A 115,343-nucleotide genomic window follows, 5' to 3' on the forward strand; every position below is an offset into this window, starting at 1 on the left:
AAAAGAACCTCAGGCTCATAATTGTCCGATAGTAATATGACCTGAAATGAATAAGATTAATAACAAAAAAGGTCAACTCTATTTAGGGAAGTACATTCATCTATTGTCTTTTATCTAAAGTCTTTTATCTAAAGTCTTTTATCTAAAGTCTAATATCTTTTCTTTTATCCGCTTTCTTTTGTATTCCATCTTCAATCAATCTCATTTCAATCCCATGAAACAGGAAACGTTTTTGACAGCATCCGGCTTAATAAACTCATAATAAAAACTTAGCGCCTTAGCGTCTTTGAGTGCTTTTTCTCACGCAAAGACGCTAAGGCGCTAAGTTGAATTGATAATAAAAGGTATTCGCCATAATTTATATCCAGGATGGCTTGAGTTGGCACAATCAGGGTTGATTGCTTTAAAAGCTTAATACCTGCTTGAGGTTCTTGTATCCTGTTTTACTTACCTTCAGTTTGGCATGGTCATTTTTCAGAATCACAATGTGCGATTCCTTCTCGTACTGCTGAATCTCAGCAATCTCGTCGACCCGGGCAATGTAGGAGCGGTGAATCCTGACAAACATCTTCTGATCGAGGTTATTCTCGTAAAACTTCATCGTTTTTTGCTTCACAAACCGACGGTCCCTGGTATAAATCATTACATAATCGTCGAGCGATTCGAAATACCTGATCTGCTCAACAGGGATGATGTGTATTTTGCTTTTATCTTTTACCACAATGCGTTCGATGTATTCGCCTTCGGGCTTTTCGGTCAGTTTATCGATGGGGGCATCACCCTGCTGATTTCCCTTGATTTTTTCCATGGCCCGATCGATGGCCTGCAAAAGTCGTTCTTTGGGAAAAGGCTTTAGTAAATAATCGATGGCATGCTGTTCAAAGGCCTTGATGGCATATTGGTTGTATGCAGTGGTAAAGATGATTTCGGGACGGAATTCAAGCAGTTCCAGCATTTCAAAACCGGTTAATTTTGGCATCTGTACATCCAGAAATACCAAATCGGGCTTCAAATCATTGATGGCCTTTAGTCCGTCGAAACCATTCTCACATTCGGCAAGCAGTTCGATGTGCTCCTGATCGGCCAGGTAATTTTTCAACAGGTTTCGGGCAAGCGATTCGTCTTCGATGATAATGGTCCTGATTTTTAAACTCATGACATTTTTTTGTTTTGTGGAATGACTAAACTTACTGTAAATATCTCATTTTCGTTGGTAACTGTCAATAGGGTGGTATCACCATAAACAAGTCCCAGCCGCTGCCTGATGTTAAAAAGCCCTATCCCCTCGCCTTTCTTTACCACCGCATCCCGGTCGTAATTATTGCTAACCCTGAAAACCATGTTATCTCCTTCGAGAACGGCTTCCGTTTTAATTTCGACCTGACTGGTTGTTTCGTATACCCCGTATTTTATGGCATTTTCATAAAGAGGCTGTAAAATCATATTGGGTATCTTGCACTCATCGCACGATTCAATCGAAAAACTGGCCAGCAACTTATCACCAAAGCGCACCTTTTCTATCTCTAAATACAACTTAATGTGTTCGATCTCCTGCAAGAGGGTGACAAGCTGATTTTCTTTGTGCTTCAGCGAATAGCGTAAAAAAGTCGACAATTTGATAACCATTTCCTGAGCTTTTGCGGGCTCGGCCATGGTGAGATACGAAACCGAATTCAGGCTGTTAAACAGGAAATGAGGATTGATTTGCGATTTCAGTTCGTTGAGCTGTGTTTGGGTAACCAGTTCTTTCAGACGAGTTTCTTCCTTCGATTTTTCCTTTAGCCGGTTATAATAAAAAAAGGTATAATAAAGTACGGCTATCAGCATATAAGTCAGGGCTCCGATACCTGCTTTTCCGGGCATCACCTTCTTCATGTGGGCCTTTACCGATTCGGCATCAAACAGCGCGATATCAATCTGGTTGGTAATCCACATCCAGAATGAGAGCAGAAAAACCATGGCGATCAGGTGATACAGTATAAAATAGGTCTGAGAGCGGTTTTCATTCACCCCGCCAATCACAACATACCAAACGCCAAGTCCCAGCATGGCAAACAAGGTATTCGAAATAAGCACATCGACCAGGGTTATTGAAATATCGGCATTGAAAATATTCCTTTCAAGAAGAAACTGGACCACCGACAGGATGATCCAGAATAAACTGTACCAAATAAGTAAAGCAGGATTTTTGAAAAGCGGATGTTTCATGCCTGTTTTCTAATTTAATGCGCCTTGTCGAAATTGCGAACTTCTGTGCCACCAAAGATGCAAACTCCGGTAATCACAATCGTTTTCGACGGGTTGGGTGCATACATCGGATCTTTAATTCTCAAATCACTGTAACCTCCGAAGATGGTTGTCACCTTGTTCAGAACGGTCCAGTCGTTGGGCACCTTTAGTACATTGCCACCAAAAAGGGTGGTAAGCTCCACGGTACAACCATTGTGCGATATCTGACATTGACGCAGATCAACTTCGGCTCCCCCAAAGATAGCGGTTGAACGTCCCCCAAGCAAATTCGGTGTGGCCATATTGATTTCACGTCCTCCGAAGAGAACAAACTCGTCGAAAAAATCGTTACTCACTTCGGCATGCACGCCAGGTTTATAATGACTTCTCATCAATTTTTTCCGGTTACCAAACATGAAGGTCAAACCAACCAGCAACAAAATGCCGGGCCAGAAAAAACGTTTAATCTGATCGTAATCCTCGAAAATATCAGGAATCATGAAAAAGGCTCCCAGTCCCATCACGATGATCCCTGCTCCCTTGTTGCCACTAAAAAATACAAAGCCACCAATGGCTACCAGCAACATTTTCCATGAAAGTAGAAAATCATAAATCTCCCAGCTCAGAATCCCCGCTCGTTCAAGAATCATTATTAACCCAATCAGCAGTAAAATAAACCCAAAAAAGAACCTGCGTCCGTTAACATTGTGTCTCTTATCCATAATATTTGAATTTTATGCTTCAAAAATAGTTTTATAAGCATGGCAAACCACCACCCGATCGATAAAGGCACCGTATTTATCGGTTAATGGCAATTAGTTTCAGAGAAAGCGGTCAAAAACTACGTTTGAAGCACAAGTACCCAAATATACACGAAATAGTCCTGATTTTGCAAAGCCCTGCTTTCAAAGTTAAACCAACAAGCTTTTGGCTCTTCGCTGAAAAAACTAAAAGCCTGGTTTTTACCCATAAAAAAACCTCCGGCAATCACTTACCGAAGGTTTCATCGTATTGTGCTTGTATTACTTGTTCATTTGTTTGGCCCAGGTATCCCGCAGGGTCACCGTTCGGTTAATCACCAGTCGATCGCTGGACGAATCCTTGTCAATATTGAAATAGCCCATCCTTTCGAACTGAAACTGATCGAGCGCTTTAGCGCTTTTCACAAAGGGCTCAACATAGCACTTCTCGAGTATCTGCAGTGATTCGGGATTCAACAGCTCCCTGAAATCAACATCTTTAGCAGCTGCCGGATCTTCAACATTGAATAATCGGTCGTACAGCCTGATCTCAGCTTCAAGGCCTTCGCTTGCCGACACCCAGTGAATGGTTCCTTTTACCTTTCGCCCGTCGGGTGCATTACCTCCCTTTGTTTCAGGATCATAAGTACAATGCAGCTCACGAATTTCCCCATTTTCATCCTTAATCACATCGGTACAGGTAAGCAGATAGGCATATTTAAAACGCACTTCACGCCCGGGTCCCAAACGGAAAAATTTCTTTGGCGGATCTTCCATGAAATCATCCCGCTCAATATACAGCTCACGGGTAAAAGGCACATCACGCCGGCCGGCACTTTCATCTTCATGGTTGTTTACGGCCGAAACCATCTCCACCTGTCCTTCAGGATAGTTGGTCACCACTACTTTGAGCGGATTCAGTACGCCCATTACACGCTGGGCTGTTTTATTCAAGTCTTCACGAACTGCATGTTCCAGCAAGGCCACATCGGTGGTTCCCTGTGTTTTGGTAATACCCACCTTTTCAACCAAATTGCGTATCGACGCAGGTGTGAAGCCCCTGCGCCGCATCCCCGACAAGGTAGGCATGCGCGGATCATCCCATCCCGACACCAGCCCCTCTTCCACCAATTGCAGCAGTTTGCGCTTGCTCATCATGGTGTAACTCAGGTTCAATCGCGAAAACTCAATCTGCCGCGGGCGGTAATCACTGTCGGCCAGCTGATCGACAAACCAGTTGTACAAAGGTCGGTGAATCTCAAATTCGAGGGTACACAACGAATGAGTCACCCCTTCGAAATAGTCACACTGTCCGTGCGCATAATCGTACATCGGATAAATGCACCATTTATCGCCGGTGCGGTGATGCTTTGCATGATTGATGCGGTACATCAGCGGATCACGCAGGTGCATATTGGGAGAGTTCATGTCGATTTTGGCACGCAACACCTTTTCTCCATTCTTGTAAACCCCGGCTTTCATTTCTTCAAAAAGCCGCAGACTCTCTTCAACAGGGCGGTTGCGGTAAGGACTTTCAGTTCCCGGACGGGTTGGAGTTCCCCGCTGCTGGCTGATCACCTCGGCAGGCTGATCGTCAACATAGGCCTTTCCCTCCTTAATCAACTGAACTGCAAAATTATACAGATCATCGAAAAAGTCGGACGCGTAATACAAACGATCTTCCCAGTCGAAACCCAGCCAGCGCACATCTTCCTTGATCGAATCGACGTACTCAACATCCTCTTTCGTCGGATTGGTATCATCGAAACGCAGGTTGCACTTACCACCAAATTTTTCGGCCGTCCCAAAGTCCAGACAAATGGCTTTGGCATGTCCAATATGCAGATAACCATTCGGTTCGGGCGGAAAACGCGTATGTACCCGTCCTCCGTTTTTTCCCTCCTGCAGGTCTTTCTCCACCTGCTCATGAATAAAATTCCTGGTTTTCACCACACTCGTTTTATTTTCTGCTTTTTTATCTGACATAATCCCTGTTTTAAACGAAAACGCAAAGTTAAAACACTTTGCCAAACAACAACCACTCGCCTGCCTAAAAATAGACACAAGTAATACAACATAATAATTAACTCAATTTGGCGGCCTTAACGGTCTGCGGCTCCAAACGCCGTTGGCGCCGGCACCTGCTCACAGGCGCTGCGGGGGCTCCCTCCGGTCGCCTCCTCGCTGCCGTTCGCAGTGTGCCTGCGCTGCCGGCGGCTTTCCGCCTCCGCCCTGGCCGTGCTGCCAAAATAACAGCAAGCGTTCATCATCTTGCGCATCCCAATTGTAAGCACTATTTTCGCACTGTTTAAATATTTTTAAAATGGGACTCATCGAAATTGAAGGAATGGAATTTTATGCCTATCACGGACACTTCATCCAGGAGCAGGTGGTGGGAAATAAGTTTTTGGTTAACATCGCCATCGAAACCGATTGCACGCAGGCCGGCATCAGCGACAACCTCAGCGATGCCCTCGACTATCAGAAAGTATACACCCTGATTAAAAACGAGATGGAACAAAAGAAATCCTTCCTTCTTGAAAACATCGGCAAGCGGATACTCGACCGGCTGTATGCCGAGTTCACTACCATCAAAAAGGCAAGCATCAAGATTTCCAAAATCAACCCTCCCATGGGCGGGCAAATAGAGAAAGTGAGTGTTACCCTCACCCGTTAGCCTTTTCAAAAAAAAATGTTTCGGCCAATAACTTTTTTTAATATATTTGCAGCCGCAAAGGCACAAGCCTTCGTTAATTCAAAATGGTACCTTGGCCGAGTGGCTAGGCATTGGTCTGAAATAATCCGCCAGCCGGCGGACGGTTCGAATCAGCCAGGTACCGAAATTTATTGAAATGGTACCTTGGCCGAGTGGCTAGGCAGTGGTCTGCAAAACCACGTACGGCGGTTCGAATCCGCCAGGTACCTCGAACGTTAAAAGGCAGTTAGTCCCAACTCGGATAGCTGCTTTTTTTTATCCCATTTTTGTGGTCTGCAAATATCCGCCAGCTGTTTGCTATCCGTTTCAACACTGGCTCTATTCTCTACAATAAAACCAATTTATCTCCTCTGCCAATTGCTTCACGCTGTTTTTTACTTCCATTATCTTCATCAGAAAAAGGCAGTAACAAACTGTTGTCTTTTCTATTAAACAGTGATAGGTCTTATGTAAACTAGGAAAACATAAAAAATTGCCATATTTTTAAACAACGAATGCCAATTAAAAAGTAAACAAGCTTTCAAAACGAACCAGAATGTTATTTGCTTAGTTACCAACATAGTTACTATTTGTTATGATCTTTAAGATTATAGAACCCAATGATTTGTTAAAACCATATGTTCATTCGATTCAACTTACTGATATGAACAACGGGGAACGATTGTACAATCAAAAAATTGTGCCCTATGGATATTGCGGTTTAATCTTCAACTATAAAGGATCCTGCACAAAGACAGACAACATTCATGGTAAGAATTTGCTACCCCATACCTTCATCGTAGGTCTGACTGACCGGCCTGTAACGCTCACGGTAATGGTTCCATTGGGACCATTGCTGTTAACTTTTATCCAACCGGGCTTTATCATTTTCTAAAATCATCGATAGCAGGAATTACCAATGCCACCATAAAAAGCAGTAATGCGTTGGGACCTCAGGTAGATTGGCTTTACGACCAGCTTATCAACACCACAAACGATCAGGAAAAACTGGATTTAGTAGAAAAATTTTTACTCCGTTGTTTTGATTTTTCTGGATTAAGAATTACAAAAAGTATTGAATCAGCGCAAAAAATGCTTATTGCATCTAATGGACAAATTAAAATCCGTCAGCTTTCTCAACAAACCTGTATTTCAATATCAAGTCTAGAACGACGTTTTCATCAACAGTTAGGTTTATCACCTAAATTATATGCCAACATCCTCCGTTTTAACCATGTCTTTAAACTCATAAGATACTTTGGACCTGCAAGATGGCATGATATCATTTATCAGTGCGGCTATTACGACCAGGCTTCATTCATCAGAGATTTTTCACGATATACCGGAGAAACTCCGCGGAAATTCTTTTTATCAGAATTCCGAGCTTCCGAATTCTATTCAAGAAAATAAAACGCTGTTCAGCATTCCCATTTCTGCCAATTTTTTACAATTTTTTCAAAGTAACAATTTATAAATTTGGACTAAACACAAGTTCAACTATAGAAATGTTGAAAATAGTTAGCATTTAAAAAACATTCGGAAAACCAGAAAAATATTCTAATCATAAAACCAGGTTTCAAATGCGAAAAACAAACAATATTCTCTTTAATGGTTCAAATAAAGTACTTAGTATTTCAGGAGTCGAAACGAAGAAAAAACTCCTTAAGCATCTTATTAAAGGATATTTATTAGGTACATTAATGTTATTCACAAGCGGAATTGCAGAACTACAGGCACAAAACTTGTTTGTACGGGAAAACAATGGGACACAACTTAGCTTTACCATAACCGACATTCAAACAATTACATTTCCTCAAAGCAAAGTGGCAATAAATAAAGCCGACGGTAGCACAAGCACTTTTTCGTTTGCCGATGTTCAATACCTCAGTTTCAAAGATTTTACCACCGATGCAGCTTTAGTCTACGACAGGAAACAGGATGGTCTACAAATTTATCCCAATCCGGCCTCCGGGCGTTTGCACATCACTTTTAGTTCAGAAAAGGATGGAAATATTCAACTATGGCTGATTGACTTACAAGGTAAAATTTTACAAGAGAAAAAGATGACCTGTCACAAGGGAGCAAATTTTGCAGAAATACCGGTTGCCAACCTGAAACAAGGCATGTATTTATTCCGCTTGCAGAATCAGGAAAAAATCGAAACCATCAAGTTTTTTAAAAAATAAACCAGATAAAAGATGAAAAATACACTAGCTATTCTTTTTGCAATGTTTATAATCTGCTCAGTAGCATCTGCACAGGACACCCTATACATCTATCAAGCGGGTAGCCTGGTATTAAAGCGTTCAGTGAGCGACATCGACAGTATCACTTTTGCCCAATCGGAACAAGACATGGTTGTCGATGTCGATGGCAATATTTACAGTACAGTACTTGTAGGCTCCCAGACCTGGCTAGCTGCCAATCTTCGCACCAGCAAGTACAACGACAACAGCCCCATCCCGATGGTGACCGAAGGTACAGATTGATATAATCTAACAAGCGGTGCCTATTGCTGGTACGACAATGATCCGGCCAATGAAATTCCATACGGGAAATTATATAACTGGTATGCAGTAAACAGCCAGAAACTTTGTCCAACCGGATGGCATGTTCCGAATGAAGCAGAATGGCTTGAACTTGCCAGTTCCCTTGGCGGAACAACCGTTGCCGGTGGAAAACTGAAAACTACAGGTACCCTTGAAGCCGGAACCGGATTATGGAAAGATCCAAATTCAGGTGCCACAAACGAAATAGGGTTCTCAGGACTTCCGGGCGGTCGTCGTTACGATAACGGCTCCTTCGAACTGAAAGGGATAAGGAGCGCCTGGTGGAGTTCCCAGGAAGATTTTCCCGGCTATGCCTTCTTTTGGAACACAGGATACAACACTGTCGTTTTAAATGGTGCAAGTCAATCTTTTAAAAATGGAATGTCGGTTCGTTGTGTTAAAGATGAATAGCCAAACCTTATTATAAATGGCGAACACTTCCACTTTGTTATTGATATTCAACAATATAACAGCTATCTTAATGTGAGATGGCTGTTTTTCTTATCCCACATCTCTTAATCAAAAAATACGACCTAAGGCTTTCTTCCCTTTTTTAAACTGCCAACTTCCTCCGGTTAATTATATTGTATTATTTTTAGCAAAGCACATTTTGGGGATGGACACTTTCACCGACAATCCAGTTAAACCGGAGACAACTGTGCATTCCATCAGATAGAAGCTGCAGGTGAAAGGAAATGAATAACTAAAATTGAATGACAGCACTAAACAGAACTTCAGAAATTATAAGAATAAGTAAATGGTACTTATTAAGTCTGCTCCTTTGCTTTGCATTCATCCCATTACAAGCGCAACCTTTGGATAAGGAAATCAACTTTTCTCAACATCACTTTATACCTTGCTACAAGCTAAAGAAAATAGCCAATACTACTATTTTTCAGGGCAATAAGAAAAAGAGAAAATATTTCGAAGGCTGGTATTTCAAGATGGTGGCTGCCGACGGCTCAAAAATACTGAGCGTCATCCCTGGCCTGTCGCTCTCGGCCGACGGAACGGAACAACACGCCTTTATCCAGCTGATTGACGGGGTGACTGCCGAAACCCGTTACTTTTCTTTTCCCATTGAAGACTTTGCCTTCTCCAAAAAAGACTTTGCCATCAGGATCGGGGACAATTTTTTCTCCAACGAAAGGATGGTCCTCAACCTTGCCGACAGCGTCACTTCCGTGAAAGGTGAAATTGAGATGCACAACTTGGTTGATTACCACAGCGGACGATTGTTCAACACCGGCATCATGGGATGGTACCGTTTTGTGCCTTTCATGCAGTGTTATCATGGGGTAGTGAGTTTAAGCCATTCCTTGACGGGGCAATTGAGCATTGGCAACGAGACCGCTCACTTCGACGGTGGCAAGGGTTACATCGAAAAGGACTGGGGAGCCAGCATGCCCTCGGCCTGGGTTTGGATGCAAAGCAATCATTTTACCGATTCCACCAGCTCATTCATGCTTTCGGTTGCCGATGTTCCCTGGCTGGGAAAATCGTTTACCGGCTTTCTGGGTTTCTTTTATCACGATGGTCAGATCCATCACTTTGCCACCTATCGCCGGTCCAAATTAAGTTTGGAAGTTTTAAGTGAAAACAGTCTGAAAATTATCATCGAGAACCCAAAGAACACCCTGATTGTGAATGCCCGCAGCAACAATTCGGGTTTTCTGAAGGCACCCGTCGAAGGAGCCATGGACCGCAGAATTGCCGAGAGCATTGATGCAAATATCACCATCCAAATGCTGGATAAAAAGGGGAAGATGGTTTTTAGCGACAGTTCTGCCATCAGCGGGCTGGAACTGGTGGGTGACTTTCATTTGTTACAAGGCGTGCACCGATAGCTCCCATTAGCAATACAAACTTATGAATCAGATTTTTGTTTATTGATCATGCTTAAAACAATCGGATATATACTATTGGTGGTTTCTTGTCTTTTATTTTTATCAATTCTTGTTGTCCCATGGATGGGTTTTTCGAAAATTCAACTTGCAGGAACCACCACGGGCTTGATCATCGCCGGGGAAATTCTATTTTATCTAAGCCTGTTTATTTTGGGAAAGAGTTTTTGGTATAAAATAAAAAGTAAGCTCAAGTTCTGGAAAGTGAAATCCAATGACACCGATTCCCCGAAACAAAGTGACCAGCTTTAGCATCAAATTCTCTGCAATTCAATGCATTTAAAAATTCATAAGAAATGAACACAACCAAAATCTTCAAGATGCCCTTTGCCGATGTTTATCCGTTTTACATACAAAAAGCGGAGAAAAAGGGACGCACCAAAGCCGAAGTGGATGCCGTTGTTTGCTGGTTGACTGGCTATGATGAGCAAAGTCTTCAACAACAAATTGATCAGCGAATTGATTTCGAAAGATTTTTTGCACAAGCACCACAAATTCATCCCAATGCCGGTAAAATTACAGGTGTTATTTGTGGTTATCGGGTGGAAGACATCGAAGACGAACTGATGCAGAAAATTCGCTACCTCGACAAGCTGATCGATGAGCTGGCCAAAGGGAAAACTATGGAGAAAATATTGAGAAAGTAAGCAGGGAGGGGTTAGGTTAAGGTTGAGGTTGAGGTTGAGAGGTTGAGAGGACATAATATCAGCCTTTTCAACCGCTTCTGCAGGAACCATCAGCTTTGGAAAAACCTGGCAAACATAGTACCAGCGCTGGCTGCCTGTACATGAAGTCGCTGGCCGACATTAACCAAAAGGTGCTTTTTGAAATCATGGAAAAAGCAGCCCAAGAATTGTAAAAGACTCTATTGATTTTGAACAGGATAGGGACTTGCCCTATTTTGAATCTTGATTGTTATACCAATAATTGGTATTTTTGTGAAAAATTAAAACCAATGAATAAGAATACATCAATATCACTCGGGAACTATTTTGACAATTTTGTTCAAGAGAGCATAGCAAAAGGACGATATAAAAATGTTAGTGAGGTTATTCGTGCCGGATTAAGACTTTTAGAGGAAGAAGAAAGTAAAGTGATTGCTTTAAAGAATGCGATTCAAGAAGGAATTGAAAGTGGAATTGACTATGATTTTGAACCGAAAAAACATCTGGCATCGTTAAAAGCAAAGAAACGATTAAATGGCTAATTATTATCTTACGAATAAAGCAGTTGATGATTTAAATCAAATTTGGAATTACACTTTTGATGAATGGTCAGAAAGACAAGCCGACAAATATTACAATGAATTATTGAATGCATGTAAAAAAATTGCTGAGAATTCTGAATTAGGAAAAAAATATTTTAAAGTAATTCCCGAGCTGCAAGGGCTGCACATCAATCGACACATTATTTTTTTCAGGAGAATAAATCTTGATTTCGTTGAAATAACAAGAATTTTACACGAAAGGATGGATTTAAAAAGCCGAATAATTGATAAGTAATAACACACATTGAGTAGACTTCCACACCTACAACTTCGATGACGACTTTCTGACCTCCCCTTCTTTGGCTTATGTTTCTTTGTTCAGAGCGAAATTACAAACATAGGGACTCGTTGTCGCTATATGTATTGTGAGTTTTTGTGAGATTATTCTACCAGCAGGCTCACCGATAGTACATCGACAGAGGACCTTCCCACCATCACTTCAAATTCGCCGGGTTCGACCACATAATTCATGTTGATGTCCCAGAAGGCCAGTTTTGAAGCATCGAGGGTAAACCGAACAGTTTGGCTTTCGCCGGCTTCCAGGCTAATGCGTTTGAAATCTTTCAGCTCCTTCACCGGACGGGTGACCGACGAAACCTTGTCGCGGAGGTAAAGTTGTACTACCTCATCGCCTTTCATTTTACCGGTGTTGGTCACAACAAGCGAAACCTCAAGCGTTTCCCCTTTCTTAATTTTGTCTGAGGAAAGTTTGAGTTGATCATACTCAAAAGTAGTGTAGCTCAGCCCATGGCCAAAGGGATACAGGGGCTGCACATCCTGCGACACATAGTCGATGTACCTGGCCGATGGTTTGTGATTGTAGAACAGGGGCAACTGCCCTACCGACTTTGGGATGGTGATGGTGAGTTTACCCGAGGGGTTCACATCGCCAAAAAGGATGTCGGCTGCCGCGGTACCGGTTTCCTGTCCCATGTACCAGCCTTCAATTACAGCCGGCACCTTTTCCTGGATGTAATTCACTGAAAGCGGACGGCCATTGGTGAGGTACACCACCACCGGCTTGCCCGTGGCCACCATGGCTTCCACCAGTTCCTGCTGCTCACCCACCAAATCGAGGGTCATGTTGTCGCCCAGGTGGGTTTTGCTCCAGGCCTCGCGGCAAATGAACTCGGTCTCCCCTACTGCCAGGATGATGATGTCGGCCTGCTGTGCCACTGCAACAGCTTCTTCAATCAGTTTCAGGTTCACCTCGCGCTGGGTAAACACAATGGCTTCGTTGCGCCAGTTGAACTGGCTGATGGTGTGGTTTTCGGTAATACGGCAACCCTGGGCAAACAGCACTTCGGATGAATTACCCACTTTGTTTTGAATGCCTTGCAGCAGCGTCACCTTTTCGTAAGGCTCACCCGAGTAACCCCCCATGAAAAGCTCGTTGGCACAGGGCCCCACCACGGCAATTTTTTTGTATTTCCCTTTTTCCAGGGGAAGCAGGTTGTTTTCGTTCTTCAACAAAACAATGGATTCATGAGCCGCTCTTAAGGCCAGCGCTTTCGATGCCGGATCCTTGCTCACGGCAATGGCCGTCTCCACATCGGTGAAAGGCTGATCGAAAAGACCCAGTTCAAATTTCAACTTCAGTAAATCATACACAGCCTGATCAAGGGTTTCCAGCTGTACTTTTCCTTCGTTCACCAATGCTTCCAGGTTTTTGTAATAGTCGCGGTTAGGCAGTTCAAACTGCACCCCGGCGTTGAAGGCCAGCATGGCAGCTTCCTTCTTGTTGTTGGCCACAAAGTGCTTGGTATCCAGCTGGTCAATGGCGTTCCAGTCCGAAATCACCAGTCCTTCAAAGCCCCATTCCTTGCGCAGTACATCGGTGAGCAACCAACTGTTGGCATGCGAAGGAACCCCGTCGATCTCGTTGTACGAGGGCATTACTGCCAGGGGTTTAGCTTGTTCTATCACCATTTGAAAAGGCAGGAACTGGAATTCGCGCAAGGAACGCTCTGAATAGTTGGCAGGAGCCTGGTTCAAACCCCCTTCGGGCTGACCGTGTCCGCAAAAATGCTTCAAGGTGGCAGCAACATGATCGGGAGCTACAGTTCCGTTGGATGTTCCCTGAAAGCCTTTTACCGCAGCAATGGCATACACGCCATTGAGGTAGGGATCTTCGCCATAGGTTTCATCGACCCTGCCCCAGCGGGGATCGCGGCAAACATCAATCACCGGCGAGAGGGCCCATTGCGCCCCGCGCGAACGCATTTCGCGGGCAGTTGCTGCATACACTTCTTCCAATAAGGCCGGATTCCATGAGCAGGCCAGCCCAATGGCCATGGGAAATACCGTGGCTTCGGGTTTCATGAGCCCATGTTGGCCTTCGTCGACAAAAATGGCCGGGATGCCCCACTTCGTTTCTTCCCGAAGGTAATGCTGAATCTTGTTTCGCGATGCAACGGTTACTTCCAAACCATCAAAGAATGGCTGCACCGAATGCACCCCTTTCCCAAAAACCCGCTCCATTTCAGCAGGGTTGTTGACAAATTCGGCGTTGAAACGGTCGGGTGTACCGTCGAGTACCCCCATCATCTGGTAAATTTTATCCTCCAGACTCATGCGGCTGAGGAGATCACTTGCCCTTTCGGCTGCCGTTAAATTCAAATTCTTATAAGGATCAACCTGTTCTTCCTGCGCCCTGGATTTATTCATGCCAACTACTAATAAAAGTGAAATGATGGATACTTGCAGCAACGTTTTATACATCGTCTGAATTTTTATAAAGTGCCATTTATCTGGTCAACTTGGGTATTCAACCTGAAAAACGAATGTTGTAAATATAAAAAGGTTTCAGCATAAACAGCCCCAATCGAAATAAAAATGCCTCACAATCAAAACAAGCTTCAACATCAAGGATGTTTTATGACAAGCATTCATTAAATTTGTGATCATCATTGATTTAAGAAAGATAAAACCGACCAATCAACATGATCAAAAAAAACCTGCTCATACTGGCGTTTGCGGCCATGTTCTTGAATTTCGTAAGTGCTGCATCTGAAAAAGATCCGCAACAAAAAAGTTTCAACAAGGAAAAAGATCTGCTGTTGGTCCAGCTCGATTGCAAAACCGATGTGGACGACCTACACACCGCAGCAGCCCTTTACACCCTGATGCAAAACGTACAGTTTTCAGGGGTGCAGTACCATGTAGTAGCCGGAACCTATGGCATCCAGGAAGGACTTTATGTACCCCCCAATGAGTTGCTGAATCTTGCCTGGGGCGATCAATGGACCAATGCCCACGCCGATTTCGATGCCGCTGTACAAAAGGTTAAAACGATGGTCGCTACAACTCTTTCCGGGCAGGGAGACATCTGGATTGCCGATGCCGGGCAATCGGATTTTACCGCGGCTGTGGTAAAAGCCATCGCGGATGAGTATCCCGAACTAGCGCTCAAGCAACGCGTTCATGTGGTGCAGCACAGTACCTGGAACGAAGAAGTGACCAGTCCTGAAAAGCTTCAATACGTGAAGGACCAGGCCGATTATCAGAAAATCCCTGACGGAAACGCTGTGGGTAACGGCACCCCGGGCTTCAGAACACCCGGCTACACCCAATGGAAAACACAAATCACCGATCCCAAATTGTTAAATATCTGGCAACTGGCTGTAGAATTAGGCCTTCAATACAACGCAAAAGAAGGGCGTTACAACAACGAGGCTGTCGCTGCCAAAGGGCTCGATTTCTCTGACCTGTCGGAAGTTTGCTGGATATTCGGATTAGAGGACATTTGGGATACTGCCGCATTTTTTAAGTTATATGCTGATTAAGCAGGTTGATTAGGCAGCATGCTCTGAATTGAAACAAACATTTTAGCTGATTTCCAGCATATACTTTTCCTTTGCTTCTATGAATTAATCAATTATTTCAATTTTTTTATTCATTTGTATCGCGCACGATGTTTTTATTCTTATATTTGTATCGCCTGCGATTTTATCTCTAGCGTGTAGTTGTAGGTTTTAAAACAAAAAAGAAGTATCAGGGTTATTAACTTTCAAAAAATGAAACAATGATTGAAACAATTTATCAGTTTTCAGTAAAAAACATCCAGGGAAAAGAATTGAGCTTAAATGAGTACGAAGGCAAATTAGTACTCATTGTAAATACAGCAAGTAAATGTGGTTTTACTCCCCAGTTTGCAGGTTTGGAAGCACTTTATGAAAAATACAAAGACAGAGGATTGGTGATTTTAGGCTTTCCTTGCAACCAATTTGGCAATCAGGAACCCGGCGATGAACAATCAATTTCAGAAGGTTGTCTTATCAATTACGGAGTTAGTTTTCCCATGTTCTCGAAGATCGAAGTAAACGGCAAAAATGCCCATCCACTTTATCAATTCCTTAAAAAAGAACAAAAAGGAATGCTGGGAAGTGGTATCAAATGGAATTTTACCAAATTTCTAATTGATAAAGAAGGACGTCCGGTAAAACGTTTCTCCCCCACAACTGAGCCTAAAAAGCTGGAAAAATACATTGAAGCGCATTTGAATTAATTCTTTTCATTATCTTCAACAGCCAAATTGAATGGTCAGTGTATCGCTTACGAAACGAAAGCTTACGCCATGATGACCGTCAGCAAAAAATGGACAATGCCATGATGCTATTAACTATTTGACAACAAAGAGTTAAGCTTCGTGGCCATTGTTTCTGTTGATTATATTAACATTAAGCAAAGCAACACAATGAGTTATGAGCAATTAAAACTGGAGAACCAGCTGTGTTTTCCGGTTTACGCAGTTTCGAGATTATTCACCAAAGCCTATCAGCCTGAACTCGACAGATTGGGAATTACTTACCCACAGTACCTTGTAATGATGATACTATGGGAAACCAACGGTATTTCGGTTAACGAAATCGCCAAAAAGCTCATTCTCAAAACCAATACCATTACTCCTTTGCTTAAACGTATGGAGAAGCTGGGTTTGATTATTCGTCAGCGATCGTCAAGCGACGAACGCAAAGTTTTAATTCGCCTGAGTGCTGAAGGCCGGAAAATGGAAGAACAAGCTGCCCAAATTCCCAAAAAGCTTTACGAAGAACTACTCGATGGACCCTTAGGAATAGACGAACTCCTCGATTTAAAACAAAAACTCGACCATATTATCGCTCAGTTAAAAGACAAGGTGGAATACCATGACCAGGCCATGGAACCCCATTGATTCCATAGCATACCACTCAGTACAATAAAACAGATGATCAGCTAATCGTCATTACTAGCTTCAGGTTAAAAGAGCAAGCCTATTTACTGGCTGCTGGTGCAGGATTTTTAATATCCCGATTCGACCAGTAACGGGCACGTGCTTTTTCAGGATCCATATCAAGAGGAACATAAATTCGGGTTCTGTGATCAATCACCACCGCTTTTAACTTTGACATATCAGGTGCTACATGATTGTTTTGTTTCTTCTCAAACATAATTGTATCCTCTTTCTTTTGATTAATTTGCAAAGATACACTTAATTAACGAGAATTGCAGATGGTGTATATATTCTTAATTAAACATATATTTCAATCAATATTTGGCGCTCTGTCATGATCTTGTATTTTGAATTTTATGAATACGGCAAGTTACTTTTTTGAAATATCCTTAGTCAGTTTTTGTACTAATCTCTAATTCCCCTTTAAGTCAGCTCAGTTATTTTTCCACGGCAAAGACTAAATCAGCCCGTTTGAAATCGTTGACAAGTCATCGATCATGTTTACTATTTGCCTCTGTCGCTGTGTTCTGTCAACACGCTTTTAAACAGTATTTGCGCTGAACCAAAATTGATTCGCAATGTTCACTTCTTCTTAACAGTGTTTTATTTCAACTTTTTCTAATTTTGCATTTTACTTTTCGAACTTTCATGCGTCAAATAGCTTTTATAAATCTACTGGTATAAATAATACGGATTCAATGACTGCAGCTTCAAGAAAAATATTGAGGATAAGCACAAGCATCCTGCTTATAATTTTTATTCTGGGTATAGTGTTCTATCCCAAGTTAAAACCACTTTTAAAGTCTTCGGATAACTCCGGACAGTCGATGCCCGTGCGGGCTCGCGGAATGCAAGGTGGAAATCAGCCTCTCATGGCCAGCGGATATGTAATAATTCCCACCAACATGAGTGAACTCATCTACAGCACAGGGTCGCTGATTCCCGACGAAGAGGTAGATCTTGCCTTTGAAACATCGGGTAAAGTAATTGGTATTTATTTCAGCGAGGGTACCCGTGTAAGAAAGGGTGAATTGCTGGCAAAAATTAACGATCGGCCCCTGCAGGCACAACTAATGAAATTGCAGGCTCAGCTGAAACTGAGCAGGGAAAGGGAATTCCGCCAGCGTCAGTTGCTCGAGCGTGATGCCATCAGTCAGGAAAGCTACGATCAAGCCTCCACCGAGATGCAGGCTTTAGAAGCTGATATACAATTAATTGAAGCCCGTATTTCGGAAACCGAACTCAGGGCTCCTTTCGATGGTGTTGTGGGTTTGCGAATGATCAGCGAAGGAGCATTTGCCACTACCCAGACAAAAATTGTCCGGCTGGTAAAGATAAGTCCCTTAAAAATCGAGTTTTCCTTTCCCGAACGCTATGCCGGAGAAGTGAAACCAGGCTACCCGATTACCTTTGAGATAGATGGCTATGATAATCCTTTTGAGGCATCAGTTTATGCTGTTGATCCTAAAGTGGATATTGCAACCAGAAGTATTGTTGCCCGCGCGCTTTATGCCAATTCCAACGAAGAATTAAAGCCGGGTCGTTTTGTGAGCGTAAAAGCACAATTGTCACAAATCGAAAATACGGTATCGGTTCCCACGCAGGCTATTATTCCAGAAATGTCGGGTGAAAAGGTTTTCATTTACAAAAACGGAAAAGCTCAACAGGTTAAGGTAACACTTGGCCTTCGTACCGAATCGCATGTACAGATCCGCTCAGGCCTTCAATTTGGCGATACCTTATTAACAACTGCTATTTTACAGCTACGTCAAGGCATTCCTGTTCAGCTCGACACCCTGGTCATTCCTCAATCAAAAGAAAAAATTGAACAATGAGTTTATCGTCAGTTAGCATAAAAAGACCAGTGTTGGCCACTGTGTTCTCGCTGGTAATTTTACTTTTTGGGATCATTGGTGTCACCTTCCTGGGGGTAAGAGAATTTCCAAGTGTGGATCCACCCATTATTTCGGTAAGCACATCGTACCCCGGAGCCAACTCCGATGTAATTGAGACACAAATCACTGAACCCCTTGAACAGTCAATTAACGGCATACCAGGCATACGAACGCTCACCAGCCGAAGCAGTCAGGGCCGGAGCAACATCACGGTAGAATTCGAGCTGAGTGTCAACATGGAAACTGCCGCCAACGATGTACGCGACAAAGTTTCACAAGCCCAGCGCTTCCTGCCGCGCGACTGCGACCCGCCCACCGTGTCGAAGGCCGATGCCGATGCCAGTCCCATTATGATGTTGGCTGTGAAAAGTCCCCAACGTTCGTTGCTCGAGATTTCAGAAATTGCCGATCTTACTTTTAAAGAACAACTACAGACCATCTCAGGTGTTAGTGCCGTGATGATTTGGGGCGAAAAGCGCTACGCCATGCGCATTTGGCTCGATCCGGCCAAATTAGCCGGTTACCAGCTCACTCCGCTCGATGTGCGAAATGCCATTGTACGCGAAAACGTGGAACTTCCTGCCGGAAGCATCGAGGGCACCAATACCGAACTCACCATCAGGGCACTGGGATTGATGACCACTCCCCAGGAATTCAACAGTCTTATACTGAAACAAACCGGCGACCAGATTGTACGTGTGAGCGACATCGGGCGGGCTGAACTCGGCCCCGAAGACCTGCGCGGTATTGCCAAAATGAACGGAATTCCCATGATTGCACTGGCCATTGTTCCTCAGCCAGGTGCCAACCACATTGAAATTGTTGACGAAGTGTATGAGCGGCTGGAGTTCATCAAAAAAGACCTGCCCGACGACGTAAGCTACGATGTTGGTTTCGACAACACTAAATACATCCGCTCATCCATTAAGGAAGTTATGTCGACCATCTACCTGGCTTTCTTTTTGGTGGTGGTCATCATTTTCGTCTTCCTGCGCGACTGGCGGACAACCATCATTCCAATACTTGTTATACCGGTATCGCTGGTTGGCGCCTTCTTCATCATGTACATTGCCGGTTTTACCATCAATGTGCTCACCTTGCTGGCCATTGTATTATCCATTGGTTTGGTGGTCGACGATGCCATTGTGATGATGGAAAACATCTACGTGAAAATTGAACAGGGCATGACTCCCCTCGAAGCCGGATTAAAGGGAGCCAACGAAATCTTTTTTGCCATTTTATCGACCACCATTACCCTGGTGGCCGTTTTTATTCCCATCGTTTTTCTCGAAGGAATGACTGGCCGTCTTTTCAGGGAGTTTAGCATCGTAATAGCAGGAGCTGTTGCCATTTCGTCGTTTGTAGCCTTGTCACTCACCCCCATGCTGTCGACAAAACTTTTAAAAACCAGACATCATCGAAGCAAAGCCTATAATTATACCGAAAAGTTTTTTGTCAAATTGAATAAGGTGTACCAGAGTTCACTCGAAAGCTTTTTGAAGAAAAAATACTATGCCTTGCTCATTTTGGGAGGCTCTTTTATCCTCATCTTTTTCCTGTGGAAAGTGATTCCCGCTGAGATGGCCCCGCTTGAGGACCGTTCGCAAATGAATATTATGATTACCCCTCAGGAAGGAGCGACCTACGAATACAATCTCGATTATGTGGAGGATGTAGCGAGCCATGTTGAGAAAACCATCCCAGAATACGATAAAATCACCATGCTTTTGCGTGGCAGCTGGGCCTTTGTAAGGGTACTGCTGGTTGAACCATCGGAAAGAGAACGTACCCAGCAGGAAATCGCTGCAAAACTTTCGGCTGACCTTCGCAAAAAAACGCAGGCACGTGCCAATGTAGTGCAACAATCGACCTTTGGTGGCCGCAGAGCCGGTCTGCCGGTACAATATGTATTACAGGCTCCCAACATTGAGAAACTGCGCGAAATATTGCCAGCTTTCATGGCCGAAGTAAACGACAACCCGACCTTTGTAATGGCCGATGTGAACCTGAAATTCACCAAACCCGAGCTGCAAATCTCCATTAATCGCGACAAAGCCAACCTGCTAGGAGTAAGTACCCAAAACATCGGGCAAACGCTGCAACTTGCTTTAAGTGGTCAGCGCTTTGGCTATTTCATTATGAACGGAAAACAGTACCAGATACTGGGTGAACTTGCCCGTGACGACCGCAACAAACCACTCGATCTGAAATCGTTGTATGTTCGGAATAATAGCGGACAAATGATTCAGCTCGATAATTTTGTAAGTCTGCAGGAATCAACGGCACCGCCACAATTGTACCGTTACAATCGCTTTGTGGCGGCAACCATCTCGGCAGGTTTGGCCGAGGGAGCCACGATTAGCCAGGGGCTCGAGGAAATGGATCAAATTGCAAAAAAAGTACTCGACGATTCATTCAGAACGGCCTTGGCAGGCGACTCAAGAGATTTTACCGAGAGCTCATCAAGTTTGATGTTTGCTTTCCTGTTAGCCATCATCCTGATTTTCCTCGTGCTTTCAGCTCAATTCGAAAGTTTCAAAGACCCCATCATTGTGATGATGACCGTACCGCTTGCCTTAACCGGTGCACTTATTTTCATGTGGTACTTCAATATTACCATGAACATATTCAGTCAGATTGGCATTATCATGCTCATTGGCCTGGTATCGAAAAATGGTATTCTGATTGTTGAATTTGCCAACCAGCGCAAGTTGGCCGGCTTTAATAAATTCGATGCCATCAAATACGCTGCAGCTGCACGTTTCCGTCCCATTTTAATGACCAGCCTTTCAACCATTCTGGGAGTTATGCCGCTGGCTCTGGGCTGGGGCGAAGGTGCGCAAAGCAGGGTGGCAATGGGGGTTGCTGTTGTTGGAGGACTAACGCTCTCCACCTTCCTGACCCTTTACGTTGTTCCAGCCATCTATCTTTTCATTTCAAGCGAAAGCAAACATATTACCCAATCCAACAAAGAAACGAATAATGAACTTGCTGAAAACAATTAAATACATGCTGCCTCTTTTGCTGTTGCTTCCTGCTCTTTTACTGAATGCACAGGAACAGTTCGACCTGAAGCGCTGCATCAGCACCGGACTGGAAAACAACTATTCGCTGAAGCTGGCACGTAACCAGGAACAAATCGCAGATAACAATTATACCCGTGGAAATGCAGGCATGCTGCCCACGGTAGATGCTTCGGGTCGTATGGGAGGCAATCTCAATTCAATCAATTACAACTACAGCGATGAAACGACGGTGAATGCAAGTGGCATACACAATACTTCGGCCTCGGCTTCCATCGACCTTGGAATTCCGATATTCCGCGGTTTTCAGATTCAGCATACTTACCGCAAACTGGGCGAACAAAAAGAACTGGGAGGCTTAAAAACACAGATGTCTATAGAAAACCTGGTTTCACAAATTATTGCCGAATACAACTTCTACACCGAGCAGATCATCCTTTTCAACAACATGGCCTATGCTGTTTCCTTATCGCGCGAACGGGTGCGAATTGATGAACAACGCTACCTGCTGGGCGGAGCATCTAAAATGCAATTGCTTCAGTCAAAAGTATATCTTAATGCCGACAGCTCGCGTTATGCCCGTCAGAATGAAGTACTCCGATCATCGCAAATAAGGCTGAATAAACTCATGGCCAATGAGAACCTGGGCTTGCACATTGTGCTTCCCGATACGCTCATTGAGATCAATAAGGCCCTGCAATTCGATGAGTTGCTTGACAAAACCCTGCAAAATAATACCAGCCTGCTGATTGCCTCAAGCAACCGAAACATTTCAGAAATCGACTACAAAATCATACAGTCGCGCAACTATCCTTATTTGAATTTTGGTACAGGATACAGTGCTTCCATTAATAATTACAATGCCGGAGATCTTAGCAGCCAGCAAAGCCACGGCATCAATTACGGCCTGACCCTGGGCATCGATCTGTTTGATGGATTCAACCGCAAAAGAGAACAGGCCAACGCCCTGATCGCCATCGATAACAACCAGTTGGCTTATGAGGAAATTGAACAAGCGGTTAAAGCCGAATTACTTACCATCTTTTATGCCTATGAGAACAATCTCCGGCTGCTATTGCTCGAAGAAGAAAATCTTGCGGTAGCCCGCGAGAATCTTGAAATTGCTCTCGAACAATACAAACTGGGAGGTCTGGCAGGACTTGAATTACGTGAAGTTCAGAAGAGCCTGCTCGATGCGGAAGAACGACTCATTTCGGTGAAATACCTCACCAAAGTGGCCGAAATATCATTAATGCAGATCTCAGGCCAGATTATGGAATACCTCTAGTAGCTTCATCAAAATAGAAGAAGGTAAATGAAAAATGAAAGATCAAAAGACATTAGACTGAAATAGTAGCGAACAACAAAAACTATAATAATGTCATCCGGTACACTTCAGTCTGATAGTCTTTTTTGTCTTGTGTTTTTTATCTATTGTCTTTTGTCTCTTTCCAGCCTTACTTCACCTGCATTTTTACCCACTTTGTAATGGCGTTCAAGGCATCCGGCGACATGGTTTGCTCTATCTGCCCATATTCGGCAGGCAAGCCGGTTTTACTTTCCTGGAAAAGGTGGTTGAGGCCTTGAAGTTCAATTGTACTTACATTTTTGTTCCCGGCATTTTTAAGCGTCTCACCAATGATCTTCAGGTTTTCTTTGGGTGGAACCTGCAAATCGTTTTCGCCAATAAGGGCCAACACGGGGCAAACAACTTTTTTGAGAGCTGGCACCGGATCGTACGTCAAAAAAGTTTTCATCCATGGCGATAAAAGCTGGCCTAACTGCATATCGATAAACTGGCCGGTTTCCATTCCTTCGGGTACCATTTCGGGATTTTCGGATATAATTTCCTGAAAGAGCTCCTTCACCCTTTTTTGCAATTCTTCCGGATTGTCGATCTCATCAATCAAATCGAAAATCTGCTTATTCATATTGACTGCCAGCTCCAGTTCACTGTCGGACATCCCCGATGCTTTGCCAATCAGTTGCTGCTGCATCATAATGATCTCACTTCCGGGAAGTCCGGGGCCTGCAAGCAACACAATGAAACCAATTTCGTCGGGATGCTCTGCTGCGACCATGGGGGCTATCAAGCCGCCTTCGCTGTGTCCCATGAGACCGATACTGACCGGGTCAATTTCTTTCCTGTTTTTCAGATAGTCGACGGCTGCTTTAACATCGGTGGCAAAATCGAACGATGTGGCCTTGCTGAAATCACCTTCCGACGCTCCGGTTCCACGGTCATCGAACCTTAGCACGGCAATACCGTTGCGGGTAAGGTGGTCGGCCAAAACCAGAAAAGGTTTGTGCCCCATCAGTTCTTCGTCACGATTTTGCGGTCCGCTGCCCGAAATAAGCACCACCACCGGGTATTTGCCTTTTGCGTCGGGCAAGGTCAACGTGCCGGCCAGATGAATGCCGGCTCCCTTATTTTCAAAGCGCACATCTTCCGAAACATAGGGATAAGGCTTTTGGGGCTCTTGAGACCGCCTGGGTTTTTCAAGCTTTTGGGCCTTTTTGCTCAGCACCATCGGGAATGCTGCTCCCATCTGCCTGAAGGTTCCTGTAATACTGTCACCAGTCAGGATACCTTCGTATTTAATCCCGGCCTGTTTGATGGTAATAGTCAGCTTCGAACCATCAAATGTGGCTTCGGACACCGGTATACCAAATGCGCTTTGATCGGGACTATCCATGGTAGCCGAAATCCCTGTTTCGCTTTCTGTAATGTTGAATACCAGCCGCAGCTTCTGGCCGGGAGCTGCTTCGAGCATTCCGTTCCATGCTCCTGCGATATTCTGTGAAAAGCCACTCACTGCTGTTAACAGAACCATGAGCGTGATAATGGTCGTTTTTTTCATTTTTTGGTTTTTAAATCATTATTGAAATCAGTAGTTTGGGGACCAGCATCCCCACAATTAATCCTGAAATATATACCGGAATATGAACTGGCCGGGGAAGGTTCGCTGCCACCTTAAAACCATTGTAAATCCAGACTGCACTCCATACCGTAAGCAGCAATACAATTATCATCAAGCCAATAAACGACACCATTTGCGCGTCGCTTACCTCGAGCCGGCCCGTCGGATCGGCAACAAACTGTTGCAGTGCCTGTGAAATAACTTCAGTTACCTCAAAAAATCCAAGCAGGGAAGCAGGCACCAGCGGAATAAAGGCAAAAAACTGTGTCCCCACCACATCGATGGCCCGTACATTTTGCTTTCCAAAAATGATTGCAAACAGCAAAAACCAAAGCGCTATAACAGCAATACTGAGCATGGGTTCTGCGATATGCACAAACCATTCCGACTGCATACCCGAATGCACATTTAAAATGCCATCGAAATGCGTTTTGCTCAAATAGCCCATGATGCCTGCTACCATGACTGCGGCCATGCCGATAAACAGACTCTTTGCACCTGCAATTTTCTCAAAAGGATTAATCACCGCTTTAATGCTCATTTCATTCATCTTTTGATGGTTCATTTTTATTCAACAAATCGATGACCTCGTCCAAACGGTTACGCACCGTTGGGTAACTCAACGACATGGCTTTTGCCATTTTTTTAAGGCTGCCACTGTTCTTTACAAACTCAATGATGAATGTCTGAACATCGGGTGGCAATGCCGCCAGCATTGGCAATTCAAAAGAGCCTTCCACCTTGGTTTGGCAGCTTTCACATTTCAAGGTCGAAACAAAAAGTGGCGCACTACAGCTTGGACAATTAACAGGAAGTCGCATCGCTAAATGATTAAGTTTTCTTTGCAAAAGTACTAAATCAACTTTGAATAATGCAATTTAATATCAATAATAATTCAATTCGATTAAATTTTATTAATCCTGAGTTTAATAATATTAATATTCCAAGTTGTTATTTTTAGGCGGCCTGCGGGCTGTACGCTATAGTTACCGCAACGGCTGCGGCATTCACAGGGCGCAGGCGGGGCTTCCTGCGGTCGCCCGCCCGCGCCCGTTCATGCATCGCACCCGTTTACGGTAAGCTGCCGCTCCCATCCCTGGCCGGGCAGTGCCCGAATTGGACGCAGTTTTTCAAAAAAAACGAGTGAGCTTATTCAACAAATGCCAGGCAGGGCCAATCGTATTACACAGAAGAAGAAATGACTTACTACAGGACAGCTTACGAAAACAAAGACTTACAGGTCAGAAATTTCCAAAAACATTCTCAATGGTAATTTCGATGGCTCCCCAATGATGTTTTTTATTTAGTTGAGAAGCAGGAATTACCTTATAAATCATCTTGTTGTTGGTAGCATTCAGTGCTTTTACATCGTTTAAGAGGTGTTGACCAACACTGTGTGCCCTTAAAAAAGCCAACGACTGCTGATCGAGTTCCTGCATTCTGTACAAATTAACCGTTTGCTTTTCATTGTTGTAATAATATTCCGACAACAACAGATCGCCAAATTCTCCATCGTAGGTTACAGGTTCAGAAAAAGGGAAAGCATCCTCAGCACCGTTGATCTTTATTATCAAACCTTTATTAGGAGTAAAATAGGCACTCAACTCCTCTTTTATGCTACTTTCAACTACCTTTACCAGTAATTGCACTGCGCGGGCTGATTCAATGGCATATTCGCGCAAACGGTAGGCATTTTCACCCAGTTCAAGCGTATCGTTACTCAGCTGATAATAAAACTCCAGGCGCAGATTGGGAAGCTCGGTACTGTCGACAAGCACATAGTCGAAGTGACAAACCACATTGCCACACACCACTTGCTTTTTGTTCAAATCATCAAGCGAGCTGCTCAGGCGCTTTCTGATGTCGGCTGCCTGCTCTTCAAGCAGACGGAGCATGCTGTCGGCTTGCTGTATCCGGGGCTGATACGTTCTTTCCCTGAAACAGTAAATGTCATCTTTCTTTTTTCGCTTTTTCCTTTCTGAAACAAAGAAACCCATTGGTTGATAAGGGTGTAAAACTAGGCCAAAATCATCCTTCGACGAATTAAAGAGCTTCCCCTGATTGCGAACTGATCCAAACTTTCCATCTTCTATTTCAGAATAAAAAATATCAAGTTTTCCCCTGCCACGATGACCATCGGAAGCGAAATACAGCCGGCCACCCTGATCAAAAAACGGGGTCAGTTCATTCTTGCGGGTGTTGATCGTTTCCCCCAGATTATACGGCTGATACCAGATGCCCGTTTTTCGAACCGACATGTACAGATCGGTTTTCCCCATTCCTCCGGGACGGTCGCTTGCAAATACCAGCGTATCGCCACCAACACTAATTGCCGGATGACCATCTGAAAAACCCTTCACCTTGTGGGGAAACATCGAAGCAAAGATCCAGCGCCCTGCTACCTTCCTGTAAATGGCAATGCCAAGCGTATAGGTCTCCACTTCAGAACTATCATTTTTGAAGCCGGGATGATCGACATCCGACACAGTAACAAAAAGTTCACCGGTGCGTTTACAATAACTTACAGGTCCGGCATGAAAGCCTTTTTTCCCGGGCAACACCACCTCTGCAGCTTCATTTTGTCCAATCAGGTGCAAGGGAATTTGGTAAAGCTGGAAGAAAAGCGCTTCCCGATCACTTTCTCCTGTTGGCACATCCGACGAAAAATACAAATGCCCGTCGATGAATGCCGGCCCAATTTCGTGATGCCTGCTGTTGATTTCCAAAGCTTCCAAAAGCAGGTGCTCATCATCTAAATCGAAGCGTTGTGCCAACACCGATTGAAAAATGCAAAGCGTCAGTACGATCAATATTGATCTGTTGATAGGGGAATTCATCGTTTTCAAACTAAATTAATTGATCTCAAAACATTTAAAAGTAACGTGGTGAAACATAGCTCACTTCTTTTCTCCTGAATTCAAAAGAAACAACAATTTCATGTGTGGCTGCCGCAAAACTGCTCAATCCGCCCATGTTCGAAAGATCGTAGGCATAGCCAATACGCAGCTGACGGGCGAGCAACAAATTGGCATTGAAACCGTATCCAATCTCCCTTCCTGTTCGCAGCATAGCACCCATCCAAAACCGACTGGCCAGCAAAAAGCTTAAATTGAAATCGGTCACCATCGGTGCATCCGTCCAGTAACGGACCATGCACGAGGGCTTCATGTCGATTCCGTCGGAGAGTGGGATTACAAAACCTCCCATGGCCAGCAGATGCTTCAGTTCAAACTGGTTGTTTCCGGTTTCGGCTTCGGTATTCAACAGCCGTGGAATGGAAAAGCCTGCATAAAACCGATCGGAATGAAGGTAAGTTCCCACTCCAAAGTTGGGTTTCCAGTAGCTTTCGGGCATGCCGGTAAAAACCGGATCGTCGACATCGATCAGTTTCAAGTCGGTGAAATTATTGGTAACATACAACATTCCTCCGCTCAATCCCAGGCGTAGGTTCACCTTTCGGTTTACCTTAATGGCATAGGCATAATCGACAAAAAGAGACTGATTCAGCAACATTCCAAACTGGTCGTTCATCAGCGTGAAACCCAAACCTGCTTTTTTCTTTGCCAGTGGTGTATGAAACGACAGCCAGGCTGTTTGAGGATGCTGATCCAGTTCGATCCACTGATTTCGTGCCAAAATACTGAGTCCGGCATAGTCCCAGCTACCTGCATAAGCAGGATTGACCGCCTGAACGCCAAACATATACTGACTAAGCATCGGCTCTGTTTGTGCAGGTACAGGCAAGCTGCTTGCCAGTACAAGCATTATTGTCAGAAATAAACCGCTTCGTATTCTAAGGATCATGTTTAACGCTTTAATAGGATCGTTTGCTTTACGAGTGTATCGGCCCTGAGTTCCAGAACCATAAAATACGCTGCCTCGGGCAGTGCTTCCCCCGGAATACCGTTGATCTCGAAGCGGCCGTCCCACCATAAGGGGTCTATTCCGTTTCCGGGATTTCCATATTCATTGCGGCTGAAAACCAACTGACCTGAGCGATTGTAAACATTCAACCGCGCATCGGGGTAAACTTCAATGCCAATAATTTCAAAGTAGTCGTTTTTACCGTCCTGATTAGGAGAAAAGGCATTGGGAACAAAGAGATCCAAGGGCCCGGCGCCTTCTTCCACATCGTCGACATACACAGTAAACAGCTCACTAAATGCCGATTGGTACTGATTAACAGCCTCCACTTTGATTTCATAAACAGCTTGTTGCTCATAATCGAATACAGCATAAGCATGCAGATAGCTGTTGGCGATAAAGAAATTGGCATTGTCGGGGTAAGCCGGATCATCGGCCAGCGAAAATTGATAAACCATACTTTCATCCTCACCTTCAACAGAAAATTCACCAATTAAATCACCCACTTGTCCGTTTTCGACAAGCCGATCACCCAACAATTGCATATTGATGGATGAATCGTCCACATCGCGGATATATATGGTGAATGAAGTTTCGATGAAGTTTTCCTCGCGATCGGTACTTTTTAAACGAATCTGGTATTGCCACCGGTTTTCATAATCGAAACGCTCGTTGCTGAGTAACTGGTCGCCGATGATGAAGAAACTGCCATTGTCTTCACTGCCCTCTCCTTCGGTTAACTGGTAAGTAAAACTGTTGTTGGGCAAGGAACTCTCGGTATACAAGGTGCCAACAATGCTACCAACAGGCATGTTTTCATTTATCAGCGAGTCACTAAGAAGCAAAGCTGTTGGAGGATCCTCACCAACATTCTCAACCATGATGGTAAAAGATTTCGTAAAGGTTTCTCCTACACTGTCCTCGGTACGGACCCTGATATGATAGACGCTTTTGCTTTCGTAATCGAATATTTCGTTGCTGTGCAACTGATTTCCGGCAATAAAGAAATGCACATTGTCTTCGCCCCCCTCGCCTGCTGCCAGGGTATAAAAATGCCAGTCGTCCAGATCGGGATCTTCCGTGCTAAACCTTCCAATTTCGGTACCCACAGGCATCCCTTCATCAATTGCCTGATTCGAAAGCGTAATATCGGTGGGAGGCTGAAAGGCAGCAGGCTTCAGTTGAAGGATAATGGACTCGGAAGCAATGACCAGATCAGGAACCAGTTCATTGCTTATTTTGCAGTGATAAGCCCCCAGGTCCCTCCCTCTGATATCGCGTAACTGATAAGAGGATTCACTGGCAGGATCCCCCAATGATTCTTCGCCAAAGAACCATTCATAGCGATTTTGTGTTCCTCCACATTCAATATCGAGTGTATAATTTACACCGGTGTCTAGCTGTACTACCATTCTTTGCCCGATATTGGCCTGTGGAGAATAATAGAAATACTTGTTTTGAAGCTCCATTTTATCTTCCAGGTCTTCAAAAGTAAGTTCATTGTCGTAAATACTAATGCTGTTAAGCGCAGGGTTGAAATTTAAACTATCGGCCAGAAAAGCAGTGAACTTATTCGATGACAAGGAAAGCACATCCAGTTTTTTCAATTGATTTAAAACTTTGGGAATGGTGCCACTCAACTGATTACGGTCGATTATCAGCGAAGTAAGGTTGCTCAGTTGACCTATCGCATCTGGTAGTGTTCCGCTGAGCTGATTAATGCTTAAATCGATCTGCCGCAAATTTTTTAATAATCCAATTTCTTCAGGAAGCACCCCGCTTAGCTGATTGATTCTCATGTCGAGAATCTGAAGTCCGCTCATATTTCCTATCGAAGAAGGAATGGTATCGCTTAATTGATTCATTTCACAATAGAGGTACCTGAGTTTTGTTAACTGGCCGATCTCCCAGGGCAGTTTACCACTCAGCCGGTTGTTATTCAGGTACAAATACAGCAGGTTGTCCATGTCGCCCAACTCGTGTGGTATTGCACCTGAAAATTTATTGTAATGCAGATAAAGATGGGTGAGCAAATCGAGCTGTCCCAGTTCGGTCGGAATACTTCCTGATAAATTATTGTAATGAAGGTATAAATTCCGGAGATTGCTCATTTGCCCAATTTCGGGCGGGAGCTCACCTTCGAGTTGATTAGAACTCAGATACAGCACCAGCAGTTGCTTAAGTTGACCCAGTTCGGGAGGCAGGTTCCCGCTCAGTCGGTTCGATTGCAGATAAAGGTATTCGAGCTGGGTCAGCTTTCCAAGCTCGGATGGAATAGCACCACTTAACTGATTTGAATACAGATATAGTCGTTTCAGATTGGCCAGATTTCCTAATTCAGCCGGAATCTCACCTGTTAGTGTGTTTCCGTACAGGTACAAATATTCTAAATTAGCAAGCAACCCCAGTTCAGGAGGTAACTGACCTGTAAGACGATTGCTACGCAGGTTCAACAAGGTAAGCTGATCGAGTAGTCCAAGTTCTGCGGGCAGGGTTCCGCTAAGGTTATTATCATAGAGTACGATTTCGGTCACTCTGTTATTGACCACCTTTATTCCGTGCCACTTATCAACGGTACTTGTCAGCCAATTGGTGCGGTAAGTCCATGTCTCCCCCTTGCTTGTTTCATAAAGGGCGACCAGCGCAAGCGAATCACTTTTAATCACGCTTCCTGCTTGCGGAGAAGCAGAATTAACACGACAGGGACCTACTACCATCCAGCTGAAAAGTACAAATCCAATGATACCCTTAAGGTAATTCGGAGAGAACACTTTCACGTTTATTTGAGGGTTAATACAATTGTGTTAAAAACAACAGGTGTTTTTCAAGCCACAATTTCAGCAATCAAGGTGTGAAATCAAAATATTTGGCTTGTTTTTTTTATTAATTTCAATCCTTTTAATAAAAGGTATACAAACTGCCCACTAAAACCTTATTGCTTTCTATTAAAGATGCTTACACTCTAAAACAAAGACATTAATAACTTCAGTTCATCTTTTCACTTTCCATTTCTTACTACAAAACTTTTCTTATTTTTAAGGCTAATCAAAAGCAGTAGTAACAATGAAAGATTTTTCAGAGAAAAAAGCAGAAAGAGCATACAACAGAGGCCAGCAGCAGTTCAGTGAAAACGATCTTCCCAGGGTATTAAATAACCGCGAGCGCATTAAAAGCAAATTTCTAAAAAATGAGAAGCTGGCTTCCTATCTCGAAGAATTCAAACTTTTCATGTCGATGCTCAGCGATTATTATCATCGCAAATACAAAGCCGTCCCCTGGTATGTGATTTCATCGATTGGGGCCACCATGCTTTATGTTCTGACTCCTATCGACATGATTACCGACTTTATCCCCATTGCCGGCTTAATTGACGATGCTGCTGTTTTTGGTGTATGCCTCAATCTGGTTCGCAACGAAGTTGAAAAATACAAGGAATGGAAAGCTGCTAAGGCGGATGAAACAGAAAACACACAAGCAAAGCAACAAACATAGGTCACAGACCACCCGGGGCACCCAACTGACGGGCATAAAAAAAGGTTGCCTCTTTCGAAACAACCTTAAGCGGTGCGGACGGGACTCGAACCCGCGACCCTCGGCGTGACAGGCCGATATTCTAACCAACTGAACTACCGCACCAAATATTTTGATCTTAGGTATTGAAAAAAAATGCGGTGCGGACGGGACTCGAACCCGCGACCCTCGGCGTGACAGGCCGATATTCTAACCAACTGAACTACCGCACCATTTTACTTTCAATACTCAATATTTCGCTGAACTTTCCTTGTTTTCAAAGGCGATGCAAATATATACCTTCTTTTCTTTTCTGCAAATAAAGAACACGAAAAAAAAGCCGTCGCATTTCATTATTATCATTACACCTTCATATTAAGGAAAATAAAAACTAAATTGATAGCACAGCATATTTCAACATGAATCAGCAGAAGCATAAAAGACTGCATCATGAACACAAAAGATAAACAAAACCTGCCGCCCATTTTTCTTGTTTCGGGCGGAAAAGGGCTGGCCGGTCACACCATGGTCCAATCGTTGCTGATACAGTATCCCGAAAACATTGTACCGGTTCATATCAAGCCCAATGTACAAAGTATCAAAAAAATCAGGGAAGTTGTAAGCGAAGCAGCTGCTGAGCGGGCGCTCATTACACACACCATGGTCAATCGACAACTCAGAAAAGCACTGATCGAAGAATGTGCCCGGCAGGGCGTGGCAGAAATCGATTTTATGGGACCGCTGGCCAATTATCTTGAAGAAGAACTGGGACTGGAATCAAAAAGTGTTCCCGGCCTCTACCGGCGCATCAATGCCCGGTATTTCGACCGGATCGACGCCATGGAATTTACGCTTGCCAACGACGATGGCATCAATCCGAAAAAAATCAGGAATGCTGAAATTATTCTTACCGGAGTTTCACGTGCCGGAAAAACACCACTCAGCATGTACATGTCGATGTTTGGCTGGCGGGTTGCCAATATTCCACTGGTGCTCGGCATCGATCCTCCCAAAGAACTTTTTGAAGTGGATCCACGAAAAGTATTTGGCCTGCGCATATCGGCTGTTCACCTGATCGCCCAGCGTGCGAAAAGACTCAAGAACATTAAAAACACCAGCAATACTTCTTATATCGATCAACGCAGGGTGAACGACGAAATCCGCTTTGCCGAAAGAATTTTCGAACAGGGCCGCTTCACTGTCATCAATGTAACCAATAAGCCGGTGGAAACTTCGGCCAACGAAATCATCGGAATTATTGCCGATCGCTTTAATTTTAAATCAGGCAAAGTAAAAGATGTAGATGATTAAGCTTATATTTGAATAAAAAACAATGGAAACAACTAACAATTGTGAAAACTGTCCTATGAGGGCAAAATACGATGCCAGGCCCAAATCGTTTGCCGGCCGTTTCTGGCGCTGGCACATTAATTTCTGTCCGGGTTGGAAGAAATACATGTTATCACTTGATGAGCAAAGGCGAAGTGAAATTGCCACCCACTACAAGCAAAAAAAATGGATGCTGAATTAATCGGTGTTTAAAAGAAATCGCGCATTCCTTCTTCAATGAATTCGTATTTCCAGGCTTCGAACAACAGCGGATGATCGGGAATTACCTTTCCATCATCTTCCATCATTGCCAGGTATTTTTCGATCAGTGAGCGGCCAAGCACAAGGGGCTGGGTGGCCAGACCTTCATTGATCTGATATTGCTTTTCACCCATACTGAAGCTGCGCCTTCCTTCGATGAACTGTGTATTTTCGATCATACGGCCCGAATAGGTAATAACAAGCTCGTCCAACTGATCGAGCATTTCGGCCAGCCTGCTTAATGGCAGCAAGTGCCGCTTTCCACCGATGCTGCCTTCAATGCTTCGGAGATATCCGTTCAGGGTAGGCTCCTCCCCTTCGTTTTTCAGCAAGGCAGCCATTTTATTTCTGAAACCAGCCTTCTGAAAACGGTTTTTGTATTGAAAGTTGCAGTAATTCACACCAATGGGGAGTTGCTTCTCAAACACATATTGTATGATTTCGAGTGCACAAAGTTCCGATTCGGCTACTACCGGTTGCTCACCGTGCAGGTAAGTGTATTCGTGCTGCATCAACTTAGCGGAATTATAGGCCGTAAGCCGAAGCTGGTGCAGGTTCAGATTGCTCACCCCAAGGCTGCAAAGTTCAGGCAAAATCGCCAGCAATTGTTCCTTGTGCCCGGGTACAGCCGGTATTTCGACCGTAACATGCGGAATGAAACGGGCAGCATTTTGTAACACTTTAGTATGGTAGTTGACCGCCCCCAGGTCGAAACGAATCTCATCCAGACCAGCTTCGCCCAACAACTGCAACTTTTCATCACTGATTAATATGCCGTTGGTGTACATCCAGATGTAAATAGCGGGATCGCACTTCGAACGCACCTGGCGAAGAAACTCCAGGGTACGGTCGAAAACCATCAGGGGTTCACCCCCACTAAAGCTGATGCCCTTAAAACCGGTTCTGTTGATGTATTCGACATACGAATCCGGATCTTCGAAAAGCAACTGCTGGGTTTGTGGCAGCTCATCGCTGTCCTGCCGGGCCGGACAGTAAAAACAACTGGCATTGCATATCCCCGTAATGAAAAGGCACGACCATTCTCCCTGTCCACACAACTCACAACCTTTCGACAACTGATTTACATAGGGCTTTGTGCCTTTAAATTCCCATTCAATTTTGCCAGCCAAAGCATTGAACAGTTTCTCGCGTTGCTCATCGAGTTCAACCGAGCGATAAGGGTGATACCAGTTAATTTCATTTCCATTTTGCCTGTGATTCAACTCACTTGCGGTGGCAATCTGGTTAAGGTGCCCCAGGTATGTTTTCATTTTTTACAGAAAAAAGTGGTGTAAAATGCGGCCTCTTATTTTAGCATCCATGTCGTGAAATCCTGCTTCAGGTTTTCAAAATCGAGCAGGTATTGCCGAAGGCCAAACGGCAAATAACAAGAAAAGGAACGATTAGAGTTCTGAAAAAACAAACAGACAAATCAGGATTTTCTGAAGCTGTGAAAACCCTTTGTTATTGGTGGTCAATTGATTGATATAGGTCATTGTCTGTAATCCAAAATTTAAAATAAAAGCAGACCTGTAAGCCGGGTTCTGTATTCCGGTTTGCACCGGAACTTCTATCATTTATCTTCGCAACCTACCCCTCCTGAATCTTTCAACAAGTTGAAAAACACGACGGGCCGCCGTATGCTCTCGCCTTCAGGATATATTTGGTCTTGCAACCTCAGGGACCGGCAGCATGCGGTATCACTACCGCAACTGGTGGGCTCTTACCCCACCTTCTCACCCTTATCCCGTCAATGACAGGACGGTTATTTTCTTCCCGGTTACCATGCCCTCACGAACATCTCCTCCCGGCTTGCGCCAGGAAAGAGCAGAGTGCCCTGTGTTGCCCGGACTTTCCTCCACACCAAAGGCGTGGCGATAGAACGGTCTGCTTTGCCGCAAAAGTAATCATTTCGTCAGTATATCGATGATCGACAACGAAAAAGAAATCTTATTTGCGACGCAGAATGACCATGGTCGCGCCAAAGCCATATTCCTTAAACGAGGCATCCTGTGAATGGAAACGGGCATATTTCGATTGAAGGCGCCTTGCAATTTCCTGCTTTAAAACGCCGTTGCCCACACCATGAATAAATACGATGCGTTTCGCCCTTTTTTCGATCGCGTCGTCCATTTCACGCTGAAATTTATCCATCTGGACATCAAGAATCTCACGGTTCGAAAGCCCGCTGGTGCTGTCAATCAGCTCATCGATGTGCAAATCAATCTCAATTAAGTCGGGGACAGTACTCACTTTCTTTGCTGTTTCGGCGGGGCGGTTTTCCTTGTCTTTCTCTGCAACAATTTTCTTAAAATCCCGGTCGGTTAATTTATCGATCTCTTCTTTTAACGGATTGCTTACCAGGTCAAAAATCATGGCATTTCCATCGAAAAAATCATTGGCTGTAAAACTCTTCTCCTTGTAAAATTTTACGGCATTCACGCTCACTTCCTTCACCACCGGATCGACCAGTTTTTTTGCCGATTTCATATAAGGAATGATGCTGAAATAAAACTTCGGAAGTTTGCTCAAATCGCTTTGTGACAAACCTTCAACATAATTTTTAGTATTGGGCTCCAGCGCTCCTGCATCGATGGTCTCATATTTTTCACCATCGAAATGTGCATAATGATACAGCAGACTGAAATTGCTGTCGTTAATGATGTAAATTTCTATTTCACCACCAACCGGATTTTTTTGATCGACAGGATAAAAAGCCATGAAAAATTTTGGCTCATCATTGCCAGGGATTATTTCGGGCTCATGCTCCGGCTCGGCGGCTGCTGTTTCCTGCGGTTTCTGTGGTTCGGCCGGTTTTGAAAAATCGCGTCTCACCGGGCTGTATTGTTCCTCTTCTTCCACTTTCAACAATTCGCTAATCATTACCGGAATTTCGAAACCGTCTTCATTCTCTACAACTGCTATATTTTTGCTTTGAAAGCCTGTGATGCGGCCTCCGCCCACATCGTTCAAAAACTTCACTTTATCTCCTGTTTTCAACATATCGTTTCATTAAATTGAAGCAACAAAGTTAAACCAATTTTACAATCACCTGTAGTTAGTATGATAAAATAGGGGTTCGTTCAATTTTACTATTTTTGCAGGCGTTTTGAAAAGCAAATGTGACGACAAAAAAAGATAAATGAACCTACCTGCTGAAATAGAAAAACTCTCAATAAGCGGCTTCGATTACGATTTGCCCGATCAACGTGTTGCCAAATATCCGCTGGAACAACGCGATCGGTCGAAGTTGCTGCTTTGGAAAAAGGGTTCCATCGAAGACCGGCGTTTCACCGATTTGCCAGGCTTGCTGCCTCCCCGCTCCAAACTCATTTTCAACAACACACGGGTCATCAGGGCGCGGCTGCACTTCCGTAAAACCAGCGGAGCACTGATCGAACTGTTTGTGCTCGATCCGCATGACCCGGCCGACTATACCCAAAGTTTTCAACAGACCAACACCTGCACCTGGAAATGCATGGTTGGCAACCTGAAAAAATGGAAGGAAGGTCCGTTGTTTCTGAGCATTCAAATAAAAGAAAAGGAACTGCTGTTGAAAGCCGAAAAAACAGGAAAAACAGGAAACAGCCAGTTGATCCGTTTTAGCTGGAACCATGAAGAATTCACCTTTTCTGAAGTACTCGATGCAGCCGGGAAATTACCCATCCCTCCCTATTTACACCGCGAGACCGAAGACATTGATCTAACCCGTTATCAAACAGTATTTTCGAAAATTGAAGGATCGGTAGCTGCACCAACTGCCGGACTCCATTTCACCGACGAAGTACTTGAGCTGCTCAGCAAAAATGAAATCACCACTGCTGAACTGACCCTGCATGTAGGCGCCGGTACTTTCCAACCGGTAAAAAGCGAAACCATCGGACTGCACGAAATGCATACCGAACACATGTTGATAGATAAAAGTCTCATCGAAGAGCTGATCGGCCATAAAAACCAGCTGATTGCAGTGGGGACTACCTCGGTGCGAACCCTCGAAAGCCTTTACTGGATGGGATCTAAAGTATTAAAACAGCCTGATTTGTCAATAGCCGGGCTCGCTGTTACCCAGTGGGAACCTTATCATACAAGTACTGCAATTAGCCGACACGAAGCACTTGAAGCCCTGCTGGCTTACCTCAGCCGGCAAAATGCCCGTCAGCTGTACTCGGCCACCAGCATCATTATTGTTCCGGGTTATACTTTCAGAATGATCGATGGCATGATTACCAATTTTCATCAGCCTCAAAGCACCCTGCTCCTGCTTATTTCGGCTTTTATCGGTGATGAATGGAAAAAGGTATACCAGCACGCACTGGAAAATAATTATCGTTTTCTGAGTTATGGCGACAGTAATCTGTACATGAAGGAATAAAACATTATCGTATGCAGGAAGGAAGCAAGCAAGCTGTTGCCGCTAATTTTTCTTACCTTCGGAATTGAAAAAATCGCAAGCAATAAATAAACTATAGCATGATCCTAACCGGAACCCTGATTAATGTAACGACCGTAATCGCCGGCAGTTTGCTGGGTTACGTATTTCATTCGCGTTTGCCCGAACGCATTGTCAAAATAACTTTTCAGGCCATCGGGCTTTTCACCATTTACATTGGGATAAGCATGACCATGAAGACCAATGAACTGCTTTTACTCGTTTTTAGCATGGTAATCGGATCGGCTCTGGGCGAATGGATCAACTTGGATCGGTCTATCAATCGCTTCAGCGACTGGGTCAAAGGCAAACTGAATTCAAACAACGAAACATTCTCGGAAGGTCTGGTAACTGCATTTCTTCTTTTCTGCATTGGATCGATGACCATACTGGGTGCCTTCGAAGAAGGCACCATGGGAAAATCGGACCTGCTCATTGCCAAAGCCGTCATGGACGGATTCAGCTCTCTGGCATTGGCATCTGCATTGGGTATTGGCGTTCTGTTTTCCATTTTCCCGCTGTTTATTTTCCAGGGGGGTCTCACCATCCTTGCTTATTTTTTGGGCAACCTGATGCCCGATCCGGTAATTAACGAGATGTCGGCAACCGGCGGCTTACTATTGATCGGGCTGGGAATTTCGATCATGGAAATCAAAAAAATCAAAGTGATCAACATGCTGCCTGCCTTATTGGTAGCTATTCTGCTGGCCTATCTTTTTATCTGAACCTCTTTAAAAGCAGCAAGATGACAACATCCGAAATACTTAGCGGCTTATTTGAAAAGCAATTCAAACAGCAGCCTGAAAGCATAAAGCAACTGCCGCAATCAGGATCCGAACGTATATACTACCGGCTGCAAAATAGCCAATACTGTGTAATCGGAGCTTTCAATGCCAATGAGGGAGAAAACGAAGCCTTTTTTAGTTTCACCGAAACATTCAGAAAACTTCAGTTCAGCGTACCCGAAATACTGGTCATTGCCCCCGACCGGAAACATTACCTGCTCAGTGATCTTGGGGATGAAACTTTATCGGATTACCTGAAGCGTTCTGAAAAGGGAAACAAGCTGGAGCTCTTTCAAAAAATACTTGACTTGCTCTTAAAAATCCAGCTAGAAGGCGGGAAACACATCGATTTTGGCAAGTGCTATCCACGAGCGGCCTTCGACTGGCAATCGATCTTCTGGGATCTTAATTATTTCAAATATGAATTTCTGAAGCTGGCTGCAATTCCCTTTGACGAACAGGCCCTCGAAGATGACTTTCACCGGCTGGCCAACAAGCTGCTTGAAGCCGGGCAATCCTTTTTCATGTACCGTGATTTTCAGTCGCGCAACATCATGATGAAAGATGACGAGCCCTGCTTTATCGACTATCAGGGTGGAAGGAAGGGGCCTCTGCACTACGATGTTGCCTCACTGCTTTACAGTCCGAAAAGTGCGCTCGATGAAGGTGAGCGTGAGCAACTGCTTCTTTTCTATGCAAAGTCGGCCTGTCAACTTAGCAATGTCGATCTTCAGACGTTCAAAAAACAGTTCTACGTCTTTGCGCTGATCAGGATATTGCAGGCACTGGGAGCCTATGGTTTCAGGGGACTTTATGAGCGAAAGCCCGGCTTCAGCGAAAGCATTGCAACAGCAATTGGCAACCTGAATTCACTTTTCAACGAAAACAAAATTGCAGTTGAATTGCCCGAGATCAAAAAGATTGCAGCCCGTTTGCAGGCATCAAAATGGGCCGATCAATACCAAGCCGATCCTGACCAGCTCACCCTGAGAATTACCAGTTTTTCTTACAAGAAAGGAATCCCCGATGACCCATCGGGCAACGGAGGCGGCTTTGTATTCGACTGCCGTGGTCTGCCCAATCCGGGGCGCCTCGAAGCCTACCGTTCACTTAGCGGCCTCGATTCCGAAGTAATCAACTACCTTGAACAATATCCTCAGGTAGCAACATTTCAGAAGCAACTAAGAAAGATCCTTGAAATCTCCATTAACGAATACCTGACCCGTGGTTTTAAGCACCTGTGTGTCAACTTCGGATGTACAGGGGGGCAACACCGCTCGGTGTACCAGGCTGAAAAATTTGCTGCCTGGGTGAAAAACAATTACCCGGTGAAAGTCGTTTTGCTACACAACGAAGAAAAACACTGGAGCAAAAAATAACATGAGCAAAACACAATGTAGCAAAAAGAATTATCAGGCACCCGATGAGCCAAAATACATATGCAAAAAATGCGAGCGACTGGCCAAGAAAGAAGATAAACTTTGCAAGGCCAAAAAACTGAAAAAAGCCAAAAACTAGAAATATTTCTTACTAAGCATCAACCCTGTTAAATCTTCTATTTTTTTAACAGGTTAAACTTTTCCCTTTTTGTCCTTTGACCAAAGACTTTTTCTTACTTCATACTGTTCAAACGCGCAAAGTAGTCACGTGTAGCCCCTTTCACTTTGGGAGCCAGCAACAAGGCAGCCAGCATGTTGGGAAAAGCCATGAGGGCATAGGCGCTGTCGATGAACGATACCACCACTCCGAGCGAAACCACTGAGCCAACAATGGCCGACAAAGAAATAATCCCGTTGTACCATTTTATTGAGCCTGTTCCAAAGATGAACGAACTGCATTTGGCACCATAATACGGAAAAGCAAACATGGTTGAAAGCGAAAAAAAGACAACACAGAGTATGAGTAAATAAGGTCCAAAGCCCGGAAGTGCCTTTTCGAAAGCCAGGGCAGTGAGTGTAATTCCATCGGCCGAAGCATCGTGCCACACACCGGTCACGATAATGGCCAGTGCCGTAAGGGTGCACACAATCAGGGTATCGATAATGGGGCCGAGCATGGCCACCAGTCCTTCGCGTACCGCTTCGTTGGTTTTTGCTGCTCCGTGCGCCAGCGGTGCGGTACCCATACCCGCCTCGTTCGAAAAGGCTGCCCGTTTTACACCCGTAATAATCAAGGCTCCCAATGCCCCGCCCATCACGGCATTGCCCGTGAATGCATCCTCGAGAATCAGCGAAAAAGCCGGACCAACTTCTGCGAAATTTTTAAAAACGATGTAAAGCACAGCAATCAGATACACTACAACCATCAGCGGAACCATACTGCCTGTTACTTTGCCGATGCGCTTTATTCCGCCAAAAATAACAAGGACCATTAATATACAGATAATGATGCCTGAAGCAAGATCACTTCCCCAGCCGGCATACCAGCCATTGGGAATTAACATGACATCGCGAAACACCTGGGTGAGTTGATTGGCCTGAAACACCGGCAGTACTGCAAACATCCCCGTTAAAGCAAAAAATACAGCCATGGGTCTCCATTTCCTTCCCAGGCCTTCAACGATGTAATACATGGGGCCACCCTGAATTTCGCCTGAAGAATCCTTCCCCCGGTACATTAGGGCAAGTGTACAAGTAAAGAATTTGGTGCTCACGCCCAGCAGGGCACTTACCCACATCCAAAAGATGGCCCCGGGACCTCCCATGGTAATGGCCACGGCCACCCCGCTGATGTTTCCCATTCCTACAGTAGCCGCCAGTGCCGTTGACAAGGCCTGGTAATGATTGATCTGACCCTTTTCCTCCGGATCGTCGTATTTACCGCGCAAAATAGCAATGGCATGCCTGAAATACCTGACGGGAATCAGTTCGGAATAAAAGAGAAAAAAAAGCCCGCCACCCAGTAATAAGATCAAAAGGGGAAAACCCCATACAAAATTGGCAAAAGCCGCTATGGCATTTTCAATCATTTCCATTGCAACAAAATACAGAAAAAATCTACTTTAAAAAAAGATCAACACAAGCATCAGGAATTCGACAGCCGGCTTACCATTATTATGAAAAATAATTTCTAAACAGGCATTGCCAATACAACTTAAAACAATATCTTGGGAAAAGCATGACTGAACAGGCACTGCAAGCGCGTAAGCCAAATCGGCATGCATAATGTTATATTGGTAACATTTATTGCTTAAACCATATTGCCATGGCAGAATATAAATATTTCAACAGGGACTTAAGCTGGTTGTCATTTAATTACAGGGTACTCGAAGAAGCAAAAGATCCTTCGCTCCCCCTGTATGAACGAATTAAATTTTTGGCGATCTATTCAAATAACCTCGAAGAGTTTTATCAGGTAAGAGTTAGTTACTACCGGCAGTTACTCGAAAATGAACACCTCATCCCATCAAAGGTAGCAGAAGTTAAACCAGACAGGATTCTGCAAAAGATCAACGAAACGGTTACCAGTTATCAGTTGGAGTTTCATCGTATTTTTGATGAAGAGATCATCCCTGAGCTCGAAAAAAATAACATCATACTATTAAATAAGAATTCAGAACTCACGGAAACTCAGCAAATACAGATCAACGAGATTTTTACACTCGAAATTCTGAGTACTTTACAGCCGGTGCTGCTGGCCAAGAAGCGCATACGCCCCTTCCTGAAAACAGGACAGGTTTACCTTGTGCTGGAACTGGTGATCAAAGAAGCTCCCTCGGCAGGAACAAAACACCGTAAACGTTACGGTCTGATTAAACTCCCTACCGACCACAATATTTCACGCTTCATTGAATTGAAACCATCGGATGGGAAATACTACATCATGTTTCTTGAAGACGTGATAATCCGGCATATTAACAAGCTCTTCCCGGGCTATCATGTGAAAGAGTGGTACACCGTCAAACTGACGCGTGATGCCGATCTCGAATACGACGAGTACGAAGAAGAGGAACTCATCGATGCCATTCAGAAGATATCATCGTCGCGAAAACTGGGTAAACCCAACCGTTTTTTGTACGACCGGCACATGCCACATCGCATATTAAAATACCTCGTTGACACTTTTCGTCTCGACAGCGACATACTGGTTCGGGGTGGTTCCTACCATAACTTCAGGGATTTCTTTAGCTTCCCCAACCCGCTTGCACCACAACTCGAAAATGAGAATCTTCCACCCCTGAGGATTCCCAGCCTCGATGCTGCCAGCGACCTGAAAAGCGCAATCGATCAGAAAGATTATCTACTGTCGGTTCCCTATCAGTCGTACGATTACTTTTTACGCTTTTTGGAACAAGCCGCACAGGATGATACAGTAACAGAAATTAAGGCAACCCAATACCGTGTAGCCGACCGGTCGGCTGTGGTGAATGCCCTGATGAATGCAGCTGAAAATGGCAAAAAGGTGACGGTGTTTGTCGAGCTGAAAGCCCGCTTCGACGAAGAAATGAACCTTCGTTATTCGGCCGAAATGATCAAAGCCGGCATTCACATATTTTACAGTATTCCGGGTTTAAAAGTACATGCTAAAGCAGCAATGATTATTCGCGACAAGGAACGTTTTCCTACAGCCAAAGACCAGGCTTACATCGGAACAGGAAATTTCAATGAAAAAACAGCCAGACTATACAGCGACCACGGGCTTTTCACCTCCAACCCCGAAATCATTCACGACCTGCACAAGCTGTTTGATTATCTTGAACATCAGAACGAAAAAATTAGATTCAAACATCTGCTGGTTCCGGGCTTCAACCTGATCGCCAAATTTGGCCGGCTGATCGCCCGCGAAATTGAACATGTAAGGAAAGGACACAAAGGATACATTCTATTAAAAATGAATGGCCTGCAGGATCCCAACATGGTCGAAATGCTTTACCGCGCCAGTGAAGCCGGGGTTAAAATCGATCTGATCGTAAGGGGAATCTGCATACTGAAACCCGGCCGGAAGTTCAGCAAAAACATTCGCATCATCCGCATCATCGATCGTTTTTTGGAGCATGCCAGGGTGTATGTATTCCATAACAATGGCGATGAAAAAGTTTTCATCGGATCGGCCGACTGGATGAAACGCAACCTCTACCGGCGTGTTGAATGTGTGGTTCCCATTCTTGATCGCGACTTGAGAAAAGAAGTGATCGAAATTCTGAACATACAGCTTGCCGATAATGTAAAAGCATGCGAAATAGGGCAAAAAATGGAGAATATCCGCATCAGCAATCAGCAGGCTAAAGTACAGTCACAACTAGCAACCTATGAATATCTGAAAGAAAAGTATCCAAGAATACGCCCCGATCACGAAGAATAAGCCTTTGTTTTTCAAAAAAACAGAGACTGTTTTCTACATCATCACGAAACGCACGCTCGCTTAAATGATGGGTTATGTAATGATTAATTGATTTATCAACATCGGGTTAAGCTTTTTTTCATTGCATAATAGTACTATCTTTGTTTTCTTGTTTTAAAAGACAGAAGCATTGGCCTTTAAGGTCAGCTCTAATGAACCTATATCATAACAAATAATCACTTAAAAATGAGTAACACACTAACAAACAAGGCTGCCGACAACATTCGGATTCTGGCTGCAGCCATGGTTGAAAAAGCAAACAGTGGCCACCCCGGCGGGGCCATGGGTGGTGCCGATTTCATCAATATCCTGTATTCTGAATACCTCAACTACGATCCCAGCGACATGACCTGGATCAACCGTGACCGGTTTTTCCTTGACCCCGGACACATGTCACCCATGTTGTATGCCCAGCTTGCGCTGACCGGCAATTTCAGCATGGAAGACTGTGCCAACTTCCGTCAGTGGGGAAGCGTTACCCCGGGTCACCCCGAGTTGGACGTTGAAAGAGGTGTTGAAAACACATCAGGACCACTCGGACAGGGACATGTGATGGCAGTGGGTGCAGCCATCGCCGAACGTTTCCACGCAGCTCGCTTTGGTGAGTGGATGACTCATAAAATCTACACCTTCATCTCCGATGGTGGTGTTCAGGAAGAAATCTCTCAGGGTGCCGGACGTATTGCCGGTTATCTGGGACTGAGCAACCTGATTATGTTTTACGATTCGAACGACATTCAGCTATCGACCGAAACCGATGCTGTTACGACCGAAGATACAGCAAAAAAATACGAAGCCTGGAACTGGAAAGTAATCACCATCAACGGAAACGATGCTGACCAGATCAGAAAGGCCCTCGACGAAGCCAATAAGGAAACTGAAAGACCTACCATCATCATTGGTAAAACCATTATGGGAAAAGGCGCTGTGACCGAAACAGATGCCAATTTCGAACGTCAGTGCTCTACGCACGGACAACCATTGAGTGGTGCCGGTGCTTCGTTCGAAAAGACCATCAGTAACCTGGGAGGCGATCCTGAAAACCCCTTTGTTATTTTCCCCGAAGTACAGGAATTCTATGCCCAACGCAAGGAAGAACTGATCAAAAAAGCAGCACAGAAAAAAGCAGAGCAGGCCAAATGGGAAGCCGAAAATCCTGAGCTGGCTGTTAAACTGAAAAAATTCTTCTCGAACGATGTGCCTGCTGTCGATTTCAGCAAAATAGAACAAAAAGCAGGAAGTGCCACCAGGGCTGCCTCAGCGGCTGTACTTTCGGTGTTTGCAAGCGAGGTAGAAAACATGGTTGTTGCTTCGGCCGACCTTTCCAACTCAGATAAGACCGACGGCTTCCTGAAAAAAACAACGGCTTTCACAAAAGGTGATTTCAGCGGACAGTTTTTTCAGGCAGGTGTTAGCGAACTCACCATGGCTGCCATCATGAACGGCATGGCGCTGCACGGTGGAATTATTCCTGTATGTGGAACTTTCTTTGTTTTCAGCGACTACATGAAACCAGCTGCACGTTTGGCTGCCCTCATGGAATTGCCGGTTAAATATGTTTGGACCCACGATGCCTTCCGCGTAGGCGAAGACGGCCCTACCCACCAGCCCGTAGAGCAGGAAGCTCAGATTCGTTTGCTTGAAAAACTGCAAAACCACAGCCATAAGAATTCAATGCTGGTGCTTCGTCCGGCCGACGCCAACGAAACCACCGTTGCATGGAAAATGGCACTTGAAAACATCAGTACACCAACTGCGCTGCTGCTTTCACGTCAGGGCATTAAAAATGTAACTACCTACGAAACTGCTCAGGCAGCCGAAAAAGGTGCTTACATCATCAGCGACAGCGAAGGAACTCCCGACGTTATCCTGCTTGCCAGTGGTTCGGAAGTGAGCACACTTGCAGCCGGAGCTGAACTACTCGAAAAAGACGGTATCAAATGCCGCATCGTATCGGTTCCTTCCGAAGGTTTGTTCCGCACACAAAGCGCCGAATACCAGGAAGCAGTGCTGCCTAAAGGCGTTACCAAATTTGGTATGACTGCCGGATTGCCTGTTACCCTCGAGGGGCTTGTGGGTGCCGATGGAAAAGTATTCGGTCTTGAATCGTTTGGCTTCTCGGCTCCTTATCAGGTACTCGACGACCAACTTGGCTTCAATGGTCAAAATGTGTACAAGCAGGTAAAAGCTTTACTGGCCTGATTCGTTCCATCATAAAATCATCAAAACCACCGGCCTTCTCATGTCGGTGGTTTTTTTTATGCTATTAAGCTGCTGCTTTACTTTTTTAATGAATCCCTTAATTAAGATCATCGTATTGCTTACCATTTTCTTCATGGCATGAGTGCAGATTTTAGTATAGGCAAATACGTATTCTTCTCACATATTTTGCTAAATTGAGGGGGTAAACCAAAGCTAAGTACTATGAAATTACTGCTACCTTTATTGCTGTTTTTTGCTTTTTCGAACCTTGCAAGGGGAAACGAAAAACCTGCCCAGATCAAAGCACTGCTCGACGAGGTACACCTCATCGCGATGAGTGAATTAGAAGGTGCTGAACCCATAGCTGCTGTTGATGATTTGCTAAGCGATGCCGACGACAAAACCATTGTACTCACCAGGGAAAACATTCAGGAAAGCCTTGAAGAGGCTGTTCAATACCGTTACGTGATCATCATTGTCGAAAATCATACGCTGGTGCGCATCACCAACCTTAACGATTGTAGCCAATCGGGAGTATGGGAAGCCTGCATGCCTTATGGCAGAGGATTAATCCAATATTCAGGAGAATTGCGCGAAGAAACAGGTTATATCAACCAGTTGATTGGAGTCCCCGACGGTCAGTTACGAAAAATGTACCTTTTCAGATAAAAACTTTTCCTAAATTTGCAGCATTATTTAAAAACTGATCATGCTGAATCCATACTTTCAGGTTAACGAATACCATACACCGGCCAATAAGAAGCGCATTATCTGGGACCGACTGTCCTTAGGCACAAGTTTCTATTTCAACCTCCGGTTTTTACGCTTCGTGCTTTCTAACCGAAAAATTGCACTAAAGGGAAACTACGACACAGCGCGCTGGGCCTTAAGTTCGGTGGAGATTTTTAACTTTCTTGAAGATTGTGGTGCCCACTTCCACATCGAAGGTTTTGAACACCTCGATGCCGTAAAAGATGAGCCCGTTGTGTTTATCAGCAACCACATGGGAACGCTCGAAACCATGGTCTTTCCCGGGCTGATTGCTCCGGTTAAGGAAGTCACCTTTGTGGTGAAGGACAGCCTTACGGGCAACCCCTTGTTTGGCCCCATCATGCGTGCGCGTAACCCAATTACAGTGGGGCGCAATGATTCGCGCAACGATTTGATCAAGGTGATTAACGAAGGAAAACAGAAGCTGTCCGAAGGTACTTCGGTGATAATTTTCCCGCAAAGTACCCGTACCACAGCTTTCGATCCCGAAAAGTTCAATTCACTTGGTATTAAACTGGCGCAAAAAGCAAAGGTAAGGGTGGTTCCCATGGCCATTAAAACCGACTTTTGGGCCAATGGTCGTCTTGTAAAAGACCTTGGAAGAGCCCAACGAAATGAACCGGTGCACATTAAATTTGGAGCTCCTATGGAAATCAACGGAACGGGAAAAGCCGAGCACCAGACCATCGTCGAATTCATTGGCGAACATCTAAAACAGTGGAACAGCAGGTAAAACAGTAAAAACTTCCTCAACAAGCCTACAAGGTAATAAGCAGCTAACGAAAAGGAAATGTTAGAAAACTATCAAAACGAACTGATTCAAACAGGAATCGTACTTGTATCGATGGCCGTCATCAGGTTTGTTACCCGCCATTCGATTAACCGTGCATTGAAGAAATTTCATTTCAGCCTTCAACGCAGGCGAATCACGGTCAAGATCATCAATTTCTTCCTGTTACTGGGTGCCTTTGTGGCCGTAGTGGCCATCTGGGGTATTGAAAAAGAGAAACTCTTTCTCTTTTTATCATCGGTTGTAACCATTCTGGGGATCGCCTTTTTTGCCCAATGGTCGATCCTATCGAACATTACAGCTGGGTTGATTCTCTATTTCAACCACCCGATGAAAATTGGCGACCGGATCAAGGTGCTGGAAAAGGATTTCATCATCGAAGGCCAGATCAACGATATTACCTTTTTCTTTGTACATTTAAAAACCGCCGAAGGTGAGCACATCACCATTCCCAATTCGGTGGTACTGCAAAAAAACATTGCCACCTCGCACATTGAGAAGCATCAACACACCGGAAAATTAAAATAATTCCTCGGCATAGCGCCCCTGCTGTTTTAGCAGCTCAACTGTTATTTTACCTTCCAGAATGCGATCGCACCGTTTTCTGACTTCTTCGCCCATGGGCACTGAGCCGCAAACATACACAGCGGCTCCCTGGCTGATCCAGTTGATCAGTTCAGCCTTATTTTCCTCAAGCAGTGCCTGCACATAAGCGGGTTTTTCTCCCCGTGAAAAGGCAGTATGGAGATGGTTCAGACTTCCGTTTCGTTGCCAGACTTCCCATTCGGCCCTGTACAGGAAATCAAAGTCCTTGTTTCGTTCTCCCAGCATGAGCCACACCGGAGCATGATGATCACGGCCTTCCAGCTCCTGCATAAAAGCCCTGAAGGGAGCAAGTCCCACCCCATTGGCAATCATAATTACAGGAGTTTCCTGATTCCCCGGAAGGTGAAAGTCAGGATTGGGAACCACCCTCACCGTAATGACCTGTCCAATTTCGAGCCGGTGGTTCAGATAAGGGGTGGCAACTCCCTTTTCGAGTGTACGAATCAACAAATCGGCTTTGTTGGCGCTCACTTTTTGCGACGAGGCCACCGAATAATAACGAGGCTGCATGGGAGTCAACAGCTGTAGGAAACTTTCGGTGGTAAATTTGGCAGGAAACTCTTCCAACAGCTGAATCATTCCTTCCTTTCCACCCGAAATTCGTGTCGAACTTCTTTCAGCTATCAAGGCCTGAAGTGCTTCACTTCGTGCTGTATCGTTATAACGTCTGAGTGTGGTGGAAGACAGACGTGATAATTCAAAACGCTCTGTCAGGGCTTCCCTTAGCGGGGAGAAATCTTCCTGTGGATGGTAGCTGCCAAGTAATGCAATAATTCGTTCTACCACCTCCTGATCGTTCTGCGGGGTGATGGCCAGCGAATCGCCGGGCTGATATTGAAATTCAGCATCGTCAACACCAATGGTCAGTTGAAAAACTTCCTTGTCCGACCGTTCATCATTAACTCTGCACCGATTGAGTACCCGGGCAGTGAACTGCTTTTTGCCTTCGCTGATAAAACCGACATCACTGCTGGAATTCTTATTCTGCTGAAATTCTTCAACAAGCGACCGGATCCACTGGCGCACCGGCTTTTCATATTCGACGTCGCACTCGGCAGGCGGGGCAAGCGGTCGTGCTCCTGCCGCCTGCAATTTCTGATGGATGCTTCGGCCGGGAAGGCAGAAATGCTCATAGGTCTTATCTCCCAAAGCACATACCGAATAAGACAAATGCGGTAGCGGCTGATCAAACGCCATTAATTGCCGGTAAAACTTTTCGGCTGCCTGAGGTGGTTCTCCTTCTCCATGCGTACTGATGATCAGTAAGAGGTTCTTTTCTTTCTCCAAGCTGCTAATGTCGTATTGCTTTACATCCTTGCACAAATTAACAATGCCCTTTTTCCTGAGTACCTCGGCCGTTTTTTTTGCAATGAACTTTGAATTTCCGGTATGCGTACCATAGAGAATGGTTACATCGGCTTCGATTTTTTTCTTCTTTAAAAATGAAAACATACCTTTTACTGACTTCAATTTAAATTTCACCAGCTATAACAATTAAAAGTCGATTTTGATTTTTCTTTTTGGCCTGATCCGATACCACCATATCAAAAAACCACTAATTGGCATCGAAGCAGCCAGCAAAGCGATAAAAAAAGCAATGATCTTTCCAGGCAGTCCCAGTATGGCCCCCACATGGATGTCGTAATTCATGCTGATCAGTTTTTCGCCTCTGCTTAAGTCCCCAAAACCTTTACTGTCGATCAACTCACCGGTATAGGGGTTGAAGTTTTCAAGCCAGGCTTTGTAATAAACCGGTTCACTTTCCTTTACATAAGTACCGATGGGACCAAACGAAGCACCTGGCGCACTTCGAATCATAATTGAATAAGCTTCGGGATGGCGTTTGACTGAATTTTGGTAGACCTTGTCATAAATGGCATCGACCTGCATCTGCTCATCGTTTTCAGCCAGGCTGCTTTTACTTTCAGGGAGTGCTGTACTGAAATTGGCCACCACGACCACCAGCGCCATAAACCATTTGAAAGCCCACACCATTCCGGTGAACGACAACAAGAGCGTAAATGGAATGGAATAAAAACCCAGTACATTGTGGATATCACGGTTCAGCACCTTCCATTTTCGGGTCGGTCGGATCACAAAAGCCTGTTTCTTCGCTTTCTTCCCAAAGGGCCACCACAACAGCAGTCCCGAAAGCAGCCCGATCACAAAAAGCAAAACAGTGTAGCCTACAATGGGCTGACCATAACGTGTATTCAGCAAAAAGCTCCAGTGAAACATTTTCACCAGCTGAAAGAATTCATACTTATGGTTGAGTACTTTCAAAACCTCTCCGTTGTAAGGATTGATATATACCAGCCAATCGTATTCACACCAGTTGAAATAACTGACTTTTTCAGGATTGTGGTGATAAGCTTTAAACTCCCAGGCCCTGTCAGCTTCAGCGAATGTGTTGACATAATCGATCGGGGCATTTTCACCCAGGGTGTCCTGAGCAATTTTCCACAGTGCATCGAGTGGCAGGGGGCTTAGCCCTGCTTGATCGACATAGCGGTGTTGCCGGTGTACTTTGTTGTAAATTTCGTCACGAAAGGCATACATGGCCCCGCTGATAGAAATCAGAAACACCAGCAGCCCGGACACAAGTCCGAGCCACAGATGTATCTTTCTGTTCACTTGTTTAAAACTGATCATTCCTCCTACTCTGCTTTATAAATGGCCTGCACTTCGATTCCATCGATCGAGGCACCTTTTTCGGCGCTGGCTGTTACCGGATCGACGGCATACACATTTACGTTCTCCCCGTCGTTGACCGACAGGTATACCTTCCCGTCATCAAGTAAAAAAGGAGTACTGTATTGGCCACCATGCAGCGGAATGTCTTCAACATCGCGTACCGTTTGATTTTCCAGATCGAGTATCACCACCTTAAAGTTGGGAACTGTCACTTTAAAGGCGGTCCAGGCACCGGGTACTTCGGCAGTCTGATCGGGAACAATACGGGCAACAGCCAATCCCTTACCGGCATAGGCAGCTGTAAGCACCTTGTAGCCACTGATGGCTTCCACATCGAAAAAATAGTCAGGGTCGAATTCGCTTTCCCCGGCATTTACCCTTAAGATACCCGACGACGCAGCCACTTCGGTATAACCGGCAGCATACGAAGCGGGAGAAATAGTGTACAAGTTTCCGGCTTCATCCAGCATCATTGCAGGTGAACTTCCATAATAACCAATGGGCCCAGTGCGATCGTCCTTAATCGTTTTAATATATTCCAGTTCGGGATAGCTGAACAGGCTAATGTAGGCTGTGTCGACAACAGGAGTTGCCCAGGTGCTGCCATGCAGGGGGTAAAACGAAACATACAAGTACTCATCCTTCAGCACAATCGAAGTGGGCCACTTGTTCAGGGTATCGTTTTCGGAGATGGTATAAAGCGGATGTACCACTTCATTTTCAACAGCCACCCCTTCTACATCGATGAGCTGAATGGTGCAATCGTACGATCCTCCGCCCCAGGGAGCCCCAATGCTCACAAAGGCATCGCCCAGTGCCGGGCTCATACAGTCCATGCGCTCGAATACCATTTTGCCTGCCTCGTTAAAGACACCCTCTTCATCTAATTCATACCCTATCAGGTTATTATCGCCATATCCCACACTGAAGAATTTATTGGCTGCCGCAGTGTAGTAGCGCCAGCCCTGTTGTTCTACGCCCCGGCCAACAGCCGAAATTTCACCCTCGCTCAGACTTTCGGCTGTTAACAGATAGTCGGCTGTTTCGTTATTGGTTCCCAGCGACCTGAGCGCCAGCACATAGCCTGCCGTATTGCTTTCAGGTTCAGGTACATCTTCGCTACAGGCAGTAAATAGCAAAGAGAAAGACAGCAAGGCCAACATTATTTTCAGAGAAAAAGCTACTTTGTTCATTTTTATTTCTTTTAAAGGTTTAACTATTTGGAGATAAAATATCTGATTTTCACATTCAACGACCTTCCCGGCTTTTGCAGCGCATAATTGTCGTACAAGGCCCGGTTGAAGACGTTTCGACACTCGATGGAAACATTGTAACGCTTATTCAGCGACCAAGTAACAGAGGCATTGTGTGAAAGCTGTCGGGGAATGGTGTATTTGGCTGAAGGGACGCCCAGGTTGGGCCACTTCAGATAAAAAGCCTCGACAAACACCACCGACCAGTTAACACTGGTTTTCGAATTCTTTAGCAGAAAATCATCGAAGGTCATGCCTGCCGACAAATTGCTGAACCAATATGGAACATTGGGAATGCGCACCTTGTAATAACCGGTGGACGCATCCAGGTTAATCATGTTTTGATAGGTCGTATTCCATTCAAAGTTGAAGCGCTGCATGTACTGGTATTTCACATTGCCCTCGAAACTATTCACCCTAGCACTTCGCAGGTTCTGATACTGACTGGTGATGGCAGCCACATCGAGCCGGATCAGATCGCTGGCCAGTCGGTACAGATAATTTCCTTCGACCAGCAGCCGGTGTTTCGACGACAGCAGATTCCACATGATGCCCGCATTCAGGTTCTGACTGCTTTCGGGTTTCAGGTAGGGATTGTTTTTCAGCAGGAAGCCATCGCCCATCAGTTCGTACACTTCGGGAAGGCGGTAGGTATTTTCGTACGATACTTTCAACTGTACTTCGGGCCTGATAAACCAGGTAGAAGCCGCACCAAAACTTTGCCGCATAAAGGCCTGCCTGTTTTGGGCATAACTCCCCCACGCGGCTTCCACCACTTCGACCTCCATGGCAAAGCGCTTATAAAAAATATTGGTTGAAAGCCGCTCATCGAGGGCTTTGTTCTGATACCCTGCCCCCAACACATGTTTGTTCAACACATTGGGTTCGTCAAAAGGGATGATGTAAGGACTGAGCGGATCGCTTCCCTCACGGCGGAACCAGGCATAGTTATGATTCAGCACAAAAGCATGTCGCGAATTCAGTTCATAGCTTACATTGCTGCTGGTGCTTACACTCCGGTCGTTAAAGCTGAAAAGCGATTTGTCGCGCGACAGCTCACCCGAAGTACCAATGGCTTCAACATAATAGTCGCCATGCCAGTTGTACTGACGCGAACTGCTGTCGGCCACCAGCGAGTTGCCATGAAGCAACGAACTGTAGAAACGCACATCGAGGCCTTCGGTAAAAAGCGCTTCTTTTTTGTATTTCAACGAGGCCACCAGCTGTTCGTTGGTACGATAAACCTGACCTGCCACCTGGTTCATGTTCACACCGGTTTGAATTTCCTTGTAATTGCCCGAAGCGATGATTCCTGCCATCAGCTGATCAGCAAAGCGGCGATTTTGCCAGCCGGCTTCAAGCTGCAACATGCCCGAACGATAGGTATCGTTAAAGCGTTCTACACTTTCGACGCCCTTAAAGGCCCTGGTTTCATTGTCGTAAATTTCGACATCAACCTTGTAATTATTGTCAGAATAAGAAGCAAAGGCGTTGATTCCGGCTGTAAAACCACTTTCGGGATGAACATGCCTGCTCAGCAGCGACAGCCGGTGGGTATTAAATGAACCCAGGCTGTACGACGCGTCGACAAAACTTTTCACATCGCTGCGGGTAACTATGTTCACGGCACCACCCAGCGCATCCGATCCCAGATCGACCGGCACCACTCCTTTGTACACCTCAATTTGTTCAGCCATGTTAATGGGAATGTTGTTCAGCGACATGGATGAACCGTAATAATCCATGGGCACACCATCGATAAAAAACTTGATCTGCCTTCCTGAAAAACCATTCAGACTGAAATTGAAGCCGGATCCCAGGCCGCCTTCTTCACGGATTCTTACACCGGTGACCTTCCCCAGTACCAGATTAATATCCTGGTTAGTATTTTGCAAGGGTTCGGCATCGATGGCCGAAATGGTAAAAGCCTGTTGCCGGGCCTGTGCTGCCTTGCTCTTTCCGGTAATCAACACCTCACTCACTGCAAGATCTACCGGATCGAGCACTATTTCAAGCACTTTATCAGTAAGACCATCCATCCTGAATGTGGATGTGTATTCACTGAAACCCAGGCATTGTACCCTGATCAGGTATTCCCCCTCGCTTACATCCGCTATGGAAAAAAAACCCGCAGCATCGCTTACCGTTCCCCTGCCACTTTCTTCGATCAGTAAGGCAGCAAAGGGCACGGCTGTACCATCGTCGGATGAGATAACCTTTCCACGAATAACGGCCGATTTGTTTTGTCCGAGGAGCAGGATCGGACAAAACAAAAGCAGGAAATAAATCAATAGTTGCCTGGACAATTTTATGGTTTGTTGCATTGATTAATAAAAAATGAAATGAACTGATGCAACAAAACTATTACCTCCACTTAGGGGCAACAATACCAAGATATAATGAATTTAGGGCAAAAAGCGGGCAAGAATCAAACGCATACAGACCTCAACAACAGGACTATAAGAAATTCATCTCATAAGATGTTGGTATTTTATTAAACGCGCAAAAAAGCCGTATACAGGCAGGAAGTATAAAAAAACTCCCCCCGGGCGGGAGGAGTTTTGTGTTTTAAAGTTCCAGATCGATGTCGTGCAATTCGACCCAGGGCAGGCCCTGTTTGGCCACTTCTTCGAGGAAGGGATCGGGATTAAATTCTTCAACGTTGAATACACCTTCGCCTTTCCATATTCCTTTAAGGTACATCATTGCACCCACCATGGCGGGCACCCCGGTGGTGTAACTAACTCCCTGGGCACCTGTTTCCTTGTAGGCCACTTCGTGACTGCAATTATTGTAAATGTAATAGGTCTTTTCTTTTCCGTCTTTGATACCACTGATGCGGCATCCAATTGATGTTTCGCCGGTATAGTTTTCGCCCAGCTCGCCCGGATCGGGCAATACCGCTTTCAGGAACTTGATAGGAACAATTTCCTTTCCTTCAAATACAATGGGTTCAATTCCGGCCATGCCTATGTTTTGAATTACCCGCAGGTGGGTCAGGTATTCCTGGCCAAAAGTCATCCAGAAACGGGCTCTTTTGAGCGTCGGAAAATTCTTCACCAGCGACTCAAGCTCTTCGTGATAAATAAGGTACGACTCTTTGGGTCCGATATTGGGATAGTTCAATGGCTGATGAATTTCGTGCGGTTCAGTGAGTTTCCATTCGCCATTCTCCCAGTATTTGCCCTTCTGGGTCACCTCCCTGATGTTAATCTCCGGGTTGAAATTGGTGGCAAATGCCTTTCCGTGATCACCGGCGTTGCAATCGACAATATCGAGCGTATGCAACTCGTCGAAATGATGCCTGGCAGCATAGGCAGTATAGATACTGGTAACACCCGGGTCGAAACCACAACCCAGAATTCCTGTAATTCCAGCCTCTTTAAACTTATCCTGATAAGCCCACTGCCAGCTGTATTCAAATTTAGCTTCATTCTCGGGCTCATAATTGGCCGTATCGAGGTAGGCAGTTTTGGTCTCGAGACAGGCATCCATGATGGTCAGATCCTGGTATGGCAAGGCCACATTCACCACAATGTCGGGCCGAAACGATTGGATCAGTGCAACCAGTTCGGGCACTTTGTTGGCATCAACCTGTGCTGTTTGGATACGGTTCCCCCCCACTGCTGCTGCAATGGCATCACATTTCGATTTTGTACGGCTGGCAAGCATGATGTCGGTAAAAACATCGGCATTGGCTGCCATTTTGTGAGCAACTACGGTGCCTACACCGCCTGCTCCGATTATGAGTACTCGTCCCACTAAGTTTTTTGTTTTTAAATGGTTATGCAATCTTTCAAATAAAGTGTGGCAAATATCTGCTTTTTTTCAAAACTGCCACCTTTACAATATCATCTTTTTTATTCCAAATTCAAAAAAAAATGCGCATTTAATAGGTCCTAAAAACGTTCATTCGTCCCAAATCGGGACGAAACAACAAGGTTCTGAAAATATAAAAAACTGTATACTTGCGTCTTACATTTTTAGGCACTTGAATTGCTAAAGGCGGCAAGGTTTTTTAAATGACAATTTTGATGAGCATTACAGTGAAGCAGTTATTTATTTTTATTTTATTACTGCTCGGTGCAGGCAGCGCAACAGCAGGAAAGCAGGGATCGTTCGCAGGCTACCGGCAACTTACCGACAAACAGATTTTGTTTGTATCGACCAAAGGAGTTCAGGTAGTTTTCAATGCCTACGACAATTACAATCTGGGAATGGAGTGCCACAGTGAAACTGCTGGTTCAACACTGATTTTACCGGAGCACATTGCGCAACACCGCGAATTGCAGGGGTCAATTTATATTGAAGAGCTCGACGAGCTGATGCAGCTTACTACCACAACGAACGACGGGCTGCTAATCATTGTTGACAAACGAAATTTCGAATTTACCTTCATCGACAAGGAAACGAAACTCGAAATTCAGCCTGAACATCCCCTGCTATCGGGAACCATCAGCAAAAACAATAAAATTATTGCATTTATTCCTTCCGGCGATTCGACACAACAAGCAGGCGATAACCGCTTGTGAAATACGAGGGGAAACGTGAATTGGGACGAGGCTGCCTTCAGGGGCAGCCTTTTTTGTGTTCAGCTGCACAGCCAACAGGGAATGATTAAGATGAACAAAGTGGTTTTTGGATGAAGCCCAATATTTTTTGATAAGGCTTTAAGAGCTTTTGATGATGACCTTGCTGATTTTGATGATGACCATGCTGTTTTTGATGAGGGTTTTGCGCACTTTCGATGACCTTCGAAAAAACACTTTTGTTCATCCAAATGACAACATTGCTCATCAAAAGTTGCAAGTTGAGCATCAAAAGGTCTAAGTTTTTCATCCAAACGACAACATTCAACATCAAAAAGAAAACTTTACTCATCCAAACGTCAACATTCAACGTCAAAAAGAAAACTTTACTCATCCAAACGTCAACATTCAACGTCAAAAAGAAAACATTGCTCATCTAAAGCTGCAAGTTGAGCATCAAAAGGTCTAAGTTGTTCATCCAAACGACAATATTGAGCATCCAAACTATAACATCGAGTATCAAAAAAATCAGGTTTGAAATCTAAATGCCAAAGCAAAGCAAGCAACTGTGCAAGTACTCTGGAAATAGCAGCTGCTTAAGAACTTTTGTGTAATGTTTCTTTGTATTTTTAAACTTTGTCAATACTTTTCGGCAGCTACGTGCTGCGTAGGCAGGGCACTCACAATTAAAATTTTAATTATGGATTTAAAAGACATTCAAAAACAACTTGACCAGGTGAAGAATGAGCAGAACAATCGGTCGATTCCTAAATTTGAAGGATATTCGCCATTTGAGATGCACCAGATTTTGCATTTTACATTCAGGAAAGACAGCCCGATTCAATTGCAGCCTTTATCGGACAGCGACTACAAAGAAATCCCGATACTCAACCAGATCAGGTATTTAACCGAGGTGATTGAAAAAAATGGTGAGCTTAAATTAACAAGTAAGGGATTCCTGCCCACAAAAATTGTTTCTGACCTCTATCAACAAGGATTCTTAAAAGATTACTATATTGAGAAGGGACTTTCTAAACTATACAAAGAGACTGATTCAATGACGGTTAATTTAACCCGAATATTGATTGAGCTTTCCGGATTGACTAAAAAGAGAAACGGAAAACTAAGTCTGACAAAAAATACAAGTAAAGTACTGGATGACAATTTCAAATTATTAGAATTATTATTATCAACGTTCGCAACGAAATTCAATTGGGCTTATTACGATGGCTATGGTGAGAACCAGATTGGACAACTCGGATATGGATTTTCAATGATTTTATTATCAAAATACGGACACGAAAAGCGCCCGGATTCATTTTATGCCGAAAAGTATTTTAAAGCCTTTCCGCAGTTGCTCGATTATTTAGAACCCGATTATGATACCTTAGAAAGATACTCGGCAAGATGTTATTCAATTCGGACTTTTGAGAGATTTTTGGATTATTTTGGATTGGTAAAGATTGACACAGAAGGGAAAAGACTTGATTCAATAAGATCTATCACAAAAACAGATTTATTCGACAAATTAATCAAATGTACGCCACACAAGCAATAGCTTAAGGGAGTTTAGCACTGCCAGGCCGCCCCCTGCCTGTTTGCAAAATACCAACAACAAGCGCAATGTCGGGTAAATGTCGTGCAAGTGCTGTTGGAAAGTTACCTGAATAAGTCTGAAATTTGACATCAAAAAAAGAATATGGAAACAGGAAAGCTTATCAAAGAATTACGCCTGAAAAAGGGCATGACCCAGGACGAGTTGGCTAATAAGACTAAAATCAGCAGCAGAACAATACAACGCATCGAAAACGGCGAAGTAGTTCCCCGGTCGCACAGCCTTCAGATGATTGCCAGGGCACTTGATGTTGATTTTAATATGTTTGTTAAGCCTGAAACAGACAAGATTCAGCCAAATCATATGAAAGACAACAACAACTATCTGGGTCTGCTTCATTTAAGTGCCATCGTTCCCCTCATCGTTCCTACAATTTTGATATGGAATCTGAAAAAAGATATCGTAAACAGCCTCACTGAACATTATCGTACGGTTATGTCCTTTCAAGTGATGATTCTTGGCGTTGTGCTGGGATGTTTATGGGTTTATTGGTGGACCGGTCAGTTAATCCCCTTAATTGGTGTATTGTTTATGAACGCCCTTTTTTCAATATTCAATACCTTAAAAGTAATGAGCGGAGAACCCTATTTAAAAATGCCATTTATTAAAAAATGAAACAATTCAACTACGACAACTTCGACTTGTAATCTTCGTATCCAAAACTTCGCAAGAGCTGAAAGCCATCGCGCTCATTCCATTTGCCAATCGAAGGATGCTGAACACCGTTAAAGAAGGTGGTCTTCACCATGGTATAGTGGATCATGTCGTCGAACACAATGCGATCGCCCGCTTTTAATTCTTTATCGAACGACCAATAACCGACGTAATCGCCTGAGAGGCAGGAGTTCCCCCCCATACGGTAAGTAGCTTTACCTTGCACGGGTTCGTAATGACTGCCAATAATTCGGGGTTTGTAGGGCATTTCAAGACAGTCGGGCATGTGGGCGGCAAACGAAACATCGAGCATGGCGGTTTTGATTCCGTGGTTCTCCACCACATCGAGCACGGTCGAAACCAGGTAGCCGGTTTCCCAGGCAAAGGCGCTTCCCGGCTCCAGAATCACCTCAAGGCCGGTACGTGTGCGGAAATCAATCAGCAAATCGACCAGGTGATCGATCATGTAATCCTTGTGCGTCATCAGATGACCGCCTCCCATGTTCACCCATTTGATCTGATTGAAATAGCGGCCAAATTTATCTTCAAAAGCCTTCAGCGTTTTTTCCAGATCGAACGATTTTGATTCACACAGCGTGTGAAAGTGCAGTCCTTCGATGGCTTCAGGCAGCCGGTCGGGCAACTGGGCGGCAATCATGCCCAGCCGTGATCCCGGGGCACAGGGGTTGTACAATTCGGTTTCCACTTCGGAGAACTCTGGATTGACACGCAGTCCCAACGAAACCTTCTTTTCCTGCTTTTGTACCAGAGGTAAAAACCGTTCGAACTGACTCAGTGAATTAAAAGTAATGTGACTGGAATAAGACAAGATCGAAGGAAAATCCTCATCGGTATAAACCGGCGCATAGGTATGGGCCGGTGCACCAAATTCTTCGGCTGCCAGACGGGCCTCATTCAGCGAACTGGCAGTACTTGCTCCAATGTATTTTTTCACCAGCGGAAAAGCACTCCACATGGCAAAACCCTTAAATGCCAATATAATATCGATGCCTGCCCTTTCTTTTACCGAAGCGATCAATTTTAAATTGCGTTCGAGCAAATGTTCATCGAGTACAAAGCAGGGAGAAGGTATTTTGGAAAAGTCAATGGCCATCTTACATCGTTTTCAGCACTTCGCCAATTTCACGGAAAGTAACATCACTCACGGGGCAAAGGGGCAAACGCAGTGCATTATCTATCATTCCGCGCTGATTCAGAACGGCTTTCACTCCTGCCGGATTGCCATCAACAAAAAGCAATTCAATCAGGTCGGCATAGCTTTCCTGAAGTGCTTTGGCATCGGCTGACTGATCGATGCATTGACGGGTAAGCTGCACCACTTCGGCAGGAAAAGCGTTGGCCATGACCGAGATAACACCGTCGCCTCCCAGCGAGGCAATGTCGTAAATCATGGCATCGTCGCCACTAAGTACCAGAAAATCGGCAGGTGCATTTTCAATAATGGTTTTAATTTGTTTTTTATCGCCCGATGCTTCCTTTACTCCAATAAATTTATCGGAGGCTTTTGCCAGCCGCAGGGTGGTGGCTGCTTCCATGTTAACTCCGCTGCGCGAGGGAACATTGTATAACACAATGGGGACAGGGCTCACTTCGGCAATGGCCATAAAATGAAGGAAAAGACCTTCCTGGGTGGGTTTATTGTAGTAGGGAACAACCGAAAGAATGGCATCGACGCCTTCGAGGTCGGCCGATTGAATATGGCTGATCACTTCGGCTGTATTGTTACCACCAAAGCCAACCATCAGCGGCAGACGTCCGTTCACTTTTTTTCTGATAAAGCGGTACACCTGATGCCGTTCATCGTGGCTCAGGGTCGCCGTTTCGGCGGTAGTTCCCAGAGCAACCAGGAAATCGACCCCGCTTTCGATCTGGTATTCCAATACCCTGCCCAGGGCATCAAAATCGACACTGAGGTCGTTTTTAAACGGTGTAATAACTGCTGGTCCGGTACCTTTAAATAGCTTCATACTTTAAAATTTCTTTTTGTTTATTGCGTAATTCAAATGACGTTGCACCTCAAACAGACCTGTATGCCATCCGAAACGAAAGAAAAACTTTCTTCAGCACCCTTCAGTTGTTAACAACATTCAGGCGTTCGATGGTTAAGGTCAACTGATCAATAAGCGCTGAAACGTTCATTTGTTCAATTCTGATGGTCAAATCAAAAATTTTACTGCCAGGAAAGGCATTCACTTTAAAATGCGCCTGCGAAAGAGCGCACACATAAGCTGCTGCCTCGTTTTGCTGACTGGTCAGACAAAGCAGCAAATCGAAGTCCCTGCTTACAAAGTCCTCAATCAGTTTTTTGTCAGGAAGTCTCCAAAAGTTAAGATCCGATTGATAGATCGTGTCTTCACTTTCCTTTCCTGAACGCGCTTCGTCCGAAAAATAAATATACCCAAGCGTGGCATTTGCAGCCAGCGCGCTGCCGGCAATATTCTCTTTCAGTCCGAGGTCGCAAACAATTCCCATACTCCGGATATTGGCTGATGAAGGAAACACCACTGTTCGTTGGTTGTTTCTCAGCGCCTTAGCGATGCGACCTTGTCTAATTCTGTCTTTAAATCCGTTGATGCTCACTCAACAAAAATACAAAATGTATGAAGTCAAAAAATTATCCGGTACAAATTCTTCTTTATTTTAACCTTTTGCTGACAAAAGGGCATAAAAAAAGGATGTCCAACATCAGGACACCCTTGCACAGTTTCTTTTGATTATATGCTGTACAAAAGATGCTTATTCAGGTGAAATAGCTTCAACCGGACATACTTCTGCACATGAGCCGCAATCGGTACACAGTTCCGGATCGATCGTATAGATATCTCCTTCAGCAATAGCTTCAACGGGGCATTCATCAATGCAGGTACCACATGCGATGCATTCGTCAGAAATTACATAAGCCATAATCAGTTCATTTAAATGTTATCAATAATTCGGGCAAATGTAATAAGTTATTTGAAAAATCAAAGGCATATTTTATCAGCTTTTAATGATTCAGAACCAGTCTTAACAAAGGAAGTGCGCTCAAACTATTTTGAAATACGGAAGTAATTTCTAATTTTGAATCATTACAAATAACACAAAAGAAACAACTAACCATGACCGACAATTTTCTAATTGCCATTTTACTAACGGCATTTGCCGGGCTTTCGACCGGAATTGGAAGTTCCATTGCCTTTTTTGCCCGTCGTACCAATACCAAATTACTATCGTACGTTCTGGGCTTTTCAGCAGGAGTGATGATTTATGTTTCTTTCGTGGAAATATTCCCGGCGGCGCTTGATGAATTTAGCAAAAACCTGAGTGAGCAACGGGCCCATGTTTTTACCATTGTTTCCTTTTTTGTGGGCATGCTGGTAATTGCCCTGATCGACAAACTGATCCCATCGGTGGAAAACCCGCACGAGGTCCGCTCGGTCGAAGACATGGACAATACCAGTAAAGAAAAGCGTTTTAACCGCCTGTACCGCATGGGTATTATGACCGCATTGGCCGTAGCCATTCACAATTTCCCCGAAGGAATTGCCACCTTCATGGCTGCGTTGAATGACCCCTCGGTTGGGATTGCCATTGCAGTGGCCATTGCCATCCACAACATACCCGAAGGAATTGCGGTTTCGGTGCCCATTTATTACGCCACCGGAAGCCGGCGAAAAGCCTTTGTTTTATCCTTTCTTTCAGGCATTGCCGAACCAATTGGCGCCCTGTTGGCTTATTGGCTCTTAATGCCTTTTCTGAACACCGGCAACTCCGGAATTATTATAGGTGCTGTTTTGGCCGCAGTGGCTGGAATTATGGTTTTCATCTCGCTCGATGAATTATTGCCCACCGCCGAAGAATACGGCGAACACCACATTTCAATTTACGGCGTGGTAAGCGGCATGATCGTTATGGCACTCAGTCTGGTAATACTGGCCTGATATAAGCATCAGCTTTGAATGCCGTTTTCTTTTGCGAAATACCGACAGAAGGGCTTCAGTCCACATTGCTCACAAGCGGGTTTTCGGGCACGGCACACGTATCGACCATGCAAAATCAGCCAGTGATGTGCTTTTGGAACCAATGCCAGGGGAATATACTTCATCAGTTGTTCTTCGGTTTGCAGTGGTGTTTTAGCTTTCGTCGACAGACCAATGCGCTCAGCCACCCTGAATACATGGGTATCGACGGCCAGCGCAGGCTGATCGTAAACCACCGAGGCAATTACATTGGCTGTTTTTCGGCCAACACCCGGCAACTTCTGCAACTGAACAACATCCGACGGAACCACGCCTTCAAAATCGTCCGTTAGCATTTTCGCCATTCCAATCAGGTGTTTTGCTTTGTTGTTGGGGTACGAGCAACTGCGGATGTATTCAAACACCTCGTCGAAAGTTGCCTGCGCCAGCAGTTCGGCTGTGGGGAAACGCTCAAACAAGGGAGGCGTAAGCAGATTGACCCGTTTATCGGTGCATTGGGCCGATAAAATGACGGCCACCAGCAACTCATAGGCATTATCGTAATGTAGCTCGGTTTCGGCAACGGGCATGTTCTCTTCAAACCAGGCCAGCACCTTTTCAAATCGTTCTTTCTTTAACATCTTCGCTAAATATTCTTTCTATACGCAAAACCCGCCGGGTTTGTGGTGTAATTTTGAAACGGTCGTCGATACGCTTCCCAATGATCCAGGCGACTTTATTATCGGATACCAGCAGCCAGGCTGCTTCTTTTTCGGGTATTGAATATTTTTCGTCAATGAAAAAGTCGCTCAGTTTTTTATAGCCTTCCATTCCCAGCGGACGAAAATACTCTCCCTGCTGCCACTTACGGATAAGCAGCGGAAAGCTCAGCCGGTCGTAATCGAGCACGGCAACATTCCGATCGGGCGGAATACGATAGGAAGTATCATAGTCTTCAACTGTAATACTAAGCCTTTCCGGGTTTTCGATCAGTCGATCACTTTCTTCGATGTAAAACAGACTCTGCTCCTCCCCTTGCCGACGCGTTATGATCAGTCGCTTTCGATCGACCACCAGGCGATGCGTAGCAGAATAGAAGTTCCGTCCGGGTTCTCCTTTAAGTGCCTGTTCTATTTCGCCAATTACGGTTCCGTTAAAGAGGAAGGGACGCAGGAACTCAAACAGATAGGTCGAAAGCGGCTGAAATACTGTCAGCGCCTCCAGGTCGATCTCGATCCAATTTACCCTTTCCTGTACACACTTTCTCCGCGCTTCTTCAATTTTTTCAAGATACACCTTCTCTGCATCATTCAAATAGCCAATGGTTTGACTCACCTTGCTTCGGAAGGAGGGATTCAGTGTTTCGAAAAGCGGAAGCAGTTCATGACGAATCAGGTTTCTTTTGAAGCGGGTATCGTGATTCGACTGGTCGTAACGGCAAGTCAGCTGATGCTGTTCTGCATAGGCCTCCACGTCGCTTCGCGAGGCAAACAACAAGGGGCGGATTACTTTTCCGGCTTTAGGCTGAATGCCCGACAAGCCCCTGATTCCTGTTCCACGGCTAATGTTCAGCAAAAAGGTCTCAATGGCATCGTCGAGATGATGCCCTACGACTATCCAGTCGAAATCCAACTGAGTACGAAGTTCTTCAAACCACCGATAACGCAGTTCTCGTGCGGCCATTTCGATGGAAATTCCTTTTTCGGCAGCGTATTCTGTGGTGGCAAAGGAGTGAACAAAGCACTCATCTCCCATGTTGTCGGCAAGTTGCCTTACAAAAGCCTCATCGTCCATCGAATCGTTGCCCCTCAGGTTGAAATTGCAGTGTGCAATCACAAAATGAGCACCCAGCCGCTTAAGCAAATGAGCCAGCACCACTGAATCGATACCCCCGCTCACCCCCAAAATCAGGCGATGCGAAGGAACAAAAAGCTGCTGCTCTTCAAGATATGTTTTTAGTCGATTGTACACCGTTTGTGTTCTGGTCTATTTTTCAATATCCTGTACTTTTTCAACAATCTTCAGAATTACCTCCACTGCTTTTTCCATCGACTGAACAGGTACAAATTCATATTTTCCGTGGAAATTATGCCCACCGGCAAAAACATTCGGACAGGGCAAGCCCATATACGACAGCCGGGCTCCGTCGGTTCCGCCCCTGATGGCCTTTTTAATGGGAGTAATGCCACATTCCTTCATGGCTTGTTCAGCAATGTCGACCACATACATCACGGGTTTGATTTTTTCAAGCATGTTGTAATACTGATCCTTCATGCTCAGCTCTACAGTTCCTTCTCCATATTGTAAGTTGAGGTGATCAACAATGGCAGTAAACAGTTTTTTACGCTGCTCAAACAAATCGCGGTTATGGTCGCGGATAATGAATTCGAGGGTGCTTTCCTCCACCACGCCCTTCATCTCCATCAGGTGATAAAAACCTTCAAAACCTTCGGTGTGCTGCGGAACCTCCTGGGCCGGTAACATATTGAGCAACTGTTGTGCGATGAGCATAGAATTTTTCATCTTGTTCTTAGCAAAACCCGGATGCACGATTCTTCCGTTGATCTTAACGAAAGCGCTGGCTGCATTGAAGTTTTCATATTCGAGCTCTCCCAGTTCTCCTCCGTCGAGGGTGTAGGCGAAATCGGCTGCAAACTTCTCGACATCGAAGAAATCGGCTCCCTGCCCTATTTCCTCGTCGGGAGTAAAACCTACGCGAAGTTCCCCGTGAGGGATTTCGGGGTGCTGAACAAGGTATTCCATGGCTGTTACAATCTCAGCCAGACCCGCTTTATCATCGGCACTCAACAAGGTAGTTCCATCGGTGGTAATCAGTGTTTGTCCCTTGTATTTCAAAAGCTCGGGGAAAACTTCCGGATCGAGTTCAATGCCTTTTTCCTTATTCAGCACAATTTTGTCACCCTGGTAGTTCCCGACAAACTGAGGATTGATGTTGGTTCCTGAAAAATCGGGACTGCTGTCAACATGGGCAACAAAGCCCACCACCGGTACTTTCTTATCAATGTTCGATGGAAGTGTTGCCATCACGTAGGCTTTTTCATCGACCGAAACATTGCTTAAGCCAATCTGCTTCAGCTCTTCTGCCAATGCTTTCGAAAACTCAAGCTGGGTGGCAGTACTGGGATGCAAGCCGCTTTTAGGGTCCGAAGTGGTTTCTACCCTGATGTATCTTAAAAAACGTTCGACTACTGATGGTATCATTTTATTCTTATTTTATGTTTGATCAATACAAATTAAAGGAATCGCCGGCAATAAAAAAATGATCTTTTTTTAATCTTTATCGAACAATATGGATTGCTATTGTTTTATGTTATGAATGCATTTCATCAATTTTAAGTTTAGGTGATTTCGTATGGACTCTGCTCCAAAAATTGGACGAACCATGCTCCTTTTTCTATATTTGACCGTGTTACACTTTAAATCAAATTAACATGACAGTGAAAAAAACTTTTGGCGTTGGTATTGATTCTGAAAAAGATATTGTTAACAACAAGAAGCTGATTCAATACATTAATTTGAAGCTGGCCTCGCTGGGTTATCCTTATTACAAGGACGAAAGAACAGCACAGTTTCTTGAGATCGCTTCACCGTTGCTTGACAATTTCAGGGAGAAATCGAGAATATTGTCAACGCATTTGACACCGATCGGACAAAGGATTCAGAATTTCATCGATGATTTTCTGAATGAGGTTCCGGGTGAGAAAAACAATGCACTGCCACAGCATACGCTGGTTCTCGACACCCACGGACTGGCCCGCAGACTATCGTTGCCTCCCGATGCCGATATTTACGAAACCGACATTGTAAGGAGCTATCGGACCGCACAGGGAATCCTGCATAATCCCAAAGAAGATAAACGTACCACCAAGGGAGTTTTTCACATTTGTGAAGGAGGGCTTCCCATACCCGACGACAAGAAAGCTGTACCAAAAGTAACCTTTGCAAAATTGCTCGAGGCGGCTTTTAATCCCCCACGAGATCTGATGCGTTTACCTTACACTGCCTCCCAGAAAGATAAGGCAGAGTTGTTTGTAAGCTTGATGTTACGCCCGGTTGTGGTGCCTGAGGTGCCCGGTGTCATGAAAGAAAAATCGATGGAGATCCGTTTTTTTGCTCCCGGTAATCTGGTATGTAATCTCGATTTTGTTGAATCCATCTTCGGCAATGCGGGTGATCCTGATTTACCCGAAAACGATGCAGCCCTCGATGCTGAAAGCTGGACAGGCCACACCGGCTGTGTCATTCTGGCTACTCATCTTATCCATCTTAAAAAGAAAGATCTGGGCCTTCCCCACTATGACGATGCCACTGAACGTCAACGCAGGGATGGCATGTGCTGGAAACATGAAGATGAAAAATACAACGATGGTGGCGCCTTCAAAATTACAGCCCGCGACGAGCGGGGTGTTGTAATCACCATTATCGCCGACAACTACTTCGGATACTGCAAAAAAGAAGTAAAAACACAAATCAGCTACTCGGCCAACCTTTTTGGTCTGGCCGAAGAAGAGCATGCAGGTGGTGCCCTGGCTTTCCCAAGTTACGACCTGGGCGAACGCTTCCAGCACGACAGCCACTCGCTAACGCCCAATACTTCGTTCAAAGAGGTATTGCAGCTCTACTCCTACCTGATGGATGTTCAGCCAGAAGGTTACGGAATCGACAAGAATTATCCCAACATCATCTATGTTCCCGAAAATGCGCAGTTTAATCTGTTCGAGCAATCGGTAACATGGACCAAAAACGATGAGCAACATTCCATTAAACTGCTGCCTCAGAACTACTATGTTCTGCCCTCGGGTTACCGCATTCAAATGAAAAAACGACTGAACGGCAGCATGTGGCACCTGGTTGGAACAGTAGGTGAAGGTACTTTCTGCCACAAACCCTGCACCGTATCGGGCGGAGGAAAATCAGAAATTTCCAAATCGATACTCGATGCCATGATTCAGGGCTCAGTAATTGTTTCCGATTTACAAAAAGACCTCGATGCTGTTGAAGAAATCATTACAAAAGACTTTTCAAAGCGATTCAAGGTTACTCCCGATTACAAAAATACTTCTTCAAGAAAAATTCTTGATTCATCACGTTCACTGGGTTCAGTGATTAAACTCCTGACACCCGATGAAGAATACACCGACGAATACAACGAATGGCTGAATTCAATACCTCAGCGGATCAAGGACATCATTTACATTGTTAAAAGAAGGTATCACGTAGAAATGGGACAGCATTGGCGCGACTATTTCTCGGTTGACAAAGTGAATGGCTTGCCAGGAAATGAACTGAAATTCAACGGACGCAAACTGATTTCGAACTACCTCAGGGTAGGTCACGACCAGGACAATTCATGGCGGATCTTCCAGCTTCGTCAGGATTATTATGCAGCACAGAAGGTACAAACCGAAGATGATATTTCTGCCTCCATCGTACTGCCGGCCAATCAGCTGGAAAACCTGAGCAATAAATACAAAAATCCAAGTGTTAAGTTGCTTACCAATTGCGAGTCGCGCTTATTCCAGCGCCCCGACGACTGTGTGGTGAAAGGCTACGACAAGCAGGCTGAAAAAGATTTATCGACAGCTCCGGCTTTTCTTTCAAATTTTGAACCGCTCACACGCGATCAGGTTCGCGAAATCAAGGAAGACACCATTGGTTTTGATCTATACACCCAGCCTGTAAAAGACCTGATCAACAACTTCCTTGAAAGTGAAAGGCCTGAATACCTGGTGATCCCGTCGGAACCACGACTGGTTAACGGGGTGCCCTCGGCCAATCCGCGTTACCTTCAGGTACGTCCCGATTTGGTCAATCCGATCGATCGTTACCTGGCTGAAACCAGCACCCGTTTTGCACGCAAGGTACCCATGAACAAACCACTCTATCTGCCAGTCAATTCAGTTCTTCCCGGACGCAGAAACAACCCTGCCGAAAAGAAAAACAATGTACCACCGCTGGCCATCTACAACCCGATCCACTATCAGGAATTGCCAGAGTTGTTCATCGACTTTATATGCAGCGTAACAGGTAAATCACCATCAACCACCGGATTTGGATCAGAAGGAGCACTCACCAAGGGGCCTTTCAACAACCTCAGGGTATCGGCGGACCTGAACAACGCCCTTCTGTCATACATCCTCACCGATTATAAACCATTTTCATCGGCTGCCGGATACATTGGGCCAAAATACAAGGTCGATCATGACATCAGCCTTTTAATGCCTGAACTGATCTCGCGGATGACTGTTGAGGAACGTGAACCACAATTCCTGATCGAAAATGGCTATCTCGAAAAGGTGGAAAATTTTGAGCATGAAGGAAATAAAGTTGAAGCAAGTTTACTGGGATATCGCATTACCCTTAAGTTTGTTCATCATTTCATGGGCCGGATCTTCAGCAATCCGAATGCTGTGTTTAGTCAGGAAATGCTGAAACCCGAACTACAGGACATGGAAACCTTTGTGGCTTCGATGCAAAACCTCACCATCACCCAAAAGCGCGTAGCCGAAGGTATGATGAAGGATGGCACTTACGAAACCCTTTGCCCTCCGCTTAAGGCGCTGGTTAAGATCATGATCGACGGCAATTATGAAGGCAAGGACCGCAAGCATCCGGATATCAGAAATATGTTCACCCGTGACTATGTTCTGAACAGTGAATGGTACAAGCAGCGCTTAATTGAAAAGCAGAGGAAAGAAATTGCCTTCTGGAAAGCCGACGTGGCCTATCTTGAAAAAGTATTGAAGATGGAAAACTACCGGGAAGCAGCCGAGCGGCTGAATCTTGTCAAAAAGCTCCAGGAAGCAAATGACAACCTTGCCAGGGTTCAAAAACCAGCCTATCTCAAATCGTTAGAGGGAACGCTGGGTGCCGACCCAATGCAGGAATTAAAAAGCGATAAATAATAAGCTTACTAAAATAATGAACAAACAGCCGGGGCACTCATCCCGGCTGTTTTTTTGAAACACCATTTAGTTTTGAACATTATTTCACGAAAACAACAATTATTTGTGAAATTAGCAACTGAAAATTTATATTTGCATCATCATTTAAAATTGTTCGGGGTGTAGCGCAGTCCGGTAGCGTACGTCGTTCGGGACGACGGGGTCGCAGGTTCAAATCCTGTCACCCCGACCAATCAAAATAAACCTTTCTGCTGTAAGCAGGGAGGTTTGTGTTTTATGGAGGCTAAGCGAAGCTTAAAGCCGCAATAAAATACAAAACCGAAGTGAGCGAAGCGAACAGGGTTATTTTTTTGATTCACCTCCCCCCCTTTGGATTCATCGTCAGATAATTCCTGTCACCCCGACAATCAAAATAAACCTTTCTGCTGTAAGCAGGGAGGTTTTTTAATTGAATACCCCCCTTTGGATTTATTGCCGGGTAAGTCCTGTCACCAAACTTCCAATTAGCTGATATGACGGAAATGCTATGCTAGATCAACAAATTATTAAACTGCATTTACCCGCTTCAAAAGCCATTTCACAATTGGCTTAATTGGTTAATTTCGCGCCCTCAAATTCAACTAACAAAACACATCAATGAGTACACAGAAATTAGGAAATCCGGCGGTAGTGGGCCTTGCCGGTTTTGGTTTAAGCACATTGCTTTTGCAGATTCACAACATTGGCTTAATGGGTATTGGCCCGGTATTATCGATGGGACTTATTTTTGGAGGTCTGGCCCAAATGATTGCCGGTTTTATGGAACAAAAAGCAGGCAATAACTTTGGTTTTAGTGCCTTTGTTGCCTATGGTTCATTCTGGATCGGACTTGCCATAATTTGGTTACTTAACCATTTTAATGTTTATTCTGCTTCGCACTCCGATGTGGGCTGGTATCTTGTGGCATGGACGCTTTATACCGCAATTCTTACCATCGCTTCTTTATATATTCACCGCGCCATGGCAATTACCTTTATCCTTCTTGAAGTTGGTTTTATTTTGTTGGTCATCGGGCATTTTGGATTTCCGAAAATGAATGTTGTTGCCGGTTATGAATTAATTTTGTGTGCCTTGTCAGCATGGTATATGATGGCAGCCATTATCATCAACGATTTAGCTGGTAAAATCGTTCTGCCGTTGGGGACACCAATTATTAAGAAATAAATATTTATATTTACTGGCAATCAGAATGTTTATCATTCATTATAGTGTTTACAAATTCTTCAAGCTATATAACCTTAAACATTGAATTATGAAAACATTTTACATCCTGCTTTGTCTGCTTCTTAGCGGAATGCTTGCCAGTGCACAAAGTAACTTTTCTGGTACCTGGTCCCTGTCGAAAGACAAAAGTAAACTGAATGCCGAATACAGCATGGCTCCTTTTAAACTGGTAGTTCAACAAAACGATCAAGTTTTAAAAGTAGAGCGGCATTCGAGTTTCCAGGGAAACAATTTCACCACAAGCAGCGAATATGCCTTGGATGGAAGCGAAAGCATTAACGAAGGCTGGCAAAACATGAAAATCAAATCGACCTGTCAGTGGAATGAAGCAAAAAAAATACTGACCATTCAATCAGTCTTCCCAACGCAGGATGGATCGGAAGTTAAGGTCAGCGAGAACTACTCACTGGTCAACAACGAGTTTACCATTCATTCAAAGGCCTCCTCGTCGTGGGGCAATTTTGAAGAAACCTGGGTTTATGAAAAAGAGTGAACACAGTTGAATCGATTTAAAAGGAAGTTCCATCGGGGCTTCCTTTTTTTTGAATTTCCCCTCAATGGCAGCTCAAGACGATAGTCCATCGCTTCAGCAGATGATCTTACCCGACACCGTGCCTTTCATCTCTTCCATGAGCCCCTTTTCCACGATATTGCTTATCTTTCGTCACGAAATAGAAAATATCAGCTTATGTACCGTTTTGTTCTTCTCTTTTTGTTGGCACTGACTTTTCAAGGTCATGCACAGGTAGCATACGATTTATATGTGGCAGCCGACGGATCGGCCCAATACACCAGCATTCAGGCTGCAATTAACGACAGCAAGGCTTTTCCCGACAAACGAATTACCATCCACATTGCCAATGGTGTATACATGGAGAAGGTCAGGGTGTATTCTTGGAACCCTCTGCTTACACTCGAAGGCGAAGATCCCGACAGCACCATTATTACCTTCGACGATCATTTTAAGAAGATTGATCTGGGTCGCAACAGCACCTTCCATACCTATACCCTGAAAGTAGAAGCCAACGATTTTATTGCACGCAGGCTTACCATCCGCAACACGGCAGGGCCCGTCGGGCAGGCAGTTGCATTGCACATCGAAGGCGACCGGGTTCATTTCGAAGATTGTCGTATCGAAGGACGTCAGGATACCTTTTACGGAGCCGGTGAAGGAAGACGACAGTATTTCCGGAATTGTTTCATTAGTGGCACCACCGATTTTATTTTTGGTGAAGCTACCGTCGTATTCGACCAATGTGAGATCCACAGCCTTTCCAACTCCTATATTACAGCAGCCAGTACGCCGAAAGAAGAACCCTTTGGCTTTGTATTTCTGAATTGCCGGTTAACAGCAGCCGGTGGAGTCGATCAGGTGTATCTGGGCAGACCCTGGCGCCCCTATGCCAAAACAGTCTTTATTCACTGTGAACTGGGAGAACATATTCGCGCTGAAGGCTGGCACAACTGGTCGGATGCTTCGCGCGAAAACACTACTTATTATGCCGAATACAGGAACACCGGTCAGGGTGCTGCAAGCGAACAACGTGTTGATTGGATGAAGAAGTTAAGCAAAAAGGAGGCGAAAAAATACCGCCTGAAAAAGATCTTCGGTGAGTGGAAGGATTAAAATAAGCCCCAATAGTACAACTCAGGCACATTGCTTTTTCTGAGAAAAAACAGCTATACTTTCAGAAAAATCTTTTTGCGGTACATAAGCCAAACAGGCAGAAAGCAAAGAAAGGTGAAGAACAGTGCCCACAGGAGGGATGCCAGATTGGCCGGCATCAATGAAACAGCCACTTCCATGAAATGCGACTGAAGACTTGCTCCGCCAATTTTCAATCTTCCCAACGGATAGAATAACAAATAATGGAGCACGTAGGCAGTGATGGCATTTGCCCCGAATACAATACCCGGAAAGGCCCAGCGCTGCCAGCGGTTCACATCAACAATAAAGATCAGCACACTCCACAATACAGCTGCCAGTCCGGCAGTAAGCAGCACAAACGATGAGCTCCAGATATTTTTATTTAGCGGGAAGAAAGCAGAGACAACAATGCCTGCAAACAGAAGGATGTTACCATATATTCCCATGCTTTTGATCATTTCAATTTCGCTCTTTGTCTTTTGTATTATTTGAGCGGCAAACATTCCAAACAGTGTTGTTACAATGGCCGGAAAAGTACTGAGCAAGCCTTCGGGATCCCAGTTTCCAAAGTATTTTTTACCAGGCAAGCATTGGGCATCAACCCAGGCGGCCCAGTTCATTTCAGCCGTCAACACTGCCTCCTGTTCACCAGGTACAGGCACATACACCATTAAAAGCAGATAAGCCAGTAAAATGAAGATGGCAATCACCCAGCGATACAAAGAGGATACAAATAGGAAAAGCAAAGCCCCGGCCAAATAGCACAGTGCAATGCGTTGCAAAACACCGGCCAGGCGCAAAGGGAACTCAAAGCCGGCCGACATCCAGTTCAATAAAATACCCATAAGAAAGATCAGCAGCGAGCGATACAGTATTTTAGGAAGCATTGACTTTGGTGAAATCCCCTGCCCCAACCTTCGTCCAAGCGCCAAAACAATTGAAGCACCCACAATAAAAAGAAAGAAGGGAAATACCAGGTCGGCCAGGGTTAAGCCATTAAATTCGGCATGCCGCAAGGGTGGATAAATATGGTTCCATGAGCCTGGGACATTCACCAGAATCATTCCTGCCACGGTAAACCCCCTAAGGGCGTCGAGTGATACAATCCGCTGATTTTTTTCCATGTGGTATAATGAGAATTATTCAAACTCGCTAAAAGCAGGCTGTTGGTGCGCTCCTGCTTATTCAGTCTGCTGTTCGCTTTCCTTTTCCTTTCTGTAATTCAGTTGTAATGTTCCGAGTCGCTGATAATGCTTTTCCATGCGCTGTAAAAAGCGATGGTAGTCACGGTTTTCCTGTTTGGTCCAGAGCACTTCACTCATGGCACTCAGGCGTGGAAATACCATGTATTCAACATGATCCGATTCGGGCATGTATTCGGTCCACACGTTGGCCTGCCCGCCCAGTATAAAGTGCCGTTTGTTTTCAGCCAGTTTCTCAGGAGTTGGCGACCAGTTATAAATATCTTCCATGGTAGTCAATCCCCCGATGGCCAGTGGCTCACCAGCCGGATCAGCCTGGTAATGATCGAGGTAACAGATATCGTTGGGACTCATCACCACATGGTGTCCCATCGAAGCTGCTTCGATGCCACCTTCTTCACCCCGCCACGACATTACCGCAGCGTTTTCAGCCAGTCCGCCTTCGAGGATCTCATCCCAGCCAATCAGTTTCTTTCCCCTGGCATTCAAATATTTTTCCATGCGCTGAATAAAGTAGCTTTGCAATTCATGCTCGTCCTTAAGACCTTCGTCTGCAATGCGCTGTTGACATTTGGGGCAGGCCACCCAGCGGTTTTTGGGACATTCATCACCGCCTACATGAATGTATTCACCAGGGAACAATTCAATCACTTCGCTTAAAACATTTTCAAGAAACTCAAAAGTTGCCTCGTTGCCGGCACAAAAAACATCTTCGGATACGCCCCAGCGGTTAAAGGCTTCAGGTTCCCCGTTGCAACTCAGTTCAGGGTATGCAAGCAATGCCGCCACGGCATGACCCGGCATTTCTATTTCAGGTACGACGGTAATACCCAGCCTCTTTGCATGGGCCACCACTTCGCTGATATCCTTTTTGGTGTAATAGCCGCCATAACGTTTACCATCGTAGCGTTCGGGCTGCTCACTGGCATGACCAATCAGCGTTTCATCGCGCCATCCACCAATTTCTGTCAGTTTAGGATACTTTTCAATCTCGATCCGCCAGCCCTGATCATCTGTCAGGTGCCAGTGAAAGGTGTTGAGCTTGTGGGCTGCCATGGCATTGAGCATCTTTTTGATAAATGCCACATCATGAAAGTGACGGGCCACATCGAGGTGCATTCCCCGCCAGGCATAAGCCGGTGCATCGTTGATTACTACAAAAGGCAATTTCATACCTGCTTCGGTCATTTGGGCCTGATCGACCAACTGTAAAAAAGTTTCAAAGGCATAAAAGAAACCATTGTAATCGGCAGCTTTCACCGCAATACCCTGCTCATTGATCACCAGCTGATAGCTTTCGCCAGCCATGCTTTCGTCTTTCACAATGGTAATTCGCGCATTCTTACCACCATGTTCCAACTGAATATTATAGCGCTGATACAGGATGCGCGCCACGTGGCCTACCGATAAAAAATCGTCGTTAACCTGCATGTCGTCTCCGCTTTTCAGATAATAATATCCATCTAATACCTCGAGTTGGTTGGGCATTGGAATGAGCGACAGATCTGTATTATTTTCCTTTTTGCATGCCAACAAGGTAGTTAACAGCATGACTATCACAGTTATTTTTTTCATAAGATCAGTTCTTGTTAGAAGTTCAGTAAGAGCTAAAAATATAAAAAAACGCTCAATTAATTCCATTCTGTAACGCGATGTCCCAAAATGAACCTGATCAAAAACAAGATAAAGCACACAAGTTGCTGTTCTCATGACACTTAAAACAACTGGCATATATCTTGCTAAACAAAGGGCAAATCAATCAAAAGAATGATGAAACAGATGATAAACAAGCAGATGCTGAAGTTAAATGCCCTGATAGAGAAACTGCATACTTACATCACTACCAGACCCGTAGCCTTAGCGCCGGTAACGGTACGTCGGAATAAACGACCAATTCGCAGTCGATAAGCTGGAACATAAAGAAGGCTGCCCGCAAAAGGCAGCCTCCGGTATTTCTGACATTAAAAGTGTTTTAATTGTAGCCCAACAAATCTTCGAGCTGCTGGTGCAGGTCTTCACCACGCAAATTGGCAGCTACAATACGGCCTTCGCTATCGACCAGGAAATTGGCAGGTATTGAATTTACAGCATAAGCCTTTGCAAATTCATTGCCCCAGCCCTGCAGGTCGCTAACATGCAACCAGTTCAACTGGTCCTTTTCAATGGCCTCGAGCCAGTTTTCCTTGCTTTGGTCGAGCGATACACCGAAAACAGTAAAGCCCTTATCTTTGTATTTTTCAAAAGCGTTCACCACATTGGGATTTTCGGCCCGGCATGGTCCACACCACGAAGCCCAGAAATCAATCAGGGTATATTCATTTTTACTGTACACTTCTGAAAAGCTGAGCGGATTTCCATCTGCATCGTTTTGGGTAAAGTCGGGGGCAATTTGGCCCACATCAACTTTTTGAAGTGCTTTCACGCGTTCCACCATCATGTCGTACGAACGGGTTCCGGCGAGCGATGGATCAAGCTGAGCCAGTAATTCGGCCAGCTCTCCCGCTGTTTTGCCATACTGAATTCGGGTTAACAGGTGTCCGGCTACCGGCGAGGCAGGATGCTCGATCATGAAGGTTTTTTGAAACAGCCCGATGTTTTCGTACAAGCTATCGATATGCGCTTCGCGTGCTGCCTTTTCTTCTCCGTCGGGCAAAGCACGCATGGCATAGTATTCCTTCATCATGTAATCGTACAAGCGATCGTATTTTTCCTTATAGCTATTGTAAAGGCTTTGGACTTCCCCTCCGGTGATTTGTGCATTGGCCAGGGTCGAATCGACCACCACACTAAAACGCTCATTTTCGAGAAAGAACAATACTTTTTCGCGCTCAGATAGGCTCAGATAGTATTCATCGATGCCATCGACGGCACCTTTGAAGCTGAATTCACCCTTGTCGTTTACCTCGCTGGTATCGATGTTAACAAAGGATCCGTTGACCCTTTCCTGAAGAAAGACGGGTCCACTTATTTCCTTTTTGAACTCGCCCTGAATACGGTATTCGTTTTTGGGACTACAGGCGGCAAAAAATAGAATTAGAATGATCAATACACTGAATCGCTGCATCATGAATTTTTATGTTTTAATTGGTATAAATAATGTTGAATGCCTGATTTCAAACCTACAAAAAATTAATGAGGCTTAAAAACAAGCTTTGCCAGGCTTGACCAGAGCCTTCATCGCACTGTTTTACAGTTTTAATCGATTCGGACTTTGATCCCGAAACCAAGGCCCATGGCACCATAAGAAAAAAACTGATTCCACAGGCGCTGATTCTCGGGCACGGGCAATGAAGTCTCATCCTTCAGGCGAATTGTTGTTCCGTCGAATTCCTTGATTCGTCCGGGCTTATAAATCATGCTTTGATAAAATAACTCGACAAACAACGAGAAGGTATCACTCATAGGAAAGTTAAATCCTAGTGCTCCGCTGTATCCCACCGGAATATTCCCCCTGTATTTGTCTTCCTCGCTTCCCGAAATCACTTTCAGCAGAGGAAAACCGGCCAACAAACCCAGTCGGGCATAAGGCTCCAAATCGTTATTACTGGGTACATTAAAGGTGAGTGCGGGATGAAAACTGATGAGTTTCCCCACATAGTTCCGGTCGTTAATCAGCTGATCGACAAAAACGGAACGTCCGTTCTGAAAGCCAAAATCGGCTCCCACTTCCAGGTAGTCGTTCAGATACATGGCAGCCCCCAGTCTAAAATCAACATTTCCGCCAAAGCTGGCATAAATATTTTCGACCGAGGAAGTAGTATAGGCTTGTTCGAGCAATAAAGGCTGGCTTCCTAATCCATAGCCTACTCCGGTTTTAATGGTCAGCTGGCCAAACATGGCCAGAGGGAGAAATACAAGCATTGTTAAAAATGATCTTTTCATTGTCGTGATGGTTTTTATCAAGGTAGTTTCAAGCTATTCATTACTGCCGGATCAAATGTATTAAAAAAAAGAATACCCAAACAAAAGTGCAATCCAATATTCTTATGAGTAAAATAAAGTACCTAATGTAAATAAAACCCTCATTAATAGAAAAAGGCCATCAACGGTAAACCGCCAACAGCCTCTTATTATATTTGTTCTGCAATATCTGTTTATACAACGCCCTGAGCAATCATGGCATCGGCCACTTTGATAAAGCCTCCGATATTCGATCCTTTCAGATAGTTGACATAGTTCTCATCTTCACGGCCATAAGTTACACAGGTAGCGTGAATGCTCTTCATGATCTGGAGCAAACGCTCGTCAACTTCTTCGCGGGTCCATGGTAAACGCATGGAGTTCTGAGTCATTTCAAGACCCGAAACGGCTACTCCGCCTGCATTCGCTGCTTTACCCGGAGCATATAGAATTTTAGCATCGAGGAAAACGTCGATGGCTTCGGGGGTTGAAGGCATATTGGCACCTTCGGCTACTACGTAACAACCATTGGCTACCAGAACCTTAGCATCATCTTCGTTTAATTCGTTCTGGGTTGCACAAGGCAAAGCCACATCACATTTTACGCCCCATGGAGTTTTACCTTCAAAATATTCAACATTGTATTTTTCGGCATATTCGCTAATACGACCGCGTTTGATATTTTTCAGGTGCATTACCCAGGCCAGTTTTTCTGCATCAATTCCATCCTTGTCGTAAATGAAACCTGAAGAGTCAGACAGGGTAACTACCTTTCCTCCCAGTTCAAGCACTTTTTCAGCGGCATATTGTGCTACATTACCTGAACCGGAAATGGCCACTACTTTATTCTGGAAGCCATCGTTGCGGGTGGTCAGCATTTCCTGAGCAAAATAAACAGTACCATAACCGGTTGCTTCGGGACGAATCAGACTTCCTGAATACTCAATGCCTTTTCCGGTCAGTACGCCTGTAAATTCGTTACGAATGCGCTTGTATTGTCCAAAGAGGTAACCAATTTCGCGGCCACCCACACCAATGTCACCTGCAGGTACATCGGTATTGGGACCGATATGACGTTGCAGTTCGGTCATAAAGCTTTGACAAAAACGCATTACTTCGTTGTTCGATTTCCCTTTGGGATCGAAATCCGATCCACCTTTTCCGCCGCCCATGGGCAAAGTGGTTAAACTATTTTTGAATACCTGCTCGAAAGCCAGGAATTTGAGAATACCCAGATTTACAGTGGGGTGAAAACGCAAGCCGCCTTTGTACGGGCCAATGGCACTGCTCATTTCGATACGGTAACCACGGTTAATTTGCACATCGCCATTGTCGTCGATCCATGGAACGCGGAAGATAATTACCCTTTCAGGCTCCACCATCCGTTCGAGGATTTTATTGTTCAGATACTTTGGATTTTCGCTAATAAAAGGCATCAATGAAGTGGCAACTTCCTGCACTGCCTGGTGAAATTCCGATTCGTTGGGATTTTTGGCAATTACCTTTGCCATCAAATCGTTTACTTTAACATTCAATAGATCTGCCATGCTAATTCAACTTTTAGGGTTTAATGATATTATAACTTTGAAGCCGGGGCCAATCTGGTGACGCTGATCCGGAAAACATGACAAAAATAATATCACTTTTGCTGAAAGCTGAAAATGCTTCAACGATTACGTGTTTCACCTAGGGGGAGAAGAAAACAGAACAGAGCTGTCGCATTTAAATTTCGATGATGTTGTTTTTAATGGAGAACTTCACCAGGTCGACCATGCTTTTCAGTTTTAGTTTTTGCATGATGTGATTTTTGTGTGATTCGACGGTCCGGACGCTGATAAAAAGTTCATCGGCAATTTCCTGGTTGCTCAAACCATTCCCCCATTGCTTCAGAATTTCAAGCTGGCGCTCACTCAGCTGATTAATGGCCTCGTTATCGCCATCACCCTGGTCCATTTTATTAATGTACTGATTGAGCACCATTTGGTTGATTGAATTATTGAAGTAATCGAAACCATTCCTTAAGGTATAAATGGCTTCAATCAGATCGTTACGCGATGCATCGCGTCCCAGAAAACCCCGTGCTTTCGATTTCACAATTTTAAAAACCGTTTGGTCCGATGTATCGTATGAAATGATGAGCAATCGCAATTTAGGATTGATGAGTGAAAGTTGAATGATCAGATTCATGCTTCGCACCGAAGTATCGTGCAAATGAATTAAAAGTACATGCAACACCGGATTTTTTGCCTGTTCAAACAGGCGGGCCTTTCCTGAAGTACAAAAAAGAATTTCAAAATCGTTGACCGGCAACAGCATCTCTTGAATACCCTGCGCCATCAGGCGGTGCTCATCGTATATTCCTAAATTGATCATTGTGATTATTTCAGGTCTTCATCGAACAGTACCACCGAGCGTTTACGGCGGCCGTCCATAATTACATTTAAAGGCTTTTCGAAACGGACATGGGTAAAGTGCGCTGTCTTTTCAATCACTTCCTGACGTTCAAGTACCTCCCACTTTATAAAATCGGTAGCTGAAGAATGAAGCACCGAAAAATAGCCAATGTTCATCGAGGTTACATTGTGAAAAAAGTGCGATCCCAGCGATGAATCGAGCGGGAAGTTATCGAGACTGGTTTCAACAATTACCCTGGCATTCGAAATTTGTGCCCAGTTTACCGGTATCCCCAGAAACTGATCACGCGTACCCCAGCGACCAGGACCGATGAGCAGGTATTTTCGTTTTTCCCTGATCATCTTATGATTCAGTTTCTCTATTTCAGCCACCATGTCGATGGTTTTCAATTTATCAAAACTTTGAGGTGAAACAAAAATCACATCCTTCAGTTGTTTATTCTCACCATTTCCAAGGCTTTGCGAAGTATGAAGCAACATTTTTTCAGAAGCAAAACGGCTGAAATCAATATTTTGGTTGTCGATACTGGTTAACAGCGGCTTGATTTGCAAAAGATAAAAAGTGGGCAGCTGATGCTTGCCGGGTGTCAGGTCCACTGCAAATTCAATTTCGACCGGCGAACCAAAGGCTTCCTCCACGGCCTTCAAAATGGTCGAGATGGTTTCGGCAAGTGGAATCTGGTCGTACTGCAGAATGTTGGCAAAATCGACAATGCGTGGTCCATAACTGCTCAGTCCTGGTTCAATGGTATCGTTTTCGGCATTGTAAACCGAAGCACAATGGGTTAAGGTGCCATGCGCCTCGGCTACATCGAGATCGAGCGTTTCGATGGTGGCCGACTCCCCCTGTTCCAGCAGATCGATGTCGAAATCTTCGTTATTCAGCGCAAAAAACTTCAGCTGGGTACTCTTCAACAGGTTCTTAATGTCGTAAACCGAAATTTTGGGATAAGCCGGTGAAAAGCGGTACGATGGCATTCCGTTCACCACATAGCTTCCCAAACCAATGGCACTGATGGCAAAACCTTCTTCGGGTTTCATGCGTGCCACAGGATAATAGTTGTACGACTGAGCCACCCCGCTAATGTGCGGATAATAGTATTTGTCGTGTTGCGAACCAACCAGTTCCTGAAGAATAATCGCCATTTTCTCATCTTCCACCTTATGATCGATGGCCTCGAAGTAAGTTCGGGCCTGATCGGAAAAGATGGAAGCATAAATCATTTTGATGGCGTTCGACAGCAATTCGATGACCTTCTTTTTATGCCGCTTGTCGTTGGGGATCAGATAAGTGTCAAACACGCCCGAGAAAGGATGAGTTATCGAATCTTCCGATGTACTTGATGAGCGCACGGCAATGGGCTTTTCAACCTGATTGATGAACACTTTAAGTTTTCGGATGAGTGATGCAGAGAGTTTGCCTTCGAAAAAGTGCTGACGCAGTTCGCGGTACGATACTTTTGGATCGACTATTTTTTCGAGTAGATTATTGATACTGATAAACTTCTGAAACTCGTTGGTTCCGATGATGACCGTGATGGGAGTCGAAATATTGATTCGCGACTTCAGTTTGGAAAAGTCGTAATTGTAAATCAGTACATTGATAAAGGCCAGTCCGCGTCCCTTCCCTCCCAGCGATCCGGTGCAAAACGAAACAATGTTGCGCTCGTCGAGCGAGGCCGTTTCGTCGAAACTCATGATGCGACCCCGCTTTTTCTCTTCGCGGTAGCGATGGATGGCTTCGAGAAAGAATTTCCGCGATTCGGCTACTTCTTCCATTGAATGCAGCGGAATGGGATTCAATGTACGTGCCAACTGTATTTCACCACGGGCCATGAGCCACAGCGATAATTGGTTTTCGCGGGCATGAACATAGAATGACTCGTCGGGAATGGTTTTCAGCAGACTTTCAAATTCTCTGAGTGAGCGTGCTACAGCAATCTTCTCGTCTTTAAGATTTCTGAATACAAACGAGCCAAAACCCAGATAGTTTTTCAAAAATATTTTTAAATCATTCAACAGGGTATCCGAGTTTTTATCCATAAACAAGGCACCAATCTTCTTTGCAGCAAAACGATTTTTCTCTTCCGACGACTGCAACACGATGGGCAGGTTATGGATTTTGCTTCGTGCATACTTCAGGAATTTAACCCCGGCCTTGTTGTCTACCTGGCCAGCTCTTTCAAACTCTACATCGGAAATAACACTCAACAGGTGGTCCTTGTATTTATTGAAAATAGAAATGGCTTCTTCGTAATTGCGGGCAAGCAGTACTTTGGGTCGCGAGCGCATGCGGCTGATCTTGTCGAGTTCGTTTTTCTCCACTTCGGGTAAAATACGCTGTACCTGATCGAAAACAATGCTGTAAAGCATCTGAAGGTAACGTGAATAGTAAAGTGGTGAGTCCTCAACAATAAGGATTACCCGTACAAGCCCTACCCGGGTATCGTTTTCAACATTGATGCGGTCTTCGAGCGATTTCACCATGGCAAAAATAACCAGTGAATCGCCATTCCACACAAAGAGTTGATCGATGGAGTTGAGCTGAGGCACCAGCTCTTCAAAATACTTCAGATTGCTCTTTTTGCTCAGTAAAAGGAAAACAGGCATACTGCTGTTCTTTTCCTTGATTTTCTTACTCAGGTTGATGGGGGCTTTTCGATCGAGGCCAGCCATCAGAATCACCATGTCGAAGTTGGTAGTTTCGAGCACTTCGAGTGCTTCCTCTTCGGTAGAAACACCGGTTATACGGGGCAGGGAAAACAGGCTGTACTGATAAATTTCACCCATAAATTTTTCGAAGAAGGAATCTTCGCTCTCAAGCATGAAGGCATCGTACAAGGTCGAAACAAAAAGAATGTGTTTTACCTTGTATTTCATCATGTCGAGGTAGATGTATTTTTCGAGCGATTGCTGATTGAAATACAACTGCAAGGGCTTCTTATTTTTTACCATCGATTTCCGAAAAGCTTCGGTTTGCACATGCGTATCAAACACAAGCCCTTTTTTGCTGATAATTTCGAAGCCTTTGTAACTGTTCAGATAGCCACTTACCATTTTCCCTATATTCTTCAGCAGGTTTCGTTCTTCCAATAAAAACGGCCCTTCGTAGGCATTGGGAAATTCTTTCAGGTAAGCTATTTCGATACTTCCCTTTTTATTATCGATGGTAAACAGCGGTTCTTTCTGCATCCATTCGCTTTCAATAAAACCAGTGCTGATGTAGGGTTTACCCTCAAAAATAATCCGGCAGGCGGTGTATCGCGGGTATTGCCACGAGTGCGGAAGCAAATTGGCTATGCGCTGGAGTGCTTCATCAATGCTGTTTCCTTCTTCAATTATCTTTGAAGTCTGATTGATGGCATTCAGTTCTTTAAGTCGCTCGGTATTCATTTTATGCAAAGTGCCAAACAAATCACGTACGGCCCTACCCGAAATCAAAGCAGCCAGATTGATGAGCATGTTGCGCTCTTCCTTTAAAAAAGGGCCTTCATCGGCTTCAGGAAAGTTACGGGTGTAAAAAACTTCGATTAATCCGCGCTTGTTCGACACCGACTGGAAGGGCTGACTGATAAGCCAACCCGATTCAGCAAAATCACTGCTCTCATAAGTAGTTCCATAATAAGTGATTCGAACGGCGGTATATTCAGGAAACTGAAAAGAATCCTTCAGTACCTGACAAATTTTTGGAAGTGCATCACTCAGCGTTTTCGACTTTTTGAGTAGCTCCGAAGTTGTATTGATCCCTTTGAGTTCTTTCAGTCGTTCCGAATTATCACGAATCAGTTCACGCAATTTATTTCGGGAGGCAACTCCGGAGATAAACAAGGAAAGTGTCTGCAAAAAATTACGTTCTTCTTTTAAAAAGGGGCCTTCATCGGCTTGTGAAAATTTTCGGAGGTAGTACACTTCGATACTTCCCTCTTTTTTATCGGGAGTTTCAAAAAGCTGTTGCTGACACCAGCGGCTTGTTTTGAAATTCGGACTGGTAAACACTTTCCCGTCGTAGCTGATTCGCACCACCGTAAACTTAGGATACTGCCAGGCTTCGGGCAGGTGCATACACAGTTCCTCAAGTGCCTGAAAAATTGAATCTCCCCTGCTGAGTATTTCACTTGCTTTTTCAATTCCGCCCAATTCCTTTCTGCGTTCGCGATGCTGAAGATTAATGGCCTTGAGGCGAAAACCGGAAATCGAACCACGAATTAAAGAGCACCAATGTGGCAACAAATCTTTAACGGCCAGGTATTCATCGTTTCCAGGCGATGATGCCCGGATGGCATCAAAGAATAACTCAAGATTGCCCCCTGTTTCATCAGGCGTCCCAATATCGCCCCTCAGTTCCATGCTGCTTATTTCAAAGCCCTTGCTGAAATATTCATTGCCATCATAGCTAATTTTAACCCCGACAACAGCCGGCATGGTATGCTGCAGCAACTCATTACATACCCCTTTCAGATACGATGTCAGCCAGCTTTTCGATTCGGCCAGGCTGGTAATAGCCATCGCTGCCATGTGCAGTTGATGATTAAATGCTTTGATATCATTTTTATCACGCTCTGTTCTATAGGAACTGTTATCTTTCTTCATGAAACTTTCTTTTTGCCACTTTGCGTGCATAATTTAACCAATCGAAACACAAGAAACAACTGTTCAGCAACCGCTGCCACATCAGGCAAAAATAAACAGAAGTTGTTTAGCTTTTGACCTGTTTGAACAAAAAGAACTGACTGTAGTGAGTATGACGTTAAAATTCAATAAAACAGCAATCATGAATCACGACATAGATTCAATAATTTAATGCATCCTGGCCTTCATCGAAGTTTTACTGCTGTTCGCTGAAGCTGTTTTACCAAACCTTCCAATAAACTGTTCTTCGTTCTGATAAACAGCACTAAAATCGTTCCCTTCGACCATGATAAATTTCGATTTGGAATGCATATTCACCAGGAACAAACCTCGTATCGCATTCTGCGAATTCCAAAGCGCGTTACAAAGCACACTGCTGCTTACTTCGTTTCCACCTGTTAAAGCCTTCAGTGCATCGATTGTCAGGTCTGCACTTCCTGTTGCATAAAGCATCGCAGGCTGTTCCTGCAGAATATAGTTATAGAAGGGTGAGCTTAATGAATGATTAAAAAATGAAGCACTTTCAATCGCAATGAGTTTAAATGAGTTGCTTTTTCTGAATGCATCCGTAGTAAATAACGCCTCGTGCCCGTCACTCAGCAAGAGCGTTACGGTACATCCATTGCGTAACAAATCCTTTACAAGCGGAAACATCACAAGCGCACCGTCGCCTTTTGCAACGCATAATACATGTTGATTACCAAGCGTTGGAAGGTGCGGATTCTGAAAAACACTGAGTGCTTCAATCCGATCGCCTACAGCCAGCGATGCTGGCATGCTGCCACGTGGCATGATGAACCGGACGGTTTCGTTTCGAATTTCATCAATTACAGCATAGAAGAAGTTGTTGGCTGTTCCGGATTTGAATTGGATCCAGGCACCTGGTTTTACTGATTTAAACCTTTCACTTCGATTGATGCTAAGCTGGTTAATATCTGAGGTCAGTTTCTTAATGGCTATAATCAGATTCATAATTTTCAGTTTTAAGGGCCTAAATTTAGAACAAAGCCGGCAAGTTATTTTACGATTTTCATAGAATCGGAAAAAGAACAATCCAAAATCAGTAAAACACCTAAGGTCGCTTTCAGTTTTATCATAAAGTAATGAACATAAACCCCCAATTGTAAAAATGATTTTGCATTTTTGTGAGCTGTGCTGTATGATCAAATCAATTGAACTATGGAGAAAATTGCTTCAACTGAGAAACGCTGGCCCGTGCTGCTAACCACCATGTTTGCCTCGTTCATGAATCCTTTCATGCTGGCGGCTGTGAACATTGGCTTACCCGACATACAGGAACAGTTTAATTGCAGTGCCACCACGCTGAGCTGGATCACCAACTCGTTTTTACTGGCCAATGCCATGGTACTGTTACCATTAAGTAAAGCAGCCGACATCTGGGGACGCGTCAGGTTTTTTAAAATTGGTTTGTACCTGTTTACCTTGTTTTCACTTTTGGCCGCCTTCAGCCCCAACATCACACTGCTCATAACCATGAGAGTTTTTCAGGGTGCAGGAGCCGCACTGATGCATGTAACCGGACTGGCTATTCTCACCGAAACCTATCCTGCCAATAAGCGCGGTGTTGCTTTGGGAATTAACATTGGTGCCGTTTATACAGGTTTATCGCTGGGTCCCTTTGTAGGTGGAATGCTGACTCAGCTGGGTGGCTGGCAGCTAATTTTTCTTGCAGTGGTTCCTTTGGGCCTTGCCTCCATTGTTATGGCCCATGTAAACCTGCGCAATGTACTTTCTTCACTTCAAAAACACGCTTTCGATTATCAGGGAAGTATCATTTATGTTCTTGCCATTTTTGCCTTCATTTATGGCGGAGGGAAAATTAAGACAACTCCGGGTTTGCTCATCTGGCTTGGCGGTATTGTATTGATGGTCTTCTTTTTCATCTTCGAAAAGCAACGCGAAACACCTATTTTAAATGTAAAACTGCTTCAGAACAACCGTCGTTTCACCTTCTCGAACATTGCAGCCTTTATTCATTATTCGGCTACCTTTGGTGTCTCATTTTTGCTTAGTCTTTATCTTCAGTATTCTAAGGGAATGACTCCCGGTGAAGCCGGACTGGCACTGGTTATTCAACCGTTGATTATGGCCGTCACAGCACCGCTTACCGGCCGTTTGAGTGATAAAATTGAACCTGGCACCATTGCCTCGGCCGGCTTGCTGCTAACCTTTGTTTCGCTGGCGGGAATGGTTCTGCTCAACACACAGTCATCGCTCACCTTCATTGTAATTTTACTTGCGATTCTGGGGCTGGGCTTCGGCCTTTTCACTTCGCCCAACACCAATGCCATCATGAGTTCGGTTGACAGGAAAAACCTGGGTATTGCTTCGGGAATCAATGCCACCATGCGGGTTTTTGGTCAAACCATTAGTATGATGATGGCCACTATTTTCATTTCAATCTACCTTGACAAATCAGTACTCTCGGCTTCCAATACAGGCCAGCTGGTCAAAAGTATGCACCTCTACTTTATTTTCTTCTCGGTATTAAGCCTGGCAGGAATCTGGTTCTCGTTGCAACGCAACAAGTCATCGAAACAGTAACACAGGTTACCGCCAAAAATCGGCCGTTGACCTATTAACCAATCAGCTTCCGGGTATGAAATAGCAATTTCACGAAAAATTTTCAGGCAATTTGCAACCCTTAAAATTTCATACTGTCTATAAAATCGGAAACTGAAGTCATTGGGAACACAAAAAGACATACACCAGGCGTTGATCGAAGCCAGCAAGCATGGCGATAACAGAGCAAGGCGACAGCTGTACGAACTGTATGCACGGGCCATGTTCAACATTTGCCTTCGCATGATGAAAAAGCGCGAAGATGCTGAAGACATGCTACAAGAAGCTTTTATTCAAGCCTTTAACCGGCTCGACAGCTTCAGGTACGACGCAACATTTGGTGCATGGCTCAAACGCATTGTCATCAATACCTGCATCAATGCAATCAATAAACGCAGGGTTGATCTGATGCTGACCGATAACGTGTACCACTTTGACCAGCGTAACGAAGAAGATGAAAGCACCGATTTGCCGCTGACAAGCAGCGACGTAAAAAAGGCCATGGAACAACTGCCCGAAGGCGGACGAATCATTTTTTCGCTTTACCTGCTCGAGGGCTACGACCATGTTGAAATTGCACAAATACTGGGCATTACCGAATCAACTTCGAAATCGCAGTACATGCGTGCAAAACGAAAAGTTTATGAAATTTTAAAGGAGAAATATTATGAAGAAGCTTGAAGATTTCATGCGCAGTCACAGGGACGAATTCGATTCAGAACTCCCATCTCCGCAATTATGGGAAAAAATTGAATCGGGGCTCGAGAAGTCAGCTCCCCGAAAACGCAGCGCTCTTTGGAAAATAAGTGCAGCCATTGCTGCCGTGCTTGTGCTTGCCTTTGTGGCCAACTTCCTTCTTAAACCAGAACAATCAAGGATGCAGAAATATGCCGGAATATCAGATCCGGAACTGATCAACCTTCTCGAAACCGAAGCTTATTATTCTAAAAAAGTATCGGTTCAGTTGAAAGAGATCAACAAATGCTACAACATTTATCCTGAACTGAAAATGGATATTGAATCGGACCTCAACGAGTTGGACAATATGTACAAAGAACTCGAAAACGATTTGAACGACAACCTGTACAACCGTGAAGTAATTGAAGCCATGATTCAAAATAACCGTTTGCGCCTTGAGTTGGTCGACAGAGTGCTCGATCAGATTAACTGTTAATAAGAAAAGCTATGAAATTTAAAATATTATATTTCACAACAGTACTGTTCATCTCTGCTTTGATGGCATTGTTCAGTTCAAATCGGGCTTACGCACAGGTTACCGAATCGCGTACACTCACCAAAGGCTTTGAAGTGGATAAAAGCACCATCGTCGACATTGAAAATAAATATGGCGATGTAAGTATCGAAACCTGGGATAAGGATTCGGTATGGGTAGAAATTGTGTACGAAGTATCGGAAAAAAACTACGACCGGCTCGATAAAAAAATGAAGGAGATCAGTTTTGAACTGACCCAGTCGGGCCATTATGTAGTCGTCAGCACCATCATCGGCAGCACCCGCAACATGTTGTTGGGAGAGATTAACAAACTAAAGGAAAGTATTGGCATGGCTGAATCGCAGGTTAAAATCGACATTCGCATCAGCCTTCCCGATCAGCTCGACCTGCGCATTAAAAACAAATTTGGCAACATTTACCTCGACGATTACAATGGAGATGTAAGCATCAACCTGTCGAACGGAAGACTCAAAGCCCACGACCTGACAGGATACAGCAACCTCACCATCAGCTTTTCGGATGCCATCATCAACAGCATCGATACCGGTTCGCTCGAAATATATTACAGCGAAATGAACCTGACTGCTGCCCGTAAACTGCGCATTACCAGCAAAACATCCGACATCACCATTACCGAAGTAAAACAAATGCTGGTTAATTCATCGCGCGATGACTACCGCATCAGAATGATCGCTGATTTCGAAACACAGGCCAGTTGGACCGATTTTGCCATTACCGAATTCAGCAAACAATCGGATATTAAAATGAATTACGGTGAACTCACCATCGAAAAGATTCAGCCAACAATGGAACAAATCGTCATCGATGCCCGGTCGACCAAAATCAACCTCTTCTTCTCGAACAACATGGATGTTAATTTTGATATCATCACCGACCGGGATCTGAATTTGCCCATGGAAGCCACCATCGATTCGACAGTTCAAATGAATACCGAAGACAAGGTAATGCGCTATATCGGACGCACAGGAAACATTGATATAGAAAGCCCTACAGTGATACTTAAAACAGAATCGGCCGATATCAGCATCCTCAAACGATAAAAGATTGCAACCCTTAGCCAGGGTTGTTGTCTCTACTAATGAAAACACAAAGAATTATGAAAACACTTCTAAAAAACACTTTCCTGTTACTTCTTTTAACAGGCTTACTCAACAGTTGCTTTGTCGATGTGATAGAATTTGGCAATGGCGAATTGATTGAAGAAAGCAGATCCATCCCTGAATTTGATGCCATTCATGTGGCCGGGAGTATGCATGTATATTTTGAATACGCTGAAAATCCCGAAGTATTGGTGAGTTGTGAATCCAACTTAATGCAGTACATCGAAACAGCGGTATCCGACACCGAACTTATCATCCGCACTCCATTCAATGTAAGTGTCAGACCCACCAAAACCATCGAAGTATATGTAAAAGGGCCTTACATTGATGAACTCCGTTTATCAGGTTCAGGCATGATTTACAGCAGCGACGTAATTGAAGCCCCTACGCTTGAACTAAAAGTATCGGGTTCGGGAGAGATGGATGTTGCTTTCGAAGGCGAAGAATTGTTCACCAAAATTTCAGGTTCGGGCGACTTATATGCCAATGCCTATTGCAGCTATGTCTCGGGCACTATATCAGGCTCAGGCCGTTTGACACTTGAGGGGGCAGCCACCGATGCTGAATGCCAGATTTCGGGTTCGGGAAAAATATTAGGCTATGACTTCCCGGTGGAAACAGCCGACCTGAAAATCAGTGGATCGGGCGATGCCTTCGTCCATGTTCACGATTACCTTTATGCCGATATCAGTGGCAGTGGCAGTATTCACTACCTTGGTGATGCTTTGATTCATACGCGTATTTCCGGATCGGGAAAAATCATTGACGAGAACTAAATTTTGAAACGATAAATGATTGAAAAATGAAGCAACTTTTATTCATCATACTTTTTCTTACTTCCTTTTCGAGCATAAAAGCACAACAGTTTAACCGGGCGATCGGAGTAAGACTGGGCCCTTACAACAGTTTGTTTTTTGACCAGCAAAACGACGATCTATCGAATTATCGCTTTATGCTCAGCTGGAGAGAAAACGGCAAACAATTCACAGCCATGAAGTATTACATGCGCTACGACTTCGAGGGATTGCCAGAATTTCTTTCATTTTATTACGGATTCGGAGCCCATGCAGGCTATGTAAAATGGGATCAGCGCATTGTTGACGACAGAGGTTACTACTGGGATAAACGTTCGGCACCAGTTGCCGGTCTCGATGGCCTGGTTGGTATATCGTATGATTTTGATAAAATACCCATTTCTATTATCTGCGATGTTAAACCTTCGTTCGATCTCTGGGGCCCGAAGCTTTTTAAAATGAATCCCTTTGATGCCGCCCTGGGAGTGGTTTACACTTTTTAGAAACGACACCTTAATCAATAAATAGCCAGAAAACACAACTTATAATTTTGCTTATCAGTATGGATGGCCGCACATTCAAAGGTTAGAACGAGGCGCTTTCCATTGCTAGCTAAGCGAGTAAATCAAAACGAAAAATGAAACGAGCCATGTGAAATACATTTCACTCACAGGCAAATGTTCCGTCAGCTGACGGATGGCGAGTTCCATACGGGTAGCCAGAAAATTCAATGAAAACAATCTTGATCCAACAGGTAATTAGCAACTTAAGAAATATAAACAGATGAAAACATTACTTATCATTTCAATCGCCCTGATGTCAATGATACCGGGGCATGCACAAAAAACCATCAAAATCGATAACATCAACGATCAGCAAATCAAAACCGTATTTCAAAGTAACAAGCGGGATGGTTTTTACGGATCGATCTCAAGCGGATACTCTCCCATCGACGGCAAGCACGGCCTTGTTTTTTCATCACGAGGCAGCTGGATCATGGATCATTGGTTTGCCGTTGGAATTGGCGGCACCGGCTTTGTGAACAATGTCGATCAATTGAGTGCCGATTTAAGCGGATATCTGGCAAGCGACGAAACAGGTTTGGCAGGGGGCTATGGTGGTATCTATCTGGAGCCCATGCTTGGCCCTTTAAAACCGGTACATCTTAGTTTTCCTGTCTTATTTGGGGCAGGTGGACTAAGCTCGTACACCACCTATCATCATACCTATTATGATATTGAAGATTACTTTTTTGTAATTGAACCCGGTATTGAGCTCGAGGTGAACTTCACCCGCTGGTTGCGGGTTGCCGCTTTCACCACCTACCGTTTTACCTCCGACATCAACATCGAAAATGTAAACAGCAATGCGCTGCGTACCTGGTCGGCGGGTCTTAACTTCAAGGTTGGTTTATTTTAGTTTCCCTTCAATTCCTCATTCATACCTCTCCCGTTGACATGAAAGTGTCAGCGGGATTTTTTTGTTAAATGGATTACATTAAAAAATAATCGCCCATTTCTGTTACATTTGCAGCTTTATCAGTAACCTCATGGAAAATCAGCATCCTGTAAAGTTGTACGGCGCCATTTTGTTGGCCATGGTATGTTTTGCCCTGTCGTTTGTATGGTTCAAAGTGGCCAATATATCGTACGGACCGCTCACCATTGTTTTTTTCAGGCTACTCATTTCCACCTCCATTTTGTTTGTTTTTACCAAACTCACCCGCAAATTGATTCTTCCCGATAAAAAAGACCTGAAATACCTCTTGCTCATGGCCTTTTTCGAACCCTTTCTCTATTTCATGGGTGAAAGTTTTGGCTTACAATACCTCTCATCGACCGTTGCTGCAGTAATTATTGCTACCATTCCGCTGGTAGCACCTCTTGCGGCGCTTGCTTTTTATGGCGAACGCATCACCTTGCGCAACATCATGGGAATCATGATCTCATTTTTTGGCGTAACCCTGGTAATTTATGAAGTTGGAGTGGGACTCAGCGCATCGCCAATTGGTGTTGCCCTGCAGTTTACGGCAGTAATAGCAGCTGTGGGATATACCGTTGTTTTGCAAAAAGTGTCAAACAGGATGAACAACCTTTCCATTATATTGATGCAGAACATTATTGGTTCGATTTATTTTTTCCCCTTCTGGCTGATATTTGAGAAGAATCGTTTTGTATCCACTCCATTCAATCCCGATGCCATGCTTGCCATTGTTTATCTGGCCATTTTTGCATCTACACTGGCTTTTATTTTCTTCACCTACAGTGTCAGGCACCTTGGAATTACAAAAGCCAATATGTTTACCAATACCATTCCGGTTTTCACGGCCATTTTCGCCTGGATCATACTGGGCGACACACTGAATGTACAAAAGATTGCCGGTATCATGGTTGTGATAAGCGGATTGTTCATGGCTCAGGTACGATTTAAAAAGAAAGCGGGAGGTCCCGACCCCATTCCCCGAACCTGATCATTCATTTTAACAGGAACAAAGCATGCACCCGATCACCTATAAAACACCAGCAGAACTAAAGGCCCTGGTCAAGAAACAGGACAAAGCCCATAAAGCCTTTTTCAAAAAACTGAAAAAGATGAAAGCAGGTGAACTCGATCATCATTTTCACCGTTTGCATGAAGAAGCCTTCGATCAGTTCAACTGTCTCGACTGTGCCAATTGCTGCAGCTCAATTAGTCCGATTGTTACGGAAAAAGACATTGACCGGCTGGCCAGGCACTTTAAACAAAAACCCGGCGATTTGATCGAACAATACCTTTACATGGATGATGAAGGTGACTATGTATTTAAACAAAGTCCCTGCCCGTTTCTGATGTCTGATAATTATTGCATGGTATACGAAAACAGGCCCAAAGCCTGTCGTGAATATCCACATACCGACCGGCGAAAGATGGTACAGATTCTTAATCTGACACGAAAAAACTGTGAAGTATGCCCGGTTGTGTACGAACTGGTCGAGGAACTCAAATCAACCATTAATAAATAAGCGATCTCAGTTTCTTGTTTTCGGGCCCAAAGCCGAAACCAAAATAAAAACAAGTAGCGAGGCAGTTACGCCGAACACATTTTCGTTTAAACCCAAGGGAAGACTTACTTTCCAGAAAATCAGCATCAGGGTAGTACCACCCCCTGCGATCATCGACAAAATGGCTGCCGTACTGTTCAGCTTCTTAAAAAAGAGGGCTGCCAGCACCGGTACGAAAAGTCCTGAAACCATAAAGGCATACGACAAAAGCATCAATTCGAGCACATTGGGTATTTTCAATGCAATCAATACTGCAATGGCGCCAATCACAAAAGTGAGCAATTGTGAGAATTTTATGGCCTTCGGATGCTTGGGATTGATACGAAGAATATCGGTCTGGAAATTTCCGCTCGAAGCCATCAGGCAACTGTCGGAAGTTGACATGATGGCAGAAAAATACACTGCCAGAATAACACCGGTAAAGCCTGCCGGAAGAATGGTTTTCAATAAAAGCGGCACCCCGATTTCGGGGTCGAAGGCCTCAAGACTTTCATAAGCCGGGAAGTAACCTTCGCCAAAAGCAACCCGGGCATACAGCCCCAGAATTACTCCGGTAAAAGCCATCACCGGATATTCGAACAGACCGGCAATAAACCAGGCCTTTTTGGCCGTTTTTTCATCGCGCGAAGCATATATTCGCTGGTAGAGTGTCATCCCGATAAACCAAATGGGAATAATGGTAATTCCCCAATTCACCAACTGTTGCCAGCTAACATTGCTCAGGCTCATGAATTCATCAGGCAGCTTAGCCTGTATGGCCGAAAAGCCACCCAGCTCATGCATACTAAATGGAATACCAACAAAAATAAGTCCGGCCAGCAATACAATCCATTGAATGGTATCGGTATAAATTACGGCTTTAATACCACCTGCAAAAGTGTAAACAACAGCTACAACCCCCATCACAATCAACGCAATGTTCAGGTTAAGACCATTGATGGTTGTCGATGCCAGCTTGGCCCCGGCCAGCAGCTGGGAACTGGTAAAGCCCAGGTAACCAACTGCCGAAACCACGCCGGCAATAAAACTTACCCGTTTATTGTACCTCAATTCGAGAAATTGGGGAAAGCTGTGCAATTTGTGTTTTTTGGTGTAGCGGGCAATAACGGGAACCATAATCACTCCGCTAAGCCAGGCACCAACCAGTCCGGTAAAAAGCAGCCACGACCCCGACAAGCCCATGATGAAACCAAGACCTCCCAGACCGATGGAAAAACCTCCTCCCACATCGGTGGCCACCACCGACAAACCGATGTGCCAATGATTCATGTTACGACTTCCTACAAAATAATCATCAACCGTTTTATTTCGGCGCATGAAGTAAAAGCCAAACCACAACATTAACACGAGGTAAACTCCAAAAATCAAATAGTCTATCAAATGCATAAAAGAAAACTTTAATCCTGTCGCAGGTCTTCAGCAGGAATCATTGATTCGGAAATCTCTTCACCTCGTGAAAATTTATCATAAACAGCACATTTTTGCCACCAGCGCGGGCCGTTGTTGCAATAAATATTTTTTACAAGAAACAGGGGTTGTTTCAATTGAACAAGCCCCTGGTAAATATGACATTGACTGGCGAACTTACATCTTCGTCCCATACTTCGGTCATTCATATTATTAAATGTATTTATACAGAATATTCATACTTTCGATACCACCTGCAATGTTTGTATTGTTGATAAGGGTTCCGGCATAGCTGTATCCGGCACCCAGGAAAGTTTTATTCATTGGGATTGAATGCAGTCTGGCCAGGGTAAAGAGCGTTTTGAAATTCTTTTTCCGCATATCATCTTCCATAAAATGCAGCAGCAGTTTCGAAAGTCCTAAACCCCGTGCCGATGGCAACACCGCAAAGTCGGTCATTTCAGCATTTTGATTTTCCCTGTCCATTTCAGCCGAAGAGATACTTTTCAGTTTTCCATCGATGAACACGCCATAGTAGCAGATATGTTCATCCATGGTTTGCTTAATATAGCCGGCATTGTGTACCGGAAAAGGGTAAGTTGAAAAGACTTCCTTAAAGATGGCTGTCATTTCTTCAGCATCTCCATGATTCAGCTCCCTGATATCGTACTTCGCTTCTTTAACACTGAGCTGCTTTTTCTCCGATGGCTCATAATTATCGAGCACTTCGTTGAATTTCTCGAGTGGTTCGGGATCAAAAATCGCCCGGTCGACACTCAAAAAGCGGGAAACGAAGCAACAATCTTCTTCTCCTTTAAAAAATCGCGGAACGGTACATTCTACCTTATAACCACTGCTTAAAAATACAGGAAGTAGTTTTTTAGGGGCCTTTCCGATTACCTTGGTATAACCACAGCTCATTGCTTTCCGGGTTATTTCATCGACCAGATCGATGCCTCCCTGCTCGGGAAACTTCATGATGTAAAGCCGATCGTTAAACTTGCCGTGATGTATGGTTGCTTCTTTAAATATTTCTACTTTATCCATCTGTTCTTTTTTCAATTCTTTCACTTCAGTTGGGTATACTTCTGTTTTATCCATCTGTTCTCCTTTCCATTCTTTCATTTCCGTTAGGTATTAATGAAATTGAATCATCGGAATCGCTTAACAATTTCTCGATTCCAGTTGATGCATATTCTTCCGAAGCATCGAGATTTAGTTCCAGATCGCATGCTTCACAATTCCTGTCACAATAACGAGGTTCGTAGGAATCAGGTTCCTTGTAAGTGGTTATCACTCCTTCATAATTTCTCAATACCACTTTGTTGGTACTCCACGAAATAATGTAGTTGGGCATGATAGGAATTTTACCACCGCCGCCAGGGGCATCAATAACATAGGTTGGTACGGCAAAACCACTGGTATGACCAATAAGGCTTTCCATTATTTCGATTCCCTTGCCTACCGGTGTTCTGAAATGAGACAGTCCCTCCGACAGGTCACACTGATACAGGTAATAAGGTCTGACGCGGTTTTTCACCAAGGTTTGAACGAGCTTTTTCATAATCCTCGGACAATCGTTGATATCGGCCAGCAATACTGACTGATTACCAAGAGGAATGCCGGCATTGGCCAATTTGGCAAGCGATTCACGCGCCGAGGCGCTGAGTTCACGCGGGTGATTGAAATGGGTATTGATCCAAATAGGATGGTATTTTTTAAGCACATCGAGCAAACCATCGGTAATACGGTAGGGCAATACCACCGGCATACGGGTACCAATTCTGATCACCTCGACATGTTCAATTTTTGTCAGCTCCGACAACAACCAGTCGATCATGCTGTCCGATAGCATAAAAGGGTCTCCTCCCGAAAGCAATACGTCGCGAACCTGCGGCTGCGATTTAATGTATTCGATACCCTTTATCATTTGGGCCTTTGAAGGAATGAAGTCAATATCTCCCACTTTGCGTTTGCGCGTGCAATGCCTGCAATACATCGAGCATACATTGCTCACATGAAACAATACCCGGTCGGGATAACGATGTGTAATCCCCTCAACCGGACTGTCCTTGTCTTCGGCCAGCGGATCGGAATATTCCGACTTATCAATGGTCATTTCACGGACATCGGCAAACGATTGCTTAAATACAGGGTCGTGCTGATAGTTGTCAACATCAATTAAGGACAAATAATAGGGAGTGATTGATAATGGGAATTTTTCAAGCGTTGTGTTTAAATTATTTCTTTCATCATCGCTAAACTTGATTCCCGTTACTTTCTCAAATTGTTCTATTGTTTGAATAGAATGCTTTAATTGCCATTTCCAGTCCTTCCAGTTTTTTAATGTTGTCTCTTCCTCAATTCGCCGAGCAATGCTCTGCTGATTTTCAGTGAAAATTTGCATATTGATAAAATTAGTTTCTATGCGAACAAAAATACAAAAAGATATTTAACTCATAAAATAAAACTTTGATACAGCCGCATACCGCGATAAATTTCATTCTAACAACAAAGAAAATATGCACTGTATATCAGACATATCAACCCTTGCATCAATGATGTTAAAAAAAGGCTATGAATAAGCAGGATTCCTGCACAGATGAATGGATGGCAGGATAAGCAGCAGGAATTCTTAAGGTCAATAAAGATCTTATTCAACTTCAAAAACACTGAAACAAACCTAAACTACAACAACTTGAACACCATTTATGGTTCAAAATAAATTGACTTTTAAGGAAACGATTCTATAGAACCTGTTTCGATCCAAAGAAAGCATTTGATCTTTTTGAATTCAAATTACCAGTTCGTCGGTCATCGCTTCCGAAGCATCCAGTTCAGAGATTTGAAGCAGCAGCACAAGTTTTTCGAGCAATTCTACAATTTCGCTCACTTCCGAAGGATTCATCTTTTGAAGTTTGGTATTCATGCGGTCGTGCATCAGTGGCGGAATACGCTTAAGCAACTGATCGCCATAGGCAGTCAGAATTAATTTGGTAACACGCTTATCGCCCGATTTTGGCAATTTTGCAATAAGTCCCTTCTTTTCAAGCCGCTGCACAATGCCACTGGCCGTACTCGAGTTTAGATTCAGAAATGATTTGATTTCGCTTTGTGTTGACTGCTGATTGGGGCAGTTGCTGAGATAATTCAGACACAAAACCTGAGGAATACTAACTCCATAGTCCTTTTGAATACGTTTCGATTCAAGATTGATTGAACGAACGATTTTTCGAATATTAATAAGGATATCTGTTGAATCCATGCGTGTGAAAATATTTGTGCAAAATTAACTTACTTCACATAAAAAGCAAAAATACTTTGAATGACCATTCATTGAAGCGAGCTGAATGCTTGTCGGTTCCAACTTTTTTTATAGATTTGCCTGCAATGAGAATCAGTCGCAAACATACCAACTATCTGAAGGTGCTGGGTTTTTTCACCCTGCTGGGCTTGATGGTACTACTCAATAGCCAGATGGGAAGCGACAAGCAAAACGAACAGGAAAATTCGACTCAGCTGGTATCAGAAGTAAGCAAGCACGAGGGACTGGCCCCGTTAACTGCAAAGGTACCGGGCCACACCGAACGATCGATTCCCATTAAGCTGATTTCCAATCCAAATTCTGTTTTTCTTGTATTTGTGAATTACAGTTATGAATTCAAAGCGAAATACAGAATAGTGTATCAGAAGAAAAAATTTTTACAATATTATGGCAGGCTACAAAAGGTTTTCATTAGTGAATACCTGCTTAGTGCGCGAAATAAAGACATTAAGTGATCATATGCTTCCAATTCAGAATTGATCATTAACTTATGTATAATCAATTCTTTTTAAAGCTTTTTACTGAATGAATGAGATGGCCGGGAAAAACAAAGCGACCATCTCATTCTGTTTTATGCCAGTGTTTTTAATTTTTCATTTTACTCCTCATAATAAAAATTTATCTTTGGCGTTATTGGTACTATGACCTGCAGACAGGTAATTCAACAACAATAGCACCCTGAATACAGAAGCACCCCTGCATCGTTTAGTTGGTTTGGTGTTGGTTTAAACTAAGTTTTGATCGAATGTAAACATCGACGACCGATGTATTTATAAGCCGCAAAAATGAAGTATTTTCTAATATTGCTTGTATTGATTTTTGGTTTTCAGCAAGGAATGGCCCAGTTTGGAGGTGCTTCAACCTACGATTTTCTGAACCTCACTTCTTCGGCACGCATCAATGCCCTTGGAGGAAACCAGGTAGGAATGATCGATGAAGATGAGCTGAGTTTTACTTATTACAACCCGGCAAGCCTGATGCCTCAAATGCACAACAGCATTTCGATGAATTACATCGATTACATTGCCGATGTAAAAATTGGTTATGCAGCCTATGCGCGCCACTTTGATAAAGCCGGTACCTTTGCCACCGGAATTCAGTACATCAACTATGGAGTTTTTAAACGTGCCGACGAAAACGGTACACTTAACGGCACCTTTACAGCCGGCGATTATGCCCTTAACATTACCTACGCCCGTCATATCTGGAACAACATCACAGCCGGCCTCAACCTGAAACCAATTTATTCGACTTACGATGCTTATAATTCATTCGGACTGGGGGCTGATTTTGGCCTGTCCTATTCCGATTCATCAGGGAACTTCAATGCCGGAATTGTAGCCAAAAATTTTGGAACACAAATTACAACCTATGGCCCCGAAAAGGAACCCCTGCCCTTTGATCTTCAGGCCGGCTTTTCCCAAAGGCTTGCCCACGCCCCCTTTCGCTTCAGTGTTACCTTACATAATTTAATCAATTGGGAATTGAGCGACAAGGCAACCTGGGATTTCGATCACAAGCAGGAAAATGAATTCGTTATCGGACGTTCCGACGACATGATCAAACAGTTCATGCGCCATGTAATTTTTGGTGTTGAATTTATTCCATCCGAGAATTTTTTAATTGGTATCGGCTATAATTACCAACGCCGTGAAGAATTAAAATATGGAGATACCCCCGGCGCCATCGGCTTATCGGGAGGATTTACCGTTAAAGTATCTAAATTCAGGGTTTCGTATGCCATTGCCAGCTACCACCTGAGTGGTACCTCCAACATCTTTTCTGTCAGTACCAACCTCAACGAATTTACCGACTAAGATGGTTCAGCACTTGAACTGCTGACAGTTTACAGCGTGACTGAAATCGGTACAATTGAACGAAAGCATTATCTTTGCACAAATTTTAGCACATGCATCATCAAAAAATTATCATAGCAGTCGATGGACATTCATCGTGCGGAAAAAGCACCTTGTCGAAAGCACTGGCCCGCAAACTGAAATACAACTACATCGATACCGGAGCCATGTACCGGGCAGTAACACTTTATGCCATGCGACACCAACTGGCAGCCAAGGGTCAAGTTGATGAGAAAGCGCTTGTTGCAGCCCTGCCCGACATTCATATCTCTTTCGAGTTCAATGCAAAGGAGCAGAAAAGCGATACCTGCCTGAATGGTGAAAATGTTGAAAATAAAATCAGGGAATTGGGGGTTTCGGCCTATGTAAGTCCGGTAGCCACAATTAAGGAAGTACGTCAATCCATGGTACAACAACAACAGCTCATGGGAGAGCAAAAAGGCATTGTAATGGACGGACGCGATATAGGCACCGTGGTTTTTCCCAATGCCGAACTGAAACTTTTCATGACCGCTTCGCCCGAAGTGAGGGCCCGACGCAGGTACGACGAACTGATTCAAAAAGGACAAGATGTTTCATTTGATGAAGTTTTAAAGAACATTGAAGAACGCGATCACATCGATTCCAACCGCAGAGAGAGTCCGCTTCGAAAGGCAGCCGATGCACTGGTGCTCGACAACAGCCACATGAGTCGCGAAGAACAACTGCAATGGGTGCTTGAAAAGGCAGAAGAAGTTATGACGCTTAAATTCACTTAAGCTATGAACGTGCAAAGTTCATAAAAACTGAAGCATCAAAAAATAAAGAGGCGTGAAGATTGAAATTGATAAAGGTTCGGGATTTTGCTTTGGCGTGCGTCGTGCAATTCAGCAAGCTGAAGAAGAGCTTGGCAAAGGGGAAAACCTGAACTGTCTGGGCGATATCGTTCACAATCACGAAGAAGTGGACCGGCTTTCCGACATGGGCATGAACACTATCGACAAGGAAGCGCTCGACAAGATCGAAAATCAGACAGTACTACTTCGCTCTCATGGCGAGCCACCATCGACCTACCAAACACTCAAACAGAACAACAACCGCATTATTGATGCCACCTGCCCGGTGGTACTCAAACTGCAAAAGAGGGTTGAAAAGAGCTATCATCAGATGGCAGAACAGAACGGTCAGTTACTCATCTTTGGAAAAAAAGGTCACCCCGAAGTTGAAGGGCTGAACGGACAAACAGGCAATAAAGCCCTTGTTATAAGCAGCATTGACGACCTCAATCAAGTAGATTATTCACGACCTGTAGAACTGTATTCACAGACCACCATGCCGCTCGATGGCTTTGATGAAATAAAAAATGAAATTGAAAAACGTGCCATGAATCAGGTCATCATTCATGACACCATTTGCCGGCAGGTAGCCAACCGTGTGCCTCATTTAAAAGTATTCGCAAAGCAGTACGATGTAATACTGTTTGTAAGCGGAAAAAAAAGCTCCAACGGGAAGCTGCTTTACCAAGTTTGTAAAAATGAAAATCTCCATACTCATTTCATCTCCAGTTCCGGGGAAATCGACACTACCTGGTTTGCTGAAGCACAAAGCATTGGGATATGTGGCGCCACCTCTACACCGCAATGGCTCATGGAAAATGTAGCAGACTATCTACACGATCATTTTCAAAACAACTGATCATCCTATGAGTTCTTTTCTTTCGGATATATTTCATTCAACGCTGAAACTTCATAACTTACAGAAAAAACAATGAAGCGGATTGAATTGATCATTGGTGATATTACAAAACTGGAAGTTGATGCCATTGTCAATGCAGCCAACACCAGTCTGTTGGGAGGCGGAGGTGTCGACGGAGCCATTCACCGTGCAGCCGGACCAAAATTGCTTGACGAATGCCGGGAACTAAAAGGTTGTGCTACCGGCGATGCCAAAATTACCAAAGCCTGGATGCTCCCCTCAAAATATGTAATTCATGCTGTTGGTCCGGTGTGGACCGATGGTTTACACGACGAAGCACAACTGCTGATGTCGTGCTACAATAGAAGTCTGAAAATAGCTGTAAAACAAGGTCTTCAAAGTATCGCCTTTCCCTGCATCAGTACGGGCGTTTACCGTTTTCCCAAGGAAAAAGCAGCCATCATAGCGCTTGAAACCATCCAGGACTTTCTGCGCAGTAACAAGCAAATCGACAAGGTCATACTGTGTACCTTCGACGAGGAGAACTATCAGCTGTACTCCCGACTGCTTACTCATTAAAAAGCTCTTCGAGCGCACCAAAATAATCTTCGTCCCAACCGACCGAAATATTATCAAAAGCCTCATCGGGAATATTGCTGTGCCTGAGTTCTATGTTGGTATAGTTTTTCTCGGGGTGAAGTCTGATAAGTACCTTCGACTCCAACTCATCGAAATACCAAATTTGCTCAATCAGCCGATCTTTTTCAAAGCGCACATTACGTCCCGAAATGGCACCGTCCCACATCGAAAACTCGGTGTCGGGTTCGGCCTTAAAAACGGTTTTTTCGCCCGTCCAGATTTCAATCATCACGGGATTGGTCAGGGCATTGTAAACATCGGCTGGTGAAGCGAAAAGCTTGTAATACTTTTTTATCGATTGCATTCTGGTAATTTTTCTTTCAATTTACGGTTTTTATTTTCCGCTTACAAGACTAAAACTTATATGCCGCGCCGAGTGTTATGAACTCTTTAAGCTGTAAGCGGGTTCCACTTTGAGCCACCCCTTCATCGTCGGTCCACTCCGATTTAATCGACTTATCATAAATAAAATGAAAGTTGATTTGAGTGGTAATGTACTGATTTACCTTGAAATTAATCGAAGTCTCCGTATCAAAGTCGGGCAACTTCACAAACTGCCATTCATCATCGACAAAACCAAAATTAAAGAACAAGCTGTTCTTTGTCGACAGGCTTATATTCTCCATGATCTCCTTCGAAAAATTAATTCTTCCGGTCATACCAATACGGCTGTTGCGTGTTTCACCTTCCTTGATACCAAACTTTGTTTCATCAACCCGGGGGTGAGTTACAAAGGTTGTTTTCACCGAAAGGGGAGACAAGAAAGCAGAAAACTGCTTGTTGGGCTTGTAATCGAACCCTCCTGAAAAGGTTAAATAGGCCGGTGCAAAAAAGCCGGAATTGGGGTTTTCTTCCCGATTGTTTTTATAGCCCAGAAAAAGCTGGGTTTTAAAGTTGGCTTCGGCTGAATAGTACCACTTATTAATTGCCGAAAGACCAAAACGGGAGTTAAATTCAATGTTGTCGGAGTTTTTATGCCACGAACGGAGGGCATCGTCGTTCTCTTCCATGTAATAAATAAAGCCCAGTTTGGCATCGACCCCATTTTCCCATTTCACTTTCTTTTTCGAGAGATTCGCAAAATAATTAAAGGTTGAAAGTGTACTGGCTGAACTGGTTCCCCCTTTTGACCAGTACTGATTGATGAAGGTCTGGGTAAAGCCTGAATAAGCACGGCCTCCCAAAGACCATGGACTTAAAACCGGTTTGCGGGTATGCACCTTGCGCAAGCCAGATTCAAACACCTGCGACGAACTCAATTTGTTTACTTCGAGCGTTTCGCGGTGGGTTAAACGTGACAAATTCACCGCTTCGTCGACCAGCAGGCGCAGTGTATGCTTGTCGAGGTTTTCAACCCTGATACCAATGGAGTCGTTTTGTGCATTCTTTAAATAGATCCATTCAAACCATACCCCATCGTTTTGCAAATGCAGCGTGGTCGCTTCATCGTATAAATTGTAAACAGTGAGTTGGTTGGGCATGCGATGCACATAAGTAACCAGCGAATTCAGCTTTCTTTTGAATTCTAAATTCATGGCCTTCGTTACAGAATCGTTGAAATGCGTAAGTACCTGCTTGTTTTTCCGGTTCACAGCATCGAAATAAATCTGCTTCAGTGAATCGGCATATTCATTTTGCCTTTCAATGCGGTACTGCTGTGTTACCGAATCACGAAATGCAGTAATCAGCGAATCGTTATACTGCATTCTGGCATGATCGAGAAAAGCAGCGACCAAACTATCGGCATGTTTTACCTTGCGCTGATTGCGCGTGTGTGCTGCCTCATCGATGATTTCTTGTATTGAATCGGGATAAGATACAATCGACTCGGTAATAAGTTGTTCCTTATTGCCCGAACTTATAAGTGGAAGTTTGGAATAAATGCCCAGGAATTGTTCTTCAGGAACGACAATCGAGTGCAAGGGCAAATCGTGATCAACCTGTTTCCCGATACCGGATATCCCTTTGGCTATCTGAATTGAATCGATGTAACCCGGTATATTCTGTTTATCAGGAATATCGTCAATTTCCCTTAGCCAAAAATGATCAAGGCTGTCGCTTGCTTTGTTCAGTTCAACCAGCACAGTGTCGACAGGTGCATTTTCAATGTATTGGATCAGTTCAAGCATTTTGCGATACGAATCAGCATCGACCGGCTTCCATTCCTTCGAATAAAGAATCGACTTCACCTGCTGTAAGTCAGCCTGTACGGTATCAGCCACAATCCGCTTTGCGGCATGTGTGTTTAAACCATTAAAAAAGAAAGCGATGAAAAGTAAAAAAACAATAATAATTGACTTCATATTGATTAACGAGACTTTATAACAGAAAACTTAACAACAAGCTGTTTATTGCCACTTAGAGAAAGGATTTTTTGACAGACTGAAATTATAGTAACGTACATCAGTACTTACTTCGTCTCCAATCCAGCCTGGCTTTTCAAAAGCTTCCATTTCGCTTTCAAGTTCAATTTCAGCGACTACCAAACCGGCATTTTCACCCTCAAAAACATCAATTTCCCAGGTTTTTCCATTCAAATCGAGCAGGTAACGGGTTTTCTCAACCACGGCCCCTTCCCTAAGTTCCATCAATTGCACCACATCATCGAAGGGAATCTCATATTCAAATTCATCGCGACTTATGCCGTGCAGATTTCCTTTAATGGTAAGCATGGCCCGGTTTCCGGCCATACGCACGCGAATCACTTTTCCGGGATCAACCGACAAATAGGCTTGTTTCATTTTAACCGGAGTTCCCTCAAAATTCCAGTCTTTCACATCGATTAAGAACTTTCTTTCAATCTCTTTTGCCATTTCAGTTTTTTATCAGATCGCGTATTTCCAACAGATTTGTTTCAAGCTGGTGCATCTTACGCGCCATAAATTCATACATTTCTTCCCAGTCACCCTGCCGATGAACATCTACTCCTTCGAGTTCAGTGTAAATACGTGCTACCTCCTGCCCCGACTCCCGGGTATAAGCATAGTCCCAAACCAGTCCACCTTCAAATCCTTCTTCCAGTAAAGCTTTAAACTGTGTTAACTTTTCAAACATGGCCAGCCGTTCATCTTCACTTCGATGCAACAACTCAAGCACTACTTTGACACCACTGCGGCCAACATCAAACTTCATGTGAACATGGTTCACTCCTGTTCGATGCAAGAGCCATTTTTTTCGTTTACCCTTCAAAAAAGGCATTCTGCTGCAAAATAAGCTGAATCCTGACCAAAAATTAATGATTAACTGCTTCTTTTCCTCTCTGGAGTACACTTCTCTTTTTTTTACAAAAATACCAGACGCGTAGATGAACAGCAAAAAAGATGCCGTCAAAATAGAAAAAGGGAAAAAAAAGTACCCGGTCTTAATGTAAATTTCAGATACTACAACTTAGCTCCCACAGAATCATCATATAACAGGCTTGCTAAAAATTTTAAAGAAAGCTTTTACCGGTTAACGGCCTGAATAATTTCTGTAACAATGTCAGACTATTGTTCAATATCGGCAAGCGACATATACATGTAAACGGCAAAAGTAGCCAGCCAGTGAGTACCTGCATAGTTATCGGAAATAACATTGGGAAGGGCTTCGGCTGCATGGCGGTAACCCGCCTGCCACAAATCACTGTGCGTTTTCGAATCGTCGGGAAGGGCCTTTGCCAGCTCAAACAGACACCAGGCACGGCTCAGGTTCAATCCGTCGAGATGCACCCCCTTGGGATCGTTGCGGTCGGCAACAACTGCCGGGTAGGTAATGGCATAAGGAAGTTCAGGCAGGAAGTTCCTGAACCAGCGTACAAAGTCCTCACGGTTTAAAACACGTCGCATCAGGTCGGCTTCAATGAGCGAAGGAGAAAAGAAATCATCGCCCTCGGGCTCCCACGAAGCCGGGATATTCCGGTCGTTCAGGTAATAAAACCGGGCCCTCTCAATCAGAAAGGCTTCAAATTCAACATCCCCGGTAGCCCGGGCAAAGTCGATGGCAAAGGCAATTCCGAAAGCCGTGTTTTCATGCACACCCCGTCGTACCGGGTAATATAAACCCGGCAAATAACTATAATATTGGTCTCTGATTACTTCGGCCAGTGGCAGCAAATTGTTCAGCCAGCGTTTCTCATGGCTGCTGCTTCCATTGGCCAGCTCTGCAGTTAGTTGAAGCAACCAGGCCCATCCATACGGACGCTCAAAACTGCTGCGCCCCCCGGTTTTGAAGTATTCAATTTCGGCCGCAATGTTCACTGCACTTAAATTACGGTCGATGGCCTCGATGATCTGATCGCTTTCAGGCATATTGGGAAATTGCTGCAACATTTTCACCAGCAACCAATGACCATGTACCGAAGAATGCCAGTCGAAACAGCCATAAAACGCCGGATGCAGTTCCGCAGGAGAAGCCACATCATTATCCGACTGCAATACATGCGACAGCTTATTGGGATACTCCGTTTCGATGCACGAGAAAGCCAGCGATGAAAACTTGGCGGCACTCTCTATGGTGAAAGGAGGAATAATCATTTGTGAATTCTGGGCTGGTAAAACCAATACCGAAAGAATAAACAGGATCAGCAGGTAAAGCAATCGAATCATTGTTTCTGTTTTATAAATGCTTTTAAAATTAACAAAACTTTCAAAAAAAAGCCCTGCCTGACTTTTAAAATCAGAAAGGGCTTTTTTATCAATTCGCAAAAACACACTTAGTCTTTCCAATCAGGAAGCCGACCGGGAGTCCAGGGAGCATTCAGCTCATTGAGCCATGTTTCAATTTGCGGCACATCATTCTCCAATATGCGCTTCAGTATTTCAAGTACAGGCGTTAATTCTTCCTTTACAATTTCATAAGAGCGCTGCTCGGTTTGTGTGAGAGGTCCCGTCGAATTGTAACGGGTATAAACAATTTCGCTTACACGCTTCGAAACCGGAATTTGTGCTGGTGGAATTTCTTCCCAGCTTGCCTTTGCAGGCACACCGTGTAAAACAAAATCAAGTTGTTCAAGCTCGGTAGCCAGCTCGCGGGTTTTATCGAGCAAACCCTGCGGCGCATTGGCCATGGCATACAGCGTTTGTCTGTAGGTTTCCACTTTTTTTGTCAACTCGGCACTTAAGCGTTCGGCCCCTTCGGCTGCCACCAGCATATTGGCAATTTTTTCGTTAAAGGCATCCACCTTGGCCATGTCACTGGCAGGAAGTGTCAGCAGCTGTAGCTTTTCAACCTTAAACTGAACAGGATCAACCAGCTTCACCAAACTGTCGCCATCTTTCAGATCGATGGCTACCTGATAGGTACCCGGCATAACATGACGGCCATTCTGACGTCCGGTTTTCAAGGGGTCGAAACGATCGGCACTCACAGGATAAGGCGAAGGATAGCGCAGGTTCCATGTCAGGCGGTTCACTCCTTTTTTAGGTGCTGTAACCAGCTTGTTAATAATATTTCCTTTCAGGTCCGAAATGGTAAAGATCAGGTGGGCTGCTTCTTCCCTGCCTTCCAATTGTAGTGTTCGCCACGACGGTTGTGGTATGTAGGCTCCCTCTTCGAACAGTTCCTTCTCTTTTTCACGTCGCTTTTCCTGTTTCGATTGAGGAACTTCTTTTAAATACCAGGTAAAGCTTGCACCATATTCCGGGTTGGGAGCATAGAAATAAGTGGCCCCCTGATTGTCGCGACTGCTCTTTGGCATGTACATCAGGGCCTTTTTAACGGGAAACAAATGGGCATCCTTTTGTAATAACGACTCACTGATACTGCGCAGTGGCTCATAATTGTCGAGCACATAAAAACCGCGCCCAAAAGTGGCAAGTACCAAATCGTTCTCGCGCTCCTGGATGGCAATATCGCGTACGGCAATGGTGGGGATGCCCGCCTTAAGCTGCACCCAGCGTTCTCCTCCGTCAACAGTGAAAAAGATGCCGAACTCAGTCCCTACAAAAAGCAACTGAGGATTTACATGATCCTGCTGAATGGAATGGACGGTTTGGTTTTCGGGCAAATTACCTGCAATCGAGGTCCAGGTACGTCCCTTATCGGTACTTCTCAGCAAATAAGGTGTAAAGTCGTCGCGTTTCAGGTTATCGAAAGCCGCATATACTGTCGATGCATCAAACTTGTCGGCTTGCAAATCGCTGCAATAAGTGTACTGCGGCACACCTGGAAATGATTTTACCTGATACCAGTCCTCGCCGTTGTTTTCGCTCACTGACACCACACCATCGTCGGTGCCGGCATACAACAGGCCTTCTTTTACACGCGATTCATCGAGCGCTACAATGGTTCCCCACTGTGAGGTAGAAACGTGTTTCACCACGGCTTCGGCACTCCAGTATTTATCCATCATGGGCAGTGTGTCGCGACTAATTTGTGCTGTCAGATCATCACTGATTACCTGCCACGACTGCCCGCGGTCGTCGCTTCGGAATACCTTGTTGGCAGCCATGTAAAGCCGGGTGTGTTGATGCGGACTAAGAAACATCGGAGCATTCCAGTTCCATTTATAAGCTTCCTCGCCTTGTCGCTCGCGGGGTTTGATGTAGGTTCGTTCACCACTTTTCTTATCATAACGGGCAACATTACCATACTGATATTCGCTGTAAACAATGTTGGGATCGACAGGATCGATGGCCTGCCAAAAACCGTCGCCTCCCAGGGTTTCTATCCATTCATCGTTGCTTACCCCCTTTTGTGTGAGGTTTTGCGAAGGTCCCCCCATCGAATTGTTGTCCTGGGTTCCTCCATAAATGTTGTAAAAAGGAACATCGTTATCAACGGCCACCCTGTAAAACTGGGTAATCGGCAAATTCTCCTTGAAGTCCCAGTTATTTCCTCCATCGTAACTTTCATAGATTCCACCATCACCACCAATAAGCAAATGAGCAGTATTGGCGGGATTGATCCACAGTGCATGATCGTCGACATGGCGGTTGCTGCTGCCCAGTCGTTGCCATGTTTTTCCGGCATCGGTGGTAAAATGGGTAAAGGTTTCGACCGAGTACACCTTGTCAACATCCTTCGGATCGCAGAAGATTTCGTTGTAGTACTGCCCACTGCTGGCATGATCGCTCATGCGCTCCCAGCTTTCACCACGGTTGGTACTTCTGAAAAAACCTCCCTTTTCGTATTGTGCCTCAACAATCAGATACAACACATCGGGATTGACGGGCGAAATGGCCAGCCCCATCCCGCCTATATGAACATCGGGCAGCCCCTTGGTTATTTTTCGCCAGTTCACACCGCCATCAGTACTTTTATATACAGCCGATTCGGGACCTCCCCCGATTTTCCCAAAATGGGTCCGGCGCCTTTGTTCCGAGGTGGCATACAGCACATCGGGATTCGACGGATCGATTACTACGTTGTTCACTCCGGTATGCTCACTAATTTCGAGCACTTTGTTCCAGCTTTCACCGCCATCGGTGGTTTTGAAGAGTCCGCGATCACCTCCCGGTCCCCAGGCCGATCCTTCGCAGGCCACATAAACCACATTGCTGTTACGGGGATCGATGACGATGCCGCCAATCTGACGGGAGTCTTTCAAACCCATATTTTTGAACGACTTTCCACCGTCGAGCGACTTGTAAATACCATCGCCGTAGCCCAGTGCCCGCTGGTGGTTGTTCTCACCGGTTCCGACCCAAACAACATTGGGATTTTGCGGATCAAGCTCCACATCGCCAATTGAATAACTTCCGTATTGATCGAAAATTGGCTCCCAGGTGGTACCATTATTAACAGTTTTCCAAACATTACCCGACGCCACGCCAACATAATAGATTGCAGGATTTTCGGGATGAACGGCAAAGTCGGCAATTCTTCCTGAGGCCCAGGCCGGACCTATGCTCCTGAATTTTAATCCACCGATTAGCGAACTATTTAATAAAGTGTCGGCTTCATTTTCAACTTTTTTCCCAAATCCGTTAGCCGGATGAAGGAAAAGGATCATTAACATGGCAACAAACAGCAAGTGAATCTTTCTCCGAATCATAAGTATCGATTTATTCCATTGAATATTAAAGGCTCAGGCCTTGTGGTGAATTGTATGCGACAATTTATAAAAAAGCAGGCGCACGGCAAAGGTTTTCCATCATACTGAACAAAATATTTCTACAGGCAACCTTTTTGATACTTCAGTCATCTGTCTAATCAAATTAGAAAAAAGAATGAAGAAGCTTTCAATTTTTGCACTCTCAATGTTGCTCATCGCCCTGTTTTTCCCGGTTTTGTTCCACTCGTGCGAACATAGTGAAATAGAAGATGCAGTGAACGAAGATGTTCTGTTTACCTATATCAGCGCCTGTGGCTGGTGTGCCGGCAGCGAGGAACTGAATATCAGGGGGAATGAAGCCAGCTATCAATACCATGCAGTCTGCGACAATCCATCAAAAAGCAGTGAGCTCGAATTAAGCACTGAACAGCTCGAAGCCTTGAATCTTTCTTATCTTTTTCATCAGCTTCAATCCATGAATCTTGACGAATGCGGAGTTTGCGTTGATGGCTGTGACGAACAACTTCGATTTGAAACCGAAAATCAGGAATTCTTTATACGATTTACCAACGATGACTCCCTGGGCACCATCATCAGCGAGCTGGAACAAATCAGGCTACTGGTAGACCAAATGCGCAATGAATAGTATTTTCTTCTTTAAAAAATTATTTCACAGCCTCCCTGCTGATTCAATTAAAAAAAGATTATTTTCGGGCATTGAATATTCATATTAACTTTACATCCCCTTAACCATTTTCAAAGAAAAGACAGGGTTTTTGTAAAATCATGCAATAACATACACGCAATATGTTTTTTATGTTATGCGTATAATAAATAGTAGGAGACCGAAGAGCCCATGATACGACCAATTAAGATTTTTAAACTGAGTGCAGCCAGCCTGTTCATCCTTTTCAGCTTACTCAATATTTCGTGCAGCCAGGAAGAAGGTTTTGGAGGCAACAGTCATATAAACGGCACACTCATCACTAAATTTTACAATAGCGATTTTTCTGTATATCAAGGAGAAGCTCCTGCCATTGACCAGGATGTTTTTCTTCTTTTTGGCGAAAACATGACGGTTGGTGAAGACGTTGCCGTAAGCAATTACGGGCAGTTCGAATTCAGTTATTTATGGCCCGGCAGCTACCAGCTTTACTATATGTCGGACGACACCCTGAGTAAATCGTGGGACGAAATAAGCCTTTCGCTTAACTTCAATCTGGCAAAAAACGAAACTCTTAGCCTCGACACCCTGTACACCTATAAAGCGCTCGACTGGGATGAAGGACACGCCAGCATCAAAGGATCGGTGAAAATGATCGACTATGTGAACGAGTCGATATATCCCAACCTGGTAGTAAAAGACACCTATCCGGCGCAGGAGCAGGAAATCTATCTGACTTACAACCACGCCGATTTTTATCAGGAACGCATACGCACCGATGAAAACGGCCAGTTTGTTTTCAATAACTTACTGAAAGGTCATTACAAGATCGTCGTTTACAGCGAAAATGTTCAGGAGACCGACAAGAAAGCCTTAATTCCGGTGATTAGCGAACTTGAGATTACTGACACCTTTCAGCATATTACAATGGATGAATTAACAATCGAAAAATTTTAAACCATGAAATACCTGATCAGCCTGCTATTGATATCACTTTGCTTTGCAGTAAATGCACAAGACAGGGATGAGATCATAAAAAAAGGAATTGAAGTGAAGCGCTACTACGAACAGGAGCTCGAAGATGGCGACAGCGATTACTATCTTTTTAAAGAAGAGCATTTCAATTTCAAGGGCGAAATAGTAGAACTAAAAGAATTCAACAACAAGGGCAAGGACGTCGACATCTGGTTCAAATACCAATACGATGAAATAGGCCAACTGATTGAGGAACTTGAACTGGACGCAAAAGGAAATCAAAAAGAGCGCATTGTTTATCGCTATGAAAAAGGGCTCAGGATTGAGAAACTTTATTATGATGAGAAAGACCGCTTAAGACAAAGAAGGAAATATGAATATGAATTTAGAAGATAGGATAAAAAGTGTGATCAGTCAGTATGATCCAATTTCTTTGGAAGAAATGGATCAGGTAAGGCTGATGCGCCGTACCGATACAAAATTTGTATTCAACCTGAAATACCTGCCTCATTTGCTTGGCAAAGCTGCCGATCGCTATATGATGGTCGAAATTGCCGGTGAAAGGGAACAAATTTACCATACCACCTATTTCGACACTTCAAATTACGACATGTACCAGCTGCACCATAACGGCAAACTGAACCGGCACAAGGTACGCATCAGAAAATACCTGTATACCCAACAGGAATTTCTGGAGATCAAACGAAAAAACAACAAGGGTGAAACGGTAAAAACCCGAATAGAACATGCCCACCCGGGCCAGGTACCTGGGATTGTTGACAAGGGGCGTTTCATCGAAAATAATTCACCCTACCAGTCGCATGCACTCGCTCCCACTTTGGGGAACAACTTCATCAGACTGACCCTGGTAAACAAAGACTTCAGCGAACGCATAACGCTCGATTATCAGCTAAGCTTTACCGATTTAAAATACAATAACCAGTCAGCTCCTTCTGAAATATGCATTGCTGAAATCAAAAAGGGCCGATACAACAAGACCTCACCCTTTATTCACATATTGCGACAAATGGGTATCAACTCAATGGGATTCAGTAAATATTGTATGGGCCTTGCCATGCTCAATCCTGAGGTAAAAAATAACCTCTTTAAACAAAAAATCAGATCGATCGTCAAAGTATAACAACCAGCAAACAATTAACATGGAACTATTTAACATTGAAATCATCGACATAGAAGACTTTACCGAACTGATTATACGTTTTCTGCTTAACTTCATTGTAGTTTTTGTTGCGGTTCGCTTTCTTTACTACAAGGTACGGCGGCGGCGCGACTACCTGTTTACCTACATTCTGATCGCTACCGTGGTCTTTCTGCTTTGCTTTTTGCTCGAGAATGTCAAATTGGAGCTGGGTTTTGCTTTAGGACTGTTTGCCATCTTTGGCATCATCAGGTACCGGACGCAGCAAATTCCGATCAAGGAAATGACCTATCTCTTTCTGGTAATAGGAATTTCAGTCATCAATGCCCTGTCGAATAAAAAAGTAAGTTATGCCGAATTGCTTACCACCAATGCGCTAATGCTCATTGTAACCTATGGACTGGAGCGCATGATGATGCTTAAGCATGAATCGCGCAAGTCGATCATCTACGAAAAGATTGAATTGATAAAACCGGAGAAACGATCGGAAATGAAACTCGATCTGGAAGAACGCACAGGGCTCACCATTAACCGGGTTGAAGTAGGAAAAATCGACTTCTTAAGAGATACTGCCCGGGTAAATATTTACTATTACGAAGACGAGAATCTGGCCGACGACGATGATTCGGCCAATAATGACGAAGATGATGATTAGGCCCTTTTGGCGCTTCCTGTTCATATTACTTTTACTCACAACAATGGTCTCAGGAGGATTTGCTCAGCGCAATGATTTCAGACTAAGGTTATCGGGTGAAATCGAAACAGAGCTGCTCAACGACCTGAAAGGAAGCCTTGAATACGAACACCGTTTCGATCAAAATCTGAGCACCTTCGACAAGGCCTTTTTTGAGCCCAAGTTATCGTACGATCTCCCCAACGATTTCAGGATAGGTGCCAAATACCGCATCATGTACGATCAAAACCGAAGCCGCGAGCGGGAACTACGTCAGCGCATCTCGGCCTATCTTCGCTATGGCATCGATATCGATGATTTTGAATTAAAGTTGACCACCACCTTGCAATACGGCTTCGACGATCTCACCAACTCCGTATTTAGCCGTGAACAAAAACTCATCCACCGCAATGCTGTAGAAATTGAATACAACTGGTTTGGGCAACCCTATACTCCTTTTGTCGAATACGAATTCTTCGTTCATACCAATCATCCCAATGGAGCCATTGTCAATCAGTGGAGACTTAAAATGGGAACATCAGTTAAACTTTCAAAAGCCTCATCGCTTGATTTGTTTTACCTGTTCGAAAATGAATTCAATGTAGTTGCTCCGGTCGATTCGCATGTGATAGGAGCCAAATACGCCTACTCCTTTTAATGCAAATTCGAAAAATCTATCAAAATATTTAAATTTTTGTTAAAAGTACTTTTTTGAGGCAACCCTTTGTGGGTAATAGTTGTCATTATAACAGCCATGTTAAACATTCAAACAATTATTACCATGAAACTAAAACACCTCTTTATCGTGCTTGCACTCCTGATTTCGGGTAGTGTATTCAGTCAGAACCAATTCACACTGAGCGGAATCGTCAGCGATTCCGTTTCGGGTGAAACACTGAAAGGAATTGATATTTTTGTAAAGGATCGCCTTACCGGAACCATTAGTAATTACAGGGGCGCCTACCTGTTGTATCTCAACGAAGGCGAATACGAAATCTCCTTTTCAGGCAACGGTTATGTGAAAGAAGTAATCAGCATTCAACTGCACGACGATTTGTCACAGTCGGTCGCTCTGAAACCTGCACAGGCCAAAAGTCAAAAACGGCTGTTTTCACATAAGAAATCAGAGCAGGAAAAACTGATCAGTGCCACTGAAAACAAAAAATAACGCCTTCTCAGTTACAGTAACAAAAAAGGATGAGATGATCATCCTTTTTT

103 protein-coding genes, 5 tRNA genes, 1 other RNA gene and 1 pseudogene are annotated in these 115,343 nt (G+C 44.3%); 60 read left to right on the plus strand and 50 right to left on the minus strand.

Annotated elements, in window-relative coordinates:
• Positions 1 to 403 precede the first annotated feature (403 nt).
• From FHS86_RS04600 to FHS86_RS04615, 4 genes are all read right to left on the minus strand, one after another.
• Positions 404 to 1,156, minus strand: a complete 753-nt coding sequence (locus FHS86_RS04600) for a LytR/AlgR family response regulator transcription factor (protein WP_429411628.1) — start codon at positions 1,154 to 1,156, stop codon at positions 404 to 406.
• Positions 1,153 to 2,208, minus strand: coding sequence for a sensor histidine kinase (locus tag FHS86_RS04605; protein WP_429411630.1), 1,056 nt, complete (start codon positions 2,206 to 2,208; stop codon positions 1,153 to 1,155). Before FHS86_RS04605 ends, FHS86_RS04600 begins: the two co-directional genes overlap by 4 nt.
• A 14-nt stretch (positions 2,209 to 2,222) precedes the next feature.
• Positions 2,223 to 2,951 (minus strand): LiaF transmembrane domain-containing protein, encoded by a 729-nt coding sequence (locus FHS86_RS04610; RefSeq protein ID WP_429411632.1) that lies wholly within the window; start codon positions 2,949 to 2,951, stop codon positions 2,223 to 2,225.
• A gap of 300 nt (positions 2,952 to 3,251) precedes the next feature.
• Positions 3,252 to 4,955 carry a glutamine--tRNA ligase/YqeY domain fusion protein gene (locus FHS86_RS04615; protein ID WP_429411634.1) on the minus strand — a complete coding sequence of 568 codons (1,704 nt, stop codon included), beginning with the start codon at positions 4,953 to 4,955 and terminating at the stop codon, positions 3,252 to 3,254.
• A gap of 337 nt (positions 4,956 to 5,292) precedes the next feature.
• On the opposite strand from FHS86_RS04615, the gene folB reads away from it, so the two are divergent.
• From folB to FHS86_RS04680, 13 genes and pseudogenes are all read left to right on the plus strand, one after another.
• Positions 5,293 to 5,646 (plus strand): dihydroneopterin aldolase, encoded by a 354-nt coding sequence (gene folB, locus FHS86_RS04620; RefSeq protein ID WP_429411636.1) that lies wholly within the window; start codon positions 5,293 to 5,295, stop codon positions 5,644 to 5,646.
• 85 nt (positions 5,647 to 5,731) lie between these two features.
• Positions 5,732 to 5,809 (plus strand) — tRNA-Phe (locus tag FHS86_RS04625).
• A 14-nt stretch (positions 5,810 to 5,823) separates the two neighbouring features.
• A tRNA-Cys gene (locus FHS86_RS04630) sits at positions 5,824 to 5,894 on the plus strand.
• A gap of 365 nt (positions 5,895 to 6,259) precedes the next feature.
• Positions 6,260 to 6,559: a DUF6597 domain-containing transcriptional factor gene (locus FHS86_RS04635; RefSeq protein WP_429411637.1), complete on the plus strand. Its 300-nt coding sequence runs from the start codon at positions 6,260 to 6,262 to the stop codon at positions 6,557 to 6,559.
• Between the two features lie 50 nt (positions 6,560 to 6,609).
• Positions 6,610 to 7,074, plus strand: coding sequence for a helix-turn-helix domain-containing protein (locus FHS86_RS04640; protein WP_429411639.1), 465 nt, complete (start codon positions 6,610 to 6,612; stop codon positions 7,072 to 7,074).
• A 170-nt stretch (positions 7,075 to 7,244) separates the two neighbouring features.
• Complete coding sequence (locus FHS86_RS04645) at positions 7,245 to 7,850, plus strand: T9SS type A sorting domain-containing protein (protein WP_429411641.1); 606 nt, start codon at positions 7,245 to 7,247, stop codon at positions 7,848 to 7,850.
• Positions 7,851 to 7,862: 12 nt separating this feature from the next.
• Positions 7,863 to 8,153 carry a hypothetical protein gene (locus tag FHS86_RS04650; protein ID WP_429411643.1) on the plus strand — a complete coding sequence of 97 codons (291 nt, stop codon included), beginning with the start codon at positions 7,863 to 7,865 and terminating at the stop codon, positions 8,151 to 8,153.
• An 18-nt stretch (positions 8,154 to 8,171) separates the two neighbouring features.
• Positions 8,172 to 8,624 (plus strand): annotated as a pseudogene (locus FHS86_RS04655) (FISUMP domain-containing protein); the annotation flags it as partial.
• A 404-nt stretch (positions 8,625 to 9,028) separates the two neighbouring features.
• A complete protein-coding gene (locus FHS86_RS04660; protein WP_429411645.1) occupies positions 9,029 to 10,060 on the plus strand; it encodes a tocopherol cyclase family protein in 1,032 nt (343 codons plus the stop codon).
• A 48-nt stretch (positions 10,061 to 10,108) separates the two neighbouring features.
• Positions 10,109 to 10,369 (plus strand): transporter suffix domain-containing protein, encoded by a 261-nt coding sequence (locus tag FHS86_RS04665; protein WP_429411647.1) that lies wholly within the window; start codon positions 10,109 to 10,111, stop codon positions 10,367 to 10,369.
• 44 nt (positions 10,370 to 10,413) lie between these two features.
• Positions 10,414 to 10,764, plus strand: a complete 351-nt coding sequence (locus FHS86_RS04670) for a DUF2200 domain-containing protein (RefSeq protein ID WP_429411649.1) — start codon at positions 10,414 to 10,416, stop codon at positions 10,762 to 10,764.
• Positions 10,765 to 11,072: 308 nt separating this feature from the next.
• A complete protein-coding gene (locus FHS86_RS04675; protein ID WP_429411651.1) occupies positions 11,073 to 11,324 on the plus strand; it encodes a type II toxin-antitoxin system ParD family antitoxin in 252 nt (83 codons plus the stop codon).
• The gene (locus tag FHS86_RS04680; protein ID WP_429411653.1) at positions 11,317 to 11,619 is read left to right on the plus strand and encodes a type II toxin-antitoxin system RelE/ParE family toxin; all 303 of its coding nucleotides are present in this window, start codon (positions 11,317 to 11,319) and stop codon (positions 11,617 to 11,619) included. The genes FHS86_RS04675 and FHS86_RS04680 overlap by 8 nt, the downstream gene beginning before the upstream one ends.
• 146 nt (positions 11,620 to 11,765) lie before the next feature.
• On the opposite strand, the gene FHS86_RS04685 is transcribed toward FHS86_RS04680, so the two are convergent.
• Complete coding sequence (locus tag FHS86_RS04685; RefSeq protein WP_429411655.1) at positions 11,766 to 14,105, minus strand: glycoside hydrolase family 3 N-terminal domain-containing protein; 2,340 nt, start codon at positions 14,103 to 14,105, stop codon at positions 11,766 to 11,768.
• A gap of 221 nt (positions 14,106 to 14,326) precedes the next feature.
• Here FHS86_RS04685 and FHS86_RS04690 point away from each other — a divergent pair, with 221 nt between their 5' ends.
• From FHS86_RS04690 to FHS86_RS04700, 3 genes are all read left to right on the plus strand, one after another.
• Positions 14,327 to 15,169 carry a hypothetical protein gene (locus FHS86_RS04690; RefSeq protein ID WP_429411657.1) on the plus strand — a complete coding sequence of 281 codons (843 nt, stop codon included), beginning with the start codon at positions 14,327 to 14,329 and terminating at the stop codon, positions 15,167 to 15,169.
• A gap of 239 nt (positions 15,170 to 15,408) precedes the next feature.
• A complete protein-coding gene (locus FHS86_RS04695) occupies positions 15,409 to 15,891 on the plus strand; it encodes a glutathione peroxidase (RefSeq protein ID WP_429411658.1) in 483 nt (160 codons plus the stop codon).
• 189 nt (positions 15,892 to 16,080) lie between these two features.
• Entirely contained in the window at positions 16,081 to 16,557 is a 477-nt protein-coding gene (locus tag FHS86_RS04700; protein ID WP_429411660.1) for a MarR family winged helix-turn-helix transcriptional regulator, read from the plus strand.
• 79 nt (positions 16,558 to 16,636) lie between these two features.
• Here the strand turns inward: FHS86_RS04700 and FHS86_RS04705 are convergent, their stop codons facing one another.
• Complete coding sequence (locus tag FHS86_RS04705; RefSeq protein WP_429411662.1) at positions 16,637 to 16,846, minus strand: hypothetical protein; 210 nt, start codon at positions 16,844 to 16,846, stop codon at positions 16,637 to 16,639.
• Between the two features lie 622 nt (positions 16,847 to 17,468).
• Here FHS86_RS04705 and FHS86_RS04710 point away from each other — a divergent pair.
• Genes FHS86_RS04710 through FHS86_RS04720 form a run of 3 tightly spaced genes read left to right on the plus strand, consistent with a single transcriptional unit; the run spans position 17,469 to position 22,802 of the window.
• Complete coding sequence (locus tag FHS86_RS04710) at positions 17,469 to 18,431, plus strand: efflux RND transporter periplasmic adaptor subunit (protein ID WP_429411664.1); 963 nt, start codon at positions 17,469 to 17,471, stop codon at positions 18,429 to 18,431.
• The gene (locus tag FHS86_RS04715) at positions 18,428 to 21,496 is read left to right on the plus strand and encodes an efflux RND transporter permease subunit (protein ID WP_429411666.1); all 3,069 of its coding nucleotides are present in this window, start codon (positions 18,428 to 18,430) and stop codon (positions 21,494 to 21,496) included. The genes FHS86_RS04710 and FHS86_RS04715 overlap by 4 nt, the downstream gene beginning before the upstream one ends.
• Positions 21,474 to 22,802, plus strand: a complete 1,329-nt coding sequence (locus FHS86_RS04720) for a TolC family protein (RefSeq protein WP_429411668.1) — start codon at positions 21,474 to 21,476, stop codon at positions 22,800 to 22,802. The genes FHS86_RS04715 and FHS86_RS04720 overlap by 23 nt, the downstream gene beginning before the upstream one ends.
• A gap of 169 nt (positions 22,803 to 22,971) precedes the next feature.
• On the opposite strand, the gene FHS86_RS04725 is transcribed toward FHS86_RS04720, so the two are convergent.
• The 6 genes from FHS86_RS04725 to FHS86_RS04750 form a co-directional block, all read right to left on the minus strand.
• The gene (locus tag FHS86_RS04725; protein ID WP_429411670.1) at positions 22,972 to 24,375 is read right to left on the minus strand and encodes an alpha/beta hydrolase family protein; all 1,404 of its coding nucleotides are present in this window, start codon (positions 24,373 to 24,375) and stop codon (positions 22,972 to 22,974) included.
• Between the two features lie 10 nt (positions 24,376 to 24,385).
• The gene (locus FHS86_RS04730; RefSeq protein ID WP_429411672.1) at positions 24,386 to 24,976 is read right to left on the minus strand and encodes a hypothetical protein; all 591 of its coding nucleotides are present in this window, start codon (positions 24,974 to 24,976) and stop codon (positions 24,386 to 24,388) included.
• 1 nt (position 24,977) lies between these two features.
• Positions 24,978 to 25,256 (minus strand): DUF2089 family protein, encoded by a 279-nt coding sequence (locus tag FHS86_RS04735; RefSeq protein ID WP_429411674.1) that lies wholly within the window; start codon positions 25,254 to 25,256, stop codon positions 24,978 to 24,980.
• 420 nt (positions 25,257 to 25,676) lie between these two features.
• Positions 25,677 to 27,272: a TolB-like translocation protein gene (locus FHS86_RS04740; RefSeq protein ID WP_429411676.1), complete on the minus strand. Its 1,596-nt coding sequence runs from the start codon at positions 27,270 to 27,272 to the stop codon at positions 25,677 to 25,679.
• 34 nt (positions 27,273 to 27,306) lie between these two features.
• Positions 27,307 to 28,239, minus strand: coding sequence for a PorP/SprF family type IX secretion system membrane protein (locus FHS86_RS04745; RefSeq protein ID WP_429411678.1), 933 nt, complete (start codon positions 28,237 to 28,239; stop codon positions 27,307 to 27,309).
• 2 nt (positions 28,240 to 28,241) lie between these two features.
• Positions 28,242 to 31,070, minus strand: a complete 2,829-nt coding sequence (locus FHS86_RS04750) for a leucine-rich repeat domain-containing protein (RefSeq protein WP_429411680.1) — start codon at positions 31,068 to 31,070, stop codon at positions 28,242 to 28,244.
• Positions 31,071 to 31,362: 292 nt separating this feature from the next.
• On the opposite strand from FHS86_RS04750, the gene FHS86_RS04755 reads away from it, so the two are divergent.
• Complete coding sequence (locus FHS86_RS04755; RefSeq protein WP_429411682.1) at positions 31,363 to 31,791, plus strand: YkvA family protein; 429 nt, start codon at positions 31,363 to 31,365, stop codon at positions 31,789 to 31,791.
• Positions 31,792 to 31,861: 70 nt separating this feature from the next.
• Here FHS86_RS04755 and FHS86_RS04760 read toward each other — a convergent pair.
• Positions 31,862 to 31,935 (minus strand) — tRNA-Asp (locus tag FHS86_RS04760).
• Between the two features lie 33 nt (positions 31,936 to 31,968).
• Positions 31,969 to 32,042, minus strand: a tRNA-Asp gene (locus FHS86_RS04765).
• Positions 32,043 to 32,259: 217 nt separating this feature from the next.
• Between FHS86_RS04765 and FHS86_RS04770 the strand changes: the two genes are divergently transcribed.
• Both FHS86_RS04770 and FHS86_RS04775 read left to right on the plus strand, forming a co-directional pair.
• Positions 32,260 to 33,120 (plus strand): pyruvate, water dikinase regulatory protein, encoded by an 861-nt coding sequence (locus FHS86_RS04770; protein ID WP_429411684.1) that lies wholly within the window; start codon positions 32,260 to 32,262, stop codon positions 33,118 to 33,120.
• Between the two features lie 22 nt (positions 33,121 to 33,142).
• The gene (locus tag FHS86_RS04775; protein ID WP_429411686.1) at positions 33,143 to 33,340 is read left to right on the plus strand and encodes a hypothetical protein; all 198 of its coding nucleotides are present in this window, start codon (positions 33,143 to 33,145) and stop codon (positions 33,338 to 33,340) included.
• A 7-nt stretch (positions 33,341 to 33,347) separates the two neighbouring features.
• Here the strand turns inward: FHS86_RS04775 and FHS86_RS04780 are convergent, their stop codons facing one another.
• The 3 genes from FHS86_RS04780 to FHS86_RS04790 form a co-directional block, all read right to left on the minus strand.
• Positions 33,348 to 34,670 carry a radical SAM protein gene (locus FHS86_RS04780; RefSeq protein WP_429411688.1) on the minus strand — a complete coding sequence of 441 codons (1,323 nt, stop codon included), beginning with the start codon at positions 34,668 to 34,670 and terminating at the stop codon, positions 33,348 to 33,350.
• 246 nt (positions 34,671 to 34,916) lie between these two features.
• An RNA gene (rnpB, locus tag FHS86_RS04785) (RNase P RNA component class A) lies at positions 34,917 to 35,293 on the minus strand.
• A 56-nt stretch (positions 35,294 to 35,349) separates the two neighbouring features.
• Positions 35,350 to 36,402 (minus strand): Smr/MutS family protein, encoded by a 1,053-nt coding sequence (locus FHS86_RS04790; protein ID WP_429411690.1) that lies wholly within the window; start codon positions 36,400 to 36,402, stop codon positions 35,350 to 35,352.
• Between the two features lie 139 nt (positions 36,403 to 36,541).
• Between FHS86_RS04790 and FHS86_RS04795 the strand changes: the two genes are divergently transcribed.
• From FHS86_RS04795 to FHS86_RS04805, 3 genes are all read left to right on the plus strand, one after another.
• Positions 36,542 to 37,771, plus strand: a complete 1,230-nt coding sequence (locus FHS86_RS04795; protein WP_429411692.1) for an S-adenosylmethionine:tRNA ribosyltransferase-isomerase — start codon at positions 36,542 to 36,544, stop codon at positions 37,769 to 37,771.
• Positions 37,772 to 37,869: 98 nt separating this feature from the next.
• Positions 37,870 to 38,553, plus strand: a complete 684-nt coding sequence (locus tag FHS86_RS04800; protein ID WP_429411694.1) for a DUF554 domain-containing protein — start codon at positions 37,870 to 37,872, stop codon at positions 38,551 to 38,553.
• A 20-nt stretch (positions 38,554 to 38,573) separates the two neighbouring features.
• Positions 38,574 to 39,992 (plus strand): RapZ C-terminal domain-containing protein, encoded by a 1,419-nt coding sequence (locus FHS86_RS04805; protein WP_429411696.1) that lies wholly within the window; start codon positions 38,574 to 38,576, stop codon positions 39,990 to 39,992.
• 233 nt (positions 39,993 to 40,225) lie between these two features.
• Here the strand turns inward: FHS86_RS04805 and FHS86_RS04810 are convergent, their stop codons facing one another.
• On the minus strand, positions 40,226 to 41,587 hold the full coding sequence (locus tag FHS86_RS04810) for an alanine/glycine:cation symporter family protein (protein WP_429411698.1): 1,362 nt from the start codon (positions 41,585 to 41,587) through the stop codon (positions 40,226 to 40,228).
• Positions 41,588 to 41,817: 230 nt separating this feature from the next.
• Between FHS86_RS04810 and ppk1 the strand changes: the two genes are divergently transcribed.
• The 5 genes from ppk1 (at position 41,818) to FHS86_RS04835 (ending at position 48,244) form a co-directional block, all read left to right on the plus strand.
• Entirely contained in the window at positions 41,818 to 43,914 is a 2,097-nt protein-coding gene (gene ppk1 / locus FHS86_RS04815) for a polyphosphate kinase 1 (RefSeq protein WP_429411700.1), read from the plus strand.
• Positions 43,915 to 44,139: 225 nt separating this feature from the next.
• On the plus strand, positions 44,140 to 46,155 hold the full coding sequence (locus FHS86_RS04820) for a transketolase family protein (protein WP_429411702.1): 2,016 nt from the start codon (positions 44,140 to 44,142) through the stop codon (positions 46,153 to 46,155).
• Between the two features lie 222 nt (positions 46,156 to 46,377).
• Positions 46,378 to 46,824: a hypothetical protein gene (locus FHS86_RS04825; RefSeq protein WP_429411704.1), complete on the plus strand. Its 447-nt coding sequence runs from the start codon at positions 46,378 to 46,380 to the stop codon at positions 46,822 to 46,824.
• A gap of 40 nt (positions 46,825 to 46,864) precedes the next feature.
• On the plus strand, positions 46,865 to 47,659 hold the full coding sequence (locus tag FHS86_RS04830) for a lysophospholipid acyltransferase family protein (protein ID WP_429411706.1): 795 nt from the start codon (positions 46,865 to 46,867) through the stop codon (positions 47,657 to 47,659).
• 57 nt (positions 47,660 to 47,716) lie between these two features.
• Positions 47,717 to 48,244, plus strand: coding sequence for a mechanosensitive ion channel domain-containing protein (locus FHS86_RS04835; RefSeq protein WP_429411708.1), 528 nt, complete (start codon positions 47,717 to 47,719; stop codon positions 48,242 to 48,244).
• Here the strand turns inward: FHS86_RS04835 and FHS86_RS04840 are convergent.
• The 5 genes from FHS86_RS04840 to FHS86_RS04860 all read right to left on the minus strand — a co-directional run bounded on the left by FHS86_RS04840 (position 48,236) and on the right by FHS86_RS04860 (position 56,031).
• Positions 48,236 to 49,774 carry a diflavin oxidoreductase gene (locus tag FHS86_RS04840; protein ID WP_429411710.1) on the minus strand — a complete coding sequence of 513 codons (1,539 nt, stop codon included), beginning with the start codon at positions 49,772 to 49,774 and terminating at the stop codon, positions 48,236 to 48,238. The genes FHS86_RS04835 and FHS86_RS04840 overlap by 9 nt on opposite strands.
• Before the next feature lie 42 nt (positions 49,775 to 49,816).
• The gene (locus FHS86_RS04845) at positions 49,817 to 50,956 is read right to left on the minus strand and encodes a PepSY-associated TM helix domain-containing protein (protein ID WP_429411712.1); all 1,140 of its coding nucleotides are present in this window, start codon (positions 50,954 to 50,956) and stop codon (positions 49,817 to 49,819) included.
• A 23-nt stretch (positions 50,957 to 50,979) separates the two neighbouring features.
• Positions 50,980 to 52,209: a DUF4374 domain-containing protein gene (locus FHS86_RS04850; protein WP_429411714.1), complete on the minus strand. Its 1,230-nt coding sequence runs from the start codon at positions 52,207 to 52,209 to the stop codon at positions 50,980 to 50,982.
• A 23-nt stretch (positions 52,210 to 52,232) separates the two neighbouring features.
• Positions 52,233 to 54,593, minus strand: coding sequence for a TonB-dependent receptor (locus FHS86_RS04855; RefSeq protein ID WP_429411716.1), 2,361 nt, complete (start codon positions 54,591 to 54,593; stop codon positions 52,233 to 52,235).
• A gap of 244 nt (positions 54,594 to 54,837) precedes the next feature.
• Entirely contained in the window at positions 54,838 to 56,031 is a 1,194-nt protein-coding gene (locus FHS86_RS04860) for a saccharopine dehydrogenase family protein (RefSeq protein WP_429411718.1), read from the minus strand.
• Positions 56,032 to 56,303: 272 nt separating this feature from the next.
• Between FHS86_RS04860 and FHS86_RS04865 the strand changes: the two genes are divergently transcribed.
• Positions 56,304 to 56,801 carry a hypothetical protein gene (locus FHS86_RS04865; RefSeq protein WP_429411720.1) on the plus strand — a complete coding sequence of 166 codons (498 nt, stop codon included), beginning with the start codon at positions 56,304 to 56,306 and terminating at the stop codon, positions 56,799 to 56,801.
• An 85-nt stretch (positions 56,802 to 56,886) separates the two neighbouring features.
• Here the strand turns inward: FHS86_RS04865 and FHS86_RS04870 are convergent, their stop codons facing one another.
• Positions 56,887 to 57,234 carry a hypothetical protein gene (locus FHS86_RS04870; protein WP_429411722.1) on the minus strand — a complete coding sequence of 116 codons (348 nt, stop codon included), beginning with the start codon at positions 57,232 to 57,234 and terminating at the stop codon, positions 56,887 to 56,889.
• A 264-nt stretch (positions 57,235 to 57,498) separates the two neighbouring features.
• Between FHS86_RS04870 and FHS86_RS04875 the strand changes: the two genes are divergently transcribed.
• Together FHS86_RS04875 and FHS86_RS04880 are read left to right on the plus strand one after the other, a co-directional pair.
• Complete coding sequence (locus tag FHS86_RS04875; protein WP_429411724.1) at positions 57,499 to 58,356, plus strand: hypothetical protein; 858 nt, start codon at positions 57,499 to 57,501, stop codon at positions 58,354 to 58,356.
• Between the two features lie 141 nt (positions 58,357 to 58,497).
• Positions 58,498 to 59,028: a helix-turn-helix domain-containing protein gene (locus tag FHS86_RS04880; protein WP_429411726.1), complete on the plus strand. Its 531-nt coding sequence runs from the start codon at positions 58,498 to 58,500 to the stop codon at positions 59,026 to 59,028.
• 10 nt (positions 59,029 to 59,038) lie between these two features.
• On the opposite strand, the gene nspC is transcribed toward FHS86_RS04880, so the two are convergent.
• The 4 genes from nspC to FHS86_RS04900 all read right to left on the minus strand — a co-directional run bounded on the left by nspC (position 59,039) and on the right by FHS86_RS04900 (position 61,992).
• Entirely contained in the window at positions 59,039 to 60,181 is a 1,143-nt protein-coding gene (nspC, locus tag FHS86_RS04885) for a carboxynorspermidine decarboxylase (RefSeq protein ID WP_429411728.1), read from the minus strand.
• Position 60,182: 1 nt separating this feature from the next.
• On the minus strand, positions 60,183 to 61,055 hold the full coding sequence (gene dapA, locus FHS86_RS04890) for a 4-hydroxy-tetrahydrodipicolinate synthase (RefSeq protein WP_429411730.1): 873 nt from the start codon (positions 61,053 to 61,055) through the stop codon (positions 60,183 to 60,185).
• A 103-nt stretch (positions 61,056 to 61,158) separates the two neighbouring features.
• The gene (locus FHS86_RS04895) at positions 61,159 to 61,668 is read right to left on the minus strand and encodes a DUF6913 domain-containing protein (RefSeq protein WP_429411732.1); all 510 of its coding nucleotides are present in this window, start codon (positions 61,666 to 61,668) and stop codon (positions 61,159 to 61,161) included.
• Between the two features lie 156 nt (positions 61,669 to 61,824).
• Positions 61,825 to 61,992 carry a DUF362 domain-containing protein gene (locus FHS86_RS04900; protein WP_429411734.1) on the minus strand — a complete coding sequence of 56 codons (168 nt, stop codon included), beginning with the start codon at positions 61,990 to 61,992 and terminating at the stop codon, positions 61,825 to 61,827.
• A gap of 194 nt (positions 61,993 to 62,186) precedes the next feature.
• Between FHS86_RS04900 and zupT the strand changes: the two genes are divergently transcribed.
• Positions 62,187 to 63,008, plus strand: coding sequence for a zinc transporter ZupT (gene zupT, locus FHS86_RS04905; protein ID WP_429411736.1), 822 nt, complete (start codon positions 62,187 to 62,189; stop codon positions 63,006 to 63,008).
• An 8-nt stretch (positions 63,009 to 63,016) separates the two neighbouring features.
• On the opposite strand, the gene nth is transcribed toward zupT, so the two are convergent.
• Genes nth through pepT form a run of 3 tightly spaced genes read right to left on the minus strand, consistent with a single transcriptional unit; the run spans position 63,017 to position 66,248 of the window.
• A complete protein-coding gene (gene nth / locus FHS86_RS04910) occupies positions 63,017 to 63,667 on the minus strand; it encodes an endonuclease III (RefSeq protein WP_429411738.1) in 651 nt (216 codons plus the stop codon).
• Positions 63,645 to 64,997: a tRNA lysidine(34) synthetase TilS gene (gene tilS, locus FHS86_RS04915; protein ID WP_429411740.1), complete on the minus strand. Its 1,353-nt coding sequence runs from the start codon at positions 64,995 to 64,997 to the stop codon at positions 63,645 to 63,647. The genes nth and tilS overlap by 23 nt, the downstream gene beginning before the upstream one ends.
• Positions 64,998 to 65,012: 15 nt before the next feature.
• Positions 65,013 to 66,248: a peptidase T gene (gene pepT / locus FHS86_RS04920; protein WP_429411742.1), complete on the minus strand. Its 1,236-nt coding sequence runs from the start codon at positions 66,246 to 66,248 to the stop codon at positions 65,013 to 65,015.
• Positions 66,249 to 66,478: 230 nt separating this feature from the next.
• Between pepT and FHS86_RS04925 the strand changes: the two genes are divergently transcribed.
• The 5 genes from FHS86_RS04925 to FHS86_RS04945 all read left to right on the plus strand — a co-directional run bounded on the left by FHS86_RS04925 (position 66,479) and on the right by FHS86_RS04945 (position 72,842).
• Entirely contained in the window at positions 66,479 to 69,952 is a 3,474-nt protein-coding gene (locus tag FHS86_RS04925; protein ID WP_429411744.1) for a hypothetical protein, read from the plus strand.
• A gap of 155 nt (positions 69,953 to 70,107) precedes the next feature.
• Positions 70,108 to 70,184: transfer RNA gene (locus tag FHS86_RS04930), tRNA-Pro, on the plus strand.
• A 404-nt stretch (positions 70,185 to 70,588) separates the two neighbouring features.
• Positions 70,589 to 71,155 carry an acetate uptake transporter gene (locus FHS86_RS04935; protein WP_429411746.1) on the plus strand — a complete coding sequence of 189 codons (567 nt, stop codon included), beginning with the start codon at positions 70,589 to 70,591 and terminating at the stop codon, positions 71,153 to 71,155.
• A gap of 88 nt (positions 71,156 to 71,243) precedes the next feature.
• Positions 71,244 to 71,708, plus strand: coding sequence for a hypothetical protein (locus FHS86_RS04940; RefSeq protein ID WP_429411748.1), 465 nt, complete (start codon positions 71,244 to 71,246; stop codon positions 71,706 to 71,708).
• A gap of 195 nt (positions 71,709 to 71,903) precedes the next feature.
• Positions 71,904 to 72,842 (plus strand): pectinesterase family protein, encoded by a 939-nt coding sequence (locus FHS86_RS04945; RefSeq protein WP_429411750.1) that lies wholly within the window; start codon positions 71,904 to 71,906, stop codon positions 72,840 to 72,842.
• Positions 72,843 to 72,895: 53 nt separating this feature from the next.
• Here FHS86_RS04945 and FHS86_RS04950 read toward each other — a convergent pair whose 3' ends face one another.
• The 8 genes from FHS86_RS04950 to FHS86_RS04985 all read right to left on the minus strand — a co-directional run bounded on the left by FHS86_RS04950 (position 72,896) and on the right by FHS86_RS04985 (position 85,980).
• Complete coding sequence (locus FHS86_RS04950; protein WP_429411752.1) at positions 72,896 to 73,987, minus strand: acyltransferase family protein; 1,092 nt, start codon at positions 73,985 to 73,987, stop codon at positions 72,896 to 72,898.
• Positions 73,988 to 74,044: 57 nt separating this feature from the next.
• Positions 74,045 to 75,640, minus strand: coding sequence for a beta-N-acetylhexosaminidase (locus FHS86_RS04955; RefSeq protein ID WP_429411754.1), 1,596 nt, complete (start codon positions 75,638 to 75,640; stop codon positions 74,045 to 74,047).
• Between the two features lie 397 nt (positions 75,641 to 76,037).
• Entirely contained in the window at positions 76,038 to 77,132 is a 1,095-nt protein-coding gene (locus FHS86_RS04960) for a redoxin domain-containing protein (protein WP_429411756.1), read from the minus strand.
• Between the two features lie 128 nt (positions 77,133 to 77,260).
• On the minus strand, positions 77,261 to 77,947 hold the full coding sequence (locus FHS86_RS04965; protein WP_429411758.1) for a hypothetical protein: 687 nt from the start codon (positions 77,945 to 77,947) through the stop codon (positions 77,261 to 77,263).
• A 212-nt stretch (positions 77,948 to 78,159) separates the two neighbouring features.
• Positions 78,160 to 79,512: an NADP-specific glutamate dehydrogenase gene (gene gdhA, locus FHS86_RS04970; RefSeq protein ID WP_429411760.1), complete on the minus strand. Its 1,353-nt coding sequence runs from the start codon at positions 79,510 to 79,512 to the stop codon at positions 78,160 to 78,162.
• A 175-nt stretch (positions 79,513 to 79,687) separates the two neighbouring features.
• A complete protein-coding gene (locus FHS86_RS04975; RefSeq protein ID WP_429411762.1) occupies positions 79,688 to 80,338 on the minus strand; it encodes a response regulator transcription factor in 651 nt (216 codons plus the stop codon).
• A 5-nt stretch (positions 80,339 to 80,343) separates the two neighbouring features.
• Positions 80,344 to 84,969 carry a PEP/pyruvate-binding domain-containing protein gene (locus tag FHS86_RS04980; RefSeq protein ID WP_429411764.1) on the minus strand — a complete coding sequence of 1,542 codons (4,626 nt, stop codon included), beginning with the start codon at positions 84,967 to 84,969 and terminating at the stop codon, positions 80,344 to 80,346.
• Positions 84,970 to 85,176: 207 nt separating this feature from the next.
• Complete coding sequence (locus FHS86_RS04985; RefSeq protein WP_429411765.1) at positions 85,177 to 85,980, minus strand: hypothetical protein; 804 nt, start codon at positions 85,978 to 85,980, stop codon at positions 85,177 to 85,179.
• A gap of 207 nt (positions 85,981 to 86,187) precedes the next feature.
• On the opposite strand from FHS86_RS04985, the gene FHS86_RS04990 reads away from it, so the two are divergent.
• From FHS86_RS04990 to FHS86_RS05030, 9 genes are all read left to right on the plus strand, one after another.
• On the plus strand, positions 86,188 to 87,573 hold the full coding sequence (locus FHS86_RS04990) for an MFS transporter (protein ID WP_429411767.1): 1,386 nt from the start codon (positions 86,188 to 86,190) through the stop codon (positions 87,571 to 87,573).
• A 141-nt stretch (positions 87,574 to 87,714) separates the two neighbouring features.
• Positions 87,715 to 88,272 (plus strand): RNA polymerase sigma factor, encoded by a 558-nt coding sequence (locus tag FHS86_RS04995; protein ID WP_429411768.1) that lies wholly within the window; start codon positions 87,715 to 87,717, stop codon positions 88,270 to 88,272.
• Positions 88,259 to 88,765, plus strand: coding sequence for a hypothetical protein (locus FHS86_RS05000; protein WP_429411770.1), 507 nt, complete (start codon positions 88,259 to 88,261; stop codon positions 88,763 to 88,765). The genes FHS86_RS04995 and FHS86_RS05000 overlap by 14 nt, the downstream gene beginning before the upstream one ends.
• A gap of 11 nt (positions 88,766 to 88,776) precedes the next feature.
• Complete coding sequence (locus FHS86_RS05005; protein ID WP_429411772.1) at positions 88,777 to 89,886, plus strand: hypothetical protein; 1,110 nt, start codon at positions 88,777 to 88,779, stop codon at positions 89,884 to 89,886.
• 56 nt (positions 89,887 to 89,942) lie between these two features.
• Complete coding sequence (locus FHS86_RS05010; RefSeq protein WP_429411774.1) at positions 89,943 to 90,722, plus strand: head GIN domain-containing protein; 780 nt, start codon at positions 89,943 to 89,945, stop codon at positions 90,720 to 90,722.
• A gap of 26 nt (positions 90,723 to 90,748) precedes the next feature.
• Complete coding sequence (locus FHS86_RS05015; RefSeq protein ID WP_429411775.1) at positions 90,749 to 91,243, plus strand: hypothetical protein; 495 nt, start codon at positions 90,749 to 90,751, stop codon at positions 91,241 to 91,243.
• Between the two features lie 280 nt (positions 91,244 to 91,523).
• Positions 91,524 to 92,159: a hypothetical protein gene (locus FHS86_RS05020; RefSeq protein ID WP_429411777.1), complete on the plus strand. Its 636-nt coding sequence runs from the start codon at positions 91,524 to 91,526 to the stop codon at positions 92,157 to 92,159.
• A 130-nt stretch (positions 92,160 to 92,289) separates the two neighbouring features.
• Entirely contained in the window at positions 92,290 to 93,210 is a 921-nt protein-coding gene (locus FHS86_RS05025; protein ID WP_429411779.1) for a DMT family transporter, read from the plus strand.
• A 25-nt stretch (positions 93,211 to 93,235) separates the two neighbouring features.
• Positions 93,236 to 93,742 carry a YkgJ family cysteine cluster protein gene (locus FHS86_RS05030; protein ID WP_429411781.1) on the plus strand — a complete coding sequence of 169 codons (507 nt, stop codon included), beginning with the start codon at positions 93,236 to 93,238 and terminating at the stop codon, positions 93,740 to 93,742.
• Between the two features lie 6 nt (positions 93,743 to 93,748).
• On the opposite strand, the gene FHS86_RS05035 is transcribed toward FHS86_RS05030, so the two are convergent.
• The 5 genes from FHS86_RS05035 to FHS86_RS05055 all read right to left on the minus strand — a co-directional run bounded on the left by FHS86_RS05035 (position 93,749) and on the right by FHS86_RS05055 (position 98,453).
• Positions 93,749 to 95,167, minus strand: coding sequence for a sodium:solute symporter family protein (locus FHS86_RS05035; protein ID WP_429411783.1), 1,419 nt, complete (start codon positions 95,165 to 95,167; stop codon positions 93,749 to 93,751).
• A gap of 11 nt (positions 95,168 to 95,178) precedes the next feature.
• Positions 95,179 to 95,397 carry a hypothetical protein gene (locus FHS86_RS05040; RefSeq protein WP_429411785.1) on the minus strand — a complete coding sequence of 73 codons (219 nt, stop codon included), beginning with the start codon at positions 95,395 to 95,397 and terminating at the stop codon, positions 95,179 to 95,181.
• A gap of 4 nt (positions 95,398 to 95,401) precedes the next feature.
• The gene (gene ablB / locus FHS86_RS05045) at positions 95,402 to 96,313 is read right to left on the minus strand and encodes a putative beta-lysine N-acetyltransferase (RefSeq protein ID WP_429411786.1); all 912 of its coding nucleotides are present in this window, start codon (positions 96,311 to 96,313) and stop codon (positions 95,402 to 95,404) included.
• Entirely contained in the window at positions 96,282 to 97,595 is a 1,314-nt protein-coding gene (kamA, locus tag FHS86_RS05050) for a lysine 2,3-aminomutase (RefSeq protein ID WP_429411788.1), read from the minus strand. The genes ablB and kamA overlap by 32 nt, the downstream gene beginning before the upstream one ends.
• 387 nt (positions 97,596 to 97,982) lie before the next feature.
• Positions 97,983 to 98,453, minus strand: coding sequence for a MarR family winged helix-turn-helix transcriptional regulator (locus FHS86_RS05055; RefSeq protein WP_429411790.1), 471 nt, complete (start codon positions 98,451 to 98,453; stop codon positions 97,983 to 97,985).
• Positions 98,454 to 98,578: 125 nt separating this feature from the next.
• On the opposite strand from FHS86_RS05055, the gene FHS86_RS05060 reads away from it, so the two are divergent.
• From FHS86_RS05060 to FHS86_RS05080, 5 genes are all read left to right on the plus strand, one after another.
• The gene (locus FHS86_RS05060) at positions 98,579 to 98,968 is read left to right on the plus strand and encodes a hypothetical protein (protein ID WP_429411792.1); all 390 of its coding nucleotides are present in this window, start codon (positions 98,579 to 98,581) and stop codon (positions 98,966 to 98,968) included.
• Positions 98,969 to 99,298: 330 nt separating this feature from the next.
• Positions 99,299 to 100,330: a type IX secretion system protein PorQ gene (gene porQ / locus FHS86_RS05065; protein WP_429411793.1), complete on the plus strand. Its 1,032-nt coding sequence runs from the start codon at positions 99,299 to 99,301 to the stop codon at positions 100,328 to 100,330.
• A gap of 92 nt (positions 100,331 to 100,422) precedes the next feature.
• A complete protein-coding gene (cmk, locus tag FHS86_RS05070) occupies positions 100,423 to 101,127 on the plus strand; it encodes a (d)CMP kinase (protein ID WP_429411795.1) in 705 nt (234 codons plus the stop codon).
• A gap of 52 nt (positions 101,128 to 101,179) precedes the next feature.
• Positions 101,180 to 102,043, plus strand: a complete 864-nt coding sequence (locus FHS86_RS05075) for a 4-hydroxy-3-methylbut-2-enyl diphosphate reductase (protein WP_429411797.1) — start codon at positions 101,180 to 101,182, stop codon at positions 102,041 to 102,043.
• 72 nt (positions 102,044 to 102,115) lie between these two features.
• A complete protein-coding gene (locus tag FHS86_RS05080) occupies positions 102,116 to 102,622 on the plus strand; it encodes an O-acetyl-ADP-ribose deacetylase (RefSeq protein WP_429411798.1) in 507 nt (168 codons plus the stop codon).
• Here FHS86_RS05080 and FHS86_RS05085 read toward each other — a convergent pair.
• The 6 genes from FHS86_RS05085 to FHS86_RS05110 form a co-directional block, all read right to left on the minus strand.
• Complete coding sequence (locus FHS86_RS05085; protein ID WP_429411800.1) at positions 102,612 to 102,986, minus strand: SRPBCC domain-containing protein; 375 nt, start codon at positions 102,984 to 102,986, stop codon at positions 102,612 to 102,614. The two genes, FHS86_RS05080 and FHS86_RS05085, sit on opposite strands and share 11 nt — an antisense overlap.
• 49 nt (positions 102,987 to 103,035) lie before the next feature.
• Positions 103,036 to 104,985: a DUF3078 domain-containing protein gene (locus FHS86_RS05090; protein WP_429411802.1), complete on the minus strand. Its 1,950-nt coding sequence runs from the start codon at positions 104,983 to 104,985 to the stop codon at positions 103,036 to 103,038.
• Positions 104,986 to 105,030: 45 nt separating this feature from the next.
• Entirely contained in the window at positions 105,031 to 105,495 is a 465-nt protein-coding gene (locus FHS86_RS05095) for a CYTH domain-containing protein (protein ID WP_429411804.1), read from the minus strand.
• Between the two features lies 1 nt (position 105,496).
• On the minus strand, positions 105,497 to 105,952 hold the full coding sequence (locus FHS86_RS05100; protein WP_429411806.1) for a DUF4268 domain-containing protein: 456 nt from the start codon (positions 105,950 to 105,952) through the stop codon (positions 105,497 to 105,499).
• A gap of 215 nt (positions 105,953 to 106,167) precedes the next feature.
• Complete coding sequence (locus tag FHS86_RS05105) at positions 106,168 to 107,265, minus strand: DUF2891 domain-containing protein (protein WP_429411808.1); 1,098 nt, start codon at positions 107,263 to 107,265, stop codon at positions 106,168 to 106,170.
• A 107-nt stretch (positions 107,266 to 107,372) separates the two neighbouring features.
• The gene (locus tag FHS86_RS05110) at positions 107,373 to 110,654 is read right to left on the minus strand and encodes a VPS10 domain-containing protein (RefSeq protein ID WP_429411810.1); all 3,282 of its coding nucleotides are present in this window, start codon (positions 110,652 to 110,654) and stop codon (positions 107,373 to 107,375) included.
• Between the two features lie 175 nt (positions 110,655 to 110,829).
• On the opposite strand from FHS86_RS05110, the gene FHS86_RS05115 reads away from it, so the two are divergent.
• From FHS86_RS05115 to FHS86_RS05145, 7 genes are all read left to right on the plus strand, one after another.
• A complete protein-coding gene (locus tag FHS86_RS05115) occupies positions 110,830 to 111,300 on the plus strand; it encodes a hypothetical protein (RefSeq protein WP_429411812.1) in 471 nt (156 codons plus the stop codon).
• 210 nt (positions 111,301 to 111,510) lie between these two features.
• Entirely contained in the window at positions 111,511 to 112,275 is a 765-nt protein-coding gene (locus tag FHS86_RS05120) for a hypothetical protein (protein ID WP_429411814.1), read from the plus strand.
• Positions 112,276 to 112,278: 3 nt separating this feature from the next.
• On the plus strand, positions 112,279 to 112,689 hold the full coding sequence (locus tag FHS86_RS05125; RefSeq protein WP_429411816.1) for a hypothetical protein: 411 nt from the start codon (positions 112,279 to 112,281) through the stop codon (positions 112,687 to 112,689).
• On the plus strand, positions 112,667 to 113,434 hold the full coding sequence (locus FHS86_RS05130; protein ID WP_429411818.1) for a polyphosphate polymerase domain-containing protein: 768 nt from the start codon (positions 112,667 to 112,669) through the stop codon (positions 113,432 to 113,434). Before FHS86_RS05125 ends, FHS86_RS05130 begins: the two co-directional genes overlap by 23 nt.
• A 19-nt stretch (positions 113,435 to 113,453) precedes the next feature.
• Positions 113,454 to 114,107, plus strand: coding sequence for a DUF4956 domain-containing protein (locus tag FHS86_RS05135; protein ID WP_429411819.1), 654 nt, complete (start codon positions 113,454 to 113,456; stop codon positions 114,105 to 114,107).
• A 43-nt stretch (positions 114,108 to 114,150) separates the two neighbouring features.
• On the plus strand, positions 114,151 to 114,783 hold the full coding sequence (locus FHS86_RS05140) for a DUF2490 domain-containing protein (protein ID WP_429411821.1): 633 nt from the start codon (positions 114,151 to 114,153) through the stop codon (positions 114,781 to 114,783).
• A 123-nt stretch (positions 114,784 to 114,906) separates the two neighbouring features.
• Positions 114,907 to 115,293 carry a carboxypeptidase-like regulatory domain-containing protein gene (locus FHS86_RS05145; protein WP_429411823.1) on the plus strand — a complete coding sequence of 129 codons (387 nt, stop codon included), beginning with the start codon at positions 114,907 to 114,909 and terminating at the stop codon, positions 115,291 to 115,293.
• The last annotated feature ends 50 nt before the right edge of the window (positions 115,294 to 115,343 follow it).

The organism is Roseimarinus sediminis (genome assembly GCF_050433125.1).
Lineage (GTDB): Bacteria > Bacteroidota > Bacteroidia > Bacteroidales > Prolixibacteraceae > Roseimarinus > Roseimarinus sediminis.

Bases quoted from the DNA above. Each gene is read 5' to 3' on its own strand.
- FHS86_RS04600 (WP_429411628.1), bottom strand. From the start codon at position 1,156: ATGAGTTTAAAAATCAGGACCATTATCATCGAAGACGAATCGCTTGCC.
- FHS86_RS04605 (WP_429411630.1), bottom strand. From the start codon at position 2,208: ATGAAACATCCGCTTTTCAAAAATCCTGCTTTACTTATTTGGTACAGT.
- FHS86_RS04610 (WP_429411632.1), bottom strand. From the start codon at position 2,951: ATGGATAAGAGACACAATGTTAACGGACGCAGGTTCTTTTTTGGGTTT.
- FHS86_RS04615 (WP_429411634.1), bottom strand. From the start codon at position 4,955: ATGTCAGATAAAAAAGCAGAAAATAAAACGAGTGTGGTGAAAACCAGG.
- folB (WP_429411636.1), top strand. From the start codon at position 5,293: ATGGGACTCATCGAAATTGAAGGAATGGAATTTTATGCCTATCACGGA.
- FHS86_RS04635 (WP_429411637.1), top strand. From the start codon at position 6,260: ATGATCTTTAAGATTATAGAACCCAATGATTTGTTAAAACCATATGTT.
- FHS86_RS04645 (WP_429411641.1), top strand. From the start codon at position 7,245: ATGCGAAAAACAAACAATATTCTCTTTAATGGTTCAAATAAAGTACTT.
- FHS86_RS04650 (WP_429411643.1), top strand. From the start codon at position 7,863: ATGAAAAATACACTAGCTATTCTTTTTGCAATGTTTATAATCTGCTCA.
- FHS86_RS04665 (WP_429411647.1), top strand. From the start codon at position 10,109: ATGCTTAAAACAATCGGATATATACTATTGGTGGTTTCTTGTCTTTTA.
- FHS86_RS04670 (WP_429411649.1), top strand. From the start codon at position 10,414: ATGAACACAACCAAAATCTTCAAGATGCCCTTTGCCGATGTTTATCCG.
- FHS86_RS04675 (WP_429411651.1), top strand. From the start codon at position 11,073: ATGAATAAGAATACATCAATATCACTCGGGAACTATTTTGACAATTTT.
- FHS86_RS04680 (WP_429411653.1), top strand. From the start codon at position 11,317: ATGGCTAATTATTATCTTACGAATAAAGCAGTTGATGATTTAAATCAA.
- FHS86_RS04685 (WP_429411655.1), bottom strand. From the start codon at position 14,105: ATGTATAAAACGTTGCTGCAAGTATCCATCATTTCACTTTTATTAGTA.
- FHS86_RS04690 (WP_429411657.1), top strand. From the start codon at position 14,327: ATGATCAAAAAAAACCTGCTCATACTGGCGTTTGCGGCCATGTTCTTG.
- FHS86_RS04695 (WP_429411658.1), top strand. From the start codon at position 15,409: ATGATTGAAACAATTTATCAGTTTTCAGTAAAAAACATCCAGGGAAAA.
- FHS86_RS04700 (WP_429411660.1), top strand. From the start codon at position 16,081: ATGAGTTATGAGCAATTAAAACTGGAGAACCAGCTGTGTTTTCCGGTT.
- FHS86_RS04710 (WP_429411664.1), top strand. From the start codon at position 17,469: ATGGCCAGCGGATATGTAATAATTCCCACCAACATGAGTGAACTCATC.
- FHS86_RS04715 (WP_429411666.1), top strand. From the start codon at position 18,428: ATGAGTTTATCGTCAGTTAGCATAAAAAGACCAGTGTTGGCCACTGTG.
- FHS86_RS04720 (WP_429411668.1), top strand. From the start codon at position 21,474: ATGAACTTGCTGAAAACAATTAAATACATGCTGCCTCTTTTGCTGTTG.
- FHS86_RS04725 (WP_429411670.1), bottom strand. From the start codon at position 24,375: ATGAAAAAAACGACCATTATCACGCTCATGGTTCTGTTAACAGCAGTG.
- FHS86_RS04730 (WP_429411672.1), bottom strand. From the start codon at position 24,976: ATGAGCATTAAAGCGGTGATTAATCCTTTTGAGAAAATTGCAGGTGCA.
- FHS86_RS04735 (WP_429411674.1), bottom strand. From the start codon at position 25,256: ATGCGACTTCCTGTTAATTGTCCAAGCTGTAGTGCGCCACTTTTTGTT.
- FHS86_RS04740 (WP_429411676.1), bottom strand. From the start codon at position 27,272: ATGAATTCCCCTATCAACAGATCAATATTGATCGTACTGACGCTTTGC.
- FHS86_RS04745 (WP_429411678.1), bottom strand. From the start codon at position 28,239: ATGATCCTTAGAATACGAAGCGGTTTATTTCTGACAATAATGCTTGTA.
- FHS86_RS04755 (WP_429411682.1), top strand. From the start codon at position 31,363: ATGAAAGATTTTTCAGAGAAAAAAGCAGAAAGAGCATACAACAGAGGC.
- FHS86_RS04770 (WP_429411684.1), top strand. From the start codon at position 32,260: ATGAACACAAAAGATAAACAAAACCTGCCGCCCATTTTTCTTGTTTCG.
- FHS86_RS04775 (WP_429411686.1), top strand. From the start codon at position 33,143: ATGGAAACAACTAACAATTGTGAAAACTGTCCTATGAGGGCAAAATAC.
- FHS86_RS04780 (WP_429411688.1), bottom strand. From the start codon at position 34,670: ATGAAAACATACCTGGGGCACCTTAACCAGATTGCCACCGCAAGTGAG.
- FHS86_RS04790 (WP_429411690.1), bottom strand. From the start codon at position 36,402: ATGTTGAAAACAGGAGATAAAGTGAAGTTTTTGAACGATGTGGGCGGA.
- FHS86_RS04795 (WP_429411692.1), top strand. From the start codon at position 36,542: ATGAACCTACCTGCTGAAATAGAAAAACTCTCAATAAGCGGCTTCGAT.
- FHS86_RS04800 (WP_429411694.1), top strand. From the start codon at position 37,870: ATGATCCTAACCGGAACCCTGATTAATGTAACGACCGTAATCGCCGGC.
- FHS86_RS04805 (WP_429411696.1), top strand. From the start codon at position 38,574: ATGACAACATCCGAAATACTTAGCGGCTTATTTGAAAAGCAATTCAAA.
- FHS86_RS04810 (WP_429411698.1), bottom strand. From the start codon at position 41,587: ATGGAAATGATTGAAAATGCCATAGCGGCTTTTGCCAATTTTGTATGG.
- ppk1 (WP_429411700.1), top strand. From the start codon at position 41,818: ATGGCAGAATATAAATATTTCAACAGGGACTTAAGCTGGTTGTCATTT.
- FHS86_RS04820 (WP_429411702.1), top strand. From the start codon at position 44,140: ATGAGTAACACACTAACAAACAAGGCTGCCGACAACATTCGGATTCTG.
- FHS86_RS04825 (WP_429411704.1), top strand. From the start codon at position 46,378: ATGAAATTACTGCTACCTTTATTGCTGTTTTTTGCTTTTTCGAACCTT.
- FHS86_RS04830 (WP_429411706.1), top strand. From the start codon at position 46,865: ATGCTGAATCCATACTTTCAGGTTAACGAATACCATACACCGGCCAAT.
- FHS86_RS04835 (WP_429411708.1), top strand. From the start codon at position 47,717: ATGTTAGAAAACTATCAAAACGAACTGATTCAAACAGGAATCGTACTT.
- FHS86_RS04840 (WP_429411710.1), bottom strand. From the start codon at position 49,774: ATGTTTTCATTTTTAAAGAAGAAAAAAATCGAAGCCGATGTAACCATT.
- FHS86_RS04850 (WP_429411714.1), bottom strand. From the start codon at position 52,209: ATGAACAAAGTAGCTTTTTCTCTGAAAATAATGTTGGCCTTGCTGTCT.
- FHS86_RS04855 (WP_429411716.1), bottom strand. From the start codon at position 54,593: ATGCAACAAACCATAAAATTGTCCAGGCAACTATTGATTTATTTCCTG.
- FHS86_RS04865 (WP_429411720.1), top strand. From the start codon at position 56,304: ATGAGCATTACAGTGAAGCAGTTATTTATTTTTATTTTATTACTGCTC.
- FHS86_RS04870 (WP_429411722.1), bottom strand. From the start codon at position 57,234: ATGAGCAATGTTTTCTTTTTGACGTTGAATGTTGACGTTTGGATGAGT.
- FHS86_RS04875 (WP_429411724.1), top strand. From the start codon at position 57,499: ATGGATTTAAAAGACATTCAAAAACAACTTGACCAGGTGAAGAATGAG.
- FHS86_RS04880 (WP_429411726.1), top strand. From the start codon at position 58,498: ATGGAAACAGGAAAGCTTATCAAAGAATTACGCCTGAAAAAGGGCATG.
- nspC (WP_429411728.1), bottom strand. From the start codon at position 60,181: ATGGCCATTGACTTTTCCAAAATACCTTCTCCCTGCTTTGTACTCGAT.
- dapA (WP_429411730.1), bottom strand. From the start codon at position 61,055: ATGAAGCTATTTAAAGGTACCGGACCAGCAGTTATTACACCGTTTAAA.
- FHS86_RS04900 (WP_429411734.1), bottom strand. From the start codon at position 61,992: ATGGCTTATGTAATTTCTGACGAATGCATCGCATGTGGTACCTGCATT.
- zupT (WP_429411736.1), top strand. From the start codon at position 62,187: ATGACCGACAATTTTCTAATTGCCATTTTACTAACGGCATTTGCCGGG.
- nth (WP_429411738.1), bottom strand. From the start codon at position 63,667: ATGTTAAAGAAAGAACGATTTGAAAAGGTGCTGGCCTGGTTTGAAGAG.
- pepT (WP_429411742.1), bottom strand. From the start codon at position 66,248: ATGATACCATCAGTAGTCGAACGTTTTTTAAGATACATCAGGGTAGAA.
- FHS86_RS04925 (WP_429411744.1), top strand. From the start codon at position 66,479: ATGACAGTGAAAAAAACTTTTGGCGTTGGTATTGATTCTGAAAAAGAT.
- FHS86_RS04935 (WP_429411746.1), top strand. From the start codon at position 70,589: ATGAGTACACAGAAATTAGGAAATCCGGCGGTAGTGGGCCTTGCCGGT.
- FHS86_RS04940 (WP_429411748.1), top strand. From the start codon at position 71,244: ATGAAAACATTTTACATCCTGCTTTGTCTGCTTCTTAGCGGAATGCTT.
- FHS86_RS04945 (WP_429411750.1), top strand. From the start codon at position 71,904: ATGTACCGTTTTGTTCTTCTCTTTTTGTTGGCACTGACTTTTCAAGGT.
- FHS86_RS04950 (WP_429411752.1), bottom strand. From the start codon at position 73,987: ATGGAAAAAAATCAGCGGATTGTATCACTCGACGCCCTTAGGGGGTTT.
- FHS86_RS04955 (WP_429411754.1), bottom strand. From the start codon at position 75,640: ATGAAAAAAATAACTGTGATAGTCATGCTGTTAACTACCTTGTTGGCA.
- FHS86_RS04960 (WP_429411756.1), bottom strand. From the start codon at position 77,132: ATGATGCAGCGATTCAGTGTATTGATCATTCTAATTCTATTTTTTGCC.
- FHS86_RS04965 (WP_429411758.1), bottom strand. From the start codon at position 77,947: ATGAAAAGATCATTTTTAACAATGCTTGTATTTCTCCCTCTGGCCATG.
- gdhA (WP_429411760.1), bottom strand. From the start codon at position 79,512: ATGGCAGATCTATTGAATGTTAAAGTAAACGATTTGATGGCAAAGGTA.
- FHS86_RS04975 (WP_429411762.1), bottom strand. From the start codon at position 80,338: ATGATCAATTTAGGAATATACGATGAGCACCGCCTGATGGCGCAGGGT.
- FHS86_RS04980 (WP_429411764.1), bottom strand. From the start codon at position 84,969: ATGAAGAAAGATAACAGTTCCTATAGAACAGAGCGTGATAAAAATGAT.
- FHS86_RS04985 (WP_429411765.1), bottom strand. From the start codon at position 85,980: ATGAATCTGATTATAGCCATTAAGAAACTGACCTCAGATATTAACCAG.
- FHS86_RS04990 (WP_429411767.1), top strand. From the start codon at position 86,188: ATGGAGAAAATTGCTTCAACTGAGAAACGCTGGCCCGTGCTGCTAACC.
- FHS86_RS05000 (WP_429411770.1), top strand. From the start codon at position 88,259: ATGAAGAAGCTTGAAGATTTCATGCGCAGTCACAGGGACGAATTCGAT.
- FHS86_RS05005 (WP_429411772.1), top strand. From the start codon at position 88,777: ATGAAATTTAAAATATTATATTTCACAACAGTACTGTTCATCTCTGCT.
- FHS86_RS05010 (WP_429411774.1), top strand. From the start codon at position 89,943: ATGAAAACACTTCTAAAAAACACTTTCCTGTTACTTCTTTTAACAGGC.
- FHS86_RS05015 (WP_429411775.1), top strand. From the start codon at position 90,749: ATGAAGCAACTTTTATTCATCATACTTTTTCTTACTTCCTTTTCGAGC.
- FHS86_RS05020 (WP_429411777.1), top strand. From the start codon at position 91,524: ATGAAAACATTACTTATCATTTCAATCGCCCTGATGTCAATGATACCG.
- FHS86_RS05025 (WP_429411779.1), top strand. From the start codon at position 92,290: ATGGAAAATCAGCATCCTGTAAAGTTGTACGGCGCCATTTTGTTGGCC.
- FHS86_RS05030 (WP_429411781.1), top strand. From the start codon at position 93,236: ATGCACCCGATCACCTATAAAACACCAGCAGAACTAAAGGCCCTGGTC.
- FHS86_RS05035 (WP_429411783.1), bottom strand. From the start codon at position 95,167: ATGCATTTGATAGACTATTTGATTTTTGGAGTTTACCTCGTGTTAATG.
- FHS86_RS05040 (WP_429411785.1), bottom strand. From the start codon at position 95,397: ATGAATGACCGAAGTATGGGACGAAGATGTAAGTTCGCCAGTCAATGT.
- ablB (WP_429411786.1), bottom strand. From the start codon at position 96,313: ATGAAAGAATGGAAAGGAGAACAGATGGATAAAACAGAAGTATACCCA.
- kamA (WP_429411788.1), bottom strand. From the start codon at position 97,595: ATGCAAATTTTCACTGAAAATCAGCAGAGCATTGCTCGGCGAATTGAG.
- FHS86_RS05055 (WP_429411790.1), bottom strand. From the start codon at position 98,453: ATGGATTCAACAGATATCCTTATTAATATTCGAAAAATCGTTCGTTCA.
- FHS86_RS05060 (WP_429411792.1), top strand. From the start codon at position 98,579: ATGAGAATCAGTCGCAAACATACCAACTATCTGAAGGTGCTGGGTTTT.
- porQ (WP_429411793.1), top strand. From the start codon at position 99,299: ATGAAGTATTTTCTAATATTGCTTGTATTGATTTTTGGTTTTCAGCAA.
- cmk (WP_429411795.1), top strand. From the start codon at position 100,423: ATGCATCATCAAAAAATTATCATAGCAGTCGATGGACATTCATCGTGC.
- FHS86_RS05080 (WP_429411798.1), top strand. From the start codon at position 102,116: ATGAAGCGGATTGAATTGATCATTGGTGATATTACAAAACTGGAAGTT.
- FHS86_RS05085 (WP_429411800.1), bottom strand. From the start codon at position 102,986: ATGCAATCGATAAAAAAGTATTACAAGCTTTTCGCTTCACCAGCCGAT.
- FHS86_RS05090 (WP_429411802.1), bottom strand. From the start codon at position 104,985: ATGAAGTCAATTATTATTGTTTTTTTACTTTTCATCGCTTTCTTTTTT.
- FHS86_RS05095 (WP_429411804.1), bottom strand. From the start codon at position 105,495: ATGGCAAAAGAGATTGAAAGAAAGTTCTTAATCGATGTGAAAGACTGG.
- FHS86_RS05105 (WP_429411808.1), bottom strand. From the start codon at position 107,265: ATGATTCGATTGCTTTACCTGCTGATCCTGTTTATTCTTTCGGTATTG.
- FHS86_RS05110 (WP_429411810.1), bottom strand. From the start codon at position 110,654: ATGATTCGGAGAAAGATTCACTTGCTGTTTGTTGCCATGTTAATGATC.
- FHS86_RS05115 (WP_429411812.1), top strand. From the start codon at position 110,830: ATGAAGAAGCTTTCAATTTTTGCACTCTCAATGTTGCTCATCGCCCTG.
- FHS86_RS05120 (WP_429411814.1), top strand. From the start codon at position 111,511: ATGATACGACCAATTAAGATTTTTAAACTGAGTGCAGCCAGCCTGTTC.
- FHS86_RS05125 (WP_429411816.1), top strand. From the start codon at position 112,279: ATGAAATACCTGATCAGCCTGCTATTGATATCACTTTGCTTTGCAGTA.
- FHS86_RS05130 (WP_429411818.1), top strand. From the start codon at position 112,667: ATGAATATGAATTTAGAAGATAGGATAAAAAGTGTGATCAGTCAGTAT.
- FHS86_RS05135 (WP_429411819.1), top strand. From the start codon at position 113,454: ATGGAACTATTTAACATTGAAATCATCGACATAGAAGACTTTACCGAA.
- FHS86_RS05140 (WP_429411821.1), top strand. From the start codon at position 114,151: ATGGTCTCAGGAGGATTTGCTCAGCGCAATGATTTCAGACTAAGGTTA.
- FHS86_RS05145 (WP_429411823.1), top strand. From the start codon at position 114,907: ATGAAACTAAAACACCTCTTTATCGTGCTTGCACTCCTGATTTCGGGT.